This is a genomic window from Bosea sp. F3-2, assembly GCF_008253865.1.
GTDB lineage: Bacteria > Pseudomonadota > Alphaproteobacteria > Rhizobiales > Beijerinckiaceae > Allobosea.
The window spans coordinates 1-115343 of record NZ_CP042333.1 but is presented as its reverse complement, the minus strand read 5'-3'; the positions used below and the strand labels follow the sequence as shown (position 1 = coordinate 115343).

The window sequence follows — 115343 nt, the reverse complement described above, 5'->3', positions numbered from 1 at the left end:
GGAATTTTCGCAGTATTTCTCTTTGTGGGCTTTGCGCAAAGAACCTATTTTGCATAACAGGCATAATGCGACCCTATGCGAGGCTGGCGAGCAGATTGGCTGCATTTGCCTATTATTGGATGCGTTTTACCAGTATGGCATAATCAGGGACACGCCCTTTTCGGCGCATGCGTGCGACGGGATAGCTAACGGGGGCTCATGCGCGCGTTTGATCGTGGACATTCGCGGGCCGAGTTGGGGAGGGTGAGATGGATATCAGGCACCTGCGATGCTTTTACTATGTTGCGGATTTAGGTAGCGTCACACGCGCGTCGTCGTTCCTCCACGTCACCCAGCCAGCGATTAGCCGCACGATACGGGCGCTGGAGGACGAGCTCGGGGTGCCGCTGTTCGAACGCAACGGCCGGGGCGTTACGCTCACCGAAGCGGGGACTCAGCTGTTTGGCCGCTGTCAGCAAATCTTTCAGATGGTCGAGGATACGCGGCGGGAAGTCATCAGCTTCGCCGGCTCCGTCAGCGGCGACGTGGTCCTAGGCGTTCCGCCTTCACTCTTCGCGTTCACGCCGGGACTGCTCACGCGCTGCCGCGAACTTCACCCGCATATCCATATTCGATTGCTAGACGGCTTCAATGGCTATCTGCAGGATTGGCTGCTCGCGGGTGCGGTGGATCTAGCGGTCTTGAACGGCCGGGCTTCGGACTTGAGGAAATACAAGGCCACGCATCTCGCGACAGACCGTCTCTACGTGATCGGGCGGCACGACGATCGCAGTTCAAGGGCACCGGCGGTCGCTAGGGAAATCGCGTTCCACACCCTCGGCGATCTTCCCGTCATCCTTCCGACGCGCATGAGCGCGCTCCGGAAGCTGATCGAGGAAGCCGCGATCGACGCTGGCATCCAGATCCGCCCGCTGCACGAACTCGATTCCGTCGCGGCCATCAAGGAGCTCATCTTGCGCGGCGAGGGGGTCGCGATCCTGCCGCTGGCCAGCATCGCCCGGGAACTCGAAAGCGGGCAGCTCTGGGCCGCACGCCTGACGCGGCCCGAAGTGCAGCGGGAGCTGGTCGTCGCCACTTCGATCGACCGTCCGGCCAGCAAGGCGGTGCGGGCCGTGCAGGAGGTGATCGTGAAGGACTTCCGCACGATCGCGGAGGCGCTTGACTATTCGCTCGGCTTCCTCTGAGCGCGGCCGGAAGTCGGGTTAAGTCAGATAGGCACAATCGGCATTTGTCCCAGTCTGGCCCGGGCTCCAGATATGACCCCCCACACAGGGAGGATACGTTGATCCACGCCAAGATCGAGAACGTGACCGAGCCGCTGGCGACTTTCGCGTCGAAACTTCGCTATGAAGACCTGCCGGCCGCGGTCGTGCATCAGACCAAGCGCTTCCTGCTCGATTCGATCGGCTGCGCCGTCGGCGCCTGGCGCGAGGACGAGCGGAAAGCCGGCCTCGCCCGCCGCATCGTCGAGGATTTCGGGGCGCAGGGGCGCGCGAGCGTCATCGGTGGCGGGCGTTCACACCCCGCCCTCGTCGCGCTCGGCAACGGCATTCTGGTTAACGCCACGGACAACGACGATACCCACAAGCGCGCGCTCGCTCATATCGGCTCGGTCGTGATGCCGGCGGCTCTGGCCGTGACGGAGGACATGGGCGGCAGCGGACGCGATCTCGTCACCGCGATCGTGGCGGGCTACGAGGTGACCGCGCGCGTCGGCATGGCGGTGATGCCGACGCATTACCGCTTTTGGCATTCGACCGCGACGAACGGAACCTTCGGCGCCACTGCCGCCGCGGGCCGGGCAATGAATCTCGATCCGGTGCAGATGAGGCTGGCCTTTGGCTCGGCCGGCACGCAGGCCGCCGGCCTCAACACCTTCTTCGAAAGCGGCGACGATACCAAGAGCCTGCACCCCGGAAAGTCCGGCTTTAACGGCGTGCTGGGCGCGCGGGCCGCCGCCATGGGGCTGACCAGCCCGCCGGATATCTTCGGCCATCCGAAGGGATATCTGGCGGCCTACAGCCTAGAACCCAAGATCGACGTCCTGTCGCGGGGGTTGGGTTCAGAGTGGACCATTCTCGATAACGGTTTCAAGTATTTCCCGTCCATCCTCGCGAGCCACAGCCCCATCGGCGCGAGCCTTAAAATCGTATCGGGAAATTCCCCCAGGCCCGATCAGATCAAAGCCGTGACGGTACGGACCTACGCGACGGTGAAATCGCATTTTTCCAGCAAGCGCGTCGACACCACCATGGCGGCGCGCCTCTCGGTGCCCTACTGCGTCGCCGTCGCGCTGGTTGACGGCGAGGTCGGCCAGGCCCAGTTCAAGGAAGATCGCTACCGCGACCCGCTCGTTCGGGCGCTGATGGAGAAAGTCGAGATCGTCGCCGACGACGAATTGACGAAGCTCTATCCTGAAAAATTCCCGGCTCAGCTCACGGTTGAGATGGAAGATGGCTCGGTCCATCGCAGCGAGATGTATTATCCGAAGGGCGATCCGAGCAACGCGCTGACGGACGACGAAATCCGCAGGAAATTCGAGGACAACGCGGCCGGCGTTCTCGAAGCCTCGACGTCTCGCGCCATTCTCGACCTAATAGACGACCTGCCGAACCTCCCGAATCTCGCCGGGCTCGGCGGCCATCTTCGGGCGAGAAGCTGATCCGCGAGCAAGCCGGGGTTTTCGATGTGCGATTGTCAGGTCCGGCGAGGCTATGGCTGGAAAGGGTGGAAGGCGCCAACGGGTTCGGCCCTACTCGCGCCGAAGGGCGAGTGGATCGACCTGTCGCATCCGCTCCATCCCGACATGCCGAAAGTCCCGACCTTTCCCAAGCCCGTCTTCGAGCTGATCCGCCGGCTTCCGGCGGATCAGCTCAACGTCACGCGGATGGAGATGGTGGTGCATATCGGCACCCATCTCGATTCGCCCCGCCACTTTTTCCTCGACGCCCCGGCCCTTGATGACGTGCCGCTGCAGAGACTGAACGGGCGGGGCATCGTGTGGCCGGTGGATTTGCAGGGCGCCGACCTCATCGAGCCGTTGCATCTGACGGGGCTGGCGCCGCGCCTTCGCCGCGGGGATATCCTGCTTCTGGACACCGGCTGGCACCGCTTCGTGGGGACGCGGAGCTATGACGACGATCACCCGGCGCTCAGCCTCGATGCCGCCCGATGGATAGTCGATCACGAGGTCAAACTGCTCGGTCTCGACATCCCGACGCCGGATCTCCCGGTGAGCAAGCGTCCGGAAGGTTTCGACTTCCCAATCCATCGCGAATTGCTGGTGAACGGGGTGCTCATCGCCGAGCATCTCACCAATCTCGCGCCGCTTCGCGGCAAGCTGGTTGAGGTCATGTGCGCAGCCTTGAATATCGTCGGCGGTGACGGTGCCCCCGCCCGGATCCTGGCCCGGGAAATCGACGCTCTCGAGACCGATTGGGCCGTCTGAACAGGCAAATTCCTGATCAGATCATAACTCTTATGTGGTTTCTTTATTAGCGACTTTGCTTTGGGTGTGAATTTATGACGTTCGAACTGACGAAGAAAGCAGAGTAGAAGCATGAACAAGATCGACAACGCGGCCTCTATGCTCAATCCGCAAGGCGGAATGAGCGGCGCTCCCGCTCTGCGCGGCGTACGGGTCATCGATCTGACCCAGTTCGAAGCAGGCACTTCGGTCACCCTGGCTCTGGCATGGCTCGGCGCGGACGTGATCAAGGTCGAGAACCCGGTCGGAGGCGAGCAGGGGCGCGGAGCGTCGACCGACAAGCCGGGGATGGATTCCTATTATTTCATGCTGCTCAACGCGAACAAGCGCAGCGTGACCGTCAATCTCAAGAACGAGAGGGGCCGCAAGATCCTGCTCGACCTGGTCCGCAACGCCGACGTCTTCATCGAGAACTTCGCGCCCGGCGCTATCGAGCGGCTCGGCCTGTCCTACGAGGTTCTGTCAGCGATCAACCCCCGGCTGGTCTATGCTCAGATCAAGGGTTTCGCCTCCGACAGTCCCTTCGCTTCCTATCTCGCCTTCGACATGATCGGCCAGGCCACCGGCGGCATCATGAGCATCACCGGCGAGGCGGGTGGGCGGCCTTTGAAGCCCGGCCCTACGCTCGGCGACACGGGCACCGGGCTGCACTGCACGATCGGCATCCTGGCGGCGCTGTATCAGCGCGAGAGCACCGGGCGCGGACAGCGTATCCAGGTCGCGATGCAGGACGCGATGATCAATTTCTGCCGCATCGCCTATGCCGCCCAGTCGCTGCACGGAAAAGCCTGCGAGCGGAACGGCAACCAGGTCGTCCTCGGCACCACGGCGCCGAGCGAGGTCTATCCCTGTAAGGGCGGTGGCCCGAACGACTATTGCTACATCTACAGCTCCCGCGCCAGCAACATGCACTGGCACCGCCTTCTGGAGGTGATCGGACGCGAGGAGTTCAAGACCGATCCCCGGTTCGCGACGCCGCAGGGGCGCGCCGATCACGTCAAGGATATCGACGCCATCGTCGCGCCTTGGGTGGCCCTGCATTCCAAGGAGGACGTCATGCGGATGCTGGGCGACGCCGGCGTGCCGGCGGGCGCCGTGTTCGACACGATGGAGCTCTCCGAGGATGCCAATCTGCGTGAGCGGGAAATCTTCGTGACGGTCAAGCACCACCAGCGCGGTGATTTCGTAATGCCGGGCTGGCCGGTGAAGATGTCCGACAGCCATGTGAAGATCGAAGCCTCTCCGGCGCTCGGCGAGCACAGCGCCGAGGTCTATCGCGAGGTGCTCGGCCTCGGCGAGCAGGACATCGCCGAGTTGCGCGCCGAAGGCGCGATCTGAACCGTTCACCTCATTCTGGAGCCGCATAGAACCATGGGCATCACTGGCTCTGAACTCGTCGCCAAGGCGCTGAAGCGGCACGGGTTCGACGCATTCTTCTTCATCATGGGCGAGCCTATGTACGGCGTTGAGAGAAGCTGCATTTCCGAGGGCCTGCGCGCCATCGACGTGCGGCACGAGCAGGCCGGGGCGATGGCCGCCCATGCCTATGCGCGCCTTCTCAACAAGCCGGGTTTGTGCATGGCCGCGTCCGGGCCGGGTACCACCAATCTGGTGACCGGGCTCGCGCATTCGCTGGTCGATTGCGTACCGGTGCTCGCGCTGGGGGGCTCCAGCCCCATCAGCGGGGCCGGGCGCGGTGTTTTCCAGGAGTTCGACCAGCTTTCGCTGATGAAGCCGTGCACAAAATGGGCGGAACGTGTCTCGCAGACTGAGCGCATTCCCGAGATAATCGACATGGCGGTGCGGCAAGCCATGTCCGGACGCCGCGGACCGGTCTATCTCGATCTGCCGGGAGACGTTCTCTATCGCGAGATCGACGAAGCGACCGTGCGCTGGCCGGCTCAGCCATGGACGTCGCAAGCGCACGAGCGCAGCGGCGCGGACCCCGCCGCGATCGCGCGGGCCGTCGAACTTCTGAAAGCGGCGAAGCGGCCGGTCATCATTTCCGGGAGCGGGGTCCTATGGGCCGACGCTTCTCGGGAACTGCGCGACTTCGTCGGAAAGGCCGGCATCCCGTTCTACACGACGCCGCAAGGACGCGGCGCAGTGCCCGAGGACGACCCCATGTTCTTCGCGGGTTCCCGGTCGATGGCGTTCAAGGACGCCGATCTGATCTTCGTGATCGGCACGCGCATGAACTACGTGATCAACCATGCCGCGCCGCCGCGCTTCAACGGCGAGGCCAAGATCGTTCGCATCGAAGTCGACCCGAACGAGATGGCTCGCAGCACCAGGCTCGATCTCGGCCTGCTAGGCGATGCGAAGATCGTCTTGAAGCAACTCGTCGACGCCGTGAGCGGGGCCGTGTCGCCGGAGCAGTTCGCCGCTTGGCGCGACGTACTGGATGCCGACAACCGCGGACGCGCCGCCAAGCAGGAAGCGGCGCTCGCCGACGAGTCGACGCCCATCCACCCGATGCGGCTCTGCAAGGAAGTCCGGGATATTCTCAAACGCGACGACGTTCTGGTGGTCGACGGGCAGGAGATCCTGAACTACGGCCGGCAGGCGATCCCGAGCTTCACCCCGGGGCACCGCCTCAATTCAGGAACCTTCGGAACGATGGGCGTCGGCATGCCCTTCGGCATCGGCGCCAAGGTGGCGAAGCCCGGAAACCGTGTCGTCGTCCTTCACGGCGATGGCTCGTTCGGGCTGAACGCGATGGAGTTCGACACCGCCGTTCGCCATCACCTGCCCCTGCTCGTGGTGATCAGCCTCAATGGCGGCTGGACAGCCGATCCCAAGAAGGAGAAGCCGGGCCGCGATCTGGGCTATACGCGCTTCGACCAAATGGCGGCGGCGCTGGGTGGGCACGGCGAATATGTCGAGGAGCCCGGAGACCTCGCGGCCGCGCTCCGGCGCGCGCTCGAGGCGGTGGACCGTGGTCAGCCCGCTCTGGTCAACGTGAAGACCGACTGGCGGGCTCGTGCCGGCGCCGCGGCTTTCACAGCCTATTCCACATAGCAGTCATCCAAGGCGGCCTTGCGAGAGCGGTAATCGATACGCTTGTTACGGCGAGCATCGATGATCGTTGATCAAGATAAGACACGACGATTTTCACTCAGCGGAATGCGCGGGGCCGGCTGATTGTCGCTCGCGAAGGACGCTGGCCGCCTTAGGGGCTGCACGATCGGTGGTGGCAGTCGCTCCCTCCGAGACGATCAACGGAGCAGGTGCGACGTGAGCGAGATCACTTCCCGTCTTTCTGATTTCGTGTCGGGCCTCCGGCTCGGAGATATCCCTGCGGATGTCCGCGAACGCACGACAATTCTGGTCGCCGACTCCATCGGGATCGCGGTGCGTGCCCGGCATGAATCGGCTGCGTATCCTCCGTTGGTGCGCGCGGTGAGAAAGCTGGGCTTTGCGGAAGGGCGGTGCGCGGTGCTTGGAGACCTTGACGCATATTCGCCGATGGCGGCCGCGATGATCAACGGAACGCTGATCCATTCGCTTGATTTCGACGACACGCATGCCGCGGGAGCTTTGCACCCTTCCGCCACCACGCTGGCCGCTGCATTGGCGGCCGCCGAAATGGAGAGTGCGGACGGGTCCGATCTGGTGCCAGCGATCATCGCAGGCTACGAGGTGCTTTGCCGGCTTAGCAAGGCGCTCAACCCGGCCGACCATTATGATCGCGGCTTCCACCCCACGGCAACCTGCGGGGCATTCGGGGCTGCCGCCGCGGCGGCGCGAATCATGCGCCTTTCGCCCGCGCAAGTGGCGGACGCGTTCGGGATCGTGCTCAGTCAGGCCGCCGGTTCCATGCAGTTTTTGGAGAACGGGGCTTGGACCAAAGCCTTCCAGGTCGGGCATGCCGCGTCCGCCGGGTTGCTCGCCGCCACGCTGGCGCGGCAGGGCTTCCGAGGCGCCTCGCGCGCGATCGAGGGGACGGCAGGCTTTCTCCATGCGCATGCTCCCAATCCAAATATCGATATAGCCGCGGCAGGCCTCGGGCAGGTCTGGGAGGCTGCCGAGATCGCCATCAAACCCTATCCGGCCTGCCGCTTCGCGCATGCGGCCATGGACGCCATCGTAAGTCTTCGCGAACGGCATTCGCTGAAACTTGACGACGTCCTGGAAATCACTTGCGGGCTGTCCCGCAAGGGCATCGATCTAGTCGGAAAGCCGATCGAACAGAAGCGCGCCGCCGCGACCACCGTGGAGGGTCAGTTCTCCATGCCCTTCCTTGCGGCGGTGGCCCTGGCGGAAGGGGGAATGGGCTGGGGTAGCTATGACCGTTGGCTGCAGGATCACGCCATTCGCCAGTTCATGCCACACGTGTCAGTCGTTCAGGATCCGGAAGTCGAGGCCCTCTTTCCACGTCGGTTTGCGGGCGCCGTGACGATGGTACTCAAGACGGGGGAAACGCTGCACGAGTTCGTCTCAAGCCCGAAGGGCGAGCCGGATAACTTCGTAACATCGGAAGAGGTCTGGCAAAAATTTCAAGCCTTGGTTGAACCCTATATCGGTGAAAGTGCCGCAGCTGCTTTCGAAGCGATCGGAGATTTGGAAAAAATTCAGGCCTCGCGGATCTTATCACTGGTTCGCCCCGCCATGGAAATTACTCGCGTCGGCAAGCTTGCTTGATCGCAAATGCAGAACGCCGACTGACGAAAATTAAAGACGTAGGAAATCAGCTATGATTCAGAAAATTAAAGTCATCAATCCTGTCGTTGAGATCGACGGTGATGAGATGACCCGAATTATCTGGGCGATGATCAAGGACAGGCTGATCCACCCCTTCGTCGAAATCGACCTGAAATATTATGATCTTTCGATTCAGAGGCGAGATGAAACCTCCGATCAAATCACGATCGATGCAGCCGAAGCAATCAAACGCTACAATGTCGGCGTAAAATGTGCGACGATTACCCCAGACGAGGCGCGGGTGAAGGAGTTCGGCCTCAAGGACATGTGGCGCTCACCGAATGGTACGATTCGCAACATCATTGGAGGCGTCGTCTTCCGCGAACCGATCATCTGTCGCAACATTCCCCGCCTCGTTCCCGGCTGGACCCGCCCTATCGTTATCGCCCGACATGCTTTCGCTGATCAGTACAAATCGAGCGACTTCCGGTTCCCCGGCTCTGGAACACTGAGCCTGAAGTTCGTAGGAAGCGACGGTGCCGAGATCGAGCGAGTGATATTCAAAGGAGATGGACCAGGTATTGCGCTTGGCATGTTTAACCTCGACGCATCCATTACTGAATTCGCGAGAACCGTCCTAGCATACGGACTCCAGCGTGGACTGCCGGTCTATCTTTCCACCAAGAATACAATTCTGAAGGTCTATGACGGCCGCTTCAAAGATATTTTCGCGGAGGTGTTTGCGACCGAGTTCGCCGACCGATACAAGTCCGCTGGGCTCACTTACGAACATCGCCTTATAGACGACATGGTCGCGGTGGCACTCAAGTGGTCCGGCGGATATATCTGGGCCTGCAAGAATTACGATGGTGACGTGCAGTCCGATACTGTCGCGCAGGGCTATGGTTCACTCGGATTGATGACTTCAGTCCTCATCACTCCGGATGGCAAGACACTCGAAGCGGAAGCTGCGCATGGCACTGTCACTAGACATTTCCGACAGCATGAGAGCGGCCAGGCGACCTCGACCAATTCGATTGCCTCAATCTTTGCTTGGACCCGTGGTTTGGCTCATCGAGCGAAGCTGGATGCGAACGAAGAGCTTTCAAAGTTTGCGGCCGACTTGGAGGCTGCGTGCCTTGAGACTGTTGAGAGTGGCGAGATGACCAAAGATCTCGCGTTGCTGGTCGGGCCCGAGCAAGCATGGCTTTCGACCGAAACTTTCATCGACAAGGTGGCTGAGCGGCTGGCCGCAAAGGTCGGCTGAAACCTTCGTTTCGTTCTATAGACCCGCCAGGGAGGAACAGGCCTTCGATGCTGCTAGCCCGAGCCCACTCCGCCGTCTTGGTGATCGACGCGCAGGTCAAACTCCTCAACGTCGTGCAGGAGCCCGACAAGGTCGCGCACCACATAACGACGATCCTGAAGGCATCCGGGCATCTGCAGATTCCCGTCATTGTTTCGGAGCAGAACCCCGAAAGACTTGGGCGGAGCGACGAACGCGTATTGCAGTATCTCCAAGCCGACGATGTACTGCCGAAGCGGGAATTCTCGTGCCTGAAGAACGAAGCGATTGCGCGGCGGTTATCGGGAATTGGCAGACAGCAGATTGTCGTCTGCGGTCTGGAGGCGCATATTTGCGTCCTTCAGACCGCAATCGACCTGCACCGCGGCGGATATGAGACCTTCGTGGTTTCCGATGCCGTGAGCTCCAGAAGCGCGACAAATATTGATCTAGCATTTCGACGGGCGGCTTCTCTGGGCATTAACATCGTTTCAAGCGAGATGGTTTTATTCGAATGGCTCGGCAGTTCGGAGAACGAGGCATTCAGAACGATCAGTAAGCTCATTCGCTGATCCAGGTTATTTACGAGGTCGGTTCTCCCCGACGAGATATCCTTCCGGCGATTGGATATCTCCAACTTGATGACCGATATCCGGATGGATATCGGTCATTTTTGTCTCAACACACGCAGAGATTCTTGGTCGTCTCTGCGGGGCTTAACGTCTTGCTGGCGAGCATCTCATGTCGGCTGCCGTAGTATGCTTCATACTCAGCCAGCAGCCCTCTGGGCTCGCGAAAGGCGGATCTTTTCCCGCCTGCGGTTCGGACGCTCGATGATGGCTCTGCTAATGCAGTGGCGACTGCGACCTTCCGCAGGTCGGCGGGATACGCAGCGTTTTCTGAGATGGAGCGGCGTAGAGCAGTATTACCGTATCTAAGTGGCGTTCATGGAGGCGACCACCTTCGTTTCAGCTTGGACTATGACGAACCTTGGCCGTCAGGGCTATCTCGACGCTGACCTAGCCATCGACGAGAACATGTCGCTCATCCGTTGAACGAAGCGGCTGAGCAGGTCGCTGCTGAGCTATTACAGATGGGCATATCTCATCGTTCAATTAGCTATTCGCTTTGTCGGATCATCGGCGATAGCAACGCCGAACGGTGTGACCATCGAGGATCTTCGGGAGATCAATATGAGTGCGGCCGAACAGGCGCAGAACGCGGAACTCAGTTGGCAGAACGATGTCTTCTCCGTCCTGAAGGCCCATGGCGTCAAACATGTCGTCTATGTGCCGGATGCCGGCCATTCGACGGCGATCAAGATGTCTGAGGCGGACAACGAGGTTCAGTCCGTCGTCCTCACCACGGAAGAGGAGGGCATCGGCTACCTCGCCGGCGCATGGCTCGGCGGCGAAAAGGGAGCGCTGCTGATGCAGTCGAGTGGCGTCGGCAACTGCATCAACACGCTGGCGCTGCAGGCGATGGCGAAGTTTCCGCTGCTGATGGTCGTGACCATGCGCGGCGACTGGGCCGAGTTCAATGCGTGGCAGAACCCGATGGGGCAGGTGACCGAGAAGGCCTTGAATCTAATGGGTGTGCTGACCTGGCGGGCGGACAAGCCCGAGGAGGTCGAGCCCCTGCTGCACGGCGCCGCGACCATGGCGTTCAACGGCGATTCCGCCTGCGCCCTGCTGCTGGGCCAGCGCCTGATCGGAGAGAAGAAATGGGTCAAGTGAAAGGCGGGACGCTCGATCGCCGCGAGGTAGTCGCCAAGCTTTTGGTGGGCCGCAAGGACCTGCTCGTCGTGACCGGCCTCGGCTCGGCTTCCTATGACGTCATGGCCGCCGGCGACCACGATAACAATTACTATCTTTGGGCGGCCATGGGCAGCGCAGCGATGGTCGGGCTCGGCCTCGCCAAGGCGCAGCCGGAGAAGTCGGTTGTAGTCATCACCGGCGATGGCGAGATGCTGATGGGCTTCGGTGCCATCGCCACTATCGCGCTGCAGAAGCCGGCGAACCTCTCGATCGTCGTGCTCGACAACGGCCATTTCGGCGAGACCGGCATGCAGGTCAGCCATGCCGGCCGGGGCATCGACCTGGAGCGCGTTGCCGAGACCTGCGGCTTCTCCTGGACTTCGGTTATCAAGGACATGGCCGGCGTCGACGACCTTAAGCCGCGCCTGTCTGCCCGCGACGGCACCAAGTTCGCGACCGTGAAGATCAAGCCGGAGAACCCGCCGCGCGTGCTACCGCCGCGTGACGGCCCCTACATCAAGAATCGCTTCCGGGCCGCGCTCGGCCAGGCGCCGATCTGAAGGCGCGGAGACCACGGACCATGGCGGAGCTCGTCCGTTTCCACAACACGGTCGGCGGCCGGGAGAGCGACAGCTCGACCGGGCGCTGGCTCGCCTCGATGAACCCGTTCACCGGCGAGCCTTGGGCCGAGGTGCCGCATTGCGGCGTCGACGACGCCGATGCGGCAGTCGACGCGGCCCACGGCGCTTTCGTCAAGGGTCCCTGGGCCGACATGACCGCCACGGCCCGCGGCAAGTTGCTGCGGCGCCTCGGCGATCTGATCGCGCGCGACGCCGACAAGCTCGCCGCGATCGAGGTCAGCGACAACGGCAAGCTGCTCGCCGAGATGGCTGGGCAGCTCCGCTACATTCCCGAATGGTTCCATTATTTCGGCGGCCTCGCGGACAAAATCGAAGGGGGAGTTATCCCCACCGACAAGCCCGAGATGTTTACTTACACAAAGCGCGAGCCGCTCGGCGTCGTGGTCGCGATCACGCCCTGGAACTCGCCGCTGCTACTCCTGACCTGGAAGCTTGCGCCTGCGCTGGCAGCGGGCAACACCATCGTCATCAAGCCCTCCGAGTTTACCTCCTGCTCGACGCTCGCACTGATGGCGTTGTTCAAGGAGGCCGGCTTTCCGGAAGGCGTCGTCAATACCGTCACCGGCTTTGGCGGCGAGATCGGCAATGCGCTAGTCTCGCATCCCAAGGTTGCCAAGGTCGCCTTCACCGGCGGAGACGCGACGGGAGCGGCCGTCTATCAGAGCGCGGCCAAGCACATCAAGCACGTCACGCTGGAGCTCGGCGGCAAATCGCCCAACATAATCTTCGCCGACGCCAATATCGACGACGCGGTGAAGGGCGCGATCTCCGGCATCTTCGCGGCGTCGGGCCAGACCTGCATCGCCGGCTCGCGCCTGCTGGTGCAGCGCTCGGTCTACGAGGAGGTCTCCCAGAGGGTCGTCGCTTTCGCGAAGACGGCCCGATTGGGCGACCCCATGGAAAAGACTACCCAGGTCGGGCCGATAACCACCCTGCCGCAGCGCGACAAGGTGCTGGGCTATATCGACGTCGCCCGCGGCGAGGGCGCGCGCTGCCTGCTCGGCGGCAAGCGGCCCGAGGCGCCCGAGCTGGCGAAGGGGTGGTTCGTCGAGCCGACGATCTTCGGCGACGTGTCCAACGAGATGCGGATCGCGCGCGAGGAGGTCTTCGGACCGGTTCTCTCGATCATCCCCTTCGAGGACGAGCAGCACGCCATCGAGATCGCCAACGACTCGATCTACGGGTTGGCATCAGGCGTCTGGACCTCGAGCATCCGCCGCGCCATCACCATGGCGGACAAAATCCGCGCCGGAACGGTCTGGGTTAACACCTATCGCGCGGTGAGCTTCCTGGCGCCGTTCGGGGGTTACAAGAAGAGTGGCGTCGGTCGCGAGAGCGGCCAGCACGCCATCGACGAATATCTCCAGACGAAATGCGTCTGGATCAATCTCGCAGAGGGCGTGCCGGACCCCTTCGTGCTGCGCTGACGCTTCCGGGCCGCTCTCAGGCGGCCCGATATTCGAAACAAGACGATTTTGGCGACAAGACGATTCTGGGTTGAGGACAGCACCGATGCAGACGACTGCCGGCGAGGGTTTCGACGATATCCGGGACGCGATCCGTAATCTCTGCGCACAGTTTCCCGCCGAGTATCATCGCAAGGTCGACGAGGCGCGCGACTATCCCGAGGAGTTTGTCGAAGCCCTGACCAAAGCTGGCTGGATGGCCGCCCTGATTCCAGAGGAGTATGGCGGGTCGGGCCTCGGCCTGACCGAGGCCTCCGTCATCATGGAGGAGATCAACAGGGCAGGCGGCAATTCCGGGGCCTGCCACGGCCAGATGTACAATATGGGCACGCTGATCCGCCATGGCTCGGAGGAGCAGCGGCAACGCTACCTGCCGAAGATCGCGACGGGCGAATTGAGGCTGCAGTCGATGGGCGTGACCGAGCCGACCACCGGCACCGACACCACGAGGATCAAGACGACAGCGGTGAAGAAGGGCGACCGCTACGTCATCAACGGCCAGAAGGTCTGGATCAGCCGGATCCAGCATTCCGATCTGATGATCCTGCTGGCCCGTACAACGCCGCTCGACCAGGTCAAGAAGAAATCGGAAGGCCTGTCGATCTTCGTGGTCGACCTGAAGGCGGCGGTCGGCAAGGGCCTCGAGGTGCGGCCGATCCTCAACATGGTCAATCACGAGACCAACGAGCTGTTCTTCGACAACCTTGAGATCCCGGCCGAGAACCTGATCGGCGAGGAAGGGCAGGGGTTCAGATACATCCTCACTGGCCTCAACGCCGAGCGCACGCTTATCGCCGCCGAGTGTATCGGCGACGGCTGCTGGTTCATCGACAAGGTGACCGACTACACCAAGGAGCGCGTCGTCTTCGGGCGGCCTATCGGCCAGAACCAGGGCGTGCAGTTCCCGATTGCCGAGAGCTTCATCGAGGTCGAGGCGGCGAACCTGATGCGCTACGAGGCCTGCCGGCGCTACGACGCGCAACTGCCTTGCGGCACCCAGGCCAATTTGGCGAAGTATCTCGCCGCCAAGGCGTCCTGGGAGGCGGCCAACGCCTGCCTGCAGTTCCATGGCGGCTTCGGCTTCGCCTGCGAATATGATGTCGAGCGCAAGTTTCGCGAGACGCGGCTCTATCAGGTCGCGCCGATCTCGACCAACCTGATCCTGTCCTATGTCGCCGAGCATGTGCTCGGCCTGCCGAGGTCGTTCTGATGGCTAGCGCCCGCTCTCCGCTCGAAGGGCTCGTCGTCATCGCGATCGAGCAGGCCGTCGCCGCCCCGTTCTGCACCTCGCGCCTCGCCGATGCCGGGGCACGCGTCATCAAGATTGAGCGCGTCGAAGGCGATTTCGGGCGCGGCTACGACGATGTCGCCAAGGGGCTGAGCAGCTATTTCGTCTGGCTCAACCGCGGCAAGGAATCGCTCGTGGTCGATCTCGCGTCGCCAGAGGGCAAGCTGACCCTGAGTGAGCTGCTTGGCGAGGCCGACGTGCTCGTCCAGAATCTCAAGCCCGGGGCGCTGGGGCGGCAGGGGTTCGCGCCGGTAACGCTGCGCAAGAGCCATCCCCGCCTGATCTCCTGCTCAATCAGCGGCTATGGTGAGAGCGGCCCCTATGCCGAGCGCAAGGCCTACGATCTGCTGATCCAGGCCGAATCCGGTCTCTCCTCTATCACCGGCGGGCCCGAGGAGCCGGCGCGTGTTGGTATCTCGATGGTCGACATCGCAACCGGCGCGACGGCGCATGCCGCGATCCTCGAGGCGCTGATCGCGCGCAGCATCACCGGCGAGGGCGCCGATATCCGCGTCTCGATGTTCGACGTGATGGCAGACTGGCTGACCGTGCCGCTGCTGCATCAGGAGGGCGGGAAGCCGCCGAAGCGGCTGGGTCTCGCCCATCCCTCGATCGCGCCCTATGGCGTCTTCTCGACGCGCGAGGGCAAGCAGATTCTGATCTCGATCCAGAGCGACAGGGAATGGGTGAAGTTCGCCGCCGAGTTCCTGCGCCACCCGGCGCTGGGCACCGACGAGCGCTTTTCCAGCAACGTCGCGCGCGTCAACAACCGCGCCGCGACCGACGCCGTGGTCGCCGAAGCCTTCGCCGCCTTGGACGAGGCGCAGGCGCGCGACCTGCTGACGAAGGTTGACGTCGCCTTCGCTTCGGTCAACGACATGGCGGCGCTGTCCAGCCATCCGCATCTGCGGCGCATCACCGTCCAGACGGAGGTCGGGCCCGTCTCTTTCCCGGCGCCAGCGCCGATACTGGTTGGCGTCGAACGCGATTACGGCGCGGTGCCCGCGATCGGCGAGCACGCGGCCTTAAACGAGCAGGAAAGGCACGCTTCATGAGCGGCGAGACTTCCACCCTCGACATCGCGCATCTGCGGAGCTGGATCGGCCGCGAGGATGTCGGCACTGAAATCGTCAGCGCCGATCTCGCACGCAAATACCACGCGACCATGGATTTCCCGGGCGAAGCGCCGCAGGCCGGCGAGATCGTGCCGCGGCTGATTCATTTCTGCCTGGCGCAACCCGCTGCCCCGACCGCCAAGCTGGGGCCGGACGGACACCCCGCCCGCGGCGGTTTCCTGCCGCCAGTGCCGCTGCCGCGGCGCATGTGGGCCGGCGGCGCCTTCGCGTTCCGCGGCGATCTGCGTGTAGGCGACGAGGCCCGGCGCATCTCGCGCATCGAGGACGTCGTGCTGAAGGAGGGCCGCACCGGCGCGCTCTGCTTCGTCACGGTGAAGCATCGGGTCGAGGCCAATGGCGAACTCGTACTGGAGGAGCGGCAGGACATCGTCTATCGCGGGCTCGAAGCGCCCGGCGGAGCGGGCAAGGTCCCTCCGGCCGCCGAGCAGGGCGCCCATCAGCGTCCTATGAGGGCCGAGGCGCCCCTGCTCTTCCGCTATTCGGCGCTGACCTTCAACGGCCACCGCATCCATTACGACCGGCGCTACGTCACCGAGGTCGAGGGTTATCCTGGCCTGATTGTGCACGGCCCGATGCAGGCGGCGCTGCTCTACTATTATGCGAGCGAGTTGCGCGGCGCGGCGCCGAAGCGCTTCAGCTTCCGCGGCCTGTCGCCGCTGTTCGACGACGATGCCTTCGCGCTTCATGCCAGCGATGATGGCGAGCGGCTGAAGCTCTGGACTGCCAAGCAGGACGGGCCGCTCTGCATGGCCGCTGAGGCTCAATGGGCATGAGCGCGTCGCTCGACTTCCTCGTGCCGATCTTCGTCCCGGGCAATCGGCCGGACCGCTTCGAGAAGGCCGCCGCCGCCGGGGCCGACGCGATCATCGTCGATCTCGAGGACGCCGTCGCTGCCGAGGCTAAGGATGAGGCGCGGGCGGCGTTGCGCTGTGGCTTCTCCTCCTTGCCCATCCTGGTGCGCGTCAACGGCGTCGGCACGCCCTGGCACGAGGCGGACATGGCTGCGTTGCCGGGCAACGGGCTCGCCGCGGTGGTCGTGCCAAAGGCCGAGGGAGGCGAGGGCTTCGCGGTATTGTGCGAGGCCTCGCCGGTTCCGGTCGTGGCGCTGATCGAGAGCGCGCGGGGGCTGGCCGATGCCCGCCGCATCGCGGCCATGCGGAACGTCGTCCGGATCGCCTTCGGCAGCATCGATTTCTGCGCCGATCTCGGTTGCGCCCATAGCCGCGAGGCGCTTCTGGCCGCGCGCAACGAATTGGTGCTGGCATCACGGCTGGCTGGGCTCGTCGCGCCGATCGACGGCGTGACGACGGCGCTGAACGATGCTGCACTTATCTCGAACGATGCGCGTCATGCGCGCGATATGGGCTTCGGCGGAAAGCTCTGCGTCCACCCGCGCCAGATCGACGCCATCCGCTCCGGCTTCGCGCCGGACGAGGCCGAGATCGCCTGGGCGCGGAAGGTCCTCGCTAGCGGGGACGGCGCAGCGGCAGTCGACGGTGGCATGGTCGACGAGCCGGTCCGTATCCGCGCCCGCGCCATTCTCAAGCGGGCAGGGGCCGAAGAGTCCGAAATCTGAACCGAAATCACTTCCGTATCGGAGCAAGTCCTCATGAAGATCTTGGTGCCCGTGAAGCGGTCGGTTGCTTACAACGTGAAGATCCGCGTGAAGGCGGACGGTTCGGGCGTCGAACTCGCCAACGTCAAGATGTCGATGAACCCGTTCTACGAGATCGCGGCTGAAGAAGATCGCCGATTACGGCCTCGTCGGCGACCTGTTCGCGGTTCTCCCCGAACTCGCCGCCGAGATCGCCAGAGCGGGGAAGTAGAACGCTGGCCGCCCATCGAAAAAAGCGATCTTATTGCATAAAATCTTATCGCTATTTTTGAGCAAACCGCCGGCTCATATGCGATCTGTCCTAATCGCAAGCCGGCGGCTCGACCACGCCTAAAGATCAAGAGGAATCCGCGATGCCGAAGGCGATCACGAAGATTCTTGTCGCGAACCGTTCGGAGATCGCGATCCGCGTGTTTCGTGCGGCGAACGAGTTGGGGATCAGGACGGTCGCGGTGTGGGCGGAAGAGGACAAGCTCGCCCTGCATCGTTTCAAGGCGGACGAGAGCTACCGGATCGGGCGCGGCCCGCATCTCCACAAGGAGATGGGGCCGATCGAGAGCTATCTGTCGATCGACGAAGTGATCCGGGTCGCCAGGCTGTCGGGCGCGGACGCTATCCATCCAGGCTACGGGCTGCTCTCCGAGAGCCCCGAATTCGTCGAGGCCTGCGACGCGGCCGGCATCACCTTCATCGGCCCGCGCGCGAAGACGATGCGCGAGCTCGGCAACAAGGTCGCGGCGCGCAACCTAGCAATCTCGGTCGGCGTTCCCGTCGTCCCGGCGACGGAGCCGCTTCCCGACGACCCAGCCGAGGTCGCGAGGATGGCCGAGGCGACCGGATATCCGGTGATGCTCAAGGCCTCCTGGGGCGGCGGTGGGCGCGGCATGCGCGCAATCCGCCACCCTGCTGATCTCGCCCGCGAGGTGACCGAGGCCCGCCGCGAAGCTAAGGCCGCCTTCGGCAAGGACGAAGTCTATCTGGAAAAGCTGGTCGAGCGCGCGCGCCATGTTGAAAGCCAGATCCTCGGCGACACCCATGGCAACGCGGTGCATCTCTTCGAGCGCGATTGCTCGATCCAGCGGCGCAACCAGAAGGTGATCGAGCGCGCGCCCGCCCCCTATCTCACCGCTGCGCAACGGGCCGAACTCGCCGATTACTCGCTACGGATCGCCAGGGCGACAGACTATGTCGGCGCAGGCACGGTCGAGTATCTGATGGATGCTGACAGTGGCAAGTTCTACTTTATCGAGGTCAATCCGCGCATCCAGGTCGAGCATACCGTTACCGAGCTCGTCACCGGCATCGACATCGTCAAGGCGCAGATCCACATCCTCGAGGGCCACGCGATCGGCACCGATGCCTCGGGCGTACCGCCGCAGGCCGAGATCCGCCTCAACGGCCACGCGCTGCAATGCCGCGTCACGACCGAGGATCCCGAGCAGAACTTCATCCCCGATTACGGCCGCATCACGGGCTATCGTGCCGCTTCCGGCTTCGGCATCCGCCTCGACGGCGGCACCGCCTATCCCGGCGCCGTGATCACCCGCTACTACGACCCGCTACTGGAGAAGGTCACCGCTTGGGCGCCGACGCCGCGCGAAGTGATCGCACGCATGGACCGCGCGCTGCGGGAGTTCCGTATCCGTGGCGTCGCGACCAACCTGACCTTCCTAGAAGCGATCGTCCGCCATCCCGCCTTCGCGGAGATGACTTACACGACCCGCTTCATCGACAGCACGCCGGAGCTGTTCCAGCAGGTGAAGCGGCAGGATCGCGCGACCAAGCTCCTGACCTATCTCGCGGACGTCACCGTCAATGGCCATCCTGAGACGCGCGACCGGGTGCGGCCGCTGGCGAACGCCGCGGCGCCGGCTACGCCCTTCAGCGACGCGCCGATCGTTCCCGGCACGCGCCAAAAGCTGGACGCGCTCGGCCCGCACGGTTTCGCCCGCTGGGTGCGCGAGCAGAAGCCGGTCCTCGTCACCGACACGACGATGCGCGACGCGCACCAGTCGCTTCTGGCGACGCGGATGCGGACCTACGATATCGCTCGCATCGCGCCGGCCTATGCGCGCGCCCTGCCAAACCTGTTCTCGCTGGAATGCTGGGGCGGGGCGACCTTCGACGTCGCCATGCGCTTCCTGACTGAAGACCCGTGGGAGCGCCTGACGAAAATCCGCGAGGGCGCCCCCAACATCCTCCTGCAGATGCTGCTGCGCGGCGCCAACGGCGTTGGCTACAAGAACTATCCTGACAATGTTGTGCGCTATTTCATTCGTCAGGCGGCGCAGGGTGGCATCGACCTCTTCCGCGTCTTCGACTGCCTGAACTGGGTCGAGAACATGCGCGTTGCCATGGACGCGGTGATCGCGGAGGGCAAGCTCTGCGAGGCGGCGATCTGCTATACCGGCGACGTCCTGGATTCCGCCCGGCCCAAATACGACCTGCGCTACTACGCCGACCTCGCGTCCGAACTGGACAAGGCGGGCGCCCACCTGATCGCGGTCAAGGACATGGCCGGCCTGCTGAAGCCCGCTGCGGCGCGCCAGCTCTTCAAGGCGCTGCGGGAGGCCACCGACCTGCCGATCCACTTCCACACCCACGATACCTCCGGCATAGCGGCGGCGACCGTGCTGGCGGCGGTCGAAGCGGGCGTCGATATCGTCGATGCGGCGATGGACGCGGTCTCGGGCGGGACATCGCAGCCCTGCCTGGGCTCGATCGTCGAGGCGCTTGCGGGATCGGGGCGCGAAGCCGGCCTCGACCCGGCCTGGATCCGGCGCATCTCCTTCTATTGGGAGGCGGTGCGCAACCAGTACGCGGCCTTCGAAAGCGATCTAAGGGGGCCGGCGTCGGAGGTCTATCTGCACGAGATGCCGGGCGGCCAGTTCACCAATCTCAAGGAGCAGGCGCGCTCACTCGGGCTGGAGACGCGCTGGCATCAGGTGGCGCAGGCCTATGCCGATGCGAACCGCATGTTCGGCGACATCGTCAAGGTGACGCCGTCTTCGAAGGTCGTCGGCGATATGGCGCTGATGATGGTCAGTCAGGACCTCTCGGTCGCCGATGTCGAGAACCCGGAAAAAGACATCGCCTTCCCCGACTCGGTCGTCTCCATGCTCAGGGGCGATCTCGGCCAGCCGCCGGGCGGCTGGCCCGAGGCGTTGCGGACCAAGGCCGTCAAAGGAGAGCGGCCCTATACGGTTCGCCCAGGTTCGCTGCTGCCAGATGCAGACCTCGCCGGCGAACGCGGGGTGGCGCAGGCGCAGATCGGCCGGCCGCTCAGCGATCCGGAGTTCGCCTCCTACCTGATGTACCCGAAGGTCTTCGTCGACTTCGCGGCGGCGTCTGAAAAATACGGTCCGGTCAGCACCTTGCCGACGTCCGCCTATTTCTATGGGCTTTCGGTTGGCGAGGAGGTCTTGCCGGAGATCGACACCGGCAAGTCGCTGGTCATCCAACATCAGGCCACGGCCGAGCCCGACGAGCAGGCCATGGTCAAGGTCTTCTTCGAACTCAACGGCCAAGCGCGGATCATCAAAGTCCCGGACCGCAGCCGGGTTGCCAGCCGGGCCGTCCGGCGCAAGGCGGAAGCCGGCCATCAGGGCCAGGTTGGCGCGCCGATGCCAGGCGTCATCTCTACGGTCGCCGTCGCGCCCGGCCAGGCGATCAGGGCCGGTGATGTGTTGCTGTCGATCGAGGCCATGAAAATGGAGACTTCACTCCACGCCGACCGCGACGGCAAAGTCGCAGAAGTCCTCGTCAAGGCCGGAGATCAGATCGACACAAAGGATCTGCTCGTCACGCTGATCTGAAAGAAACGACCGATGGCACTGCCACCGCTCGTGCTCATCCCTGGCCTGCTCAACGATGGCGAGCTATGGCGCGACCAGATCGCGGCGTTGTCGGACATCGCCGACTGCATCGTCGCGGATATCACGAAGGGCGAAAGTCTGGAGAAACTTGCCGCGCAGGTGCTCACCGGGGCGCCTTCGCGTTTCGCCCTCGCTGGCTTCTCGCTCGGCGGCTATGTCGCGGTCGAGATGGCGCGCATGGCCAGCGAGCGAATTGAGCAGCTCGCGCTGCTGGATACCTCGATCCGGGCGGACAGCCCCGACCGTGCCGCCGTGCGCAAGGCGCTTGACAAGGCGGCCCGGGCGCCCGGCAAGTTCCATGGCTTTGGGGACCGGCTGCTGCAGACCTATCTCGCCGACAGCCATCTTGGAGACGAGGCGATCGTCTCGCGCATTCGCGGGATGACGAAGCGGCTAGGGCTTGAGGTTTTCGTGCGGCAAAACAACGTCGAGCGCAAAGACGGCGCCGACGTCCTGCGCGCGCTACGCTGCCCCGTCCTGATCCTCGCGGGCGAATTCGACGCGTTGACGCCCTATGCCGATCACGAGGCGATGGCTGCGCTGGTGCCGCACGCAGAACTTGTCCGGATCGCGGATAGCGGCCATATGACCCCAATCGAGAACCCGACCGCTGTGAATGCCGCGCTGCGCCGTTGGTTGACCGCGCGGCGCTGAAGCCGGAGGGGCGTCTCAAGGGCGTGACAGAACTCAGCTGCCGGGCAGCGGCGGCCGTAATCGGGGGCGCTCCCGGCATCGCCGTCATGCAGTTTGGCTTACTCCATGGCCGGCGTTGGCATGCCACTCATTTCACCCATCGGCGGGATGATCGCCGGGAGCAGTCGTTCCTCGACGCCCGCCCGCATTGCGCGGACCGCTTCAGAAGGCGTTTTCCGCCGGTTCGCATGCCGATCGCGATCGCGAAAGGGACGGCCCTGGCGAACCGCCCATCACCCGTGGGCATCGAAGCCGACCGGACGTTGCGCTGCGGGCCTTCAGACGCTCACCCCGTCTTGGCAGCCTTCGCATAGGCGCCGGCATAGCGGCCTTCACGGACGCTGAGCATGATCTCCTCCTCCTTGCGCTCCTGCGCGCGCACCGCCTCCAGCAGTGCGGGCGCCTTTTCGGGCGAGAAGGCGACGACGCCGTCCTGGTCGCCGACGACGAAGTCGCCGGGGTGAACGACCATGCCGCCGATTGTCACGGGCACGCCGATCTCGCCCGGACCGTTTTTGTAAGGACCGCGATGGATCGCTGTGCGGGCGAAGCAGGGGAAATCGCCGTTCGCGATGGCGCCGACGTCGCGGATAGCTCCATCGATGACAAAGCCCGCGACGCCGCGCGACCGGGCGATCGTCACCATGATCTCACCGACCAGCGCGCGGCTTTCGTCGCCTCCTCCGTCGACCACCAGCACGTCGCCGGGCTTCACTAGGTCGAGCGCCTTGTGGATGAATAGGTTGTCGCCTACTGCGGTGCGGACGGTAAAGGCCGGGCCGGCCAGGCGCCCTTCTCGATGGAACGGCCGCAGCCCGACCGCTCCCGGAAGACGGTCGAGATTGTCGCTGATCACCGCTGTCGCGGCAGATTTGAAGGCGTCTATCAGGTCGGAAGCCATCGGCTTGCTCCGTTCGAGTTCAAGATTCGCGGCTAAGGGGTCAGAAGAGCTCACGGCACTCTTGGTCGTTCCGCGCAGCCTTCATCGATTGCTTCCATCGAGGTCGCGAAGGACGGCTGGATATGTGGCGAGGCCGCAGCATGGGCGACGTCGAGGAGGTAGCGGGCCACGTCGAGATCCGCGGCCAGCCGCTCTCCGCGCAGCGTCCTCCTGCCGAATCGCGCAGGGCGTGATCTGGCTGATAAGTACGTCATCGCGTCTATCAGCGTCTTGGGGCCGGCGGCTTGGCCGAGGCGCATCCTGTCCCTGCAGTATCGAAATCAGCTGCGCCGGTGAGGAAGTCGGCGACATATTGGCCTGCTGCGTGCAATTCGCGCACACGCTGACGACCGCTATCCTCGCGGAGGGCTTGAGTGCGGAAACCGTTTCCGAAAGACGTAGCTCTACCACGGGCGTTTCCCCGATTCAGAAAGTATCGGGTGAAACTAAGTTGGTGTTTTAGGCACGAAAAGCGATAAAAAATACTTTCGATTAATCGATTTTAGGCATTAGTTGTAGCTTCCCGCTCTTCCGTCGTGCTGGTCAGCATGCGACCCAGCCAGACCTGGCTCCGGACGAGATCGCCCGCGATCTGAACGAAGGTTTCACCGGCGAAGCGGGCGGCGGGGCTGATTGGTCTATCAGCCGGATAGGCGATCACGAGTTTGCGGCTCGGCGTCGGGTCAGTGAGTGGCCGTACCCTTAGGATTCCAGATTGGACGAGGCCGTAGATCGGGGCCAGGGGCAGGACTGTCGCTCCGAAACCGTTGCGAACGAGGTCGATCATGGCTCCCAGCGAGTCGGCCTCGATCTGCGCCCGAAGTTCGAATCCGGACCTCCGGGCGCATTCGTCGACGATCGTGCGCAGCCCGTGGCGCGGGCTCGGGAGCACCAAGGGGCCGTTGGCGAGCGCCGAGAAGCGTTGAGGCTCTGGCTCGACGGAACTCTCGGGATCCGCCGAAACCAGCATCAGTTCCTCGATCATGACGGGTACGATTTTGAGGGAGTGAATCGGTTTGGGATCGTACGAGACGGCGAGTTCGAGCTCGCCCCGCTGAAGCCAGTCCAGAAGGTGGCCGCTAAAAGCCGAGGCCAGCCTAACGTTGAGCTGCGGATGCGCGTCGCGCAAGCGTTTGACGAGTGGCACGGTGACGATTTCCGCAACCGTGGGTGTTGTGCCGATAGCGACTGTGCCCCGCAATGAGGTTCCCGTGGAGCGCGCGGTGGTGCGTATCGCGTCCATCTCGGCGAGGATGCGGATCGCGTGCTCCAGCACCTCCCGACCGATGTCGGTGATCACCATCCCGCGGCCATGACGCTCGAACAAAGGCACGCCGAGCTCGGTCTCAAGCTGGCGAATCTGACGGCTCAGCGCGGGCTGGACGATATTAAGGCGGTCGGCAGCGCGGCTCAGGCTGCCTAGCTCGGCGACGTGGATTAGAGTTTTGAGCTGGGCTATGTCCATGCGGAAACGTTGCCGGCGAGGGGCATTTGAGGCGACCTTGATATAGAGACAATATGGGATCAAGCGCTGTGGCTTCTATCCCTGTTTCCTGATCGGTATACGCGCTGGTAGCAAATGCTAAGCGACGGCACAGCCTAAGGGGGCAGAATGATCACGTTGCGGCAACTCGAGGCCCTGTACTGGATCGTTGAACTCGGCACCTTTGAGCGTGCGGCCGACAAGCTCAACACGACCCAGTCCGCTATCTCGAAGCGCATTCACGAACTTGAAGCGTCGACTGGGCTTGCGGTGTTTGACCGAAGCCAGCGGGGGGCACGTTTGACAGAGCAAGGCGAGCAAATTCTCACGCTGGGCCAATCCATGCTCGATCTACAGGAAAAAATTCTGATGCTACGCGAAGGTGGCGTCCCTCCGGCTCGGCGGATCAGAATTGGCGTCACTGAGCTCTCTGCGTTGACCTGGCTGCCCCGGCTGGTCACCCGCTTAAGGCAAGACTATCCAACGATCCAAATCGACCCCGACGTAGACCTCACGCGCAATCTCTACGAACGCCTTTTGGAAAACGACCTCGACCTCATCGTCATCCCCGAAGTGTTTGCCTTTCCCGATGTCACGGCCGTCCGGATCGGAGAGGTTCGCAATAGCTGGATGTCACGGCCAGATCGTGCTCCTGCGGCGAAGACGCTCAACCTAGCGGCGCTTGCTGAATATCCGATTCTGGTGCAGGGGCGGCGGTCAGGTTCGGGGATGTATATCAATCAATGGCTCAAAACGCAGGGAATAAGCTTCCCGCGCATTCTGTCGTGTGACAGTCTTACTGCACAGCTCGCCTTCGCCGTTGCCGGCCTTGGCATCGGATATTTCCCCCAGGATTGCTTCCTGCCATTGGTTAAGGAAGGAAAGCTCGCGCTCGTCGCTTCCGACCCAGAATTACCCCCGGTGCCCTATGCCGCCATGTTTCGCAGCGAGAAGCCGACTGTTCTGATACCCGTTGTTGCAGACATGGCTCGCGAGGTCTGTGATTTCTCGCGTCAGCTACAAAGCTGAGACTCCGGTCGTCCTATTCGTAGGCCGCCTTGATCGGTCCGGATTGGATGATGGCTAAGAAGCGATATCGGATCGAATGGAGCGAGTATCTCGGTTAGGCGCATTATTTCTTTTCCCCGTTCCAAAGAGCCCGCAAATCGCACGCAATCTTCCCGGCAGCGCTGATGCAGTTGTGCCATTCTTGCGATGAAGCGAATTGAGTTTCAGAACCTCTCACGTTGCGAGATGCCGGGATCAAGCACCCGTAGATCACGGAAACTGCGATCTACGAGGGGGCTCATCCGAACCGCGAGCCTATGTGAATAAAATCAACTATTATTCAATATATTATTTAAGCAGTCAAAAACTAAAAACCCGCTGAATGACAGGCGCAATCAGATATGCTTCAGACCAATCTGATGAATGAGTGGTATCAATTCGTCACGTGCGCTAATGCGGTGATAACGCGCCGCTTCGCGCGCCAATTGCACATCTCCGTCCAAAATCGCGGCAATGATTTGTCTATGTGAAGCGGCAGAGTTACTTGGAAACGCTCTCAGCTTGAGGGTCAGTATGCGGGCGCGATGCGCTTGGTCGGTCACGGTCTGCGCAACGCGACACAACCTGCCGTTCCCGCAGCGCTCAACCAGCAGACGGTGAAAGCGATCATCGGCTTCCGCCCAGCGCTTCAAATCGTCTCCCCGCAAGGCGACGTCCATTTCACCATTCGCAGCCTCTAGTTCCAGCGCCACAGCTTGACGTGCCGTTGGCGACATCACTGCAAGAAGCTCGGCCGCCATTGGCTCGATTGCGATCAGCACATCATAAATTTCGCGGATATCCTCTGGAGCCAACGGGCATATCAGCACGCCACGCTTAGGCAGAACTCGAACAAGGCCGTCCTCTTGGAGTCGGATGATCGCTTCGTGGACCGGCGTGCGGCTCATCCCGAGTCTGACTGCAATTTCCTGCTCTGAACATTGATAGCCTGGCGGGAAGGCAGTGTTTCGGATCGCCGTCTTCAATGCAGCGTACGCCTCCCCGACGAGCGAGGGGCGCGCACTTTCCATCGATGACCAATCGCTTCGGGCCGGATCAACCATGGGCGGGACTTCAGCATGCGGTCGCCTTCCATGCAAGAAAGGATGGATGATTGACAAATGCGTCTTTGGCCGGAATGATCAAACATCCAAGCTTCCATGGAAGTTGAGTGCGCGGCCCGCAGAGGCCGGAATCCGGGAGAGGGACGATGAAGCAACTCGTGCTTGCATTGAGTATTGCGTCACTGACGCTTGCATCCGCCGCCGCGCAGACGAGCTACCCCACAAAGCCGATCACACTGGTGGTGCCGTTCGCGGCCGGCGGTACTACAGATATCGTGGCTCGGTTGATGGCAGATCATATGGGTCGCACACTTGGGCAATCTGTGATCGTCGAGAACATTGCGGGAGCAGGCGGTACGACCGGCGCCAATCGCGTCGCGAAGGCGACGCCCGACGGTTACACGCTGCTGATGGGCAATCTCGGCACCCAGGCCGCCAGCGTCGGCCTTTACCCCAAACTGGCCTACGATCCTCGTACTGATTTCGAGCCGGTGATGAATTCGGCTTCGACACCGATGCTGGTGGTCGCGAAGAAGGACCTGCCCGTCAAGGATTTCCGCGAATTTGTTGCGTATCTCAAAGCGAACGCCGAGAAGCTGAACTACGGTTCCGGCGGTGTTGGTTCAACTTCGCATCTTACCTGCCTGTTTCTGGATTCGCTATTGGGTGTGAAGCCCCAGCATGTGCCGTTCCGGGGCTCCGGGCCGGCGCTGAACGCGCTCCTCGGCGGCCAGGTGGATTATGTCTGCGATCAGACCGTTGCCATCGTGCCGACCGTTCAGGCCAAGGATGGAAAAGGGCTTGTGGTCGCGGTGCAGAATAGACTGCCCGTCATTCCGGACGTGCCTACATCGGCCGAGCAGGGCCTGCCGCAGTTCCTGGCGACGGGATGGAATGCGATGTTTGCGCCGAAGAGCACGCCGAAAGATATTGTCGAGAAGCTCAATGCGGCGGCTCGTGCGGCCCTCAAGGATGAGATCACGCGAAAGCGGCTCCTCGACCTTGGCGCGGAGCTCCCTGACGACGCCGGTCAGACCCCGACAGCACTCGGTGAACTGGTCCGGACGGAGATCGACAAATGGGTGCCGGTGATCCGCAATGCCGGCGTCTCTGTCCAGTAAACCAACAGCGTCGGAAGCGCACGACCGACGCGAGGCAACCAAAGTAGAGAGATAACGATGCGTACTCACCGCATTGCCGCCATCGGCGGCGACGGAATAGGGCCCGAAGTCATCGCGGCCGGACTGCAAGCGCTCGAAGTCGCGGCGGAGCGCGATGGTGGGTTCGGCCTCGAGGTCAAGTCCTTCGATTGGGGCTCTGAATACTATCGCAAGCACGGCATCATGATGCCGGCGGATGGCGCCGAGCGGCTACGCGCTTTCGACGCAATCTTCTTCGGAGCGGTCGGTGCGCCCGATATACCGGATCATGTGACCTTGTGGGGATTGCGTCTCGCGATCTGTCAGCCGCTGGACCAATACGCAAACGTGCGCCCCACACGAATCCTGCCGGGCATCACCAGCCCGTTGCGACACGTCTCGGGGCCAGAGCTTGACTGGATCATTGTACGAGAGAACTCCGAGGGCGAGTATTCCGGTGTTGGTGGACGCGTGCATCAGGGCCTGCCGGGGGAGGTTGCGACCGACGTCGCCATGTTCACCCGCGCGGGTGTGTCGCGTATCATTCGCTACGCCTTCGAGATTGCCCGCTCTCGCCCCCGAAAAATGCTGACGGTGGTCACCAAGTCCAACGCTCAGAGACATGGCATGGTACTGTGGGACGAGATCGCGGCGGAAGTAGCCATAGAGTTCCCAGATGTGCGCTGGGACAAGATGCTGGTCGATGCGATGACGATGCGCATGACGCTAAAACCTGAGTCGCTGGACACCATCGTGGCGACTAACCTTCACGCTGACATCTTGTCAGACCTCGCAGCCGCACTCGCTGGCTCGCTGGGCATCGCACCGACCGCGAACCTCAATCCAGAGCGAAAGGCGCCTTCGATGTTCGAGCCGATCCATGGCTCGGCGTTCGACATCACAGGCAAGGGAATCGCTAACCCTGTGGCAACCTTCTGGACTGGGGCGCTGATGCTCGACCATCTCGGTGAGAAAGCGGCAGCGGCGCGCCTAATGCGTGCCGTCGAGCGTGTCACGGCCGATCCGGGCCTGCACACGCCCGATCTTGGTGGCCAGGCGACGACGCAGCAGGTCACTGACGCCGTCTGCGAGGCGCTGCGCGGGGACAATATCTGAGAGGCCGGCTGGTCTCACTTGAAAACGTCGTCTCGGTTCCACCTTTCGGGCCGGGGCGTGAACGTTGATGTTCCGGAGTCGGGATGGTTTTAGATATCCGACGATTTCGATGCTCCGCGTGGAATGGGACATCGCGATTAACCAGACGATCCCGTGGTTGAGGGCGACATGCCGTGATCCTGGCGCAATGGTGAGCCAAAGTTCTTTGCCAGCTACGGCTATCGGCCAGTTCGCCAGGAGGAGGCGGAAATTGCCTGTGGTGGATCACGGGCCCCGCGTCAAAAATGAGCCCGATTCGGCCCCTCGTCTGCCGCTGCACTGAAGACGGAGGAAGCATGCAGGCGCTATCGAGGATAATGTGCTGTGCGGCGGCGGTCATGAGCTTGGCGCTTGCCGCGGCCATGGGGCCGGTTCTTGCTCAGTCCGTGCCGGAGGTGGAGAATTTTGATTCCGCGAAAGTGATTGCGGGCATTGCGATTGCGCATGAGGACTGTGCTGCCTTGGAGCGCAAGGACACGGCGATCTGGGTGGAGGCTGGTGGGGCCTCAACTTGTATGCGCTATTACGCGGCGGGCCTTGCGCCAGCGCCGGGACCCAATCCGGTCACCATGATCTGGCTGAACGGCGACGTGCTCGGGCCGAAGGGCAACAATGCCCGCAAGCGGCAGAGCGGCTTCGGTCCGACCGAGATGGTGGCACTCGAACGGCGACTTTCGGTCCGCTTCAACGTGCCGGCGATCTTTCTAGGGCGGTCTGGCACTTACGGCAGCGCCGGCAAGCATTTCACGATGCGCGGCCGCCCGGTCGAGGCGGCCCTGGTCGATGCCGCGCTCACCGGTCTGAGGAAGCGCTATGCCATCAGCGCCTTTGCGCTCGGCGGCCATAGCGGCGGGGGCACGCTTGTGGCCGAGATGCTGGGGCGGCGAAACGATCTCCGTTGCGCGGTGATCTCCTCCGGCGCTTCCGCGTATCGCGCTTATCTGGAGGCGCGTGGCCTCCTAAAGGCCGGCGAGAAGCTGACGCGCTTCGATCCCTATGCCGTGCTCGAGAAAATCCCGGCTGATCCGAAGCGCCGCATCTTCGTCATCGGTGATCCGCGGGAAACCAATGTGCCCTTCTCTGCCCAGCAGCTCTATTTTGAAGGGCTAACGGCACGAGGCCATGCCGCCTGGCTCGTCCCGCTGGAACGGGCAAGGGATGACCGCCATCACGATCTGGTCGATTTCGGGGAACTGGCTGACGGAATGTGTGCAGCCGGCAAGAGTACCGAGGCGATCATTGCCGCTTTGCGGGCGCTGCCCAGTCCGCCGCCGCGCCTTTCGAACTGAAACACGGCTCGATATCTGCTGGAGGCGTTGGCGCACTGGCGGTTGCTCAGCCGGTAGAGTTTCGAACTGACGTGCCGCCAAAAATATCGCGAGGGGCATCGCGCCGAGGCCTGCCAGGCCGATGAGCTTCAGCGAGACCGTCGGACAGGATCGAGCACAGCCGGAGGAGCTGCCTCAACACGTTAATCTGGCCACACCGCGATTATATTGGGTTAAACGACGCCGAATCGGGCGAGGCGACAGCCCAACCTCGCGTCCTTCTCGCCGCGAATTTTGACGTGGCCGATGGCGAACCTTCGGACGTTCGCTTAAATTTGCTTGTGATGCTGGCCCCATCTACTCAAGGGACCAGCACTTCCGGGCGTCGCGCCCAACACCCGTTGCTCGCGATGCCCTTAAAGAACTCAGCGTGACGCCTGGAAGCATGGGTTTGTCCGAGCATCAGCCGCTCATAGTGGCCCGGTTACTGGGTCAGCTGAATCAATGCGAGATCTGACCGATGAATGTCTTGATGCGCGGGTGACATATATTGCCGAAGAACTCATCCGGCCCACCTTCAAAGATCAGCCGGCCATCATCCATAAAGGCTATGGAATCTGCGACTTGCCTAGCAAATCCCATCTCGTGGGTCACGCATATCATCGTCATGCCCTCGGCGGCTAGGGCCACCATTGTATCGAGCACCTCCTTGACCATCTCGGGATCGAGTGCAGAGGTAGGTTCGTCGAAAAGCATGATCTTCGGTTGCATGCACAAGGCCCGCGCGATCGCGACGCGTTGCTGCTGGCCGCCAGAAAGTTGTCCCGGAAATTTGTTGGACTGCTCAGGGATGCGAACCTTCTCGAGGAATCTCATCGCGATGGCGCGGGCCTCCTTTTCCGGGATTTTTTCACCAACCGTGGCGCGAGCGTACAATTGTCGAGAACGTTAAGGTGCGGGAACAGGTTGAACTGCTGAAACACCATACCCGCATTCTGCCTGATGTCCCGCACCTGCCTGGGATTGGCGGCGTCGAGCGGTATGCCGCCAACGACAATTCTGCCTTTCTGGAAATCCTCCAGGCCATTAACACAGCGGATCAAGGTAGATTTTCCGGAACCGGAAGGGCCGCAGACGACTACGCGCTTTCCAGTTTCGACCTTGAGCGAAACGTCGGTTAGGGCCTGATGGGACCCGTACCATTTGCTGACTAGCTCGATGTCGACCGATGAACTGGGAATTGGAACAGCGGTCATGGCTATATCTCCTTGTTAGATGCAGCCGTCACCACCTCTCCAAAAGCCGGCGGCGGGCTGAAGTACTATTCTGAAGTAGGTGAGAGCACGGTGCCTGCTGGGCTGAAGAAGGCGATCTGTGCAATTCACCTAGCCAGATGCGGTGCTCTTGTGGATCAACAGGTTAATAGGTGGGCAACGAAGGGAGTGGCAGATTGAGATACTGTTGATGCAGGCCTGCCAACTGACCGTTCTGCTTCACCGTGTAGATGAATGTGTTGAGCCACTGCAGAAGGTCGAACGAGCCCTTACGCACCGCTATCGCGTAATGCGCCTCCGAGAACGTGAACTTGGATTCGAAGGCATCCTCGCCCTTAGCCTTGTTCATCTGGCCGGGGATCAACCAGCCCTCGGCAATGGCGTCGACTTGGCCCGATAGAAGCGCCTGCACACAGCCAGCGACGTCGTCGAGGCGGACGATCTGTGTGTCCTTGGGTGCTACCGCCGTCAGCTGCGGATCGGCCGCACCGCCGCGGATCACACCCACCTTCAGGCCCTTAAGATCTTCGGGGCCGGAAATCTTGCGCGTCTTTGAAGCGATGAGTTCGAACTTCAGGCCGGCGTACGGGATGGTGAACATTACTTGCGAGGCGCGCTGCGCTGTCACGGTCAGCGTCGAAAGGGTGATGTCAGCCTTGTTCGTCAGCAGGAAGGGCAGCCGGTTGGCCGTGTTGACCGGCACGACTTCAAGCTGGACATTCAGCGCCTTCGCCATCAGCCCGGCGAGCGCGACTTCAAAGCCATCCGGCTTCATGTTGGCGTCGATCGTGCCATAGGGAGCGTAGGTCGTGTCGATCGCAACGAGCAGCTTTTTGCGTGCAATGATGTCGTCGATGGATTGGGCCTGTGCGGTGCCGAGCAGGCCGATCGCTGTGAATGCGGCCAATGCGAGCTTCTTGATGAACATGCTGTTTCTCCCCGGTTTTTCGGATGATCAGGCTGCTGCGGCCTGGATTTCGGGTTTTGGTAGTCCACGGTCAGGCGCGTGCGCCTGACCGAGCTTCTTCTCGAAATGGCGGCTGATCAGCGACAGTGGCCAGCAGATGGCGAAGTAGATTGCCATGACCAGCGTGTAGACGAGCAGCGGCTTCAGGGTGACGTTGTTGACCATCTGGCTGGCGCGGATGATCTCCGCGAAGCCGACGATGGAGGCGAGCGACGTGCTCTTCACCACCTGCACGAGGAAACCGACTGTGGGAGCGACGGCGATGCGCATCGCCTGAGGCAGGATGACGTGCGTCAGCCGCTGCGTGTAGGACAGGGCCAGCGCCTTCGAGGCATCGGTCTGCCCGCGTGGGACCGCCTCGATACAGCCGCGCCAAATCTCCCCGAGGAACGTGCCCGTGTAGAAGATCAGGGCGATTGACACCGATGTCCACGCGTCGAGGTTGAAGCCGAAAATGCTCAGCCCGAAATAGAAAAGGAAGAGCTGCATCAGCAGGGGGGTGAACTGGAAGATGCGCATCAGCACCAGCGCGCTCAGGCGTAGAACCTTGCTGCCTGGCTGAACCCGTGCCACTGCAAGAAGCATCCCCAGCACGCCGCCGCCGGCGAAGGCGATGAGCGACAGCACGATCGTCCATTGCGCCGCAAGCAGCAGATACACCACGTGGTTGGGTCCGAACGCCTGCATCAGCGTGCTCCTGCCCGCGTCCAGCCGAAGGCCTGGCGTCCTATGAGATCGAGGGTAGTCTGCAGGCCGAAGGCCATGACGAGGTAGATAGCCGTCACCGCGAGATAGACCTCGAAGGGGCGGAAGGTCGCCGATTGCAGCACTGCCGCCGCCGAGGACAGGTCATTCGCCGAAATAGTCGAGATAACGGCGCTTCCGAGCAAAACCAGAACGCACTGGGCTGCAAGCGCCGGATAGACGGCCGCCAACGCAGGTTTCAGCACGACATGCAGGAAGGTCTGGATCGGCGACAGGGCTAGCGCCTTAGCAGCTTCGATCTGACCACGCGGAATGCTCTCGATGCCGGCGCGCATGATCTCGACGGCATAGGCCGTGAAATTAAATGCGAGCGCGACGACAGCGGCTACGTTTGCGTCGAGCCTGAGCCCGGCGGCGGGGAGGCCGAAGAAGATCAGGAATAGCTGCGCCAGCAGCGGCGTGTTCCGAACGATCTCGATATAGGCCTGCCAGACCGCCCGTAGCCAGCGGGAGCCATAAGATAATTGATAGGCGCCCACGGCCGCGAGAAGCAGCCCGATCGCAATCGAAATGACCGTAAGCCTGAGCGTGAGCCAGGCGCCGATCAGCAACTGATCCCAATTATCGGCGACGACGCCGAAATTGAAACTATAGCTCATCGCTTCCATTCCCTATGCCTGACCGGCATCGATGATCAGTCGTTGTGTCCCGCATTGTGATCGCGCGGGTTGGGGGTGTTCAGTTCAGACGCCCGAGTAGGCCATGAAGCCGCCGTCGACCGGCACGGTGATGCCGGTGACGAATCCGGAGCGTTCCTCGTCGACGAGCCAAAGCATGGTGCCGAGAAGGTCCTCCGGGTTTCCGAACCGGCGCATTGGCGTGTGGCCGATGATCTTGCGAGAGCGGTCGGTCAGCCCGCCGTCGGGCGTCGTGAGCAAGGCCCGGTTCTGGTCTGTGAGGAAGAAGCCGGGCGCGATCGCATTGACCCGGATGCCGACCTCGGCGAGGTGGACGGCCATCCACTTTGTCACGTTGTCGATCGCCGCCTTGGCGGCGCTATACGCCGGAACCTTCGTGGCGGGTTTCGGCGCTGCCATCGACGAGATGTTGATGATGGTCGCACCTTGCCTGTTGAGCATGCCACGCCCGAAGACCTGCGAGGGGATCCAGCTGCCGATCAGGTTAAGGTCCATGACAAAATTGAACCCCTCCTTGGTGATGTCGAAGAAGGAGGTCAGTTCCTTGTTGCCGAGTTCGGCGGGGTCAAGCACCTCTCGCGTGGTGTTGCCCTTCGGGTGACCGCCGCCCGCGCCGTTGATCAGGATCGTGCAGGGACCGAAGGCGGCCTCGACCTCTTCGGCCGCGCGACGGACAGACGCCTCGTCGACTACGTTGCAGGCAAAGGCCTTGGCGATGCCGCCGGCTTTCGTGATGCGCCGGGCTACGCTTTCGCCCTTTTCCAGAGTCCGGTTGAGGATCGCGATCTTTACGCCATGCCGGGCGAGCTCGACGGCCATGGCACCGCAGAGGATACCTGATCCGCCGGTCACGACGGCGACCCTGTCCTTGAGGGCGGATTGAAGAGCGAACATCGACATGCTCCGGTCAGATGGCTTTGCGCAGGAATGAGAGCGCGCCTTCGGCAGCCGCGCGTGGTGTAGGCAGGCCATGGCATTCCACGGAGAGCGCGCCGCGATAGCCGATCTGCTTCAGTGCCGAGATGGTTTCGGCGAAATCGTAATGGCCGCAGCCGGGAAAGCGGCGGTTGCTGTCCGCGACATGGACATGGCCGACATAGCCGGCAGCCGCCGCGACGTTCGCGCCGATCCGGTCTTCCTCGGTGTTCATGTGGAAGGTGTCGATATGGATCTTCAGGCGACCCGAGCCGACCTTGTCGATGAATGCCATACATTCGGCGATGGTGTTGAAGATGTCGCTCTCGTAGCGATTGACCGCTTCCATCACCAGGGTGACGCCATGCTTCTCGGCGGCGACGAGGCAGAGATCGAGGGAGTGCCGAAAGCGCTCCTCGAACAGAGCGCGATCGCCGACATCGCGGACCTGGCCCTTGATCAAGCCAATGATCACGACACAGCCGAACTTGCCGCCGAGCTTGATGAACGAGGCGATGCGTTGCTGGGCGTCCTGACGCTTAGCCTCGTCAGGGTGGGTGAGGGTCACGCCGTCGCGCAGGAACGCCAGACCGGTGCCGATCGAGGACACGGAGACACCCGCTTCACGGCAGGCGCTCAGGATCGCGTCGGCGTCGACTTCAGCGGGATCGGCGATATGGAGCTCGACCGCGTCATAGCCGATCGCCGCCGCTTCCCGGATGGTGTCGACGTAGTCGCCGCGCAGGACGAAGGGTGCGAGCGGCGCGGCGTCCTTCACGACGGTGATAGCGAGCTTCATCAAACGAGCCTCAGAATTCGAACGTGGCTTTGATCACGCCGCTGCCGGGCTCAATCCATTTCTGGAAGGCTGGGATGGCGTCAGTGAAGTCGGCGCGATGCGTGATGAAGGCTGAGGCGTCGACGCCGCCGCCGCGGATGGTTTCAATCACCGTGGCGAACTCGGCCTTGGTGGCAGCCCGCGAGCCCTTCAGCGTCAGTTCCTTCTTGTGGAACAACGGGTCCGAGAAGGTGATATCGGCCAGAACGAGACTGACATAGACGACAGTCCCGCCGGGGGCGGCGAAGTCGAACGCACCCATCATTGCCTTGGCGCTGCCGGTGCAGTCGATCACGGCGCTGGCGAGATTGCCGTCGGTCAGGCGCTTGAGCTCGGCGAGTGTATCGCCCTTCGCGTCAATGGCCTCGTCGACCCCGGCCCAACTGCGGGCGAAGTCCAGCCGTTTGGCGTTGACGTCGACGGCGATGACGCGGGCGCCAGCGAGCTTGGCGAACTTCATGCACCCAAGCCCGATCGGCCCGGCGCCCAGCACGACGACATCCTGTCCGGGCTTCGCTTCAGCCCGATTAATTCCATGTAGGCTAATGCTCATCGGCTCGACGATCAGCGCCTGATCGAGCGAAAGCCCGCGCGCATCGACGAGCTGCTCGACGGGCACGCTGAGATATTCGCGCATGCCGCCATCGACATGTACGCCGATGACCTGGAGGTTCTCGCAGGCGTTCGGCTTGCCGTTGCGCGTTGCGAAGCTGTTCGGGTCGGAAATATAGGGGATCACCGTGACGAGATCACCTTTCACCAGCCCCTGATCGTTAGCCTCGATCTCCTCGATCTCGGCGACGATCTCGTGGCCTAGAATCCGCGGGTAGGCGAAATAGGGCTGGTTGCCATGATAGGCGTGGATATCCGTGCCGCATATTCCGATCCGCCTGATGCGCAGCAGCGCCTCGCCGGGCCCGCGCGGGGGATGCGCCGTCTCGGACATTTCGAAATGATGCGGCTTGATACAGGTCAGCGTCTTCATCGGCTGTTCTTTCCGGGCGGATATGCAGTCATTCGAACATCGTCGGATGCCGTGCGAAGATTTCGTCGCGAATATCTTCGAGCATCTTCAGATGGGCGCGCAGCTTCTCGGCCGTATCCGTCACGTCATTGCGGCGGATCGCATCAAAGATCTGCTGGTGAAATACGATCGCAGGCTCTTCATGCTGCGCTTCCTGAAGCTCCAGATAACGCACGCGGTTTAGGTGAGCTCGCATGTGGTTCACCATCGAAAGCAGCGTGGAATTGCCGGATATCTCGATAATCCGATTATGATAATCTTCGTCCAGCTGCGTGAAGAGCATGTAATCCTTCTTCACGACCGAAGCCTTCTGGCGCTCGATGAGGTCCAGAATTTCGGTTTCAGCTGCCCGATGATCCTCGCGATTGCTGTCCCAGATTCGCGCAACCTCGCTGAAGGCCGAGATCTCCAGTGCTTCGCGGACGAACTGGGCCTCTTTCACCTTGACGAGCGAGAGGTTGGAGATCTGTGCGCCCCGTTGCGGCAGGATGGTGATGAGATCGTCCGCCGCGAGATGGACGAACGCTTTCCTGACCGGGGTGCGGCTCACGCCAAAATCGGCCGCAACGACGTTCTCGAAGATCATCGTCCCGGGCGGATAGGTCAGCGAGATGATCCGCTTGCGCAGCTCATCATAGATGACCGTTTCCAGCGTATGTCTTTGGGCAACGAGAACATCGGCTTTCATGGCGGGCTCCTGAACCGCGGCGATGGGGCCGCGGAGCAAAACTACTTGCTTCCTCCGGCAAAAGCCTTGCGCACCTTCTCGGGGGTCAGTTCGTGCCGCTTGATCGCGCTCCAGTCCGGGACGATTCCATGGCCCGGGCGATTGCTGGGAACGCCGATCCCGTTCTCGACCTTGATCGGAACCTCAACCAGGCCGAGCTCCGTCAGACTGCCGCCGACGACATCCTCCAGCATGAAGGCGTTCTGCACGCCGCAGAGCAGCTGCAGCGACAATTCCATCATGAAATGCGGAGCGACGGGCCGCCCGAACGCGGACGCCATATGCGCCACCTTGTGCCATTCGGTGATGCCGCCGACGAAGGCCACGTCGGCTTGGATGATATCGACGGCATCCGCGCGCAGATAGTCGAGGAACTGGGCCCTGCTGTAGAGGCTTTCGCCCAGCGCAATCGGCGTCCGGACGGCTTTTTTCAGGTTCGCGTGGCCCTGAATGTCCTGATAGAGCGTCGGCTCTTCGATCCACCCGAGGCCGAAACGGTCCAGCTGGGCCGCCTTCGTGATCGCTTCTGATGCGCTCCAGCGCTGGTTGAGATCGACAAACAAGGTGCCTCCGGGGCCGAGCCTCTCCTTGGCACGAGCGATGCGCTCCAGATCCTCTGCGAAATCGGGCTTCCCGATCTTGATCTTTGCGCTGGTGAAGCCGCGCGCGACATAATCGTCGACCCGCCGGACGAGATCGTCGACCGTATCGTCCGCCTTCAGGTTGATCTCACTTATATAGGCGGGGATCGATGGCCGCGCCCCGCCCAGCATCTTGTACAGCGGCTGTTTGTGATGCTTTCCGATGATGTCCCAGATCGCCACGTCGATCGCGGCCATCGCCATCGAATTAACCCCCAGGCCCAGGCGGCGGGACTGGCGGGACATCTTGTTCCAGATCTGCTCGTAATCCAGCGGATCCATGCCGATGACGAGAGTCGTGAGGTAGTCGTCGATCAGGGCCTTGATGACGGTGCCGCCGATATCGACGGTATAAGTCAAGCCGATACCGGTGAGGCCGCCATCGGTTCGCACCTCTACGAAAATAATCTCGAGGCCGTCCACTTTGTTGGTCGCGTCTTCCCATGGGCTCGCGGGGGGCAAACGGCAGGCATGGGAGACGACCTCGGTGACGCGCATGACAAGTCCAAGCCGGGTTTTTTGCGTAACTAGGATACTTGGATCCTAGTTACGCAGGCGGGAACTTGGCGTCAAGGGGGCAGATCAATGCCGTTGGGCACTACAAGCCGGTCGAGATGCATCATTCAGAAGCTCTAAGCGGCTGCCTGTCCCGCGATCACATGAGGATGGTCGAAAGCGGATATCGGCCGGCAGCCTTCCCTGCGTCGGATCGCGTCGACGAGTTCAGGGATGAGCCGATCGAGACCTTGAATCCGGTTGATACCAAATAGTGAGACGCTCGCGCCGCCGCGAAGCTCATCGGACTTTCCTCGGCTAGCCGGTGCAATAATATGGTCTGAAGGAAATAAAACCGCGCGCCAAGTGTCGGAAAGCTTCGACGCCTCGTGCGTTCAGAAGATAATCGGGAGGATTGAATGAACCGTCGTCAAATTTTGTTTGCTGCAACGGCGGCTGTATTTTCGCTGAGTGCTGGAGCTCAAACTATCCCTGCCGCCATCAAGAAGGCCGGCAAGATCCGCGTCGCCCTCGAATACGGAAGGCCGCCGTGGGGGTTTAAGGACATGTCACTGAAGCCGATGGGCTCCGATTACGATACTGCTGTGCTCTTAGCGGGAGACTTGGGTGTTGATTTGGAAATCGTCGAGGTCGCGGGCCCGAACCGAGTGCCAATCCTTTTGACGGGCAAGGCTGATGTGGTGATTTCGACGTTCTCGATCACAGCCGAACGACAAAAAGTGGTCGATTTCTCGGTCCCCTACGCGAGCGCCATTCAATACATTGCGGCGCCGCGTACATTGCAATTGCGCGATCCAAAGGATCTCGCCGGCAAGCGCGTTGGCGTGACTCGCGGCACAACCGGCGATGCCGCTATTTCAAAACTGGAGTTGCCGGGGTTGGAGATCGTCCGGTTCGACGACGAGTCGACCAACATGACGGCGTTCGCGAGCGGTCAGGTCGATATCGTCGTGCAGGAGCCGGCCGTCATCAAGCGGGTGGCGGAGCAAAATCCCAAACGTGAGATAGAGCAGAAGTTCACAATCGCAGAGTTCGATGTCGGTATCGGCTTGCGCAAAAACGACGCTGAATTATCGAGCGTGATCAATGATTGGGTTAGAACAAACCTGGCAAATGGCAAACTAAACGCCATCTACAGGAGGTATCATGGGGTGGACCTCCCAAGCTCCATTCAGGCTGGTAGCAAACAGTGAAGTGTTGATCAAAAGAGGCGGCGATCGCACCCGCCTCGCCACTATCGCCGGTCTAGGCTGGAATGTGCCGTTAGAAGTTGTCCCGACAGAGGTGCGTTTCGAAGCACCTCGCGGGAAAGCCCAATTCGAGCAGTCGTGACATAGAGCTTGCCAGCGATCTCAGCATCAAAGGCGATCCCTGTTGGTCGGGGCACTGGCAGGGGAAGCAAGTTTTCAATTTCTCCTTCTTCGGACAAGCGAGCGGCGCTCCACCCATCGTAGAGCCCTACCCACAAGCGGCCTGAGCTATCTATGGCGAGGCTGCGAGGCTCGCCGGACACGCGCAACACGCGGGCGAAGAGTCGACCAGACGATTTTCTGCTTTCAAAACGGTGAATTGTACCCCTCTCCGGATCGGCCGCGAACAACTCTGTGCCATCTTTGCTCCAAGCAAGCGCGGTGATGTGTCCGCGAACATTCCAACCGTCCCGTAGCGCGCCGCCTTTTTGAACCGAGCTGATGCGCGTGTCATCCCCGCGCCGGACCGCGGCCCAAATCTGCCCGTCGGGATGATGCGCCAGGGTTGTCGTCCCAGCCAGCTCGCAAACCTCCGTCACGGTACTTTCGCCCTTATCATTCACCTCTGCCAGCTGCTTGCCTGATACGACTATAGCGATGTCATCTGGCCCGACTGCAACCCCGTCTATGGGTTGCGAGGGGTCGGGGCGAAACAGTACGGATCGTCGCTCGCGGGAGGCGTACAGGCAGGGCGCGAGGCGGTCGGCCCACAGCAAGCATGATTTTGTGCTGCTCCAAACAGGGTGCGCGCCGTAGAACGCGGGTGCAGCATCACTGCCGCTTTCAGATGACAGTGCCTTCGAAGTGGCGGGCCTCGCCGGCGCGCTCCGAAGTGCTAGCCCGATATTCCGAGCCGCCAGCGCCACTTCGGGGCCGAGTTGCTCGACCCGCTCCTCCGTAAGGCGGTAAATTGGAGCAGCAACACTTATTGCGGCTATTGGTCGACCCGTCACGTCAAGGACGGGAGCGCCGACACAGCGATTACCAAGGAGAATTTCTTGATCCTCGACCGCATATCCTCGCGATCGCACGACCTGCAATTGGGCTCTCAGGTAGTCGAGGTCCGTAATTGTCTGCGGCGTGAAGCGCTCAAGCGGTCTCTTGGTCAATAAGGCATCTGCCTCATCATCCTTCAAATAAGCGAGGATTGCCTTTCCTTGACTGGTGCAATGGATTGGCTTTCTGACACCGAGCTTCGCCGCCGACCGCACCTCATGGGGACTTTCAAACTTACCAAGAGATAGGACCGCACCATCATGTAGCACAGCAAGATAGGCGGTTTCGCCGGTCATATCGCGCAACCGCTGAAGCTCAATGCTCGCTACGGCGGCCAAATCCGGCGCCGTCCATACATTTTGCGCCAGTTCGAGCAACCGATAGCCGAGCGTGTACCCTTGGGCTATCGGGTCGAGCCGCACATATCCCTGCGCTACAACCGCAGAGAGAATTCGATAGAGTGTGGCCTTTGGCCATCCGGTAGCCGCAGTGAGCGCTCCGGCATCGATATGACCCGGTGCCTCGGCGATCATATCGATGAGGCGGAAGGCCTTACCAATTAGCTGGGTTCCAGCAACCGCTTCCGGCCGTCCCGCGGCTTCTGCATCCCAGGTCTGCGGAGCGGCAGGCAGATCAGACATGAAGGCCTCCTCAAGCGACGCGATAGACACCAGCTACTGTCGGTGTGCACACCTCGCCAAAATTGCTCATAGGCCTCGTTAGGAGATCAAGCGAACTTTTCGTCAGTCGGCGGCATCCGCAGGTAGCAGGTGCGAGGGAAGTCCCTGATAGCAAACGGGCCGCAGGAATCTGCGTATCGACAGTGTCCCGACGGAAGTGGCGCCGAAGTTCGTCGAGGCGGGATAAGGACCGCCATGAACCATCGCATCGCAGACCTCGACACCTGTGGGGAAGGCATTCGCCAAAAGGCGTCCAGCCTTGCGCTCCAGAATTGGAACGAGGCGGCTAGCGATGTCGCGGTCGCCCGCCTCGACATGCAGTGTCGCCGTCAACTGACCGGCAAAGCGGCGCGCAATTTCTTCCATGTCGCCGGCCTGTTTGAGCTTGACCACCAAACCCAGCGGACCAAAGACTTCTTCGGCGAGGGCGTGCTCCCGCAGCCAGGTCTCACCGTCGGTCTCGAAAAGATAGGGTGCCGCGCGGCGCGCGTCGCTAGGGGTGCCTACGAGGCGCTTAACCCCCGCAATGTTATCTAAGCGATTGGCACCGCTGGCATAGGCTGAGGCAATCCCGTCGGTCAGCATTGCCTGCTCTGTCGTGACTTTGAGGGCAGCGACTGTAGATGCGATGAGCGTGTCGGCTTCCGGGCCCTCGACAATGAAGGCGACGCCAGGATTGGTGCAGAACTGACCTGCTCCTATCGTCAAGGACGCGGCCCAGGCGCTACCAATCTCGGCTGCTCTGGCGGCGACAGCCGCCGGCAGCATGAACATCGGGTTGATGGAGCCCAACTCGCCAAAAAAGGCAATCGGCTCCGGGCGACTCGCGCAGAGATCGAACAAGGCCCGGCCGCCAGCGAGCGAACCTGTGAAGCCGACAGCCCGGATCAGCGGGTGCTTGACGAGAGCCTCGCCGACATCGCGCTTGCCGCCCTGGATGAGTGAGAAAACGCCCGGGTGGAGGCCGATCCGCTCGATGGCTGCGGCCAAGGCCTGCGCGACGATCTCGCCGGTGCCTGGGTGCGCGCTATGTCCCTTTACGACAACTGGGCAACCGGCCGCCAGCGCAGCAGCTGTGTCGCCGCCGGCCGTCGAGAACGCTAAAGGAAAGTTCGAAGCACCGAAGACCGCCACGGGACCGACCGGCCGCTGCACCAGACGAAGCTCCTGCCGAGCCAGTGGCTTACGGTCCGGAAGAGCAGGATCTTGTCGACGATCTAGATGTCTGCCTTTCCGAATGTGCTCTGCGAAGAGGCGGAGCTGCCCGGTCGTACGGCCGCGCTCGCCCTCAATCCTGCCCGCAGGCAAACCGGTCTCGCGTGTGGCGATTGCGGTGATCAACGGTGCGCGTTGTTCGATCTCGTCTGCGATGGCCTCAAGGAAGTCAGCGCGCTGCCCGCGTGTTGAGTAGCCGTATGACCAGAAGGCTTCCTCGGCAGCACGTGCGGCTTCGGCAACCAGACCCGGAGTGCCGATAGAGAAATCGTCTCCTTCGCCATCGATCGGCTCTGAACGGAAGGTTGATCCGGAATCAATCCATACACCGGCTATAAGGTGCCGGCCCGTCAAGGAGTGCATCACGCCAGTTCATCCATCTGTTTAAGGGGAGGCAGAAGCGAAGGCATCGAAACCGATACCTTCGCGAATTGTGTGTCAGCTTTTCCAGGCAACGCGCCGGAAGGGGACGATTTCGATCTCGCCCCAGACCTTCTCGCGGGCGTAGATTTCCGAGGATAGATACGCGTCCAGTGCAGCGCGGTCAGGGAAGTCGCACAGGACGATCGATCCCATCATCGTACCGTCGTCACCAAGGATGGCGCCGCCATCGACGATCGTACCTTCGGCCTTCATACGATGAATGCCTTCGAGATGCTCTTCGCGCGCAGCGAGGCGGCGGGCGAGAGTGTCTGCCGCTCGGGAGTCCCGGGCGATGATGGCGAAGTGCATGGCTTGGCTCCGCTAAACGATCTTCGGTGCGGGGCTCGGCGGCTCAAGCGCATAGCCACGGCCTTCGTAATCGAAGTCATGCAAGCGATTGACCGGTACGGTTTTGTCGACCGGGCTCGCATAATAGGCGCGGATCTCACGAATACGGCTGATGTCTTCGTTGAATATGTACCACTCGTCGCCTCGCAGCACCTCGCCGATGGCGGTCTTCCAATGCGTCCACTCGATCACTGCCTCGTGGCCATCGGCGCCGCATAGGACTTTTTCGATTGTCCAGCGCGAGCCGAGGTTGCGCACGCAGTTGACCCAGCCCTCTGCAATAGCCTCGGCGCCTCTCCACGGCGCGCCCGGTAGGCCCGGCGGGAAGTAATGGACACCATCGGCGGTGAAGCAGTCGATCAAGCCTTGTCTATCGGCTGCGTTGCACATCGCGAAATAATGGCGGATCAATGCCTCAGCCTTACCCGCCCGATTGTCCGACGCGCTCACAGGTCGTTCCCCGCGGCGAGCCACGCTTCGTATTCTGCGAGCGTCTCCGGACCGGCTGGATAAGTTCCAAACAGTGGAGCGCCCGCATCGATCTTGGTGAAGAGAAATTTCTCGCGCCGCTCCTGCTCATAGGCCGCATCGGCCACCTCGGCGGCAAGCTGGCGGGGGATGACGGTCACCCCGTCAGCGTCCCCAACGATGATGTCACCAGGATAGACCGCGACTTCGGCGCAGCCGATCGGCTCCTGCATGGCGATTGCACGATGATAGGCGGGACGCGTCGACGCCGTATTCGCGCGGCAATAGGCGGGAAAGGGCATCTCGGAAATCTCTGTGCCATCCCGGAAGGCTCCGTCGGTAATTGCGGCAGCGACGCCCTTACGCATCATCCGGGTCATCAGCATGTTGCCAGCCGAGGCAGCTCTCGGATCATTCCGACTGTCGATGACCAGAACCTGACCACTTTCGATAGCCTCGACAGCTTCCCACTGGATGTTGTCCTCGCCACGCTTCTTGAGATCGCCCAGATCCCAATCCTTGTCTTCCCGGGAGGGGATGAAGCGCAGCGTGAATGCCTCGCCGGCGAACGAGCCTGCCTTGCGATTGAGGGGGGTGAGGCCGACCAGAAACTGCTGGCGATATCCGCGCCGGAACAGCTGGGTGGTCAAAGTGCCTTGGCCGCACTTACGGAGTTTCGCCAACGTTTCCGTCGAGATGACAACTTTATCAGACATCGAGATCTCCACGCGTCTCACATTGTAAGGAAGAAGGAGCGCAAGGGCTTAGGCTCAATAGCAGCCCTCGGCATTTTCTTGTGTTTGGTGCCAGATTTCAAAGGCCAAGACGACGGGACGAACGCGAGCGTCTCACATATTGAGAATGAAGATTTGATATATCAGTGCCCCGGCCGAAGATGCATGAGGTCGCGGTAGCGCCTTAGGCTGGCCTCCAGATGCTCCCGCATCGCCTCGCGAGCGCCATTTTTGTCACTGTTGGCGATAGCTCGCGCAATACGATCATGTTCTGGGAAGATATGCTCCAAGCTTGCGGCAATTTCCGATCCGGCGCCCCTGATAGCCAGTCGCGGGATACCGTTATTGCCCATGACCTCCAGAAACTCCCGGAAACGGGAATTGCCCGATGCCTCCGCAACGGCCAGGTGGAAGGCAAAATCCGCGTCGTTCGTCGGCAGGCCAAGGCTAAGCGCCCGCTGGATGTCTCTATTGCACTGGAAGATCGCCTCGTCTTGGCTCGGGGAGCTCCGCTGCGCTGCCAGGGCGGCGGCCTCGGTTTCCACCGCGATGCGGAATTCCAAGACCTCCATGATTGTAGAGATGCGCGCGTGCTCGGAGAGGGTGAAGGGGCCAATGCGTGCTGTGGATCGCTCGACGAACACGCCGGAACCGCGCCGAGATCGCAGCAGGCCCTCCGCTCGCAGAGATGCCACGGCCTCCCTCACCACAGAGCGGCTCACCTGGAAAATGTCTGACAACTTTAATTCAGTCGGGATTTTGGCCCCGACGGAGTAGCGGCCACTGGCGATTTCTTCCCGCAATCGATCGGCAATTTCCCCGACGCGATTCGGCTTTTCCGTAGCTTCTTGGAATTCCAAACCCATCATTGGTGCCTTCTGCCGGGGCCACATGGATGGAGCCGGCCGGCGAAGATGTCAACGTGAATTAAAATTAGTCTGATAACTTGCGCAATCCAAGCTGATTGGATATGAGGCTCCAAACAGATAAATTTGGAGGAGGCGCAGGAGAGCGGCCCATGCCTCAGAGCGCAGGGCGGTTCTGGCGTATGGATTATGGAGTACGAATTCGACTTCAAAGCCGTGCTCGCTTACGGGCCGCTGTTCTCCCAGGGCGCATGGACAACCCTCGTCCTGACGTTTTGGGCCACGTTGGCTGGCTTTTCGTTCGGGACTGTCTGCGCGGTCGGTCGCACGAGCGGGCCGAGGTGGCTGCAGGCCCTCGTCGGCGCATACGTCGAGATTATCCGAAACACGCCTTTGCTTATCCAGGCGTATTTCCTGATCTTCGGCCTCGCCAGCATCGGGATCCGCCTACCCATCATGGTTGGCGTCGTATTGGCGATGGTCGTCAATATCGGCTCGTATACGACCGAAGTGATGCGGGCGGGAATCGAGAGCATCAAGCGCGGCCAGTTGGAAGCGGCGGAGTGCCTTGGCTTCTCGCGTGCGCAGACGTTCCTGCATGTAATTCTGAAGCCTGCGATGGAACGCGTCTATCCCTCGCTCGTCTCGCTCTACGTCCTGCTCATGCTGGGCTCCTCCGTTCTGTCGGCAGTGGGTGTTGAGGAGTTGTTCGGCATTTCGAACCGCGTGCAGTCGGCCACCTATCGGAACTTCGAAGTCTTTATTGTGCTCGGGGCGATCTATCTCGCTCTGACATTGGTCCTGCGTGGGGTGTTTTGGGGCTTGGGCCAAGTGCTCTTTCCCCGTCGCCGCAAGCTCGGCACCGCGCTCTAGCGTCAGGGACAATCACCATGCAGGCTCTGTTCTTGCTCTCGCTGCTTGAAGGCGCGTTCGGAACCATCGTCCTCAGCATATTGACGTTCATCTGCGGGGGAGCGGTTGGCTTCGTTGTCGCCTTGGCACGGCTTTCTCCAATCCGGCCAATCGCGCTGGCTGCCGCCGCGTATATCCAAATCTTCCAGGGCATTCCGCTGCTTGTGCAGATGGGTCTAGCGTATTTTGGTCCGATCCTGCTCGGCATAGATTCCATTCCGCCACTCGGCGCGGCGACTTTGGCAATGAGCATCTTTGCCAGCGCCTATCTTGGGCAGATCTGGTACGGCTGCCTTCTCTCTGTTGCGAAGCCCCAGTGGGAAGCAGCCGAGACGCTCGGCCTCAATCGCTGGCAGCGCATGACGCGCGTGATCCTTCCCCAGTCGATCCGCATCGCGACGCCGCCGAGCGTGGGTTTCATGGTCATCATCGTCAAGAATACCTCGGTCTCCTCGCTTGTGGTCGGCTATCATGAGCTGACCTATAACGCGAAGATTATCAACAACGCCACGTTCGAGCCGTTCTTGTACTTCGGTCTCGCTGGGCTGCTTTACTTTATGATCTGCTATCCGCTCTCCGTTCAATCTCGCTCGCTTGAGAGGAAGTTCAATGTCGCCCATCGTTAACTTCGTCGATATGCGCAAATCATTTGGCGACGTCGAAATACTCAAAGGGGTCACATTCTCCGTCGAGCGCGGCGAGGTGGTCGCGATTATCGGTCAATCCGGATCGGGCAAGTCCACTGCGCTGCGTTGTATCGACCGTCTGGAGACGATCCAGGGCGGGGAGCTTTGGGTCTGCGGCCACGCGCTGCACGAGGATAAAGTCGATCTCAAAGCACTCCGCCGCGATGTTGGTATCGTCTTCCAAAGCTACAACCTGTTCCCGCATCTAACGGCGGAAGAAAACGTCGCTTTGGCTCCTCGGTTAGTTGCCGGGAAAAGCCATTCGGAAGCGGGTGAAATCGCGGCGACCATGCTGAGCAAGGTGGGTTTGGCCGACAAGCGGGCCTCGTATCCCGAACAGCTGTCGGGTGGCCAGCAGCAGCGCGTGGCGATTGCGCGCAGTCTGGCGATGCAACCCAAGCTTATGCTCTTCGACGAGGTCACGTCGGCGCTAGATCCCAAACTAACCGGCGAAGTCCTTCGCGTTATGGAGCAGCTCGCATCCGACGGCATGACGATGATCCTCGTCACGCATGAAATGAAGTTCGCGAGAAACGTCGCCGACCAGGTCGTCTACATGCGCGACGGCCGCATTCACGAAATGGGCGGACCGGAAATCCTGGTTTCGCCGAAAACGCCTGAACTCGCCGACTTCGTCGCTCACGAGCAGTAATCGCTGCCGAAATCCGGGGAGGATATCATGTCGAAGAATAAGCTTGTCGTGGCATGCTTTATGGCTTTGGGCCTGCTGATCGGGGTGCCTGCCCAGGCACAGACGCTGGATCGAATTACCAAGTCCGGCACGTTGAAGATCGCTTTCGACCCCAGTGTTCCGCCGTGGTCGTACAAGGACAAGAACATGCAGTACGCGGGATACGAATACCTCGTGGCTGAGAAGTTCGCCAACGACCTTGGTGTGAAGCTGGAGATCGTCGAGACAAACGGTGCAAATCGCATTCCGCTTCTGATCACGAACAAAGTCGACCTAGTTGTCGCAGCGCTCACGATCAACGACGAGCGCAAGAAGGTCATTGATTTTTCATTGCCCTACGGCGGCACAGAGACGGCCGTGTCCGGGCCCGTAGACGCGAAGGTCAGCAGCCCCGCCGATCTCGTTGGGAAGCGCATTGCGGTGGCCCGTGGCACGGTCATGGATAACCAGTTGACCGCCGTCGCCCCAGCAGGTGTCGAGATCGTACGTTTCGAGGATGAATCGACTGCCATGACAGCCGTCATCTCTCGTCAGTTCGAATACATTGCGCAGGCAGCGAGCCAGAACCGCACGATTATGGGTAAAGACCCGTCGATCAAGATCGAGCCCAAAGTGATCCTCGGAACAGGCATGCACGGCATCGGAATGCGCAAGGGGGATCAGCAGCTCAAAGCGCGGGTCGATGCTTGGGTAAAAGCCAATATGAAGGATGGCACTCTCGAAAAACTCTTCGAGCAGGCTCACGGAATGCCGATGCCCAAGCGCGTCGTCGAAACCGCGACAGCTCCCTGAGCCGTTTCCCAGACGATCTTGAGATCCGCCATGAAACCAAGATTATTGATCACCGGAGCCGCTGGCCGTCTCGGCACCGAGCTTGCCAGCCGCCTCCGGGAGGGCTGGGACCTAACCCTGCTCGATCGCGTCGCTCCGTTGTCGGGGCGTGAAGGCGATCGGATCATAGTGGGGGAGCTTGGAGACGGATCTGTTCTTGCCCAGGCGGTGAGCGGCGCGAGTGCGGTCCTGCATCTCGCCTGCCGGCATGGCGAGGCGGCAACATTCGCCGATACGCTCGATACCAACTACATCGCGACACTGGCGCTGTACGAGGCGGCGATTGCGGCGGGGGCGACAGACATTGTCTTTGCGAGCTCCAACCATGGCTGGGGGTTTTACCCCCGCTCGGCCGCGCCGCTCCCTGGCAACGCTCCCCCGCGGCCCGACAGCTGGTACGGTATCAGCAAGATTTGGTCGGAGGCGGTGCTCGCATTTCTCGCTGACAGTCGAGGAGTGAGGACCACGAGCTTGCGCATCGGCTTTTGTGGCCCTGCGGTGCCGGATGAGCGTTGTACCCATATGTGGATCGGGTTTGACGATCTGGCTCAACTCACAAGATTGGCGCTCGCCCGCCGTGATGCTGGTCATCGCGCCTTTTTCGCTACGGGAGATTGCGTCGAGCCATTCTTTGACAACTCCGGCGCAAAAGCCCTTGGCTTCGTGACTACGCAAAGAGCAGAGCACAATCTTGCTCGGCCTGGAATCGCCGGCGAAGGCAAAGCGCCAGGTATCGCCGGCGAAGCTTTTGGTGGGAGCTACGCCGCGGTCAATTCACAATGCGCGGGGAGTTCCCGTCCATGAGGATTGCAGCAGCAGAAAGCATTCGACTCGCGATACCTTTCTCCGACGGCGGGCGGGGTGAAGGCATGACGCCAAGCACCTGGAACCAGCTCGATACGGTGCTGGTGCGCCTTGAGAGCGATACCGGCCTAGTAGGGTGGGGCGAGGCCTTTGCCTATTTCTGCGCGGGTGCGGTCAAGGCGATGCTTGATGAAACCGTGCTGCCGCTTCTCATTGGCTGTGAGGCCAGTGATCCGGCTTCAATATCGGACATGCTGCAGCGCAAGCTCAATCTGTTCGGACGATACGGCATCACAATCTTCGCCTTGTCCGGCGTGGATATCGCGCTATGGGACATGAAGGGAAAGCGCGAAGGCGTGCCGATCTCGACCTTGCTTGGTGGAAGACGACGCGACGCCATCCCGGCATATGCCTCTCTAGTCCGCTATGGTCATGCCGAAACGGCAGCTCGCTTTACCCGGAAGGCTCTGAAAGACGGCTATCGACACATCAAGCTCCACGAGGTCGCTCGGTCAGAGATTGCAGCGTGTCACGCTGAGCTCGGTGGGGCTTCTCTAATGGTCGACGTCAATTGCACCTGGAGGACGGAAGAGGCCGCCTCGATGGCCGGTTGGCTTGGCGATCTTGGCGCGCTCTGGCTCGAAGAGCCGACGTTCCCGCCGGAAGATTTCGAACAGCTTAGGCAGCTTCGCAGCCCGATACCGCTGTCCTGCGGCGAGAACCTGTGCACAGCCTGGCAGTTCGAGGCTCTCCTCGCCGCTGGCGTCGTTCGGTATCCGCAGCCGAGCGTCACCAAGGTCGGCGGGCTTAGCGAGGTTGCTCGGATTATCGAACTAGCCGACAAGCGCGATGATGTTGTGATCATGCCGCATTCGCCCTATTTCGGGCCAGGCTATCTCGCCACCCTCCACATCTGCGCCGCGCTGCGTAAGGAGCCGCTGTTCGAGTATCTATATGTTTGGCCGGAGTCGCAGATCTACGACGGCTTGCCGGAGCCAAAGGACGGGCTCATTCAACCACCGCGTGGGCCGGGGCTCGGCTTAGAACCCAATATAGACATCGTTCGACGCTATCGGATCGAGTAAGCGAAGATCGTCATGATCGAGGGTATTCCCACGGTCCATGCCGCGTCGCGTGTAGGAGCGCCGCGTCTTCAGCTCTAAGCTTTGCGCGAAACATCCAGGCTCGCCCGCATCATCACCAAGATTTCGAGCAGGGTTCGGCAAAACTGGCGGGGCGCGTCATACATCACTCGTATCTCTCGACCGCGAATTTAGACGAATGGTAGCCTGATGAGCCCAAGGTGGCCCATCCGATACGGCTCCGCCGATCCAAACGACCCGGATTTCTGGTCGCGCCCCGGCTTCGTCCTCACGCGTCAGCATACCCACCTCCGGATGGGTTCGAGGACGCATCGGTCTTGCTGGGCGGCAGGCATGATGTTGGAACGAGGGGGATCACGATGAAACATGACGATATTGAGCTCTCCGCGGCAGGCACGGGGCTTGTGCTGCGCCCGTCTTGGGGGGGGCGGGTCGTTTCCTTAGTCCAGGAGGCGCTCGGCGACGTGCTGGTGCCGATCGTAGCTGAGGCTTTCGCGCCGGAGGCGTGGCCGAAGGGCGGAGCGTATCCGCTGGTTCCATTCCATAACCGCGTCCGCTTCGGCCATTTCGATTTCGTGCGCTCCGGCCAATTGCCGATTCATCCTGAATCCGATCCAAATGCGCTTCACGGCATGGGCAGTCGTGCCGTATGGCGCGCGGGCGTGATCAGGTCCGACCACGCGGAGCTGGTCTGGAGCCACGAGACAAGCGCTGCTTGGCCGTGGACCTTCCAGGCGACGCAGGAATTCCGGCTGGAGCCCAGGCGTCTCACCCTAACAATGCGTGTGACCAATCGTGACACTGTCGACATGCCCGCGGGCCTCGGTTGGCACCCATATTTCTCGCCTTCGCTTAAGCCACGCGTCGAAGCCAAAACGATCTGGCCTCTGGATGAGCATTATCTGCCCAGGGGCCACAGCGAGCCGGCGCCCGTTCGTCTGGATCGAGCGACGGCTTATCTATCGGACTGGCAACGGGTCGAATTCGATAATAAGCGTGGCAAACTTGTCCTAACAGCAGAGGGGCTCGACCATCTTGTGGTTCATGTACCAGGTGCGTCTTACGCCTGCATCGAACCGGTCAGCCATCTTGCGGGAGCCTTGAATGAGCCATGGCGACGACCAGGCAGTCTGGAAGGCGGCATGACCCGCTTAGCTCCAGGAGAAAGTATCACCGGGCAAGTCGCTTTGGCCTTCGCGCAGAGATGACATGCCGATTTTGCGTTCAAGCACGTTTGCAGTTTTTCGTTGACGCGCATCTGGTCGACCAGCCAGCCTCACACGACCCGAATTGATAAAGGAGGTGATCGTCTCCGCCAGGCCGGCGGACCTAAGTTTATAGGAAACCAACCGAAATCCACGGCACCGTGACCACAACGATCAATCCCACGAGCAGGGCGATGAGGTAGCCGATAATCGGCTTCATACCTTCGTCAGGATGGATGCGACTGATGGCGCACGCCGCATAATAGCCGACACCGAAAGGCGGAGCGAACAGGCCCATGCCCATCGCGAGGATAACACTCATGGCATAGTGGACTTCGTGGACCCCGATCTGCCGCGCGATCGGAAACAGCAGAGGCCCGAACAGGACAATGGCCGGGATGCCTTCGAGAACGGACCCCAGAATGATGAAAGCGACGATCGATACGGCGATGAAGGTGAAGGCGCCCCCGGGCAGGGCCTTCATGAACTCTGCTAAAGCCTGTGAAAACCCGGATTGCGTCAGCGCCCACGCCATGCCAGTCGCCGCGCCGATAATCAGGAGGATCGATCCCGACAGACCGGCTGTGTAGACCAGGATCGGATAGATCTTCCGCCAGGGGAACTGTCTGTAGACGAGCAGACCGGCGACCACAGCATAGACGATGCCGATCGTCGAAACCTCCGTCGCTGTGGCGACCCCCTCGATAACCGCGGCGCGGATGATGAAGGGCAGCGCGATAGCGGGGATTGAGATCAGGAAAGCCTTCCCAATTTCGCGGGCTGAAGCGCGGCGAACGCCCGACAAATCCTCGTTGCGATAGCGCCACCAGACCAGCACCGCCAGCGCAAGTCCGAGCACGATGCCGGGGAGCAGGCCTCCTGTGAATAGGGCTGCGATCGAGACACCCGTCACAGACCCAATTGTGATGAGCACGAGGGATGGGGGAATCGTTTCCGTCTGCGCACCAGTCGCTGACAACAGGGCGACGAGATCGCCTGGCTTGGCGCCACGCGCCCTCATTTCCGGGAACAGCACGGGCGCGACCGCCGCCATGTCGGCTGCCTTCGAACCCGATATACCTGAGACGAGATACATCGCCCCGATCAGCACATAAGATAGCCCGCCGCGCACGTGACCGAGTAGGGAGGCCAGGAAGCCGACCATTGCGCGAGCCATGCCGGTCATCTCGATCAGCAGTCCGAGCAGGACGAAAAGAGGAACGGAGAGCAGGATCAGATGGCTCATTCCCTCGTCCATGCGGCCGACCACAACAATGGTCGGCGTCGATGTCGTCAGTGACAGATAGGCGAAGGTCGCGAGCCCGAAGGAGAATGCGATCGGCACACCGAGGAGGACCATGGCGCCGACGCCGCCGACAAAGAAGATCAGCAAATTCCAGTTGCCCAGAGATTTCAGAGAGGTCCCGGCCAAGGCTGCGAGCGCGACGACCGCTGTGACCCCGGCTAGCGCGAGCAACGCTTCCTTGGCCGGCGCATGCCGGAACATATGGACCACGCCGATGACTATCATCAGCGCGATGCCGACGGGCAGTGCTGCCGCGCGCCAGGAATTGGGGATTTCGAGTGCCGGGGTGGTGACGAAGGCTTCGTCGGCTGCGAACTCGTAGGCCGGATGGAGAACCAGGACCAGGAAGGCGATCGCCGCCGCAGTGGCGATGAGATCGAAAAATGCGCGCTGCCGCGCGGGAAGCGCGCTAACGACCGCGGTCATCCGCATGTGCTCACCGCGCCGAAGCGCGACGATCGACCCGAGCATGGCCAGCCACAGGAACAGGATGGAGGCAAGTTCGTCCGACCAGATGAGCGGGAGATGCAGCACGTATCGCCAGATCACGCCCATGAGCAGCACAACGACTTCGGCCAGCACCAGCAGGGCTGCGGGGACCTCGATCAGCGTTCCCAGGACGCGGTCTATCCTATCGAGCCACCGAGCAAACGGGCCCGAAGGCACGAAAACCCGTTCTTCTAAGCCATCCCGTTGCGTGTCCATCGGCACCCTCCCTGGGCAGTGGTCGACTACGGCAGCAGCGCTGTTCTTGATCTCCTGCTGCGGTGACTTGTTACGGCGTTCCTCAGCCCAACTTGCCGGAAACTTTTTCCAACAGGCTCCAGGCTGTCTCGCCGTATTTCTGTTTCCACTCGCTATAGAAGGACGTTGTCGCCAGCGCCTTGCGGAAGTCGTCCTGCTGGACATCGATGAAGGTGATGCCCTTGGACTTAAGCTCGGTCTGGAGGCTTTCGCTGAGTTTGGCGATGTCGGCGCGCTGGTCCGCGGCCGATTTATCGATCTCTCTTGAAATGAGGGCCTGTAGGTCGGCTGGCAGCTTGGCAAAGGAGCGCTTGTTGCCGAGCACCCAATAGCCGTCCCAAACGTGACCGGTCAGGCTGCAGGTCTTCTGCACTTCGTAAAGGCGCGTGGTGGCGATGATCGCCAGCGGATTCTCCTGCCCCTCGACAACCTTGGTCTGCAACGAGGTGTAGACCTCATTGAAGTTGATCGGGGACGGTGCGGCCTCAAGCGCCTTGAACAGCGAGGTCAGCGGCGGCGCTTGCGGGACGCGGAGCTTGAAGCCCTTGAGATCACCGGGTGTCTTGATCTCGCGAGTCGAGGAGGTCACGTGACGGAAACCGTTGTCCCAAATGCGCGAGACCGCGAAGATCGGGGTTTTGGCGATCTCGCCGCGAATGTGGTCGCCGAGCGCCCCATCCATCGCGGCCCAGACCTCGTCGTAGTTCTTGAAGGCGAAGCCCAGACTGGTGATGCCGGAAACCGGTACGAAGGTCGCCAGGATCAGGGACGACAGATTGAAAAAGTCGACCGATCCGTTGCGAACCTGGGCAAGGAGATCGGTATCAGAGCCGAGCTGGTTCGCCGGAAAGAGCTTGATGTCGACGCGTCCGGAGGTCGCTTCGCGAATGCGGTTCAACGCTTCCTGCGCGCGGATGTTGACTGGATGGGTCGGGTCCTGACCGGTAGCGTATTTGAGTTCAAACTCGGCCGCTTGCGCGGGCCAGCGCAGGATGGCGACCAGCGGTACTGCAGCGGCTCCCGCAATCACGGATCTGCGCGAGGGCGACATGGCAATTTTCTTCATGGTTCTCTCCCTGTTTGGCGGAATCTGCGAGCCATGGCTCGAAGCGCTATTGGCGCTGATGTACGTGTCGTCGGAGGCGCCTCTCCGCGACATTGTCTTCCGGCGGGGCCAAGCGATCCCGCCAGGCCTTATGGCGTTGGCACTGTCGCCCGCTTCAGCTCCAGGACTTGACGGCTGTCGCGATCTTGGCGGCCGAGATCCCGTAGAGGTCGTGCAGCGTTGGCAGGGCACCGGCTTCGAGGAATTCGTCGGGGAGACCGATCTGCCGGAAGCCCGCCGGATGCACGCCTGCACGCAGCAGCGTTCCAGCGACGGCTTCGCCCAATCCGCCGATCACTGTATGATTTTCCGCCACTACGACGAGCCGTCCGGGCTTGGCGCATTCCGCCAGGATGGTCGCCTCGTCGAGAGGCTTGATGGTCGGGACATGAAGTACGCCGACATCCACTCCATCCTTCTGAAGCGAAGCTGCAGCCTCGAGGGCCCGCATCGTCATCAGGCCCGACGAGACGATCAAGGTGTCGCGTCCGTCCCGGATCAGCTTGGCTTTCCCGAGCTCAAATTCGTAGCCGTACTCGTCGAGCACGCACGGGACGTTTCCGCGCAGGAGCCGCATGTAGACGGGCCCGCGATGGGCCGCCATGGCCGGGACCGCCTGCTCGATTTCGTGGGCATCGCAAGGATCGATGATGGTGAGGTTCGGCATGCCGCGAAACATCGCGACATCCTCGGTCGCCTGGTGACTAGGCCCATATCCGGTCGTTAGACCGGGCAGCGCGCAGACGATCTTCACATCCAGCATCTCTTCCGCGATCGCCAGGCAGATGAAGTCGTAGGCGCGGCGGGAGGCGAAGACTGCGTAGGTTGTCACCCACGGCTGAAAACCTTCGCGAGCAAGGCCGGAGGCGGCCATCATCAGTAGCTGCTCAGCCATGCCCATCTGGTAGAAGCGGTCCGGATGGGCCTCCCTGAAAATGTGCAGGTCGGTGTATTTGGCGAGGTCAGCTGAAAGTCCCAGGATGCGCTCATCGGCGCGGGCGAGCCTCGCGAGAGCGTGTCCAAACGGTGCTGGCCTCGTCTTCTGATCGGCCCCCGCGATCGATGCGATCATGGCGGAGGTTGTCAGCCGCGGCTTGCCGTTGCCATTTTCGGACAGGCTGGCCGGGCGGATGTATTTCGACCGTCTCATAGGTTGGCTCCCGCCTCGATGATGGCGATGGCCTGCGCCCATTCGTCGGGCTCGACGCGCAGAAAGTGATTGCGCTCCCGAGCCTCGAGGAAGGGAACGCCCTTGGCCATCTTCGTGTCGCAGATGATGATGCGGGGCTGGCGCGCGCTATGGTGGCGCGCAATGTCGAAGGCCTTGACCAGCGCCTGGATGTCATTGCCGTCGACACGCTGCGCAAACCAACCGAAGGCTTCGAATTTTGGCAACAGCGGCTCGAAGTTCATCACCTGAACCGAGGGACCGTCGGCCTGCATCTGGTTGACGTCGACGATGCCGATCAGGTTGTCGAGCTTGTGCGAGGAAGCCGACATCGCGGCTTCCCAGGTGGAGCCCTCGTCGAGCTCGCCGTCTGAGAACAGGTTGTACACGAACGCATCGGAAGCTTTGCGCTTGAGGCCGAGCGCCATGCCGACGGCGATGCCCAGCCCGTGGCCGAGCGAGCCGCCCGTGATCTCCATGCCGGGGGTGTAGGCCGCCATGCCAGACATCGGCAGCCGGCTGTCATCGGTACCGTAGGTCTCTAACTCGTCCTCAGGAATGATCTTGGCTTCGATCAACGCCGCATATAGCGCGATCGCGTAATGGCCGATGGATAGGAGAAAGCGATCCCGCCCCTCCCATTGGGGGTCTTCGGCGCGATAACGCGTGGCGTGGAAATACGAAACGGCGAGCACGTCGGCGATGCCGAGCGCCTGGGCAATGTAGCCCTGGCCCTGGACCTCTCCCATGCGCAGAGCGTGGCGGCGGATACGCCGGGCCCGCTCGGCCAACGTGACGTTGTGACCGATCTCCGACATCTTTCGATGCCTCCTCGATGATGGTGACGGAACAGCCGCGGCGGTCTGCTCAGTGGATCAGCATGCCGCCATTGACATCGATCGTGGCCCCGGTGACGTAGGACGACAGGTCCGAAGCCAGAAAGAGGCAGATGCGAGCGACGTCGATCGCGTCGCCCAATCGGTTCAACGGAATCCCCTTGAGGATCTCGGCCTTCATCTCGGCCGAAAGCTTGCCGGCCGTGATATCAGTTTGGATCAAGCCCGGCGTGATGGAGTTGACGCGGATGCCTGCAGGACCAAGCTCACGCGCCATGGCCTTGGCCAGGCCGAGCACGCCGGCTTTGGCGGCGCTGTAGTGCGGGCCACCGAAGACGCCGCCACCACGTTGGGCCGAGACCGACGACATGCAGACGATGGCACCCTTGCCGCCTGTCGTCATCGCCGGAATGACGGCTTGGCTCATATAGAGCGTGCCGCGCAGGCTGACATCCAGGACGGCCTGGTAATTGTCGGCGGTGATGTCGAGCGTTTTGATCGGCTGGGTGATACCAGCATTGTTCACGAGGACATCGATGGCGCCGAAGTCGCTCAAGACGTGGGACGTAGCCGCTTGGCAAGCGCCTTTGTCAGTGACGTCACAGGCATAGCCGCGGTGATCGGGCCCGATAGCGGCCGCAGCGTCCTCGGCGGCGCGAGCATCCAGATCGAAGATCGCTACTTTCGCGCCATGGTCGGCGAAGAGCTGAGCGGTTGAGCGACCCAACCCTCGTGCCGATGCCGCGCCCGTTACGATGCAGACCTTGTCCTGCAGCAACATCTCATGTCCTCCCCCGCTGTTGCCCTGCTTCGGTGCGGGCCACTTGCGGCGGTCAGAAAATGACGCGTTGAGCATTTGCCCTCAAACGAATAAAAACGGCCGAACGGTGAATTGGATTCATGCTTTTGCGGAAGCTGCCCTCACTCAAAGCTGTCCAGTGCTTCGAAGCCGCGTCGCGACTAGGCTCCTTCGCGGCCGCTTCCGAGGAACTGCTGGTGACGCCGTCTGCCGTCAGCCATCAGATCAAGGCTTTGGAGCGGGAAGTCGGCGTGCCGCTGTTCCACCGCATCCATCGGTCTATCGTCCTGACTGATGCGGGGCGTCGTTACGCCGAGCAGATTGCGGAGGCCTTCGGGCAGATCGAAGCGGCAACCCGCAGCATCGAGAGGGTCAGCCGCGCTGACATCCTCACGATCCACTCTGTTCCCAGCTTCGCCACGCAGTGGCTGATGCCGCGACTCGCACGCTATAGCGTGCTGCATCCGGACGTCGATATTCGGCTCAACGCGTCGGTGGATCGCGTCGACCTCCCTGCCGGAGAGGCGGATTTCGACATTCGCTACGGCACTGTTTTCCCTGATGCCGGCGTTGAAGTCATCCCGTTTCCCCCCGAGACGTTCGTTGTTATCGGCTCGCCAGATGCGGTCCAGGGCAGTCAGCCCGTGCGGAAAATCGCCGATCTGCGGGGGCGAACGCTCATCTTCACAGAGGTCAACCTTGTCGGTTGGCGCCAATGGCTGGACGAAATGGGAGAGCATGATTTCGACCTTGGCAGGGGGCCGCGTTTCGACCGCACCTTCATGGCCATCAGCGCTGCAGTAGATGGGCTTGGTATAGGCCTGGAAAGTCGGCTGATGATTCAGAGGGAGCTGGACACCGGACGGCTTGTGCTTCCGCTTGGCACACAAGGCGTTCAGTTGGTGTGCCATCATCTGTTGTATCTGAGGTCGAAGGCTCACATCCCCAAGATCAAGGCTTTCCGCGAATGGCTGGGCGACCAGCTATCCGCCTCAGAAACGTAGTTTTCGAAAAGCCCGAGTATCGTTGCCCCTCAGGGCGCTATCGAACCACCCGTCGATCTGGACGAGTTCCCGGCGATCCCACCAGATCCCGTCGGCGATTATTCCGCGCCGCACGCTCTCGACACGAGCTGTAACCCATGCAGCTCCGCACGCTTCTCCGCCGCCGGCGTCGGCTCGAAACAGGATAGTTCGCCCGGATCAGGGCCAGGATTGCGCGCCATCAGTAGCGCCCGCAAGCGGCAGTACGCGTAGGTGGAGGACGTTTGAATAAGAAGCAATGCCTATTAAACCGCCCGCTTTCCTATTCTGATCGAGCCTCGGTTTAAGGCCCGGATGCGGGCCCTATCGTAAGAACCTGGTGAGCAACCATTCTCGCCTATCGACCCCATTTCCGCGGCTAATTCCTTGTTAATCTATTACGCTTAATCTGTGCTCTCACAGCATCTGCCGAACGACCAAAATTGGCTCTGACGTTCGGGCCACTAGTGGTGACCTCCCGCCCTCATCTGCGGAATTGAGTCGGCTCGGATACCTACTCCCCATCACGAGAAAAACCTGAAAATTAGCTCGCCGCGGCACCGCAGCGGATTGTCTGAAGGTTTCAAGGCCCCTGCCGCGGCTATAAATTGCGTGAAATCTGGGAAATTCACGAAAACAACGCGCGAAATGCTGTTTGTAGATACGAACATAACAACCTGATGGATTGTTATGCAAGAATCTCGCGCAACGCCAATCCTTCGCCACCCTCTTTGTATTCGCGTCAATCGGATCGTGATAACCAAGGATTGGAGACAACGAACGATCAGAATTCAAGTTCAACAAATTGTGATGCCATGTACTGTTAGGCCATCTGGCTCGCATAACTCGGTATAATGTTGGTCTTTCGCGAAAGATCGGCTCTCACTTTCGGATTGATAGATGGACGCGGCACAATGCCATACCGCAAATACTCGAAAGAGGACCCCGATTTTTTACGCGTAGCTGCCGAGCTGCGCGCCCGCGTTGGGCCTCTGCCAGCGACGCGTCTTTCCCCTTGGCTGGTCGACCGCAAAGCTGTGGCTGCGGAGTATATGGTCGACTACGAAATGTTTGCGCGGGATATTCGGCCCGGAGCAGTAGCGCTTCAGGAGGCGGCCGCCCGCGTCGGCACTTACGTGCCCCTGCCGCCGCGGGCGAACTGTTTGCATTCCCTGGCTGACGGAATTCGGATTTGCCGCGCGGTAGCACGAGCATCCGGCTCGATTGAACAAATCAGGGATCACGAGGTCTTCGAGCAACTTGTACGAGAGACATATGGTATCAAGAGCAATGCGTTTCCGATCAACGTCGCCATGCGCGAGGCGTTGTCGAAATTAGAAGCCCACGTAACGGCCACAGAGCACGCTTTGGCGGTAAGCCGCGTGAGGGCCACTATGGTACGGGCTGAGTTAGGTCTCGGCTGCCCCGCCGACTTCGCGAATGCACTCGTGTATGAGTCGAGTCTTGTCGGGATGGCTCCGGCGGCCCTCAGCTTTCTCGGCTCCACGACCGGATGTACCATTCGTGCTTGGGGTGAAGGGCAGAAAGCTGTAGGCGAGGCACAGGAGCCCTTCATCAATGCGATAGAGGCGTTCCTTCGGCTCCCCAAGGGCGCTCTGTGGAATAAGCTTGATCGACCTGGAAGACGCCTGAATCCACGGCAGATGCTTCGTGAAGGCCAAGCGCTGTCGCGGGTTGAAGAGGATAAGCTTAGCGCCGAGCTTCCTCGTGAGTTCCGACATGCTTCTCCCGAGGAGAAGCTGAAGATGCTGGATCAAGCAAAAAGCCAGATTCGTAGCCGAGCCGATACCGAGATGGGCAAGCTCGCAGCCCAACGGACCGATCGCTATGGACTCCGTTATGAGAAGTGGCCGGATGCGGCAAAAGCTGATTGGCGGCAATATGTAATATATCGTGGCCATAAAGTGTTGGATATCGGCATCATATCGAAAAAAGGCCTCAATCAGAACAGTATAAATCTATATAAATCACGGATCGAGATGATATTCGGCTTCTTGACCTGCAGGAAAAATGAACTGAGGGAGATAGCTGGAATTGATCCGCGAGAATTCGAAAATATTCCGGTTGATTCTTTGAGATTGCAGTTAATTAATGAGTCTAATTACCGTCTTTACCTGACCTGGATGATTCATCGAAAAAAGAAATTTGACCGTGATGCTGTTCTAACGGCTATCGATAAAAGCATGATGGACGAAATTTCATTGATGTGGAATGGAAGAAGATGAGGAGATTTTCTATGCCGTTATTTGGAGATATGATACCGATAGATCAAAACTATCCTGAATTCGAATGCTTCGGTCTTGGAGAAGATGGTTTAAAATCCTATTTGGCTTCTCAGAAGGCCAAATTCGATGAGTTCAGGACAACCTATCGAGGCGAAACGGGTGTCGGCTGGGATTCCGTTGATCAGATCGATTCCATTCTTCGCCTTGAGCATCCCAGTGATTTTCTTACTAACATTTCCGCTGCTGCATATTCCGAATGGAGGAGGGAAACGGATCCTTTAAGACGAGCTATTTTGAATAGGCATAGCATCATAATCGACATCGGGCGTTTCTATGCACTGCGAAGCAGATCGATTTCTGGTATCGTGGCCGGTTGCTTTCGAAAATATAACAAATTTATGGAATTTGAGCTGGAAGCGAAGCACTTTAAGAACCCTAACGCGGTTGGTGGAAAATACTACGTTCGCGAAATTGAAAATATTAACGAATTTCATCGCAGAATCGAAGAGTATATCGATCAAGATCGAAAAATTATCCACGAATCGTATGGCAAATCGAGTGCGTTCTGGGCAACACGATTTGGAAATCAGAATCTATGCCCGCGAGGAGCGGCTCAGATATTCAGATTTGCGTTGGCTAAATCTTATAAGAAGGACCAATCGACAAACAAATTTGCATATTTTAGAGGGTTTGCTCCTCATTCATGTCGATATATCGTTGCAACCTCGGTTTTGAAAACCACGCGCGACATCAATTTGACCGCTAAAGCCATCCACACGTCCGCCTTCACCGCAGCCAAATTCTATGTGCGGTACGGTGGCCATTGGCTCGATGAAGACCTCAAGCGATACGTCGCAGATTGGCTGAGCAGCGAGGTCCGGTATCTCTCCGGCGGCAAAAGCAGTCGGCAGAAACGTGAGGCAACTCGCTGGGATCTCGATTCTGATTTTTAGTTGTCAGGGGTGCCCCGTGATCGGCAGGCCGGCCTTTCTCCATGCCCGAAGATCCGCGCTGCTGGATCAGGCACCTTCCTCGGCCTGGGTATCGCTCATCAGGCTGGCCAGGAAATCCGAGACGTAGACGGTATCCGAACCTGGCTGGGCGAGCGGCTCCTCGGGGGCGGTCTCGGCGAACAGGCGATCGCTGCCATGGGCGGCGGCATCGACCATGGGCCGCACCGTGGGATCGGCCGGCCGGTAGGAGCCACCGGTAGCGTCGACGAACTTCTTCTCGACCTCGGCCGCGGTGGTCGAGGCCGGGTCGAAATAAGCGTCCGACATCACGCGCAGGAAGGCGTCGTGGCTGAGCTCGTCGGATTCGGCGATCGATTTGCCGGCGACGTCGACGCCATGGCCGATCTCGCGCAGGGTGACCGGGCGCGGCTCGATCTCGGGGAGCGGGCCGCGGCGCAGCGGGCGCTCGTCCGGATCGGGCGCGAGCTGGGCGAGCTCGGCCTCGTCGTGGAAGCCGTCCTCGTCGAGGAGCTCGGGCGGCAGGTCGGCGGGGGTGCGCCAGTCGCCTTCCGGCGCCTGCTGGCGGGCCATCGACTCGACCAGGGCGGAGAGGCCACCGCCGCTGGCGCCGTCCTCGTTGAGGGAGACGTGCTTGACGCTCGGGCGCGGCGGCGGGGCGGCCGGCCGGGCCGGCGTGGCGATCGAGGCGCCTGGTGCGGCCCCGGCCGGCCGGGCGGAGGTTGCCGCGGCGACGGCACGGGTGACCTGGAACAGGCCGACGCAAGCCGCTTCCGCCACCGGCTGGCGTGGCCGGCGGTCGATATATTCGGCCATGCCCTGGGCGGCGACGGCGATCTCGTCGAGCGCCTCGGCCTTGGCGTAGATCTGGCTCTTGGCGGCCTCGGCCTCGCGCGCCATCGCGACGGCGAAGGCGGGATCGAGCAGCTTCTCCAGGACGTCGGGGGTGCGGTCGACGAACTCGACCTCGTCGAGGCTGGGTTTCTCGACGATGATGAAGTGGTTGACCGCCAGCATCATCGTCTTCTTGTCGATCACCGAAGGCGGGTCGGCATAGAAGGAGCGCGCCCGGATCAGCTTGTCACCATGGGTGACGTGCATCTGGCCTTCCTTCTGGCCGGTCAGGTCGCGCAGATCGACGCGGTCGATCAGTTCGACGCCGGCCTCGGAATTGTCGCGATAGCTGACCGAGGTCAGTTCGCCGACATGGGCCTGGTAGCCCTTGAGCTGCGAGCGCTGGCCCTTGCCGCCGCGGTCGATCGCGAGCTTGGCGGTCTCGTTGGGCTCTTCCGTGCGCATGAAGATCTTGGTGTTGGTGTTGGCGATGATCGAGTTCGCCTCTTTGTCGTTGTGGCGCTTCATCGACTGCAGGTCCTGCGCGCCGAAGATCATCGCAAAGCCGAGCGAGCGCGCCTGGGCTGCCATCACGGCCATGCCGGTCACCAGGTAGTAGCCACTAAGATAGCAGATAAGCACGACGTTATGGCGGTTGGAGGTTTTCTCAGGGCAGCTGGACCGCCGACGATGACAGGGGAGGGGATCTCAGTCCGGGAGCTCGCGCAGCGAAAACGTTGTGGCTCGATGCCAAACCACTGGCAGCTCAACGAGCACAGATATTGCTGAGAATCCGGACGCAGTGAGAGCAAGTTGGCCCCGCCCTAAACCTCATACTTGCGCGAGGCGCAGGATGCACGGTGGCGTATGGTGTCGCCACCTTCCCCCGGCGGCACTGCAGGCCGCCCTCGGCCACTTTACGTCGAGTGGTAAGGGAGTTTGGATCGGGCATTCAGGGCTGTTGAAGGGCGAAATTCGCCGGATCCATTCCCCACTCTCAAGCTTCTAAAGTAACGATTTCGTGAGCTCACCCGAAGGAAAAAACCCTTGTCAAGAGCACAGTAGCGGTCCGACGTTCAAAAAACATAGCGAGAGCCGCCTCCGCCCCAAGAAGCGTGGTGCGATCGACGATAGTGAAGCCGGCAACCGCTACTCAGATTACGAAATCCACAGGCATTACAATAGCTTAACGTGGTGCGGTCTACAACCGTGCTCCCCTTGGCTTCTGAGTGATGGCTCGTAATGAGGCGCCGTGTCGCGATGGGCAGAATGCGCTGAAGAAATGCCCTGATTCCAGGCTGACAGAAGGATTGCGGCATCATTCCTTGTTTTTGGCTCTCAAACGAAGGAATGAAGCGGGTGCCGTTGAGGCCGCGCGGCGGGTGCAGATGTAGCGATCAGCGGTCTCGTATGGGCGCTCTTTCAAGCCGGTTCTGCTCGATTGCCGCGATAAATCATTCCGGTTCATTGAGCCTTTTCGGGCGATCTGAACTACGCCAAATTGGTGTATATGCCGACGAAGCCTTACACTCAGGTCGTGTTCCTGTTTCGGGCAAATAGCGGTCGGTGTCTGCGCTGAACTCGGCCGGAGTTGGCCCGCAGGCAATTACGCCAGTTTGTCAGAATCACCGCCTAAGGGAGCGCTGGAAACCCGCGATAATAGGAATATGTTCATTTGGTTGCCATAGGCCCACCCGCACGGTCAAGGCTGCTGGTAAGATACGGCGTTCAGCATCCACATCATCTCGCCTCTGTGCTGATCGGACATGCTCGCATGTCGGTTCGCGCCCACTTTCCGCGCCAACGTCTCGGCCCTGCTCATCTCCACATGGCAGTTGGGAGGCCGGTGTGCCTTTCATCGCGCCGACCTACGATTCCATATCGCAAATGGAATCGAGGCTTCAATGGACCTTTCAACTATCTTTGGCGAACCGCTTCTCGAAACGAGCACCGGCGCCAGCCTCTTCATGCTTTCGTGGGAGGTTAATCCGGTTTTCCCAGGATCGGACACGCTTTCTGAGTTCGAGAATGGGCTGACCCTCGAACAGGAGATGCGTGGTCTCAAACGTGACCTCGCTCGCCTTGAGAAAGGGCGACAGCCGCTGGTCAAGGATCTGGCTGCTGCACCCCTTTTGAAGGACTGGGGTTTTCTCGACGCGGGCGAAGTGCTTCCTCGGATTGTTGGCAATCTGATCGGCGCTTCGAAGGTGGGCTCCGGCTTCACCGAAGGGGCGCAGACCGCGACCCTTCAGATTTTGGCAATCGACAACGATCTGGGTTGGGCTCGGGATCGGCGAGGCTATTATCGGTTGGAGCATGACCAGGCTGGAGAGGCCTAAGCAGCATGCGGAGCACATTCGTCATGTTACGCGCACCTTAAGCGGAGGCGCACGGTCGCTGATCAAGTGAAAACGACAGGATATTCTGGCGGCTCGGTCGCTGAACGAGTCGCCAGAGAAAAGTTCCATAAGAAAGGTTCTGCGAATCAAGGCTGTAGGCACCCGTTAGAAAGGTCACCAGTCTGTCGTGTAGCCCGATTGGCCGTCGTTTAGCCCATATAATCGCGCGATGTAGCCCGATTAAACGTCGTATGGACTGTTGCGGCGTGTTTGGCGAGGCGCCGATTGCCTGAAAGCGGTCAAACTCCTTGTGCTCGATATTCAGCTCACCGGCTCGCATGGCATATGGGTATCAAGCAGCAGCCTCACGAAAGATGCTACGCGCCGAGTTCAGTTTCGGGCAGCGGCTCGTCAAAGCGTGCATCGACGGCAATCTTTCCTTTGAGTGCCCCAAAGCGCCGCTTGCCGGGTGGCGCGACCGGCACCAGACGCACCGCAGGCACGCCGCCGCGTGCAATGACCACGTCTCCACCTTCGAGGGCGTCCGCGATCAGCTTGGACAGGTTGGTCTTGGCGTTGCGAACCGAGAATTGAGCCATCGACATCTCCTTAGCTAGGGGTATGGCTAAGTGACTTTGCAGACTAAGAGCGTTCAGAGATCCAGCTGCAAGCTGACGCCCGCGCTATGTGTGCCGATGAGCACCGTACTGAAGCTCGAAGCCCAGACCTTACCGCGACCGGCACCCAGTTCGCCATCACCAGAGACATCTGTGGAATAGCTCGTATTTCCGAATTTCCGGAAATCTGGAATCATGGATTCAAGCGCAGATCCTTCACAACCGACGTGCAAACCGCAAAGATATTAGCATCGCGACAAGCGCCCCTACCGGCATTGCGAGTTCGACCAATATGGATGCTGAAGCATTTCGAGCGGCGCGACGGGATCTTGGTCTGACCGAGATCGAGTTCGGAAATGCGTTCGGCGTTTCGAGGCGAACAGTGCAGAACTGGTCCAAGAAGGGACCACCTCCTTACATCGCAGATCTGCTGCAACTGGTCCTTCTCATGCGCATTGTCGGGCCGGGACGCTCAGACGCCGTGCCATCAGTGGCCCCTGCCCTGGACACTCTTTTAACCTCGGCTGTTGCTGCAGGCTGGAATAAGGCCGCCGTCCTCGCGGCAGTCGACGCATGGGTGACGGCCAGACATGAGGACTAGTCGTTAACCATAATGAATGATGAACATCATCGTTAAAGTTTTAGAGGTTGAAAGCGCACAATGTGCGCTTCTATAATGTGGACATCGTCAATGGCCCGACGCCCCGCTGGCAGCTCAAACTCGAAATAGCGAGCGTCCGATCCCAAGGGCCAAATGACAAACGCCTCGCCTGGCTGGCCGATTTAAGCCTCTACCGATCTTCTCGCCGTTCTTCAAAAGCCTGCGTAAGTCCCTTCAATGGAGGCGTGCATGCTCGCTCAGCGCCGTGTTGGTCGCTCGAAACGACGGTCTTCGATTCTCTCGCTCCAACGTAGAACGAGCGGCGGCCGCCATGGTCGCGACCTTGTCGTTCTGCGCGAGATGAACAGAACGAGGGTGCATATGATCACACCGTCCGCCGATCTCATTGATGATGACTTCGACGAGCTCGACTGCAGCGCCGAGGTTCTGTTGCAGCTGGCAAACCAGCTCTGATCGCAGATTCTTGTGCGGAATAGCGCTCGTTTTGCGCGCCGCCTAACTGCCCCGCCTTCGCTTTGAACCAAACGAGCGCCGGTCCGCGCGCCCGGAGGAATCGTCATGTCTCGAACGATGTCCAAATCGCCCTCTCCTGCCCCCTCAATCGCGGCCCGCCCTGATCTCCTGGCGAGAGCCTACCTCGACATGCTGGCGCGCGAGGAAGGCGCCATGGTGAAACCGATGCTGCGCAGCAATCAGGCCGATGCCATCGAGCACCTCTTGGATGATCTGGATGGTGGAAGCACGGACAACAACCGGCTCGTTCTGCGTCCTGATCTTGCAGCCGTCGCTGTCCTGGTGGCGAGAGCAATCGAGGCAGAACCAGGGCTGGCCCGACGGCTGCGCCGCGAAGCCCCCATTGTCATCCTGGCAACGCACGCACCGGACACGGTCCAGATGGCCGAGGACGTCATCACGCGTTGTGCGCTGGCGACCAATGCGCGGGTGTTAGGACCTCAGAGCAACCTGCAATCAACTCATCGAGACGGTGCCGTTCTGCTCGTGGCCCGCGATGGGACGAGCAAGGACGACCGGCCCGAGAAAGGCAATCAGGCCGTCTCCTCCGCGCTTCACCTTCGCCTGCCGATCATCGGCATTGCGCCGGATCCGGCTCGACACCTTCCGCACGCTCTCCAGCGAACCGTCGAACACAAACTCGCTTTGCCCGGGTTCGATACAAGCGCGCTGACGCTCGTCATCGAGGCCGTCGCGGGGACGACGCCGACAAAGACACTCGATCCCGACCTCGTTCGCCTGATCGAGTTCGAAGATCTACCGCTCGCGATCCGCTCCTATCGGACCGCGGATCAATGCATCGAAGCGCTCGACGAGATCGTGCGCAGGAAGGGTGAACACCTCGGCCCCGGCCCCTCGCTGGAGGAGCTTGAAGGCTACGGCAAGGCAAAGGACTGGGGACTGGAGTTGGCCAAGGACCTGGCTGACTTCAAGGCCGGGCGTCTCGCATGGGAGGACGTCGATCACAAGGGTCTCTTGCTCTCAGGACCTCCTGGCGTCGGCAAGACCCAATTTGCGCGCGCTCTCGCCAAGACGGCCCGCGTCCCCCTAGTCGCGACGTCCGTCGCGCAATGGAACAGCGCCAGTTATCTGTCCGGCACCCTCCAGGCGATCCGTCACGCCTTTGCTCAGGCGCGTCGCCAGGCACCCTCCATCTTGTTTATCGACGAGATCGATGGAATTTCGGATCGAGCGCAGCTCCGTGGTGACTACGTCGAGTACTGGAGCCAGATCGTCAATCTGCTTCTGGAACTGCTCGCCGGTGTCGAGGAGCGGCCCGGTGTCGTGGTGATCGCTGCAACGAACCACCCGGACAAGATAGACGCCGCCATCAAACGCGCCGGTCGCCTCGATCGGGAGATCGTCATCGAGAAGCCGGATGTTCAAACGCTGGCTCGAATCCTCCGATATTATCTCGGACCAGAACTGTTGGCCGGCATCGATCTGATGCAGCTGGCCATCGCCAGCCAGGGCGCCACCGGCGCCGACGTTGAGGCTATCGTCCGCCGGGCCAAGGGGGCGGCCCGGCGCGAGAGGCGTCAGCTCGGAATATCGGACCTGCTGAGCGAGATCAGGAATGGGCAGCCATCCATTTCGCCAGAGCACCGCCGGCGCATCGCCGTTCATGAAGCCGGTCATGCCGTCGTGGCCCGGGAGCTGCGCACGGGAGAGATTCTTGGCCTTTCGGTTCACGATCTCGGCGGCACGCTGCATATCGAAAACAACATCGCGGGCACCGCGACGTTGGCGCGCCTCAAAGATGAGATGGCGGTGCTACTCGCAGGGCGAGCTGCCGAAAGACTCGTGATCGGGGAGCCCAGCATCGGCTCGGGCATGCTCGCAACCTCCGATATTGGACGCGCCACGGGCCTCGCCTGCGCGATCGAAGCACGCTGCGGTATGGGTCAATTCGGCAGCGTCTACATCGAGACCGCGAACGATTTTGCCAACATCCCTGGGTTGCTCACCGCTGTCCGGAAGCAGCTCGACCAAGCCGAGGAGAGAGCAACGCATATCCTGATCGATCGCATGGCAACGTTGCGAACCGTCGCGGACGAGCTCGAACGGCGTGGATATCTCTCGGGTGATCAAATCGAGCAGGTCATTGGCGATGGTGGTGGCCAAGCGAAAGCCACTCCGCCGGCCGATGGCGCCGTAGCGGATCGGCGTTTCGGGAGCTCGCCGTGATCCACCCTGACCGCGACCCGCCCAACGACGAGCAGGCTGACGCCGAGATGGAAATTCAATGCTTCCTCGAAGCCACTGATGAGCTCGCAGCACTCTTGGAAATGGAGCGCGGTGCAATCATCGGGGCGCTCACGATCGTCATTCAGAAGCAAGCAGAGCTCGAACGGCTGAAACGCCTGGTCACGGCGCCGGTGCGATCCCGAGCCCGCTGAGCGGGATCCTGAGGCCGCCTGCCGAAACACATGGGGCGTGACCATCGCCTTCCAACCGAGAGGAACGCCACGATGCGCCTGTTGGTGCTTTCGGACATTCACCTGGAGTTCGGGCCGTTCGCGTTTCCGGAAGATCTGGGAGAGTTCGACGCTGCCGTTTTCGCTGGCGACATCGGCCGACCGATCACATCAGCAATCAGATGGATTGAGCAGCAGACGGAGGGCCCTCTTAAGGGCCGTCCGACGATCTTTGTGCCGGGCAATCACGAATTCTACTACGATGAGATCTATTCCGCCGTGCGCGCCGGTCGCGGACTGGCAGAACAGTGTGGAATTCATATGCTGGCGCCCGGCTGCGTTGTGGTTGACGGCGTGCGCTTTATCGGAGCCACTTTGTGGACCGACTTCAATCTGTTCGGGAAGTCACGGGCCGCCCGTTTGGCTGCTCGACACGCGATGAACGACCACCGTTTGATCCACATCGTCGACGGCAGCAGGAAGGCTTTCACCCCGGAGCATGCCGTCGCAACTCACCGAAGCGAGCTGACTTTCATCGCGACGCAGCTCAGCGAACCTTTTGGTGGCGCGACAGTGGTCGTCAGCCATCACGCCCCCCACCCCGGGTCAGTCCAGCCAAAATTCCGTGGTGACCATTTGGCACCGGCCTATTGCTCGGATCTCTCGGCGCTCATCGAGCAGTATCAGCCCGCACTCTGGATCCATGGGCACGATCATGGTTCGCACGACTATCGCGTCGGCCAGACGCGCATCCTTTCCAATCAAGCCGGCTACCCCAGGCGCGGTGGGAACAGGGAAAATCCGAACTTCAATCCTCGGCTCATCGTCGAGGTCGTGAGCTCTGCCTGAACCCGGAGCGTCGCAGAGCCCATTGTAACGGATCCACCATCACCGCGGCGGGCCGGGTGCCGACCTCCGATTGGATGATGCTTCTCGCCCTGTTGCGCAAGCTCGAACTCCATCAAAACAGGATCGGGTGGAAATGCAGACACTGATCGAAAAGCTCCGGTCTGCTCAGATCGACCTGCGCCGCCTTCGCGAAGGATGGCGCCCTACTGAGTCTGATCTCACAGATGCCGCCGGGCTTGAGGAGTGGATCCCGGGCGTCGACGCGCAGAACGGCCTTATGATCCTGATAGGCGAGTCGATCGCTCATCCAATTCTCGGCGATCGCCTCATCACGACCAGCCCAGTTATCTGGGTCAGTGAAGATCGAACAATCGCCCGCACGCTCAGCCGCTGGTATCGGCTCGGACGGTGCGCATTGCCGACCGCCGACGAGCCTTCGTCGGGCCCCCAATTTTAAAAGGTGATGTTCACTCCCAGAGAGCTGGAGATCGCGGCGAGCGCGGTCGTGAGGTTGTTCCGAAAATGGGATCTCTCCGATGGAACCGCATGTCAGATCTTGGGCAATCTCGCGCCCGAAACCTACTCTGCGTGGCAGCGCTCCGATTTCGGCCAAATCGATCAGGACGTAGGCATCCGGCTGTCACTGCTGATTGGCATCCACAAATGCCTTCGCACGCTCTTCAAGGACCCAGAGCGGGGCTATTCCTGGATAAGAATTGCTAATTCCGCCTTCGATCACCTGCCTCCGCTGGAAGTCATGGCCAAAGGAGACATCGCCTCGCTCGCCTACGTTCGAGCGCGCCTTGAAACCATGATGACTGACGTGTCGTCGTGGTGACGAAAGCGTAGAGCGCCGGGGATCGAAAATCGATTGATTCCAGTTTGCTATCAGGCGCTTCGCCATTCATCTCAGAACCGGCGTAATGGCTGACCACGCAACACGATTTTCAAGCGAGCTATCGAGAGATGGTGGCAAGGTCGGTTGACCCGCCAATAACCGTGAAAGATCCGGCTTGCCCTCCACGAACCAAATTGCGGCTACAGCTGGGCAAAAAGACCGAAATCAGCCGCCAAAAGGGACCAAATCATCAAGATCCTGACCGACGTTAATGTGCCTTCAAAACCGCTGTTCAAGCACGTTTCAAGGATCTCGATCTGTGGCCGCGGAGCAGCACAGTGCGACCGCTGTAAGATATTGATAACGCACAGAATTATGACCATCTCGCTAGGATATTTGAGCCGACCTTAAACGTGAATGGCAAGGACTAATTCCATTGAATGCAAGGAATGGCCACGCATACCTCGTAGCGGCGGCTCGAAGGCCTGAGCGGAAGCAATTTTTTGAAGGACAAGTAGTTCTCCAACAAGAATTGAGAATTGAGTCCTTGAACTCATGAAGGAATTCTCGAATTTGAGTGTAATGGAAGGGAGCGACCTACCTCATATTTGCACGAATCAAGAAGCGCATATAAAATCCATGCACTGAACGCTGATTCTGAAGGATTGAATTGATCCGAGGAACGCGGTGAAGGGGGCTCACAACACCCTCCACCGCGCTGGCCTAGGATAGCCACAGAGCGATGACGTTCTTCGCAGAGGTGGCTTCGTCACAACAAGCAAGCTGGGAGAACCCAAAATGACGAAACCATAGAGATCAAAATCTCTAGCGCTCGGCGAACAAGGCTCGGTCCTTTTGAAGGGCGGAATTCACCACGCTTCGCGCCGAATCATACACAAACCTCACGGAATCTCAACCGATTTACGATCGGAGGAGCGATGAAACACGCCTGTAATCTGGACGAAGCATCGAAGCGCAACACTCAAGGTAAGGCGGGGGCAAAAACGAGAGCGCGGAGGGTAATCAAGTCCCCTCTCCCGTGGCTCCATCCGGTCGAAGACCCCCGAGAGCTATTTGATTACGACGAGATGTACGTCGCTATTGCATCTCCCGATCGCTTCGTTCCCCTGAGCAGATTGAGAGTGGAATTCGGCTACAACGACACAGTCTATTTCGTTTAAGTCCGGCCGAATAAATCAAATATAACCAAAAAAGACGTTCCGAGCGGCAACTCGGAACGTCTTTAATAGATGCCGCTCCACTCCACGCAAGGGCGACGAGCGGCTTTCAGAACCCGGCATCCGCCGGCCCGTCACTGGTAACCCAGCGACGATGTGATGCTGCGCGCGATTGCTGCACCTTGCAAGGGCCAATTCAACCGCATCACATCGCGCTGGCGTGCCTCAACCGTGTACGTCAGCAATGTCCGATGACCATCCCGACCACGTTTCGGCGCACACGTATCCCGTCCGGTACCGCGAGCACGCGTGCGGACGGATTGAGTCCGATCCCGTCACACCCCGCAAGTCGCCTGCGCCTCTCCAAGAGCCGAAGAGCCCGGCGAAGAAGCGCGCCCGTCGCCGCAATCCGCGCCATGAACTGATCCGCGGGTCAGAGGTTCGCAAAATCCGCCACCGCGGCCGGACAGGATATGCGGGCGACGTTCCCATGACGCGCCTGCGCGGAAAAGTCGTCTCCGGCGACAGCTGTCTCGAATTCGATTTTGCGCTCGCGACCGACGCGCAGGACGACGACATCGTCAACATGATCGCCCAGCCTTTCGAGCTGCAAATCAACCTGGAACGTCGTCGGACTTCGTGGACGCCAGACTTCCTTATCGAGCGCCGGGCTGGCCCCCGAGAACTCGTGGAAGTGAAGCCGCTTGCAAAGATCCGTCCCCCGGACCCGGACAAGTATGCCGAAGCGAGGGGGCGGCTCGAGGCATGCCGCGCGGCAGCGGAAGAAGCTGGGTACCTCTTCCGGCTCGTGACCGAGCAGGAGATACGGATCGAGCCGATGCTCTACAATGCACGGCTGATCCACCGGCATAACGGCCCCTTCGCTGACAATGCGCTGCTGCTGAAAGCTGTTCTCGCCCTTGGGACATTGGGACCCTGCCCCACGGTCTCCGACCTGGGCGCGGTCGTTGGCCAGCCGTCCGCGGCGATCGAGCTCGCGATCCGACTCGACCGTCTGGGTCACCTTCGACTCGACAGGACGAGGCGGATCGGCCGCAGCACCGTCTTCGAACTAGTTGGCGCGTCCGCGGAGGTGAAACGATGAGGACGCATATCGCACCGCCGCGCCTCACCCCGGGAAGCAAGGTCCGAATCTTTGGTCGCTGCTATATCGTCGGCGAAACGACGGCCAACGGCCGGATCTTCACGGCAGCCGATGACGGAAGCGAGATGATGCTGAGCTTCGGGCGACAGCTCGAAATGATGCGGCGCGAGCAGCTGACGACCGACGCGCGATATTCCGCCCTCTCGACCGATGTTCTGGCGAACTTGCAGCGCGATTGGGGGAGCTTTTCGGAGTCTCAGAAACTCACCGCAACGGCGCGCCACGCGTTCGTTCGCGCGATTTTCGACTTGCCCCTGGCTCACAGGGACAAGAGCGCGATCGTTCTGCCCGTTCTTCAAAGCGCAGCGGACAAAGAGCCGGGCAATCTGATCGAGGTGCCTAACTTCCGGACTGCCAGGGATTGGTATCTGCGTTGGGTGGCGGCTGGTTGCGATGTGCGGGCCCTCGTTCCGAACCTCGCGGCGCGTGGAGATCACGAGGCTCGCTACGAGCCGTGGATCTACGAAGAGATCAACAAGGCGATCGATCAAACTTACGCGTCCCCGTTCAAGAACAGCGTCCGCCAGACCCTGCTGCGCGCACGCACTCTCATTCGAATCCGCGCCGCCGACGAGCGACTTGCTCTGCCTGGAACCAGCAAGGAGGTGATCGGACGTAAGGTCGTGGAATCTGTCCTCGCCAAGCGCGGGAGATGGGAGATCCTGGTCAAACGAGAAGGGCGGGCGGAAGCGGAGCGGCTTTTGCGCCTGACAGGGGCTGGCCCCACGGGTGAGTATCCGCTTGCAGAGGTCGAGGCCGACCATACACCGCTTGACGTCATGGTCATGGAAGGAGGCGTCGTTCTCGGCAGGCCTTGGCTCACCATGCTCATCGATCGCTTCTCGCAGATGGTGCTGGGCTTCTCGATTTCCTTCGTTCCACCGTCTTGGGTCTCGGTCATGGAAGCTCTGCGACATGCCGTCCTGCCCAAGGACGAGGAACTTCAGCGCTGGGCGGAGTACGACGGAGAGCCATTCCAGTTCGACTGGCCATGCTTCGGGGCGCCCGATGTCCTCATCGTCGACCAGGGATCTGAATTTCTCTCGGCTTCGATGGCCGCGACCGAAGCAGCCCTCAACATGAGGCTGCTCCAGCTGCCGAAAGCCAGCGGCGACAAGAAGGGCACGATCGAGGGGCAGTTTCACCGCCTCAATCGCGAACGCATGCATAGTCTGAACGGAACGACGTTCTCGAACCCTCAGAAACGCGGCAAATACAAATCACAAGACGACGCGATCTTCTCACTCAATGATGTTCGGTACGTCGTCATCAGATGGGTGGTCGATACACATAACCGCACTCCCAATTCCAGGACCAACAAGATTCCTGCCGAGCTGTGGCGGGAGGGGATGGACGAGGTTGGCCAGAAACCGGCGCCGCCTAAGGAACTCATCGCCCCGCTCGTCGGAAAGGTCGTTTCCTGTAAGCTGCGCCGGGAGGGCGTCCGCCACAAAAATCTGCGTTGGAACTCGAACGCTTTCCGCGCTCTGCGAGAAAGGATCGGACGGTCTTCTGACGTCCTGATCCGCATCGATCCTAAGGATCTCCGAAAGGCCTACGTCCTCGATCCAGACACACATGCTTGGATCGAAGGCGACCTGATGGCCGAGCGCTCGATCGAAAACATGACGCTCAGCCAGTACGAGTTTCTCAAGGAGAGAACTGACGATGCACGGGTCGTCGATGAGGACTACGAGCTAAAGCTCGCGCGCGGCAGCCAAGCTCAGTTCGATTTTGTCGAAAAGCGCCGGCGCCAGAACGGCGTCATTCCGAAGCCGATCGCGGCCTTCATCACGGAAGGGTCTCGGGCGGTCGAGCACATTCATGGTGAACGCCACGATCCACAGGCCAGTGCGCAGGCGGTCGGAACCCACAATCTCGATGGGCCCGTTCTTTCCCCTGCTCCGGATCCGAACGGCCCGTATCGCGATGCCGTGCTGCGGCCCGTCGACCCGTATCCAAAGCGGGATGAGACAGGGCGCTATCCCGGGGATTGGCAGCCCCCTCCCCCCATCGCGCTTTCAGCGCCTGCCGCATTGCCGGAACCAGATGTGCAGCCCCTGCCATCTCCCCAAACCTATGTCGGCCGACGTCGCCGATGACCAACTCGAAAGCCCCCCTCCATGCAGCCCCTTATTGAGCGCGCCACCGCGAGGCCTTTGCGATCCCACCACTGGAGCGATGCTTCCATTTCCCAGCGTCTTAGCCACATCGGAAAGTTCGTCGCCGTGACGCCCAGCCTGCAGAGCTCGATCTCCTTTATTCAGACGTTGATGGCCAGCCATCTCACCGCCCCAGAAGGTGAGATCGCATTCCTGCTCGGTGAAACCCGCGCTGGCAAGACGACGGCGATCAACGAGGTGATCGCGGAAACGGCGGAGGAAACCGGCGGCCAGATAGTAAGCCAGCTTCTTGATGACCAGCGCGATTCCGAGGCGATGGTCTCGGTCCTGGTGAAGACGCCGAACGGGTGGGAGCGTCCCATCGTCAAGATCTACGTGCCCAAAGCCCCGACATTCAACGGCCTGCTGAACGACGTGTTGCTCGCCTTCGACATCAAATTGCCGAGATCCGCGACGTTCGCCGAGCGGCAATTGGCACTCGGCCGCCAATTGAAGGGCCAGGCGACCCGCCTCGTGGTATTCGACGATACCCAGCACATCTGCGAGAAGGGCAAAACCTCCGCCGCCTACGAGGGAGCGGACGTCTTCAAGGTTCTGGCCAAGACGGGCCAAGCTCAAGTTCTGTGTGTCGGTCTTGAACACACCATCGAGATCAAGGACGCCAATCCTCAGGCCGAGTGGCTCGGCGGCGAAGTGCATGTCGTCAGACCACACGACATTACGGCAGAGCGGAGCTCGTCGCTCGCAACCTATTGCGCGACCCTGAACAAGGAATTGCCTTTCGATACGCCGAGTGCCCTTGGGGAGCCCGACGTCTTTCTGCCGCTCGGCACGTACTGCGATGGTTATGAAGGCCGCATCGCCACGATCGTGCGCTTGGCGGCGCGCTATGCGATCGAGCGCAATCTGCCCAGCCTCAACCGACTGGTCTTCGAAAACTACCTGCGCGACAAACTCCTGATCGCCGATCAGGAGAATCCATTCCGAATGACCACTGAGGAGCTGGAAACGCTCCCGGCTCTGGTGGCCGCGGCTCGGAAGGATCGCATCGTCAGCGCCGAAAAGCGACGTTCACGGGGGAAGCGAAACCGGACCGCGTTCGGAGCCCGCGGCCTGTGAGCTCAACTGATCAGTTGTCGTGGGCGCCACCGCGCTGGACACCAGTGCTGCGCTCCGAGGAGCCGGCGCACGGCTTATACCTTCGTCTGTGCGACACCAATGGTCTCGCCAGGAGCGCCATAATGCGAACCCTGACCGGAGTGCGTTGCGAGAGGGTTTGGAACGGCCGTGATCTACATGCGCTCGCCGAGATTTCCAAATGCCCGATGGCTGACCTCGAACGAAGCGCTTTTCGGGGCGGCTCAGGCCGAGCGATCCGCGTGCGCGAGCACGTCCTTGACTCCAGAGACGATCTTTTGAAGTCGCCGCGAAGGTTTTGCCCTGACTGCCTCAACGAGTCTCATCATCATCGCTTCTGGTGGGATCTCGCCTTCATCGCCACCTGCCCCCGGCATCTGCGACGGCTAGCCTCGCATTGCAGCTGCGGACGACCTCTCAGCTGGAAGGACGGTCTGCTCGCGCGATGCTTCGCATGCGACCACGGTGACGTCGCTGCGGTAGCGGTTGAAGAAGCCGACAGCGATGTTGTCGAACTCGACCGCTGGTTTCTTGCGCAGCTCGGCGTTGGCGATCTTTCCGCGAGTCCGCCAGCGCTCCACGGCTTGCAGCTTCGGCAGGCAATTCAGGTCATCGAGCGGACCGCCGTGCTCGACCTCTTGGGCTATGATGACCCGAATGCGTGGCTCTACGATCTTCATATGGATGCCGCCAAGGCACGAGCTCACGGCTTTCGCCTGATATGCGAGGGGCGCCTCGAGGCGCTTCTCGACCGTGTTCATGCCGGCAATGTAGGCGACTGGATCAAGCGTATTCGGGATAGCATGGTCCGCTAGACGCGCCCGCTGGCCTAAAGGTCATGCGCGACAGACACTATGATAGTCTCTGGACGTGCGTCGGATGACGAGCCGAGCGATGGCCTGGATCTACTTGGCTGAAGGCGCGCTGAGGATCCAATCCGGGAACAGCACCTCGCGCAATCGGCCGATTGCGCTACGACGTCCCCATTCCTTGGCACCTTCTGCCCTCATCTTCTCTTGGGCTCTTTGAAGGGCGTTCTGCATCGAATTGCGCTCAAGAAGGTGCGGCTGCCAATGCTCGATTGCCTTGCGCACGAGTGTCAGCGCTCGATGGCCGCCGTTGGAATCGAAGTCGTTCGCGATGGAAATCAGCTTGGGGTGACCAGAACCTGTGACCACTCCGGCTTCCAACGAAATCAGGAGCCTCACCAGTGAAAGGATGCAGGCCGAGCCGCTGTTCGGCCCAAACGGTGGCAGAGCCGCCTGTTCGGCGGCCTCGTTGAGCATGTCGTATGGGTCCGGCAGGCCCGGCATATGGTAATATCCACCTTGATAGGTCTTTACCCATCGCTCCTTGAAATCATCGGCCCATCGCCTCGGCCGCGCACGAGCCGCCGCCTCTGCAATCGTGACGATGCTTGAATCCCAAGGCTCCTCTCGCTCAGCGTTGTATGTCCACGCTCGCAGCCGAAAACCTCCGTCAGCTTCGCATTCCGCTATCACCTCGCTATCGACCGAGAACAACAAGCCGCCCTGGTCTGCGATGATATCTCGAACGGAGGCTCGCATCGGTCCGGTCGGGTCGAAGTTCTGCATCACCCAGAGGAGAGCCGTTCCCATCCGATCGTAGAAGGCCCGCCGGCCATTGATCCCATGCAGCGTGATGGTGGCGAGTTGGGCCTCGAGGATGACCTTCTTGCCTTCACATTCAAACTGAATGTCGGGAAAGCGGCCGAAAGGGAACTCGGAGCGCATTTCGTCAGTCGGGCGTTCGTAAGCTCCGAGGGTAACCGAACCGACGTTTGGATCGGCCTCCGCAAGCCGCGCAAGCAAAGCAACCAGGTTCTTATGTGTCTCGCCTTCCTGCCGGCCATGGAAAATTCGCGCGTTGATCTGGTCGGGGGTCAGCTTCCGTTTGACTTCCAGCGGGCATTCATACGCCCCGCGTGGCAAGTGCGACCAAAAGTACCGCGTCCCATTGAAAACGGGAGCATGCGGATAAAGCTGCTGTCCACACGCCGGGCAGGTGAACTTTAGCGGGCGACGTGTTCTCGTGCTGAGGTGGGCAGTCGCCTGGAGACGAACTGTCGAGCTTGGATCCTCCATCATCTCGGCGATGTCGGAGGCCGAGATCTTCACGTGGCGCTCGACGTCGATCGCGTAGGGAATGAGAAGCGGGCGCATCGCTGGATCCTGCCCTGATCGTGTTCTCTCGAATCAATAACCACACAATTTGTGACGGCCATTTCACCTGCTGTGTCAGTGGCCGTCCACCAGCCTAGACCGCTCGGCGTTATCTATTTCTATGATTCTAGAAATACGAATTGACTCGATGCGACGCCCGCGCCAAACTCCCTTCATGATCACGACACAGAACGCTGCTGCTCAACTCGAAGCCCTCGGCAATCCGACGCGGCTTTCGCTCTACCGTCTTCTTGTTAGGGCCGGACATGAGGGGTTGTCGGTCGGCCAGTGCCAGCAGCGGCTGGAGGTTGCGGCTTCGACGCTCTCCCATCACGTGAAAGCGCTCGTCATCGTCGGTCTGATAAGTCAGGAACGCGACGGCACGAGCCTCATCTGCCGCGCCAACTATGACCGGATGAATGCCCTCGTCGAGTTTCTCGTCGCCGAGTGCTGCGTCGACAGCCAGTGTGTCTCCAAACAAAGCGCAGCGTGAGTTGCCATGCCTACTATTTCGATATTTCTAGAATGACAGCGGGAGATGAAGATGGCAGTGAAGAGCGTCGCTATCATCGGAGCAGGGCCAGTTGGACTTGCTGCAGCTGCTCATGCGCTGGAACGTGACCTATCTCCCGTAATCCTGGAGCGCGGTCCGGCGGTCGGGCATGCCATCCGGCAATGGGCTCACGTCCCGATGTTCTCGCCCTGGGCGTTCAACATCGACAAGGCGGCGGAGCGCCTCCTCAAGGTGTCGGGCTGGACGCAGCCCGATCCCGATCGTTATCCGACGGGCGGTGACCTGATTTCCCATTACGTCGCCCCTCTTGCTGAACGGCTGCGGGATCGGATCAAGCTCAATGCCGAGGTGATCTCTGTCTCCCGGGCGGGCTTCGACAAGGCCAAGACGGATGGACGCGAGGATGCGCCATTGCTGGTGCGCTATCGCGACGGCGGTGCGCCCGCGGGCTTGGCCGTCGATGCCGTCATCGATGCGTCCGGCACCTGGTTCTCGCCGAACCCGGCTGGGGTTGGCGGCTTGCCGGCAATCGGCGAGATCGAAGCGAGCGAGCAGATTGCCTACGGGATGCCGAACATCTCCGGAGCGGCTCGATCGCGTTATGCAGGGAAACAGGTCGCGGTGCTCGGCGGAGGCCATTCGGCCATCGGCACCCTCATCGCGCTATCCGAGCTTCAGGCCGAGAATCCCGCGACCAAGATCACCTGGCTCTATCGGGGGCCGATCCTGGCGAAGGCATTCGGTGGCGGCGCCGCCGACCAGCTCTCCGCCCGCGGCGAACTCGGTCTCCAGATCGCGGATCTCGTCAAGCAGGGCCGCATCAGGACCCATACCGGCTTTCGGCTGGAACAGATCGAGCGAGATGCCGCCGGTCTGCGCCTAATCTCAAGCGACGAAAGCAATCAGGCCGTCACCGTCGACGAACTCATCGTCGCGACCGGTTTCCGCCCAGAACTGGCTCTGCTGCGCGAGCTGCGCGTCGAGCTCGATCCCGCGCTCGAATGTCCGCCAAGCCTGGCGCCGCTGATCGATCCCAACGTCCACTCCTGCGGAACGGTGCGTCCGCACGGTGCCGCCGAGCTCGCCCATCCGGAGGCGGGCTTCTACATCGCCGGCATGAAGTCCTATGGCCGAGCGCCAACCTTCCTGCTCGCGACGGGGCATGAACAAGTCCGCTCGATCGTGGCAGAACTCGCCGGCGATCACGCCGCGGCCCGGCGCGTTGAGCTCGTCTTGCCCGAGACCGGAGTTTGCAGCGCGACGCCCGGCGGGCCGGCGGCTTCGACATCGAGCTGCTGTGGAGGCCCCGCGCCTGCGGCCGTCGATGCCTGCTGCGCCGATGACGCGGTCGCCAAGCAATCCGGGAAGGCAGGATGCGGATGCTCGTCCAGCTCCCACGAAACCACCCGTGAGGCGGCCGAAGCCTGATGTCCAGTCTGTCGCTGCCTATACCCGCTCCCACCGGCGGGCGCGGTCTCGCGTTGATCACGGCGCTCGGCGTCACACAGGTCGCTGGTTATGGCGGCCTGTACTACGCCTTCGCCGTACTGGCTCCGAAGATGACCGAAAGCTTCGGCTGGTCCCCGGAGTGGACATATGGCGGGTTCGCTGCGGGGCTGCTGATCGGCGGACTTGTCGCGCCCGTTGCTGGGCGATTGATTGATCATTACGGCACCCGGCTGATGATGACCCTCGGGTCGGTGCTTGCCGGCCTCTCGCTTCTCGGCTTGGCGGAGGCGCGCGGTCCGGTTGGCTATTTCGCGGCCATGATCGCCCTGGAGATCGTTTCGACCCTCGTCCTCTATGATGCAGCTTTCACGGCGCTGACGCAGGCGCGCGGTCCAGGCGCAAGGCGCGCGATTAGCCAGCTGACCTTGATCGGGGGCTTTGCGTCGACACTGTTCTGGCCCTTGACCACCGCTCTGCTGCATTCCTTCGACTGGCGCGATATCTATCGGATTTATGCAGTGCTTCAGATCGCCCTATGCGCGCCGCTGCACTGCCTGCTGTTGCCGGACCCGGCTCACCGTGCAGCGAACCCTGTCTCATCCGCCAGCAACGCCGATGCCGCATTCGCGGGCTACCTTGAGGGAAATGCCCGACGCAACGCCTTCGCACTTCTGGCGCTATCCTTCTCGCTTCAGGGCTTCGTCGTCTCGGCCATGTCGGTCCATATGCTGACAATGCTGCAAGGGCTGGGGCTGAGCGCGGCTGTCGCTGTCAGCATCGGTGCGATGGTCGGTCCCTCCCAGGTTGCCGGGCGCCTGATCGAAATGTTGTTCGGAACCTCGATCGATCCGGTCACGACCGCCTGGACCTCGGCAGCATTGATGCCAATTGGATTTGTCCTGTTGACGATCGGCGGCACAACCGCCGCACTCGCAGGTCTTTTCGCCATCGCATACGGCATCAGCATGGGCTTGAGCTCGATCGTGCGCGGGACCGTTCCGCTGAAGCTCTTCGGTCCCGCCGGCTATGGGGCGATGCTGGGTAAACTCTCCGCACCTGGGCTTGTCGTAAAAGCTGCCGCGCCTCTCCTCTTCGCCATGCTGCTCAAACGGGCCGGATTGATGCCGAGCACGTTGCTTCTGGTTGCCCTCTCCGGCCTGGCGGCGGCTGCGATGTACGTCCTGGCGCGCAAGCTGCGCTGAACTCCGCTCCGAATATCAAGGAGAACCTCATGCCATTGCGTGAGCTGACCGATCTTTCCTCGCTTCCAGCCCTCAAGCCCGAGTTCGTGATGAGGCGGCCGGCTGAAGGGCTGCCCGACCCGTTCGGTCACCCGCCGCGCATCCTATTGCTCTACGGCTCCCTCCGCGAACGCTCGTTCTCTCGGCTTGCCGTGGAGGAGGCCGCGCGCCTTCTGACGCTGTTCGGAGCCGAGACGCGCATCTTTGACCCATCCGACCTCCCGCTGCCAGACCAGGTCAAAGGCGACGACCACGCTGCGGTCCGGGAATTGCGCGAGCACGCGCTCTGGTCGGAAGGTCAGGTTTGGTGCAGCCCCGAACGCCACGGGCAGATCACCGGCGTGATGAAAGCGCAGATCGATCATCTGCCGCTGGAGATGGGCGGCATGCGCCCAACCCAGGGGCGCACGCTCGCGGTGATGCAGGTTTCGGGCGGCTCCCAGTCCTTCAATGCGGTCAACACGCTTCGCCTGCTCGGGCGCTGGATGCGGATGGTCACGATCCCCAATCAGTCGAGCGTCGCGATGGCCTACAAGGAATTCGATGAGGCGGGGCGGATGAAGCCGTCGTCCTACTACGACCGCATCGTCGACGTGATGGAGGAACTGGTCCGCTTCACCGTCCTTCTGCGGCCGCATGCAGAGATGCTGGTCGACCGCTACTCCGAACGGAAGCAGAAGCAGATCGTCATTGATCCGACGACGGATATGTCGGCTATCGCCATCGCTCACCAGCGTCGGCGGTCAGCCTGACAGCCGCGGGTCGTTCAGCTTGTGATTCATCCATATATCCACTAATTTGGATATATGGATTCAGAGCAAACCATTCTGACGCTCGCAGCTCTTGCGCAGCAGACCCGCCTCGACGTGTTTCGCCTGTTGGTGAAGCATGAACCGGCGGGTCTGCCCGCGGGAGAAATAGCTCGCCTCCTTGCGGTGCCACAGAACACTATGTCGTCGCACCTGGGCGTTCTGGCGCGGGCCAAGCTGGTCCGAACCGAACGCCGGAGCCGCTCCATCATCTATCGGGCGAACCTGGAGGCGGTGCAGCACCTCGTCACCTTTCTGCTGAACGATTGCTGCGGCGGACGGACGGAGATCTGCGCTCCGGTGGTCGCGGCGCTCTCGGCTTGCTGCGCCTCATCATCGGTCGCGACCGAGATTGAGGAAAGCGCCTAGCCCCTCCCCCACCGGCCCCACGCCTCCCGATAGGCGGTTCCCGACTTGCCGCCGAAGCACGAAACCTCTGCGCCGGAGAGACTTCAGATGGACGTCGTCATCTACCACAATCCCAATTGCGGGACCTCGCGGAACACGCTTGCAATGATCCGGAACGCAGGGGTCGAACCGCACGTCATCGAATATCTAGAAACGCCGCCCTCACGCAGAATGGTGCGGGAACTCGTCGATCGCGCAGGTCTTTCGCTGCGCGAGGCGCTACGCGAAAAGGGAACGTCTTACGCCGAGCTTGGCCTGGACGATCTCTCGCTCAGCGATGAAGACCTGCTCGATGCAATCGAAGCCCATCCCATTCTCCTGAATCGCCCCTTCGTCGTGACGCCGAAGGGCGTCCGGCTATGTCGCCCGTCCGAGCGGGTGCTCGACCTATTGCCGCCGCAGCACGGCGAGTTCCGCAAGGAAGACGGCGAGCTTGTCATTGATTCATCCGGCCGTGTCCTCGCGGGAGCCTGAAAGCCATGTCCACCTTCGAACGCTACCTGACCCTTTGGGTCGCCCTGTGCATCGTCGCGGGTATCGCGCTCGGTCACATTGCGCCCGGTGTCTTCCAGGCGATAGGCGCGGCTGAGATCGCCAAGGTCAACCTGCCGGTGGCGGTGCTGATCTGGCTGATGATCGTGCCGATGCTCTTGAAGATCGATTTCGCAGCGCTCGGCGAGGTCGGGCGCCATTGGCGCGGCATCGGCGTCACCCTCTTCGTCAACTGGGCGGTGAAGCCTTTCTCGATGGCCGCACTCGGCTGGTTCTTCATCTCCTATCTCTTCCGGCCTTACCTGCCGGCGGATCAGATCAACAGCTACATCGCCGGCCTGATCATCCTCGCGGCGGCGCCCTGCACGGCGATGGTCTTCGTCTGGTCGAACCTGACGAAGGGCGAGCCTCTGTTCACGCTCAGCCAGGTCGCCCTGAACGATGCGATCATGGTGGTCGCCTTCGCGCCGATCGTGGCCCTGCTGCTGGGCCTCTCGGCCATCACCGTGCCTTGGGACACGCTACTGCTGTCGGTCGCTCTCTATATCGTCATCCCGGTGATCGTGGCCCAGCTCCTGAGGCGTCAACTACTGGCGAGTGGCGGCCCGGCCGCGCTTGACCGCGTGCTCGGCGTTCTCTCTCCAATCTCGCTGGTGGCATTGCTGGCAACGCTGGTGCTGCTCTTCGGCTTCCAGGGCGAGCAAATCCTGGCGCAGCCGCTTATCATCGCGATGCTCGCGGTCCCGATCCTGATCCAAGTGTACTTCAACTCGGGCCTGGCCTACCTGCTCAACCGCATGACCGGCGAAGCACATTGCGTCGCCGGTCCTTCGGCCCTGATCGGCGCAAGCAACTTCTTCGAACTCGCCGTCGCCGCGGCGATCAGCCTGTTCGGCTTCAACTCCGGAGCCGCGCTCGCGACCGTCGTCGGGGTTCTCATCGAGGTCCCGGTGATGCTTTCCGTGGTCGCGATCGTGAACCGGAGCAAAGGCTGGTACGAGCGCCACCCGGCGGTCGCCCGCGGCGCAACCAAGCGCGACGCGTCGGCATCGGCCTGAACGGCTAGGCGGCCTCCAGGGACCTGGGGGTCGCCCCATCCATCCGGCCAATGGCTTCAAGCGCCGGCGCCAGTTCGGGCAGGGTCATGCTCTCGAACGGCAGATTGACGAGAGCCGTGACCCGAGCGGTCAGGTCTCGATAGCTTTGACGGAAAGCGGCACGGCGCGCCTCGATTGGGCCGCCGACCTCTGCGGGATCGTCCAATCCCCAATGCACTCGCATCGGCGCGCCCGGGAAGGCTGGACAGGCTTCGTCGCCCGCTGAGTCGCAGACAGTGATGACGAGGTCGATTTCACGTGCGTCCGCCGCCAGGAATTCGTCCCAGGATTTTGAGCGGAAGTCGGCCGTCTCGTAACCGAGTTCTCTAAGAAGCTGGAGAGCGAGCGGGTGCGGCGCCTCATGCGGGCGGCTGCCTGCCGAGTAGGCTTGGATGCGGCCAAGCCCTTCCCGGTTCATGACCGCCTCTGCCATAATCGACCTGGCGGAGTTCCCGGTGCAGACGATGAGCACCCGCAATGGGGTGTCGGTTGCCTGCGCTTCCCTACGCGAAAGGTAGGGAGTTGCGGGCACCTCGCAGGCCGACGGGCTCTGCGAGCAGCAGGCCTCGGACAAGAAACCGAGCAAGGCGTCCGCGCGATCCGGAACCGCGGCGAAGATGATATGTCGGCCTTCTCGGCGCGAGGCCAGCAGCCCAACCTGCTCCAACGCCCCGAGATGGGTCGAAAGGGTATTGTGCGGGACAGCCAGCAGCCGACCGATGTCGCCCGCCGCCAGGCCATGCGGCCGGTAGCGCATCAACAGGCGGAAGATTTCCAGCCGGGTCGACTGGGCAAGCGCTCCCAACAAGTCGACCGCGCTGGCGGCTTCGAGGCGGATGGTCAAGCTGCGTCGTCCTTCCTTCCCAGATCGGTGCCGATCGCATTCAGCCGATGCTGTAGAGCGACACCCTCCAGTGAGGCTAGCGGCAAATTGGTGAAGATCGATATCCGATTGTTCAACATGCGATAGGCGTCGGCGAAGGCAAGCGCCTTCTGGACATCCTCGCCCACGAAGGCCGCCGGGTCAGGCAGGCCCCAATGTGCGCTCATCGGCTGCCCCGGCCAGTGGGGGCAAGGCTCGTTCGCGGCGTCATCGCAGAGCGTGAAAACGAAATCGAGCGGCGGCGCATCCGGCTTCGCGAACTCCTCCCAGTTTTTCGGACGAAACTGAGTGATGTCGTAGTTCAACGACTTCAGCAGGCGCGACGCGAACGGGTTGATCTCCTCCCGGGGATCACTTCCGGCGCTGAATCCTTTGAACTTGCCCGGCGCGACGCGACTGATGATCGCCTCCGCCATGATCGAGCGGGCGGAATTGCCGGTGCAGACAAAGAGCACGTTGAACGGAGCGCGAGCCATGGTCATCATCTCATTATGTCGATAGGTGTCGACATGATTGACTCCGTCGTCATTTCGATGTCAAGCGACATGTCGAATAATATGTATCAGATCGGATTTGAGAGGCGATGGGATGAAGGTCGGGATCAACGGCATGGGGCGGATAGGACGCTTAGCTCTGCGAGCGGCGCTGGGTGCAGCGGAGCGACCGAGTGATGATCCCCGGCGTGAAAACCGCCTCGAGGTCGTTCATCTGAACGAGATCAAGGGAGGTGCCGCGGCCACAGCTCACCTGCTGGAGTTCGACAGCATGCAGGGCCGCTGGCGAACCGAGATCGGCCATGATGCTGACGGGGCGATCTATATCGGCGAGCACAAGCTCAGCTTTTCATCCGAGGGATCCCCTGCCGAGCTGCCCTGGGGCGATATTGGTGTCGATGTTGTTCTCGAATGCACCGGCAAGTTCCTGACCCCGGCGGTGTTGGAAGGACATCTGAAGCGCGGTGCCAAGCGAGTGATCGTCGCCGCACCAGTCAAGGATCCATCCGTTCTCAACGTTGTCGTCGGCATCAACGAGCATCTCTACGACCCCGCCCTGCATTCGATCGTGACGGCCGCCTCCTGCACCACGAACTGCCTGGCGCCTGTAGTGAAGGTCGTTCACGAGAACCTCGGTATCCGGCACGGCCAGATAACGACGATCCACGATCCCACGAACACCAACGTCGTGGTCGACACCCCGCATAAGGACCTGCGCCGGGCTCGTTCGGCGATGCTCTCGCTCCAGCCGACGACGACGGGCAGTGCAACAGCGATCGCGCTGATCTATCCGGAGCTCAAGGGGAAGCTCGATGGCCACGCAGTCCGCGCCCCCGTGCTCAACGCCTCTCTAACGGACTGTGTCTTCGAACTCGAACGATCGACGACCGCCGCGGAGGTTAATGATCTTTTCAAAAGCGCGGCAGCAGGGCCGCTCGCTGGAATCCTCGGTTTTGAAGGGCGCCCCCTCGTCTCGATCGATTATCAACGTGATACGCGCTCCAGCATCGTCGACGGCCTATCGACGCTCGTCACGAACGGCACGATGCTTAAGGTCTATGCCTGGTACGACAACGAGATGGGCTATGCCTGTCGCATGGTCGATCTCGCCTGCCACCTCGAAGCGGCCGGGATCTGACGCGATGAATGAGGGCACGCGCAACTACGCCATCGTGACGGCCGCATACTGGGGCTTCACGCTCACGGACGGCGCTCTGCGCATGCTCGTGCTGCTGCACTTCTTCCGGCTCGGATACTCGCCGTTCACGCTCGCCTTCCTCTTCCTCCTCTATGAGGCCGCCGGCATCCTGGCGAACTTCATCGGCGGCTGGCTCGCAGCACGCTACGGCATCACCAGGATGCTCACGGTCGGTCTGGCGACGCAGATCACCGGCTTTCTGGTCCTCTCGGCCCTTTCGCCCGATTGGTCCGCCATTGCCTCCGTGATCTGGGTGGTCCTCGCCCAGGGCATCTGCGGCGTCGCCAAGGATTTGACGAAGACGGCCTCGAAATCGGCCATCAAGATCGCCGAAACCGCGGCCAAGGCGGAGGACTCGGACGGCCGTCTCTTCCGCTGGGTCGCCTGGTTTACCGGCTCGAAGAACGCGATGAAGGGCTTCGGCTTCTTCCTCGGCGGCCTGCTGCTGGAATTCCTCGGCTTCCGAGGCGCACTGTGGGCGATGGCAGCGGCGCTCAGCCTGGTGCTGTCTGGGGTTGTGGCATCGCTTCCGCCCATGCTCGGGAAGGCCAAGGCGAGCAAGAGCGCACGAGAGCTCTTCGGCAAGAACCGCGGCGTCAACCTGCTCGCGATCGCGCGCGTCGCCTTGTTCGGAGCCCGGGACGTCTGGTTCGTCGTCGGCGTGCCCGTCTTCCTCTATGCCGCAGGCTGGACCTTCACGATGGTCGGGAGCTTCGTCGCGCTCTGGACGATTGGCTACGGACTCGTACAGGCGGCGGCACCCGCCGTAGTCAGGCGCAGCCCCGACGGGCTGACGCAGGAGGTGAGAGCGGCGAGGCTCTGGTCGCTGATCCTCGTCATCATTCCCGCGGCCATCGCCGCCGTTCTGGCGAGCAACTCGGGATTGAGGCCGGATATCATCTTGGTCGTGGGGCTGGGCCTGTTCGGCTTCGCCTTCGCCGTCAATTCCTCGGTCCACTCCTATCTGATCCTGGCCTATGCCGGCTCCGAGAAGGCCGCTGAGGATGTCGGCTTCTACTATGCCGCAAATGCGCTGGGACGCTTTACCGGCACCCTGCTGTCAGGCCTGCTCTATCAATGGGGCGGCATCTACGCCTGCCTGATCGGCTCCTGCCTGATGCTGGCTGCGTGCTTCCTGGCCACGCTCGCCTTACCGGGGCGGGCCGCACTGGTCCCAGCGCGAAGCTAATGCTTCGCCACGATTGTCGTTGGGGCTTGAGCTTATTGCTCACTCCGGCGTGTCGAGGGGCGCGACTAAGCCTTTGGAAGCCGCCTCGCGGAGGGCGATGTCGGCAGTGAAGTCGTAATGCCCAGCTTTGATCTTTTTCTGCGCGGCTTCGAAATAGCGCTCTGGCGGCGTCATCGAGGCCTCTCTCACGGCATCTAGCCGATCCATGAGCTCGCCCAATCTCGCTTGGGCATCATCGACATCTCCCAGTGCGCCGATACGCGCAAGCTGGCGGAAACGATCTTGGAGCGATTTGTAGCTGGCGGCGGTCGACTTCAGGTCGTTGACATGCGTCTGGATGTCGAGCGCTTCAGCGATCGACGGGATCAGGGTCGCCAAGAACGCAATGACGGCGACCGCTTCGGCGCCAATCCTATCTGCCAGAAAGCTGAAGCCAGCCATAGCGGTCAGCACGATAGGCGCGATCGTCACGATCTTGTGCTGCCATCTCACGCGGCGCAGCCACATGTAGATCATGGTCGATGTATAGAGACAGGATTCCATCTGGCGCAGAGCCTCGATCGAAATCTCAGCCCGCCGACGATCGTCGTTGCTCATGCCAATGGTATCCTGTCCCCGAAGATCTTCCGCCATTCGATCCCGGCGCTGACGATCATGTCGTCCCTTTCATGGTCACATGCAGTCAAAGCGGCAGCCAAGGCCGTCTGCGCTCGACTAACCCATGCGTCACCGAGTGGGATGTACTCGCCCGTTCCAGGTAGGATTACGTAACCGTTCCTGAGCGTGAGCAAAAACTGGAGGAAGTCTCGGACAAACCAATCATACCAGTAGAGAGTCTTGTCTTTGTAGACATAGGTTCGCATGAATTCAGCAACGATTAATTCGAGCAGGAACGACTTGATCGGTACGTTCCGCTCCCGCATCCAAAGCTTCATCATCCTCGTGAGTGGTCGCGAATTGCGACTGGCAAGGGCGTCGATCGTCTCCACTCGTGTGATCTGAGCGAGCGGATCGACAACCTTCCAGGAACCGCCGCTCCTGGTGTCAGGCATCAAGAACGTATCATCCGTTCGCTTGAACACCGGCACGACCTCGACGGTGATCGAGTTGAAGTCGATGACGACGACCTGGCCATCACCTCTCATGTCGGTCTGCGGATAGCTCTCCGCCAGCACGTTTTTCACGTCTTGTAGCAGGGCGGACTGCTTGCCGGTGCTATAGGCGTCGAAGCGATGAAACTCCTCGGCCGGGAGTATCGCCATGATGTCGATGTCGTGGGATGGGCGGACCTGGGTATTCTTGCCCCACGACCCGACGATGAGCAGCTTTTGCTCGCCCTCGTCCGTTCCCCAGTACGCTTTCTGAAGTTTGCGGCCGATCCGCTCTGCCTTGCCCAACGCATCGTCGATCTCGGCCTGATCAACCAAGAGATCGCCAGTGAATGTCCTGAAACGTGCGGTGACCCCAGTCCACATGCTTGATGTGAAACATAGAATCGGCGTGGCTAAAATGGGGACCGCTTGCGCGTCCCCAACTTCCGGTTGTTGATCTAGCTCCTGAAGGTTTTTCTCAGCTGTTTTAGCGACCGGTCGACCGGCATCATCGCCTCAACCAGGAGGTAATACCGATGTCTTTAAAAGCAGTCCTCGGCCGGGCCGCGCAGCTTGAACACGTTGAGCATGACGAAGTGCGTAGGCCGCCCCTCGACGTGATCGCCTTCTCCGTCGCCGTTACGCGCAAACTCCGCAACTGGAAGAAGTTGACGTTGGCGGATTTCGCCCGCGTATCCCTTTCCACGGTAGAGCGCGTCGAGCGCGGCGAGCCCGTCACAGACGAAGCCCTCAACCGCATAGCTGGGGCGTTTGGCTATGCCGCCGGGCACTACACTACCCCGCGCACAACCATTCCGCGGGAAGAGGTCGAAGCGGAGATCAAGGAGACCTACGGTAATCTTGTACCCGTCGAGGTCGCGCGCTTCACTGGGCAGGTGCAGGTTCGCGAGGCTTCTCGCTGCTGCGCCTATCTGATGCATGCACCCAATTTGCCGGATGCATATAGCGCCGACATCGAAAACCTGCGTGAATATCTCGACCTGGTGTCGTTCTGCTTGGCCGAACAGTCTGATGGAACGCCAATGTCGGATACTGCGCGCCGTCCGCTCTACGAGCATACCTTGGGAGCAGTGCGGGAATTGGAACGCCGCGGCGTGACCGTCCTGATCGGGTATTTAGACGCCCCCCAACCCAATATCCCCGACTGGCGGGTCTGTATCGTCTCCCTCACGTCGCGGCTGATCGATCCCGGCGCGCCGAAGCGCAAGATGATGTTCATCGACAAGCGCATCGTTGCGATCGGGAATACGAACTTGGGGTCGATCGATTGATGTTTCGAATGTTGGCATCCACGACACCGGCTCTCACGGAGCCTTCTTTCCGTCCTTGCCGAATTGCTTGAGGAAGGCCGTCAGGTCCTTGATCTCCTGCTCATTCTTGATGCCGGCGAACACCATTTTGGTTCCCGGGATCCTGGCCTTCGGATCCTTGATGTAGATGGCGAATGTCGCCTCGTCCCAGGTGATGCCCGAGTTCTTGTTGGCGCTCGAATAGCTGTAGCCCTCGACTGATCCGGAATGCCGCCCGAATAGGCCATTGAGTTCCGGCCCGACGCCGTTCTTCGCGGTTTCACCTATCTGGTGGCAGGCGCGGCATTTGTTCCAGGAGCGCTCGCCCGCGGAGATGTCCTGGGCAACGACAACGGACGGCGAGACGGCGAGCAAGGCAAGCATAGACCACAGGCGATTCATGATCGATGGATCTCCAATGATGACAGGGTCAGATGGCGAAGCCGCCGCGAAGCGGATGAAACAGGACAAGATCACCAGGCCGAATGCCGTCGCTCTCAGCGGCGATCTCGGCCAGGCCATCGGCTTCGGCGAGTGGTTGCAGGCGGGCAGAGCCTCCGCGGCCAAGGATCTCGACACCGAGGCCATCGTGCCCCTCTTCGAGTTTGACCGGAACGAACTCGGTTCGGCCTGCGCGGCGAGCAAAGGCCGACTTGCTCGGGAGCGGAAAGCCGAGCCGCCGTGGAGGCTCCCGCCCCTCCAGGGAGCAGGCCATCGTGCGGCCCAGCAGCAGCCAGCACACCAAGCTCGAAACGGGGTTCCCTGGCAGGCCGAGATAAGCCGCCGAACCGACGCGGCCGACGACGGCGGGCTTGCCGGGCTTCAAGGCGATCTTGAGGGTCTCGCCGCTGCCACCTGCCCGCTCCAGCGCTTCAAGCGCATGATCCTCCTCGCCGAGGGAGGCGCCTCCGCTCGTGACAATGAGGTCGGCGCGCTCGGCCATGCATAGCAGACGATCTGCGATCATTTCGGGCTGGTCAGGAACCCAGCCGCCATCGATAGAAACCAAGCCAGATTGCTCGATCAAGGCGAGCAGCATTGGCCGGTTAGAATCATAGATCGCGCTGGATTCGAGCGCGTCACCAGCCTGTCGGAGTTCGCCTCCCGTCGAGATCACGGCCACACGCGGCCGTGTGCGTACCTTGAGGGTGCCGATGCCTTGCGCGGCGGCAAGGGCGAGATGGCGCGCATCGAGACGCTCGCCCGCCTGCAGAAGAATCTCAAGCGGTTGAACGTCTTCGCCCTTGATCCGGATATTGTCTCCTGTCCGGATCGGGCGACGCAAGACGATGATATCGCCATCGCGGTCGACATGCTCTTGCATGACGACGGCGTCGGCCCCCTCGGGAATCGGAGCTCCCGTGAATAGCCGGATCGCTTGGCCAGGAGCGATCTTGCCCCCGCGGCCGCCGGCGGGAATACGACCAACAACCTGAACGCGGTTTCCGACCGCGAGCCCGCCGCACGCAGCCACGGCATAGCCGTCCATGGCGGATTGGGTGAAGGGCGGCGTCGCCACCAGCGCGACAACGGGTTCGGCAAGCGTGCGACCGGTCCCCTGCGCCACTGTGACGATGTCGGTTCCGATAAGCGGCGGCGCATAGGCTGAAGCGCGAGCGCATGCTTCCGGAACCGAGAGAGTGACGGAAGCATGATCGGGGGCTGAAGCCGCGAGCAGTGCTTCGGCCGCAACGGGAGCGGTCATGGGCAACCTGCGAGCTGGAAGCGACGGGAAATGAACGGGTCGCGCATGCGCGCGGCCCGTTCATCGTGACGGCGTCAGACCGCGTATTCGCGGCTCTTGAAGGACAGGTGCCTGGTATTCTCCGGCGCGCTCGCGATCTTCCGGATGTTGCCCCAGGTCTGCTTGTAGTTCGGGATCACAAACTCATTGACGCCTGCCGAGACGACATTGCCTTGGACGCCGGTGGGAAAAGCGAACAGCATGAAGGCCTGCTTTCGCTTCGCCGAAGGCGTCGGATAGGCCATGGCCTGCGTCGAGCCATTGTCGTTGTAGACCTCGACGAGATCCCCGTCCTTGAGGCCGAGCTCTGCCATGTCGGCTGGGTTCAGCTCGATGAAGGGATACGGCTGGGCGTCCATGACGAAGTCGTTCTTCTGGTCGAGATAGGCGCTCTGCCAGACCAGGTTGGCCCGCCCGTTGTTGATCAGGAACGGGAACTTGTCCTTCTCGGCCTGCTTGCCGGCAGCCTGGAGGCCACGCCACTGCGTCTCCATGAAGGTGGCCTTGCCGTCCTTGCCACCGAACTTGCCGTCGGCGAACAGCCGCTTCGTGCCGATGATCTTGCCGTCCGCGAAGCCGGTCGCCGGCTCCTGGAAGCCATTCGTGCCCATCGCCTTCAGCCGAGCATAGGTGACGTGCTCCCCGCCCTTCTCATGAGCGTGGTAGCCATCCATGAAGGCGTCTTCCTCCGTCTTCCAATCAAAGCCTTTGAAGTTGTCGGCGACCTGAGCCATCCCGATCTCGCGGAAGACGCGCTCCATGTTGTTGGCGATGCGGGCCGCGATCAGGCAATCGGGCATCGCCTGTCCGGGCGGATCCATGTAGCGCTCGACGAGGCGCATCCGGCGCTCGCCGTTCATGGAGGTCAGGTTCATCTCGCCGGAGGTCGCGGCCGGGAGCCAGACATGCGACGCCTGCCCGATCTGGCTCGGTATGATGTCCACGTCGACCGAGAACAACCCGCCCTTCTTGATCGCCTCGACGATGGCGTTGACCAGAGCTGCGCGGTCGCCGAACGGGACCGAGTCCATGGCTTCCTTCACCAGGTCGGTTCGCTTCTTGTAGGTTCGCTTGAACTGGTAGGCATTGAGCGTCGTCTTGTAGTGGTCACACCCCCAGATGTGGTGGACGCCGCCCTTGCCGTCGATTAGGAGCTTGTCGACATATGCCGCCGGGCGGCCGACATGAGCATCGGACGGGCGCGAACAGCCTTCCTGGTGGCCGCCGAGGCGCACGCAGCCCCCTCCAGGGCGACCGATGTTACCGGTCGCGAGAGCGACATTCACGAGCGCTCCGTTGGTGCGGTAGTTGTCGTTGCCCCAGATCAGGCCCTTCTCGTAGGCGAACATGGTGCGGCGGCGGGCATTGCCTTCCTTGGGCGACGCGATCCATTCCGCCGACTGGCGTATCTGGTCCACGGTAAGGCCTGTCAGAGCGGCAGCTTGCTCCAGGGTCGTCTTGTTGGCCACGACCATCTTATCGAAGCCGTTGGTTGAGGCCGCGATCAGCGCCCTGTCGACCCAACCCTTCTCGGCGATGTACGTCATCCAGGCATTGAACAGCGCAAGATCGCTGCCCGAGTTGATGGCGAGGTGCATCACTCGGTCCTTGCCGGCCTCCACCTCGCAGGCGTTGACGGTCACGGTGCGGCGTGGATCGATGATGACAATACGTGCGGGTGGATGAGCCTCGTTCGGAAGCTCGGCGCGCTTTTTGTCCATCGACGTGCCACGCAGATTCGGCACCCAATGGTTCAGGAAATAGTTGGTCTGGGTCTCCAGCGGATTGGCACCGACCACGACGATCGTGTCGGCGAGCTCGGCATCCTCGTAGCAGTTGTTGAGCTCGCCGATGCCCATGTCGCGCGTGGCATGGACCTCGGAATTGTAGGCTGGCCGGTTGTGGATCCGGATGTTCTTCACCTTCATGGCGCCGAAATAAAGCTTCCCGGTGCCCCAGGTATTCTCGTAGCCGCCGCCGGCGCCACCATGGTCGAAGGCGGAGACGAAGAGTCCATCCTCGCCCTGATCCTTGACGATCTGGCAGGTGACCCGGGCCACGAGATCGAGCGCATCATCCCAGGACGTCGGCGACATCGCGCCATAGCGCCAAACCATCGGGTGCGTGAGACGCTGCTGCTGGGTCGAGCGTGCTTCCGAGAACGAAGTCTCCGCCATGCGGGCGCCGCGGACCGAGCCGAGACCCGAATTCACCACGCAGTTCTTGTCCGGCATGATGACCAGGTGGACGTCCTTACCGTCCTGCTTGACGATGTTGTACATCGACGGCGAGTACCAAGCGCTGCTGTCGGCCCCCTGCTGCTGGGCAAGATCGACCTTGAATTTGTTCTGGTTCGGATCCGTGCCGCCCTGCCGGTTGATGTCCCAAGTGTAGGCCTTGTAGCCGCACCCGACGATGCAAAAGTGGCAGGTGACATTGTGCTCCTTGGCATCCGCAGGGACGATGGGGAGGCGATCGATCTGACGCTTGTAGGTCATGGTCTTCTCCCTCACAGCACGTTGGACAAGCGGCCGTAGAGAAGCTCGTCGAGCCCCTCGGCAACGATGTCACCATTGGCTTCGACCCGCAGCGCGTATTGCGGCAGGTTCTGGGTCGACTGCCCCCACACCTGCTGGCCGCCGGCCTCGCAATCGAAGCGGGAGTAGTGCCCGGGGCAGTTAAGAGTCTTGTCGGCCGCGTTGAACGCGAGTGGGAAGCCCTTGTGCGGACAGACGGTTGAGAAGCCGACGATGTCTCCGTCGGGACCGACCCCTCCCGGAACGCGCTTGCCGAGCTTGATCAGCACGCCCGGCGCATCATCATCGGGATAGGCAACGTCCTTTGGCTCGTTGACCTTGAGCTCGGCGACGGTTCCGAGCTTGTTGGCGGGATACTCGACCAGCGCGGCAGCGGGCTTTGCCTGAGCCGGCGCGGAGACGATCGTCGTCGCAGCGGCGCCAGCCGCTGCAAACCCCGCTCCTGACAGGAACCGGCGCCGGCCAAGATCGACCATCAGATCGCACTTCTTCATTGGGTTTCCTCCAGCCGTCTTCTCGTAAGCGGTAGGAGGTGACTGCAGGCCCCGTGCCGAAAGGCGGAAAGCCGAAAAGCCCTATCAAAACAACGACTGGAGCGGAGTGATGAGATCTGAAGCGTTCAGATTTCCGAACGTGTTGCGACCGCGAAGGTTCGGGACGCTGAACGTCGCAATCAACGCGAGGAACCCGGCGGCTGCTCGCCATCGTCGCGCCCGAAAGAAAGCTCCACATCCCTCCATTTGAGCCGCCGCAGGCGCATCGCAAGGACGAGCCCCACGACCCCGATCAGGCTCAACACAGTGGGAGAGGCGACGATCGCTGCGAGGGAATCGAGGCTCGGCATCATGTCCCTCACTTGTCCGAGATAGAGGTTTCGACGATCAAGTGCGGTCGATCGAGTTTCGCGAGGATCGCCTCGGCCGCCTTCTTGCAGTCGAAAATGATGGCAACCGGACCGCCGGTCTGAAGCATCCCTCGCTCTCGTTCATAGTCATCGAGGCTGTCGGTCCGGCAAACCCCCGCGCTATCGACGATCACATAGCGCCCGATCCTGTGGCTGGGGTCGGTCGTCCTGATCGCATAGTTCGCGAAGCCGAGCATCGGCAACATGGCCATGCTCGCTGCCGTTTCAGCGTTGCGAAAGCCATCGCTTCCCAGCGGGGTGGTCGCGACCCGAAGTCCAATTCCCGCATCGGAAAAGGACTTGAGCGCGAGCATGCGGCTCAGATCCTCGAAGGTATATCGGCTGTGCTTCCCGTCCTCCCGCGAGGCCAGATATCCTCGCCGCTTCCAATCGCGCTGCAATTCCACGGAAACGCCGGTGGCGCGAGCCGCTTCGGCAGGTGTGAATTCGGTCGAGATGTAGCGGATGGTTTGACGTCGAGAGGTCATGCGCCCTGAACCGTGAGATGCGCCACGGATACATCGGGACACAAAACGTGTCAAGTCACACGGTTTGACGGGACTCAGCTCTTCTGAGGCTCGATTCCGTATCGCCTCATCTTTTCCCAGAGCGTAGTTCGCGAGACGCCAAGCGCCTTTGCGGTCGCGATCACTGCTCCGTCGTTTTCAGCGAGAACGCGTACGATATGACGTCTCTCAGCCTCGTCGCGCACTCCGTCGAGACCTTCTCGCTGCGCCGGTTTGGAAGCGGACCCAAACTCGGGAAACAAATCGCCGGGCATCAGCAGCGGGCCGTCGCCCAAGGCAATCCCACGTTCGACGCGATTGCGGAGTTCGCGCACATTGCCGGGCCAATCATGGGCGAGCGCCGCCTCCACGGCCAGGGCGCTCGCTCCCTGGATACGGTCGTCACCATCCCCGGCGAACTCCGCGACAAAGCGTTCCATCAACCACGCGATGTCCTCGCCGCGATCACGAAGCGGCGGAACCGGGACATGCACCACATTGATCCGATAGAGCAGATCCTCGCGGAATGAGCCTTCTTTCACCTTCTGCGGCAAGTCGGCATTGGTGGCGCAGATCACCCTGGCCCTGAACGGCACGACCTGCTCGCCGCCCACCCGGCCGAAATTGCGATCCTCCAGTAGCCGCAGGAGCTTTGCCTGAAGCTTAGGCGCGAGATCGCCGATCTCATCAAGAAACAGGGTTCCCGCGCCAGCACGCTCAGCGTAGCCAAGATGGCGGGCGTGAGCACCAGAAAAGGAGCCCTTCTCATGCCCAAAGAGCTCGCTCTCCATAAGGTCTGGCGGTATAGCGGCACAATTCACGGCCATGAAGGGCCCGGCTGTGCCGCGGGATGCATGCAGCAACCGGGCGCAAACTTCTTTGCCACACCCGGTCTCACCGGTGAGCAAGACCGGAGCGCTCACCCGGGCCAGTCGCATGAGAGTGTTTTCGAGCGCGCGCATTGAGGGCGATACACCAAGAAGCCCCTCGCCTTCCGGCTCGGACGGATCGACCAATGTCTCCAAGCGCTCAAGAAATGCTGACATCTCAAAGGGCTTTGTGACGTAATCCGCCGCGCCGCACCGCATCAACCGCACCGCCTGATCGATCTCTCCGAAGGCGGTCATAAACAGAAACGGGGGAGCTCGCTCGGACTTCACGGTCTCAAGGAAGATTTCCTCGCCATTGCCGTCTGGCAGCTTGAGATCGCAGATCACCGCCTGCGGCCGGCGCTTCGAGAGTCCCTGCACAGCCTCCGCTTTAGTCTTCCACCAGGTGACATCGGCGCCTTCAATGGCGAGCCTCTGGACAAGGGATTCCCCCATGATCGGATCGTCCTCGATCAAGCCGATCGCGCAACGTTCAAGCGACATCGCGAAGCTCCTCTTTTGCGCGCAGGGGGATTGTCATGCGGATCAAGGCGCCTCCAAGCGGTGACCTGGCGATCGCCACCTGACCTCCCAACTCCTCGAGGAGCCGACGCGTGACCCATAATCCAAGCCCTGCCCCTTCGCCGAACGGAACTGGGCTGCTGGTTTCACCCGCAAGAACGGCATGGGCATCGGGACTGAAGCCGGGCCCCTGATCGTGAACTTCCAGCAGCAGATGATCGCCTTCTATCGCGCAGATTAGCGAAAGCTGGCCTCCGGGCGGGCTTACACTGATCGCGTTGAGCAACAGATTCAACGCGATTTGTCGGAACGCGGTTGCCTCGATGGGCAATTCGCCCTGGATGGAGTTTTGCCAATCCAGAGTGAGTGTGCGCCTGGCGATCTCGGGCCGAACGAGCAATCGCAGATCATCGATGTCGTTTGCAGCAAGATGGCGTGGATCGCGATCGGCACGATATGCCGCAAGCGTCGAGCGGACGACGTCCCTGATCCCCTTGAGACCGCGTTCAATCAAATCGAGCGAGATCGAGCGAACCTTCGGCTTGTCGCCATGGCGCTTCAACGTGTCGATTGCGTTGAACAGGCCGCCGAGAGGGTTGTTGATCTCATGGGCCATGCCGGAGGCCAGGCGTCCGAGGCTGGCCAGCCGCTCCTCATTCGCCAGCTCTTTGGCAATCGCCTCGCGCTCGTTGACCGCACGCGCCATCACGTTGAAGCGGATGAACAGGCGTCTGAACTCGCGGGTGGACGCTACGATCTCATCTTTAGGAATAGGCTGCACCGGACCTGAGACGCTGAGATCGAGGTGCCTCGACAAGGTGCCAAGAGGCCCGAGCATGCGCCTGATGATCCAATAGCCGAAGGCGGCGAGCAGCAAGGCGATCGCAGCGTTTGTGGCGACCAGCGTTCGGAGGACCTCGTCGCGCTCGCGCAGGAGGTGCGAGATATCATAGTCAACATAGATCTCGCCGATGCGGCGATCCTGATAGATCAAGGGCCTTCGCGCGAAAGCGCGCGCTTTGCCCGTGTCGACCAAAAGCAGCGCGTCGCCCTCGAAGGCCCGGTCTCGTTCTGATTGCCGACTGAGCACGGGCGCTTGCCGAGGATCGCTTGCGGCAAGGGTTTCTCCTTTGCTGTCGACGACCACGATACTCGCGCGGCCAAAGCCACCTTCGAGCGTCGCCCCCCTCTCGATAATGTCGAAGATCTCCCAAATATCCTCCCGCAGGACATGTGGAATGACCGCCGAGGCCAGCCCGTTGAGGTAGATCGTCGACATTGCCGCGAGCTGCCGCTCCTGCGTCTCGCGCAGTCTCGTGAGCACGACGTTGGTGAGTACGACACTGACCACCAACATGAAAACTGCGACGAGCGCAGGCGCCTTGAACGCCAGCGGCCAGCGCCGCGGATCAAGCGAAGCTCGCCTCATCCCAGCGCCCTCACGAGGTCCACACGGCTAGCGATGCTATCGAAAAGCGCAGGGTCTCCAGGCGTGAAGCCGTCAAGCCTCAGAAGGCCCAGAACGTCCCGCCCGGTTTGATCAGCTGGCATGTCGATCAATGCCCGGCGTAGACGTACAATCCCGTCATTCCTGCCGTTCCCGACGGAGGTCGCGATCGGCGGGAAACCCATCCAGGGAGAGCGCCAGGCTGGTCTGGTTTGCAGCGTCAGCTCCGGCTCGGTCTCCGTCATAACCTCCCAGACGTATCCGTCAACGCTACCCGATTGGGCCAGGCCCGCGGCTACCGCGCGAACAACGTTGCGATGCCCGTACGTGAAGAAGGTTCGACGAAAGAAATCCTGGGGCTTGGCTCGCCGCTCCGCCAATAATGCCCGCGTTACAAGATATCCCGAGTTGGAGTCGGGGTCAGAGAACGCATGGACATCTCCGCGCAGATCGGCGATCGAACTCGCATCGCGATTAGAACTGACAAGGAGATAGGACTGATAGTTCGGTTTGCCGCGCCAGACGGGGATAGCGACCAGTTCGAGCTCACGGCGATAGGCCACGAAGGGAAATCCGCAGATCCAGGCGGCATCGAGCAATCCTGAGATCAGCTGCGACGTAATCTCCTGATAGGTCCGCTTCAGAACGAGCTGGACCTGGATGTTCATGGCGGCGGAGAGATAGTGCTGCAGCGCTTCGAGCAGTTCGAGATCAGAGGTCAGAAACACCGGTGTTAGGCCGAAGCGGAACGGCTGTTCAGCCCGGATTGTGGAAGGCGCAGCGAGGGTTGAGCTCGCGCCAATCAAGATGGCGCGACGCGTAAGAGCGCGCCGTTGGACGACTGAACCTGAGAGCCGGCCGACCCTCGATGCCACCGAAACCTCCCAGCTTGTTGTTGTTTTTATTTCAATCTGGCCGCTTGCCTGACCCCAGTCAAATAGCGTCGACATCTCGATGATCGTCGAATTGTTGCCGTCGAGGCCTGCGGCCGGAAGCAGTGCAAATGTTCCGGCTGCCCAAGGGTTGTGCTGAGGCCATCGACCGTCTGTACGCGGGATCAATCGCCGTAAGCGGCCAATCTTTCGCGAATTTTAGGTTCGCACGATGGAAGGCTCGCCGGGAGCGAAGCCCGCTCGAACTGTCTCCCGATCAATGATCAATTGCCCAATCAGCCTCATATGGGGGGCTCGGTGTTCCCGTCCCGGAAAAGACTTGGAATCCGGAGCCCGCGAGCATCGTTGGCCAGCAGCGGCAGACGTTCACTCGAACCGGAATCCGAACAAGCCGCCGCTCTCATCAGCATCTGAAAGCTTCGTATCCAGGACCGCGCCAGCCGGGTCGAAGTCCTCTGCCCAGGACAGACTGTCAAAAATATCCGAGTTCAACGCGACAATATACTGCGCGTTTCCGTCAGCCACTGATTTAGCGGCCATTTGGATCGCCTGGGCCACCTGCCTCGCGTCGACACCATCGAAAAGGTGGCTGTCATGGATCAGAAATCCGGGCCCCTTTGCCTTGGCTTTCCAGATCGAGAACAGCGCCAGGTCGAGGCAGAAGACCTCCATGTTGGAAATCCCGCCGCCGCGATCGCCCTCAATCGAAATTCGAAACTCCGGGCCGTTTTCGGTAGCCTCGACCTCAAAATTTCCCTTCCGGTCGGTATAGAGACCGCCGATGGCAGCACCGATCAGGCGGATCGCCAGATCCAGTCGCTCACGCCGCGCGTGGTGGTCTTCCTGCAGTCGTCGCTTGATGCTGGCTCGATCGATCTTAAGTTGGGTGCTCTCCCCTTCCAGCACCTCCGCCGCCTTGAATCTCTCGGCAAGACTCGCTGCTGTCGCGTCAGCATCGGCAAGGTGCTTCTGCAAAGCAGTAAAATCCTCAAGGGCGCCATGTCCCTCTAGCGTCCGCAGAATGGCGCCGCGCGCGTCATCAAGCGCGGCCACGCGCTGTTGCCCCATTTCGATCGCACGGATGATCCGATCGACCTCTTCCTGCAACCGAAGTCGCCGATTTTCGATTACAGACTGGTGGAATCGTTCGACGTCTTCGAACCGCCGGCGGGCTGCATCCGGCAATTCAATCCCGACCGCTTCGTAGAGCCGGACAACGTCGCCGCGATCCGGTATGCGCTCACGGTTTAAAGCATCTTGCAAATGATCGAGCGTCTCCCGCAGCGGGACGGCCTGCCGGAGGATGGCTTGGATCTCAGCCTTGGCCTCAGTCGCCTCCGTCATCATGCTCTCAAAGGCGTCATGAACCTGAAAGCGCGCGAGTTCCTCGCGCAACCGGTCTGCCTTGTCCCGGGCCTGCACCATCTGGGGGCGCAATTCCGCTACGGTCCCGACCACCGCGCCGAGCACCCCGCCCTTGGCCGCGCTCTTTAGTTCGTCGAGCTGCCCTTCTCGCTGACGAACCTTCTGCAATTCATAAGGGGGTCTCCAATCGAGACCGAGCAAATACGAAAGATTCACCTGCCAATCCCAACGCTGTTGGGCCTCGGCCTGCTTTTCGGGGTGGTTGAACGCACCTGAACCGCGTCGGCGCGCGAAATAGCTGACCATCGAACGAAACGATGGGGAAAAGCTCTCGTCGAACAGCGATCCGCTTACAGTCGCAGGCAGTTCGAAAAACGAATGACCCAGAAATTCTTTCCAGGCCTCGTTCGTGATATACATCCCGCCGTTCTTCTTGTCGGCTTTGGCGTCGAAGCCGAAGCGCACGATCGACGCCTCATCCAGATATATCCTGGACGCTTTGCTGCCACTCCGCTCGACCCGCACGGGGTGCCCGCCGATCTTGAACACACCGTGAAAGGAATATTCTGCCAAGGCCTTGTTGCGTAGAAGGCTCGCAGGGTCCGCCTTGGCTCCCAGAAGAAAATGGATGATCTCGATAAGGCTGGATTTGCCCGCGCTGTTTCGCGTCCGCCCCTCGTTCGAGCCAGGCGCCATTGTCGAAAGCAAGACGTTGAGCCCTGGGTAGAACGTCACGGACTTGAAAGTGGGAAGGTTGCTCCCGATGGACAGGATCATGACGCGCGAGACGCTGGTTGGAGGAGGCCATCGACCTCGTCGATCGCCTGAATGGTGAACAGGAACGTCAGCGCGAGGATGAACCAGTCGTATGTCAGCGCGGTGGCCATTTGCCCAGCGCGGACAGATCGAACGCGATCCCAGAGCTCGGATACGTCCCGCGGACAGTCGAGCTGGCTGAGAATGTCCGCGCCGACGCCGATCAGCGCTCTTTGCGGAGTCAGATGTTTGGCGGGCAGGATCATGCTTCCTCTCCGGCCAAGTGGTCCTCGAAAATGTCGCAAGCTTCAAAGAGATAGGCGAGCAACGCATGCGCTGCGACTTGGCGCACGGGCGACACGCTCCCAATACCTGTAATGCCTTCGTAGAGCGACGTCATGATGGCCCCGGCAGGCAGTCGCTGAGCTTTCAGATCATCATACCGATGGCGAAAAATCCGCGCGAGGCGCGATCCTGTTTCGGGATCCGGATGCGCGTTGAGGTAGTCCTGAACGTATGCCGCATTGGCTGATCCGGAAACCAGCAGAGTGCGCCATGTCGCGGGAATGCTGTTCAGTGTCATCTTGTCGTATGGCACCGGCTTGGGCGGAGCATTCGGCTGGAGCTCGGCATCAACGCCGGCAATGACGGCGCTAATCACGCCCGCGACCTCCTCAAGCCTCATGTGCTTGGTGTCTTCGGCGCTCGCTGCTGGGCCCAACAGCCGGATAACTTCTCGTTCTGGTAAGCCGAAAACCCTCTCAGCGATTCCCGCGGGGCCTACGAGTCCAAAACGATGATGACCGTACGCGACCTCCAACTCCTTGAGCTTCAGCGTCACTTCAACCGGCAAACCATCCACCAGGTTGTGGACGAAGTTCCAACCTTGGACGAGTAACGATAGCGCTGCGGCGGCCTTGGCATAGTCGTCTGCCATTTTCCCAGTGACCGTAGCGACGTTCAGAGCGGCGTCATGCAGCTTGCCATAGCACTGGAACAGCTCGCCCGATGATCTGAGATAACCGTCACACCCCTTGTCCCCGAGCGAGCCATGCGGACGGGTACGCACGAAGTCATCGCCGTGCGCAAGCTCCATCACGTCCGAAAAGAACTGCTGAAATGAGTCGCCGTGAACGCGCCGGAGCTTGACCTCCAGGCTGATCTGCCATTGCCACGTCTGCTCAGCGGTCATCCACGACGGCATCACGAGCCTAGAATTCCGAGCCTAGCGAGGAGCAGTTCGAGGCCGCACCACTGTCGATCATTTCTCCAACCCGCCCAACCGGCCAATTAAAGTGTGTCAGCCGCAAACGACTGGTTACCGGGAGAGCTCTCCGCTTGCAGAAAGCCAAAGGATTGATCGATCGATTCTTCGATAGACGCAACGTTAAGTTGTCAGCGTTCAACAGCTCGGCGCTCCTCTACCAGCGGCTCGTTGAGACCATCGGGTTTTGACTGAGCGAGCCTGCGTCGAAGTTCAGCACGGTAACGGCGGGACGGGCGCATGCTTCATGGAATGGAGGCGTACGTCCAGGTTTTCGAGAGCGTGCTGGGCATGGCCCTAGGGACTTGGTTCACCGATCTCGGCCTCGGCAGCGATCTTTCCGATCTGTACTGGCGCTACAAGGGGTCTCCGTGGTTCGAACGCCTTGTGATGATGGAAATGATCCGGCTCTCCTCCATCCCGCGCGTCCAAAATGGGTTCGACGCTCCATCGACCCCGTTTCTGGCGGTCAACCGCATTGACAGCGTCAAGGTGCCGTCCTTCGACCTGAAGGGTCAGAAGCTCGGAATCGAGGTGCGGTTCGATCTGGAGGGGATGGGCCTGTGGGAGCACGTCCTTTCGGTGTTCGTCTCGACGCCGGAGCAACTTGCGCGGGATCGCGAGCAGGCGCGTTTCCACAATGACAAGATCAAGCGAATCGAGGGAGAATATGCAAAGCGCGAGTGACTTCGTCCCCGCTTAAAGTGGGCGTCCGCGGCGCTCGATGTACGCGCTCCATCTTGCAGTTGTGTAGCCCAATTAAACGTCGCACGCTCCACAACGCTTAATCGGGCTACACAACGCCCTGTACGACGTTCAATCGGGCTACATCGCGCGCGCAATTGGGAGCCACATCGACTGGACTCATTGGGAAATTTGGCGTGGCAGCGCCAATAATCGGGCTACTCGGCACGTGGCAAACTAGGAATGTCACACTCCTCCGCCGTGACGTGCGTTGGAGTCTGGCATGGGCTGGGTGGAGATGAGCGAACGGGAGCTTCGCCGCGCTGAGGTGCTGGCATCGGTCTTTGCGGGCCGATTGACGATGACCGCGGCAGCCGACCTCATGGAGGTGACGCGGCGCCAGGCGCATCGGCTGGCGCGACAGTTCGCGGATCACGGTGCGGCGGGCCTGCGCCATCGCGCTCGCGGGCGACCCTCCAACCGTTTGCTGGGACCGCATGTTCGCCAGATGGCCATGGCCTATGTCACTGAGAGCTATCGGGATTTTGGGCCGACCTTTGCGAGCCAGATGCTTCTTGAACGCCACGGCTTGAGCGTTTCCCGGGAGACGCTGCGCAAGTGGATGAGCGAGGAAGGTCTCTGGCTTTCGCGCAAGCAGCGGCGTCAGTTTCATCAGCCACGGCTTCGTCGCGACCATTTTGGCGAGCTGGTTCAGATCGACGGCAGCGAGCATCGTTGGTTCGAGGATCGTGGCCCGCGATGCACGCTGATCGTGTTCATCGACGATGCGACGGGGCGCCTGGTCGGGCTTCGTTTCGTCCCATCGGAGAGCGCCTTTGCGTATTTTGAGACGTTGAAGGGCTATCTGACGAGCCACGGACGCCCCCTCGCCTTTTATTCCGACAAGCATTCCATCTTCCGGGTATCGAAGCCGCAGGCTCGAGGCGGTCAGGGCATGACCCAGTTCGGCCGAGCCCTGAGCGAACTGAACATCGAGATCCTGTGTGCGAACTCGAGCCAGGCCAAAGGGCGGGTGGAACGCGTGAACCGCACGCTGCAGGACCGTCTCGTGAAAGAGTTGCGGCTCGAAGGAATCTCGACGATCGAGGCGGCGAACGCCTATCTTCCTGCCTTCGTGGCGCGCTTCAACGAGCGCTTTGCGACGGCAGCAGCTCGGCCGGAGAATCTCCATCGCCCGCTGGAGCGGGCGCCCGCACAGCTCGACACGATTCTGGCGTGGCGGGAACAGCGCTATGTCACGCAACAGCTGGCGCTTTCCTATGACAGCAAGCGGATCATTCTGGACGAGACGCCGCTGACGGCCGGGCTGGTCGGCAAATACGTCGAGACCTACGAGTATCCTGATGGTCGGCTCGAGGTGCGCTGGAAAGGCCTCGCGCTGCCTCATCGTATGTTCGACAAGAAGCAGCGCGTGACGCACACGGCGATTGTCGAGAACAAGCGGCTTTCGGAAGCTCTTGCGTGGGTGAAGGCTCGCCAGGCTGAGATCCGACCGGTGCGAACCAAGACGAACAGCGAAGCCGGCGGCTACATCCCGCGCCCGAAAGGACGCCGAGGACCGATCTCTTTCGCCGATCGCCACGCCGCGGCGAAAAAAGCCAATCGCACCGCCTCTGCCGGCGCTGCTGCGAAACATGAGCTCTCCGCAGCCCCGGCAGAGGCTCCGTAGCGCCCTGTGACATTTCTAAATTGCCGAAACCTGAGACATTTCAATCCGGTTGCAACAAAGGATGTAGGCGGGGCGGGTTCAAGCTTGAAGTGCGTGTCGTGTAGCCCGATTGGTCGCCCTTTAGCCCATATAATTGCGCGGTGTTCCTCGATTGAGCGTCGTACACTCTGGATTCAAGGTCTGGCGGATGGGTTGAAGCGGGCCACTCTCTCGCCGGTTGGCGGCTTCATCAACTGGGGCAGCGGCAGAGATTTATCCTTGCAAATCCGGAATTAAACTCCATGATTGCAAGGATGATTGATCGCAGAATGGCTGGCGAGCTCACTACGCTCCTCGACGAAAGCCCCGCCGTCGCCCTGCTCGGCCCGCGACAGGTCGGCAAGACAACGCTTGCCCTTGAGATCGGGGAGCGGCGCCCCTCTCTGTACCTGGATCTCGAATCCGAAGGGGACCGCGCCAAGCTCTCTGAGCCAGAATTATACCTCGCCGGTCACGAAGATAAGCTCGTCATCCTTGATGAGGTCCAGAGAATGCCGGACCTCTTCCGGAACCTTCGCGGCCTGATCGACCGAGGCCGGCGCAAGGGCCTCCGCGCTGGCCGTTTCCTCCTTCTCGGGTCAGCGTCGATCGAGTTGCTGAAGCAGTCCGGCGAGACGCTTGCGGGGCGCATTGCCTATACCGAGCTCGGTCCGATCGACGCGCTGGAAGTCCCCCCTGCCGATCTCGATCACCTGTGGGTCCGCGGCGGGTTTCCCGACAGCTTCCTCGCCGCCAACGATCGGGCAAGCCTGCGCTGGCGACAGGACTTCATCCGAACTTATCTGGAGCGGGACATTCCGATGCTAGGCCCGCGCATCGCTGCCGAAACGCTGCGGCGCTTCTGGACAATGCTCGCGCACCGCCAGTCGGGCCTGCTGAACGCGGCCGAGCTTGCCCGCGCCCTCGGCATCGACGGCAAGACGGTGGCATCATACCTTGATCTACTGGTGGACTTGCTGCTCGTTCGCCGCTTGGAGCCGTGGCACTCCAATGCAGGGAAGCGGCTCGTAAAGTCCCCGCGCGTCTACATTCGCGACAGCGGCATCGTCCATGCCCTGCTAGGCATCACCGCGCTCGACGACCTTCTGGCGCATCCCGTCGCCGGCGCGAGCTGGGAAGGCATGGTGATCGAGACCGCCCACGCGGCCATGCCGGACGGTACGAAGGCAAGCTTCTATCGTAGCGGCGGCGGGGCCGAGGTCGATCTGGTTCTGACGCTGCCGGGAGGAGAACGCTGGGCCGTCGAGGTCAAGCGCAGCCTCGCACCCAAGGTCGAGCGTGGCTTCCATCATGCCTGCGAGGACCTGCGGCCAAAGCGCCGCATAGTTGTCTATCCCGGGGGGGAGCGTTTCCCGCTGGCCGGCGGCATCGATGCCCTGCCTCTGCCAGAGTTCGGTCGCGACCTTCTCTCGCACGGTTCCTAGAGCCGCGTCGGCGGTCGTATCGCGGCCTGGCGGTTGTAATCAGACTCTGTCGCCCGATTAAACGTCGCACGCTTCACAACGCTCAATTGGGCGACAGAGCACCTTGTGCGACGCTCAATCGGGCGACATCGCGCGGACAATTGGGAGCCATTGCACCCGAGTTGATTGGGGAATTCGTCAAGGCAACGCCATCAATCGAGCTACGGCTTATGCGACTTGCGAATGATCCCAATGGGTTATCAGTCGCAGGAACGCAGCGATGCAACGCACCTACTCCCAGTTGGACCTGGACGACCGTCGTAAGCTCGCCCGATGGCGCGGCATGGGATTGAGCGTCGATATCATTGCGGAGAAGCTCGGTCGGCATCGCTCGACGATCTTCCGGGAGCTCCGGCGCAACGCCTTCATCGACAAGGAATGGCCGGAGCTCGACGGCTACCATTGCGTGACCGCTCATGACATGGCCCGCGAGCGGCGCACCAGGCTGAGGAAGCTCGTCCGCTTCTCGCATGTGCGCCAATCGGTGATCGAGCGGATCCAGCACGGCTGGTCGCCACAGCAGATCGCCGGCCGGATGCGGCTCGAACGTCATCCGATTTCGGTCAGTCACGAGACGATCTACAAGTTCGCCTATTCCGCGGACGGCCAGGCCATCAAGCTCTGGCGACATCTGCCGGAACACCGCGCGCGGCGCCGTCCGCGTCATGTCAGGCGCCGGCATGGCCATGTGCGTCAGTCAGTGATCGAACGGATCCAGCACGGCTGGTCGCCCCAGCAAGTTCAAAATTACCAAGGTTGCGACTGAGTTTCCAAGTACTCTCGAAGACGCGTCAAGGCGTCCATTTCGCCCTGTGAGATCATTCCCAGAGGTGTCATCTCGCCAAATAATTGGTTGGGCCGTGACATCCAACCGTACCCGCGATCTGGATCGGAAAACATCATCCGCAAACCTTTATGGATGGCGATGAGCGCAGATACACGCTCCAAAATCGGGTCTGGGACTTGGTCGAAGACGCCAACCTTCCAACCAGCATAGGTCGGTCGGTTCACGCCTCCCAGAATGCGCCGCGCATCATCATCTCGGACTTGCCAGTTTTCGAGAATTCGCAGAGCGGTTCTCAGCATTAGATGTTGCTCCGCTTCAGACATGACGGTCATGAGCGCGGAGCCAATGACACAAGGTCTTCCCCGCTCAGTACCCGACGCTGAATGAGAGCTTCGGCTATCGTCTGCAACTGAAGTCGATGTTCGGACAGTAGCGCAGTGCATCGCCCATCGAGGCGCCGGAGATCTGTTTCAACGATCGTCTGCAGCCGAGGGTTTGCAACCAAGGTAGATGAATCGAACGCGGACGCCAGGTGGATTAGGCTCTCGCCGAGACCGAACGCGCCATGCTTGGCCGCCAGCAGTTGGGTTGCGACTTTGAGGTCGGTATGCGCTCCAGATGATGCATGTCCCAGCAGAAGTATTTCTGCGCCCCGGCCTGCGAGGTTTATCAAAACTTGATCCTCAATCTGCTGGCTAGAAACGGCGCCTTCCAGAGGCTGCATCTCGACGCATCCCCCTCGCCTTTCGTCCCCCATAGTGGTGACATATTGGACGCGCCGGCCAACGAGGTAGGCGACGAGAGCGTGTCCGGCCTCATGAATGCAGATTCTTCTCAGCTCCTCGCAATCCTTTGAAGGAGGCAAGAACTGATCGGTAAGGTCCTTAAGTTCAAGAGTTCGCCCCGCCTGCCTCGCAGCAGCGCGAGCGGACTTAACCAGAAGCTGAATTCGCGCGCCGGTCTGACCCTGGGCGAGCCGAGCGATGGCCGAAAGATCAGCACCTCGGAGGTCATCACCCAGATGGAGCTGGAGCATCTGAACGAGAGCGTCATGGTCCGGCGGCAGTATTTCAAACTGTCGGTCGACGCGGCCCGGACGAAGGATTGCATCGTCAATCCTGTCGATCATGTTGGTCGCTGTTAGAATAACGACCCGGTCACGGGCGTCGTCGAGCAGCTTCAGAAAATGATTGCACACTGGTGTCCACCAGTCTCTCCCCCTACCTGTCAGCGTTTTCCGATCCGGGAGAGCATCGAGCTCGTCGATGAACAGTAGACTCGGTCCTTTCTCCCGGGCTTCCTGGAAAGCCTGATTGAGGCCCTTGACGATCGAGTCGAGATTTCCTGATGTCGAAGCAAAAAGCTGACCGAGCGACGTCGCTATCAGCGGAAGTTTGCAAGTCCTGGCCAATGCGGCTGCGAAGTAGGTCTTACCAACTCCGGGCGCTCCATGCAGGATCGCAGCAGTGCTGATCGTATCCCAGCCGATAGCGCCCGCGCGGAACAACTCCAGCTCGCGCGCTAGCGTGAGACCCCATTGTTTAGCAGCCCCGTATCCATACAACTGCGACAGATCCGGTCCTTGCTGGAGGTCAAAGATCGGTGCGGCGCTGGCCATGTGCAGAGCCTTCAGGCGCCGGATTGCCTTGCCAGCGGATTCGGTAGGCCGAATAGCCGCAACAATCGCCGTCGCATCTCCGACGAGTTGGATTTCAGAGGGCAGTTTGGGCGTTCGCCGCAAGCCATAGATCGCTTTCAGCGTGGCACCCAATATCTGCAGATCAGGCGGCTCCACACGAACGTGATAGTCAGTTGCCGAGAGGACTGCGGAACTGACACCGCCTGTCCCTTGGGTCGTCAAAATGACAAACGACTGGCGAAGTGCCATCGCGTTACGCAAGCCGAGATCTTGAAGTGACAGCGTCTTCGAGCGCGATTTAACGTCGTTGATGATGAAGTCGGCCGGTCGGATCATCTGGCGAGCAGCGTCCTGCACGAGATCCATCCAACTCGTGGGGACCTCTATCAGCAAAACGAGCGAACGCCTGCGTTTGATGTCCTTACTCAATGCGGGCGGGCAAGCTGCGAACAGCATACGACGTGCAAGCTGCTCTCCGGGCGTGGGCGCGCGGTCAAAGAAACGAGCCTTCACGGCCGCTGATTCCGACGGCGCGCTATGCTCCTCAACATCGTCTTCGATAAGAAGGTCGTTAAACGTGTTGCTCACGTCTCTTCTCCATCGCCGAGATTGAAGTTTGCGAGCTTCCAGCTGTGATAGCCGTCTGATTTGCGGCCAGTGACTAGGTCGGCGGCCCCGCGGTAGCTGAATACAGAAACATCCTGGAGCAGGACGAAAGCTTCACCGTAGGGCTCGCGAACGAGCGTGCCCGCGGCGATCAGCCGAGCGCGAAGCTCTCGCCCGCGTTTCGGGAGAGAGAAATGAATCTCACCGGCAATCCTTGCCCCCGCTAAGATTCGCATGGTGCGATCTTCGGCCTTGACCGCGAGCGCGTGGCAGTGTTCCCGGCGCAATTCGTAGACGACGCTACTCGCGATACCCGCTGGCGGCGGAGCAGGATCGTCCTTTAGGAAATCGCCTAGCCGTTCTTGCTGCAGTATGGTCGCGCAAGCCATGCCGGTCATTGGCTCGATGGGGCTTAACAACAGAAGCGCATCGCGGAAAAAATTTTCCGCCACAGCCCGCACATCGAGTGGAAGGTCGGGGTAGGCTGGCGGCTTATTCTCGACTTCAACCATGCCTGTCTGAATTAGGGCTTGGATTAAGCGCTGCTCGATATACTGTGCTATGTCCTCGCGCAGCTGGTTGTCGGTGCTGACCACTATCGCGATCTGGACGTACCGGGGATAGTGGCGGTCCCGCTCGTGACTTGAGAGGCGCGTCAACAGGTTCTGAGCTTCGCCGACATAGATGCGCATCGCCCGATCGCCCGCGTCGGGAGCAATCAACATGTACACACCGCGTCGAGACAGTTCTGGCCATTCGGCGACGCGTCTGAGCGCGTCTCGAGGAAAGGTTATCCCGATGGCATCAGAGTTTCCCAAGCGCCTGACCGACGGGCCCAGAGGGTCATGGCTTTCCAGAGTCACTTGAACAGATTTGATCCGGCGGAACGGATCGTCGAAAGCGGGTGCGGTTTTCACACTATGCAACTCCCAAAAGCAATTATTGGCCGGTTCAATGGGTAAAGGATGCGGTCCGCCTCAGGGTCGCTGTAATGCGCGGCTGCGCGACCGCGCTCAGCAGTACGGCGAGGCCATCGTTCGGCTCACGAGAGCTCCCGTGTGCGCCTGAAGCCACCCGATCGCCGTATGATCGTAAGCGGGAGTCGGTGGATGTAATGTCACGCTTCCTGAGGGCAGGATATCGTCCTCAGATCCGAGAAATACGGCACCTGACGAGATGAGCTTGTAAAGGGCATCCAGGCTGTCTGGACTATCAGTGCAGAGTCTGGCGCAAGCGCGTAAAGATGCCTGCTGAACATGGGAGAGGTAGTCGAGAACACGTTCCTCGTCGCGATGGTCGATTGAGGCCCTCGCACAACGAGCTAACTCGCGGGCTCGCGTCCATTTAGGTTCTTGCCGCAACTTTTCGGGTGTTGTGTCCAACAACCAAATCCCGCGCTGCGCTAAACCGTGATCGACCTCTCCCCACACGCGACGAAAGCCCCTATCGCGTCGAACATTCGGACTTTGGGCGCTGACGACGAATAGCCCGGCTTTATGATTGAGGTAGAATGCGGCGACCTCGTCTAGGATCGCCGCCTTATCGGGTGAGACAACGGTCTCGAAATTGAACTCCGTATATGAGGCAACCATTGGGTCCGCTTCCATATGGACGAGCAACTCGAATGCACCGTCCTTGTCACAGCTGAACGAGCCGCATGCTTTGGTTCCGCGCACCCTCATTGAGTGCACTCCGGCACTGCGTCTGAGTCAGAAACGTTATCGAGTCGATAGAAGCGAGAGAAGGTCCGCGCCCAGCGTCCGTCCGGGTCAATCATAAAAAGTTGGGACGTCGTGATCATTCGGCGGCCCAGACGGGGATGATTGCTAGCGACGCCAATCAAACAGGGCACCGAACGCTGCCCGATGACGCCTCGAATGGAAACAGCCGAAGCGATTTCTTCGGGGTCGGCTTGCTGCCGTTGACGATGGCTGCCAGATCGTCGGCGAGATTGCGTAGAACGCTTATGCGAGCAAGCGCGATCGCGCGCTGTTCGGGGCTATCGAACACGGGTGAAAACTCCTGTGGCTGTAAGCTTGGGCGGGCGTCTCAGCCTTGTGAAATAAGGAATCCACAAGGATTGTTCACGCCAATCTGGCGTGGTCCATGAATCAGAGATTTATTCCTTGCTAGGCAATCTGCTTCGCACGCAACGCCTCATTAACGGAGGCCCTTGCACTGTTGAGGGAAGCGGCGGTCGCCGACGGGTTGTGGCTGACCAAGGCGTACCGCTGCTCTACGCGACAGGACGCAGATGGACGGATCTGGCTTCAAAGACGCCTTGACCCAACTAGGCTACACACAAGCGTCTTTCGCGCGTGAGCATGATATGCCATTACGCACGGTTCAGAATTGGGCCAAAGAGGGCCCTCCTGACGCTATGGCACATGTACTACGCCTAATGCTCCGGCAGATAATCCAGCCGCCGCATCAGCTTCCGTTCGAGTCCGAAGACGGCGGAACGAACGAGGCGGCGCAGGCGCTTGATATGTCGCTTCGGATACTCCTTGACCGCGCCAGCCGGTCGGGTTGGCCGGTGGAGGTCACGTCATCCGGTGCCATCGCATGGTTCGTTCGACAGCTCGTGGCTAAGCGATAGATCGAACCTGCACACACAATATCGGCGCTACAGATTAAGAAAAGGTTACCAAGTAAGGGGATTATTCGTCGCCGCACCGAGCATCGAGGCTGTGAGCGCGCCCTAGCCTGCCGCCGGTTCTTTGGACGCTCAGATAAACTAAGCTTGGGTACGCATCAGCCTCTCGATCCGCTGCAGGTCGCAATCGATGCCTTCCGCCCGCACGTCCCGCCAGACACGTCTACACCATAGGTCCGATGCGAACCAAGAAAGCTTGCCCGGATCTTGTTGCCGATCTCCTCGTCGTCGCGTGCTTGACGGCTCGGTGATCGGTTGAGCCAGGCATGGAAGCCCGAGCGCTACATCCAGCGCTTCGCTAAGCCCTGCCAACGGCCAGATCGTCGCCGAATACGCCACCTCCGGTTTCATGAAATACCCGATCACGGTGTCCACGAAACCGGCAGCAGGCGATTTTTAAACTGCTGCTCTACAAGCGGGTCTGGCGCGCTTGGACGGCTCCAGTTGATCCCGCAACCCCAACTTTGTGAAGCCCTTTTGACGATAGGACGGGTCTTTCGGCTTAGGGCTAAGAAAGATCGGACCGGGATGGGCCATCAGCGGCGGGAGCTGATTAAATTGACGCCGATCCGTTCTGCGAGTGTCAGCACATCGTCGTAAAGGTCCTGCTCGCCGAGAAGGCTGCGCGGACTGCCGGAGGATATGAGCTCTGCCGCACCAATCCGGTTTCCGAACAGGACCAGTGCTGAGGCCCGGTCGTCCTGTCGCGAAATCCAGCACAATCCGTCGATCTGCGGACAGGCGGCATGGATCGCCTCGGCCCACAGCCGGGTCTGGGGATAATGGTCTTTCTCGGTGTCGATCAGCTGTTTGCGCTGGACCCCGAGAGACCTCAGCGCGATCGCGCTGAGGTCAGCGAGGATGAGGTCGCGCTCGGGCGCCAAGAGGGAATGGACCTGCCCCTGCAGTTTCGCCTTGTCGAAGGTTTTCAGGCCCGGCGCGAAGGGAACGTCGTGAAACACGGTTTCCATGGCGGCGCAATCGAATGAGGTGCCGCCATAGAGGGTCGGGATCGCGGCTCCGTTGCCATCCGTGATCGGGCTGAAGCGGGCATTACCGCGCAGGCCGGGGTTGAAGGCGGCGGGTGCATAGAGATCGAGGTGAATGCGATGAATGACCTGGCCTTTCGGCCAAGTCATGGTCTTGACGAGCGAAGCCAGGCTATTTGGCGGAGCGGTAAGCTGCGAGCCCGAAGGCGAATTCCTAACCATGGAGGATGCCGGCAACCTCGTCCATGGCGGCGGCAATCACCTTGTCGGGCTTGCTCAGCAGCAGGTCCTGGGGGCGCTTGCCTCCAAGGAAGCTGTTGACCGAGGCAAACCAATAGGCCCGCGCCCAATCGTCCTTGTGCCCCTCGAAGGCGGCGAGGACCTGCGCCAGCGCCTTCACCGGCCGGTAGCCCGTAGCCGGATCGAGCCCATAGCCCGGGAAGTAGTCGATGCCGCGATGACGGACCGCAAAGATCTGGCCGTCCTTCTTCCATTTATTCGGCTGGGTGCTCGGGTTGCTGGCGCTGAAGCCCGCGGCCTTCGCGACCTCGGCGGCGGTCAACCAATCCCCGCCTTCCAGCACGGCCTTGCGCGCATCGGCGGCCATCCGCGCCTCGATCAGCTTGTGGCGCGGCAAGGGTACATCGGGAACCAAGGCCTCGAGGATCGCTGTCCAGGCCTCGTTCTGGCGACGTTCAACGATCGAGCCGACCAGGGGAGCCAATCCTTGCAGGGTACGCGCGAGCGCCTGCACGGCATCCTGGCTGCCATGTTCGAAGGTCAGCGCAACGACCTGCTCGGCCTGGTTTCGATCGAGTTGACGGCGTACCTGTTCTGGCGTGCCGCTCAGGGTTTTTGACTCCTATGATTTCGCTGGTTTTGACGGCAGCGACCATGGCCGCGGCCTCCTTTGTTGATTATCACGATTATCTAGATAGGACTATATCCGCAATAATCAAGGATATTCAAGGGCGCATTGGTGAGCCGTCGACTGGCATTCTCGTTGAGCCGCGGGCTTTCAGAGCGACGGCCTGGATCGTTCGCGTTCAGCCAGGCTGGCGCGAGGATGTTGGCTATGCAAATATTCGCGCGGGGAGCCGTGTGCAGCGGCTCGTCGGCCATACCGTGTAAAGCCGCGACTCTTGCTCCGCACTGCGAGCAGCGTCGGTTCGGTGCTGATGCCGAATATGCCAATCGTCTAGTCTGTAACCGCCGCCTCGGCATGCCAGCGGGTGCACAGGATTGATCGGCGGTTCTTCTCGGCGCCACAGATTGGCGAACCTGGTCCGTCGCGCA

At 61.1% G+C, this 115343-nt stretch carries 105 protein-coding genes and 4 pseudogenes; 59 read left to right on the top strand and 50 right to left on the bottom strand.

All coding sequences use genetic code 11. The features are described 5' to 3' along the window. The first annotated feature begins 248 nt into the window (after positions 1-248). The 18 genes and pseudogenes from FQV39_RS32535 (at position 249) to FQV39_RS32450 (ending at position 21848) form a co-directional block, all read left to right on the top strand. Complete coding sequence (locus FQV39_RS32535) at positions 249-1184, top strand: LysR family transcriptional regulator (RefSeq protein WP_149134590.1); 936 nt, start codon at positions 249-251, stop codon at positions 1182-1184. 98 nt (positions 1185-1282) lie between these two features. Beyond that, entirely contained in the window at positions 1283-2662 is a 1380-nt protein-coding gene (locus tag FQV39_RS32530; protein ID WP_187640399.1) for an MmgE/PrpD family protein, read from the top strand. A gap of 24 nt (positions 2663-2686) precedes the next feature. Then, complete coding sequence (locus FQV39_RS32525; protein WP_149134588.1) at positions 2687-3448, top strand: cyclase family protein; 762 nt, start codon at positions 2687-2689, stop codon at positions 3446-3448. 111 nt (positions 3449-3559) lie between these two features. Then, a complete protein-coding gene (locus FQV39_RS32520) occupies positions 3560-4825 on the top strand; it encodes a CoA transferase (protein WP_149134587.1) in 1266 nt (421 codons plus the stop codon). 33 nt (positions 4826-4858) lie between these two features. Further along, positions 4859-6508 (top strand): thiamine pyrophosphate-binding protein, encoded by a 1650-nt coding sequence (locus FQV39_RS32515; protein ID WP_149134586.1) that lies wholly within the window; start codon positions 4859-4861, stop codon positions 6506-6508. 216 nt (positions 6509-6724) lie between these two features. Beyond that, positions 6725-8131 (top strand): MmgE/PrpD family protein, encoded by a 1407-nt coding sequence (locus FQV39_RS32510; protein ID WP_149134585.1) that lies wholly within the window; start codon positions 6725-6727, stop codon positions 8129-8131. Between the two features lie 55 nt (positions 8132-8186). After that, entirely contained in the window at positions 8187-9398 is a 1212-nt protein-coding gene (locus FQV39_RS32505) for an NADP-dependent isocitrate dehydrogenase (RefSeq protein ID WP_149134677.1), read from the top strand. Positions 9399-9445: 47 nt separating this feature from the next. After that, positions 9446-9988 (top strand): isochorismatase family protein, encoded by a 543-nt coding sequence (locus tag FQV39_RS32500; RefSeq protein ID WP_149134584.1) that lies wholly within the window; start codon positions 9446-9448, stop codon positions 9986-9988. Between the two features lie 621 nt (positions 9989-10609). Further along, entirely contained in the window at positions 10610-11152 is a 543-nt protein-coding gene (locus FQV39_RS32495; RefSeq protein ID WP_149134583.1) for a thiamine pyrophosphate-binding protein, read from the top strand. Then, entirely contained in the window at positions 11140-11733 is a 594-nt protein-coding gene (locus tag FQV39_RS32490) for a thiamine pyrophosphate-dependent enzyme (protein WP_149134582.1), read from the top strand. Before FQV39_RS32495 ends, FQV39_RS32490 begins: the two co-directional genes overlap by 13 nt. Positions 11734-11753: 20 nt before the next feature. Further along, positions 11754-13241, top strand: a complete 1488-nt coding sequence (locus FQV39_RS32485; RefSeq protein WP_149134581.1) for an aldehyde dehydrogenase — start codon at positions 11754-11756, stop codon at positions 13239-13241. Positions 13242-13326: 85 nt separating this feature from the next. Next, the gene (locus FQV39_RS32480; RefSeq protein ID WP_149134580.1) at positions 13327-14490 is read left to right on the top strand and encodes an acyl-CoA dehydrogenase family protein; all 1164 of its coding nucleotides are present in this window, start codon (positions 13327-13329) and stop codon (positions 14488-14490) included. Then, the gene (locus tag FQV39_RS32475; protein WP_149134579.1) at positions 14490-15623 is read left to right on the top strand and encodes a CaiB/BaiF CoA transferase family protein; all 1134 of its coding nucleotides are present in this window, start codon (positions 14490-14492) and stop codon (positions 15621-15623) included. The genes FQV39_RS32480 and FQV39_RS32475 overlap by 1 nt, the downstream gene beginning before the upstream one ends. Next, the gene (locus FQV39_RS32470; RefSeq protein WP_149134578.1) at positions 15620-16477 is read left to right on the top strand and encodes an HTD2 family dehydratase; all 858 of its coding nucleotides are present in this window, start codon (positions 15620-15622) and stop codon (positions 16475-16477) included. The genes FQV39_RS32475 and FQV39_RS32470 overlap by 4 nt, the downstream gene beginning before the upstream one ends. Then, positions 16474-17280 carry an HpcH/HpaI aldolase/citrate lyase family protein gene (locus FQV39_RS32465; protein ID WP_149134577.1) on the top strand — a complete coding sequence of 269 codons (807 nt, stop codon included), beginning with the start codon at positions 16474-16476 and terminating at the stop codon, positions 17278-17280. The genes FQV39_RS32470 and FQV39_RS32465 overlap by 4 nt, the downstream gene beginning before the upstream one ends. A gap of 33 nt (positions 17281-17313) precedes the next feature. Beyond that, positions 17314-17469, top strand: a pseudogene (locus FQV39_RS32460) (electron transfer flavoprotein subunit beta/FixA family protein); the annotation flags it as partial. Between the two features lie 203 nt (positions 17470-17672). Continuing rightward, entirely contained in the window at positions 17673-21134 is a 3462-nt protein-coding gene (gene pyc / locus FQV39_RS32455; RefSeq protein ID WP_149134576.1) for a pyruvate carboxylase, read from the top strand. Positions 21135-21146: 12 nt separating this feature from the next. Then, the gene (locus FQV39_RS32450) at positions 21147-21848 is read left to right on the top strand and encodes an alpha/beta fold hydrolase (RefSeq protein ID WP_187640417.1); all 702 of its coding nucleotides are present in this window, start codon (positions 21147-21149) and stop codon (positions 21846-21848) included. Positions 21849-22173: 325 nt separating this feature from the next. Here the strand turns inward: FQV39_RS32450 and FQV39_RS32445 are convergent, their stop codons facing one another. Further along, the gene (locus FQV39_RS32445; protein WP_282570368.1) at positions 22174-22842 is read right to left on the bottom strand and encodes an RraA family protein; all 669 of its coding nucleotides are present in this window, start codon (positions 22840-22842) and stop codon (positions 22174-22176) included. 487 nt (positions 22843-23329) lie between these two features. Continuing rightward, complete coding sequence (locus FQV39_RS32440; protein ID WP_149134574.1) at positions 23330-24292, bottom strand: LysR family transcriptional regulator; 963 nt, start codon at positions 24290-24292, stop codon at positions 23330-23332. A gap of 147 nt (positions 24293-24439) precedes the next feature. Here FQV39_RS32440 and FQV39_RS32435 point away from each other — a divergent pair, with 147 nt between their 5' ends. Continuing rightward, positions 24440-25339, top strand: a complete 900-nt coding sequence (locus FQV39_RS32435) for a LysR family transcriptional regulator (RefSeq protein ID WP_149134573.1) — start codon at positions 24440-24442, stop codon at positions 25337-25339. 374 nt (positions 25340-25713) lie between these two features. Here the strand turns inward: FQV39_RS32435 and FQV39_RS32430 are convergent, their stop codons facing one another. Further along, a complete protein-coding gene (locus FQV39_RS32430; protein ID WP_187640416.1) occupies positions 25714-26421 on the bottom strand; it encodes a GntR family transcriptional regulator in 708 nt (235 codons plus the stop codon). 146 nt (positions 26422-26567) lie between these two features. On the opposite strand from FQV39_RS32430, the gene FQV39_RS32425 reads away from it, so the two are divergent. The 3 genes from FQV39_RS32425 to FQV39_RS32415 all read left to right on the top strand — a co-directional run bounded on the left by FQV39_RS32425 (position 26568) and on the right by FQV39_RS32415 (position 30004). Further along, positions 26568-27542, top strand: a complete 975-nt coding sequence (locus FQV39_RS32425; protein WP_149134572.1) for a tripartite tricarboxylate transporter substrate-binding protein — start codon at positions 26568-26570, stop codon at positions 27540-27542. Positions 27543-27599: 57 nt separating this feature from the next. Beyond that, positions 27600-28676, top strand: coding sequence for a tartrate dehydrogenase (locus FQV39_RS32420; protein WP_187640415.1), 1077 nt, complete (start codon positions 27600-27602; stop codon positions 28674-28676). Positions 28677-29053: 377 nt separating this feature from the next. Further along, on the top strand, positions 29054-30004 hold the full coding sequence (locus tag FQV39_RS32415; RefSeq protein WP_248313575.1) for an alpha/beta hydrolase family protein: 951 nt from the start codon (positions 29054-29056) through the stop codon (positions 30002-30004). 480 nt (positions 30005-30484) lie between these two features. On the opposite strand, the pseudogene FQV39_RS32410 reads toward FQV39_RS32415, so the two are convergent. From FQV39_RS32410 to FQV39_RS32370, 9 genes and pseudogenes are all read right to left on the bottom strand, one after another. After that, a pseudogene (locus FQV39_RS32410) lies at positions 30485-31239 on the bottom strand (amino acid ABC transporter ATP-binding protein). 163 nt (positions 31240-31402) lie between these two features. Then, positions 31403-32185 (bottom strand): transporter substrate-binding domain-containing protein, encoded by a 783-nt coding sequence (locus FQV39_RS32405; RefSeq protein WP_149134570.1) that lies wholly within the window; start codon positions 32183-32185, stop codon positions 31403-31405. Between the two features lie 27 nt (positions 32186-32212). Beyond that, a complete protein-coding gene (locus FQV39_RS32400) occupies positions 32213-32914 on the bottom strand; it encodes an amino acid ABC transporter permease (RefSeq protein WP_187640418.1) in 702 nt (233 codons plus the stop codon). After that, positions 32911-33588, bottom strand: a complete 678-nt coding sequence (locus FQV39_RS32395) for an amino acid ABC transporter permease (RefSeq protein ID WP_149134568.1) — start codon at positions 33586-33588, stop codon at positions 32911-32913. The genes FQV39_RS32400 and FQV39_RS32395 overlap by 4 nt, the downstream gene beginning before the upstream one ends. 84 nt (positions 33589-33672) lie before the next feature. Further along, positions 33673-34521, bottom strand: coding sequence for an SDR family oxidoreductase (locus tag FQV39_RS32390; protein ID WP_149134567.1), 849 nt, complete (start codon positions 34519-34521; stop codon positions 33673-33675). A 13-nt stretch (positions 34522-34534) separates the two neighbouring features. Continuing rightward, positions 34535-35341, bottom strand: coding sequence for a sugar phosphate isomerase/epimerase family protein (locus FQV39_RS32385; RefSeq protein WP_149134566.1), 807 nt, complete (start codon positions 35339-35341; stop codon positions 34535-34537). Between the two features lie 10 nt (positions 35342-35351). Continuing rightward, positions 35352-36365 carry a zinc-binding alcohol dehydrogenase family protein gene (locus FQV39_RS32380; protein WP_149134565.1) on the bottom strand — a complete coding sequence of 338 codons (1014 nt, stop codon included), beginning with the start codon at positions 36363-36365 and terminating at the stop codon, positions 35352-35354. 28 nt (positions 36366-36393) lie between these two features. Beyond that, entirely contained in the window at positions 36394-37092 is a 699-nt protein-coding gene (locus FQV39_RS32375; RefSeq protein WP_149134564.1) for a GntR family transcriptional regulator, read from the bottom strand. Between the two features lie 41 nt (positions 37093-37133). Then, positions 37134-38270: a mandelate racemase/muconate lactonizing enzyme family protein gene (locus FQV39_RS32370; protein ID WP_149134563.1), complete on the bottom strand. Its 1137-nt coding sequence runs from the start codon at positions 38268-38270 to the stop codon at positions 37134-37136. A 416-nt stretch (positions 38271-38686) separates the two neighbouring features. Here FQV39_RS32370 and FQV39_RS32365 point away from each other — a divergent pair, with 416 nt between their 5' ends. Then, positions 38687-39481, top strand: coding sequence for a transporter substrate-binding domain-containing protein (locus tag FQV39_RS32365; RefSeq protein ID WP_149134562.1), 795 nt, complete (start codon positions 38687-38689; stop codon positions 39479-39481). A gap of 41 nt (positions 39482-39522) precedes the next feature. Here FQV39_RS32365 and FQV39_RS32360 read toward each other — a convergent pair whose 3' ends face one another. The 6 genes from FQV39_RS32360 to FQV39_RS32335 form a co-directional block, all read right to left on the bottom strand. Beyond that, positions 39523-41175 (bottom strand): IclR family transcriptional regulator domain-containing protein, encoded by a 1653-nt coding sequence (locus tag FQV39_RS32360; RefSeq protein ID WP_149134561.1) that lies wholly within the window; start codon positions 41173-41175, stop codon positions 39523-39525. A 102-nt stretch (positions 41176-41277) separates the two neighbouring features. Next, positions 41278-42792 (bottom strand): aldehyde dehydrogenase (NADP(+)), encoded by a 1515-nt coding sequence (locus tag FQV39_RS32355; protein ID WP_472840683.1) that lies wholly within the window; start codon positions 42790-42792, stop codon positions 41278-41280. A gap of 75 nt (positions 42793-42867) precedes the next feature. Beyond that, the gene (locus FQV39_RS32350; protein WP_149134559.1) at positions 42868-43161 is read right to left on the bottom strand and encodes a YciI family protein; all 294 of its coding nucleotides are present in this window, start codon (positions 43159-43161) and stop codon (positions 42868-42870) included. Between the two features lie 12 nt (positions 43162-43173). After that, a complete protein-coding gene (locus FQV39_RS32345) occupies positions 43174-43650 on the bottom strand; it encodes a nuclear transport factor 2 family protein (RefSeq protein WP_282570367.1) in 477 nt (158 codons plus the stop codon). Next, positions 43647-44384 (bottom strand): ribonuclease activity regulator RraA, encoded by a 738-nt coding sequence (locus FQV39_RS32340; protein WP_149134558.1) that lies wholly within the window; start codon positions 44382-44384, stop codon positions 43647-43649. Before FQV39_RS32340 ends, FQV39_RS32345 begins: the two co-directional genes overlap by 4 nt. A 161-nt stretch (positions 44385-44545) precedes the next feature. Then, positions 44546-45271: a FadR/GntR family transcriptional regulator gene (locus FQV39_RS32335; protein ID WP_187640414.1), complete on the bottom strand. Its 726-nt coding sequence runs from the start codon at positions 45269-45271 to the stop codon at positions 44546-44548. 186 nt (positions 45272-45457) lie between these two features. On the opposite strand from FQV39_RS32335, the gene FQV39_RS32330 reads away from it, so the two are divergent. From FQV39_RS32330 to FQV39_RS32300, 7 genes are all read left to right on the top strand, one after another. Then, on the top strand, positions 45458-46141 hold the full coding sequence (locus FQV39_RS32330) for an amino acid ABC transporter permease (RefSeq protein WP_149134556.1): 684 nt from the start codon (positions 45458-45460) through the stop codon (positions 46139-46141). 17 nt (positions 46142-46158) lie between these two features. Continuing rightward, positions 46159-46806 (top strand): amino acid ABC transporter permease, encoded by a 648-nt coding sequence (locus FQV39_RS32325; protein WP_149134555.1) that lies wholly within the window; start codon positions 46159-46161, stop codon positions 46804-46806. Continuing rightward, entirely contained in the window at positions 46790-47518 is a 729-nt protein-coding gene (locus FQV39_RS32320; RefSeq protein ID WP_149134554.1) for an amino acid ABC transporter ATP-binding protein, read from the top strand. The genes FQV39_RS32325 and FQV39_RS32320 overlap by 17 nt, the downstream gene beginning before the upstream one ends. Before the next feature lie 27 nt (positions 47519-47545). Continuing rightward, complete coding sequence (locus FQV39_RS32315) at positions 47546-48349, top strand: transporter substrate-binding domain-containing protein (RefSeq protein ID WP_149134553.1); 804 nt, start codon at positions 47546-47548, stop codon at positions 48347-48349. Between the two features lie 30 nt (positions 48350-48379). Next, positions 48380-49192 (top strand): NAD-dependent epimerase/dehydratase family protein, encoded by an 813-nt coding sequence (locus FQV39_RS32310; RefSeq protein ID WP_149134552.1) that lies wholly within the window; start codon positions 48380-48382, stop codon positions 49190-49192. Further along, positions 49189-50277: a mandelate racemase/muconate lactonizing enzyme family protein gene (locus FQV39_RS32305; RefSeq protein WP_149134551.1), complete on the top strand. Its 1089-nt coding sequence runs from the start codon at positions 49189-49191 to the stop codon at positions 50275-50277. The genes FQV39_RS32310 and FQV39_RS32305 overlap by 4 nt, the downstream gene beginning before the upstream one ends. 377 nt (positions 50278-50654) lie before the next feature. Next, entirely contained in the window at positions 50655-51503 is an 849-nt protein-coding gene (locus FQV39_RS32300; protein ID WP_149134550.1) for an aldose epimerase family protein, read from the top strand. Between the two features lie 127 nt (positions 51504-51630). On the opposite strand, the gene FQV39_RS32295 is transcribed toward FQV39_RS32300, so the two are convergent. The 5 genes from FQV39_RS32295 to FQV39_RS32275 form a co-directional block, all read right to left on the bottom strand. Further along, positions 51631-53511 (bottom strand): TRAP transporter large permease, encoded by a 1881-nt coding sequence (locus tag FQV39_RS32295; protein ID WP_149134549.1) that lies wholly within the window; start codon positions 53509-53511, stop codon positions 51631-51633. A gap of 82 nt (positions 53512-53593) precedes the next feature. Further along, complete coding sequence (locus FQV39_RS32290; protein WP_149134548.1) at positions 53594-54616, bottom strand: TRAP transporter substrate-binding protein; 1023 nt, start codon at positions 54614-54616, stop codon at positions 53594-53596. A gap of 154 nt (positions 54617-54770) precedes the next feature. Then, positions 54771-55805, bottom strand: a complete 1035-nt coding sequence (locus FQV39_RS32285) for a transketolase family protein (RefSeq protein WP_149134672.1) — start codon at positions 55803-55805, stop codon at positions 54771-54773. After that, a complete protein-coding gene (locus FQV39_RS32280; RefSeq protein WP_149134547.1) occupies positions 55802-56641 on the bottom strand; it encodes a transketolase in 840 nt (279 codons plus the stop codon). Before FQV39_RS32280 ends, FQV39_RS32285 begins: the two co-directional genes overlap by 4 nt. A gap of 49 nt (positions 56642-56690) precedes the next feature. Beyond that, complete coding sequence (locus tag FQV39_RS32275; RefSeq protein ID WP_149134671.1) at positions 56691-57440, bottom strand: SDR family NAD(P)-dependent oxidoreductase; 750 nt, start codon at positions 57438-57440, stop codon at positions 56691-56693. A gap of 119 nt (positions 57441-57559) precedes the next feature. Here FQV39_RS32275 and FQV39_RS32270 point away from each other — a divergent pair, with 119 nt between their 5' ends. From FQV39_RS32270 to FQV39_RS32260, 3 genes are all read left to right on the top strand, one after another. Continuing rightward, positions 57560-58462: a LysR substrate-binding domain-containing protein gene (locus tag FQV39_RS32270; RefSeq protein ID WP_149134546.1), complete on the top strand. Its 903-nt coding sequence runs from the start codon at positions 57560-57562 to the stop codon at positions 58460-58462. Positions 58463-59394: 932 nt separating this feature from the next. After that, on the top strand, positions 59395-60726 hold the full coding sequence (locus tag FQV39_RS32265) for a hypothetical protein (protein ID WP_149134545.1): 1332 nt from the start codon (positions 59395-59397) through the stop codon (positions 60724-60726). Between the two features lie 11 nt (positions 60727-60737). Then, entirely contained in the window at positions 60738-61679 is a 942-nt protein-coding gene (locus tag FQV39_RS32260) for a hypothetical protein (protein ID WP_187640413.1), read from the top strand. A gap of 66 nt (positions 61680-61745) precedes the next feature. On the opposite strand, the gene FQV39_RS32255 is transcribed toward FQV39_RS32260, so the two are convergent. Then, positions 61746-63173 carry a TraM recognition domain-containing protein gene (locus tag FQV39_RS32255; RefSeq protein WP_149134543.1) on the bottom strand — a complete coding sequence of 476 codons (1428 nt, stop codon included), beginning with the start codon at positions 63171-63173 and terminating at the stop codon, positions 61746-61748. Positions 63174-64435: 1262 nt separating this feature from the next. Between FQV39_RS32255 and FQV39_RS32250 the strand changes: the two genes are divergently transcribed. Beyond that, entirely contained in the window at positions 64436-64870 is a 435-nt protein-coding gene (locus tag FQV39_RS32250) for a hypothetical protein (RefSeq protein WP_149134542.1), read from the top strand. A 377-nt stretch (positions 64871-65247) separates the two neighbouring features. On the opposite strand, the gene FQV39_RS32245 is transcribed toward FQV39_RS32250, so the two are convergent. After that, complete coding sequence (locus FQV39_RS32245) at positions 65248-65469, bottom strand: type II toxin-antitoxin system Phd/YefM family antitoxin (protein ID WP_149134541.1); 222 nt, start codon at positions 65467-65469, stop codon at positions 65248-65250. 868 nt (positions 65470-66337) lie between these two features. Here FQV39_RS32245 and FQV39_RS32240 point away from each other — a divergent pair. The 10 genes from FQV39_RS32240 (at position 66338) to FQV39_RS32195 (ending at position 77144) form a co-directional block, all read left to right on the top strand. Then, entirely contained in the window at positions 66338-66562 is a 225-nt protein-coding gene (locus FQV39_RS32240) for a hypothetical protein (protein WP_149134540.1), read from the top strand. Positions 66563-66751: 189 nt separating this feature from the next. Next, complete coding sequence (locus FQV39_RS32235; protein ID WP_248313574.1) at positions 66752-68809, top strand: AAA family ATPase; 2058 nt, start codon at positions 66752-66754, stop codon at positions 68807-68809. Beyond that, positions 68806-69021, top strand: coding sequence for a hypothetical protein (locus FQV39_RS32230; protein ID WP_149134538.1), 216 nt, complete (start codon positions 68806-68808; stop codon positions 69019-69021). The genes FQV39_RS32235 and FQV39_RS32230 overlap by 4 nt, the downstream gene beginning before the upstream one ends. 72 nt (positions 69022-69093) lie before the next feature. Continuing rightward, complete coding sequence (locus tag FQV39_RS32225; protein WP_187640412.1) at positions 69094-69888, top strand: metallophosphoesterase; 795 nt, start codon at positions 69094-69096, stop codon at positions 69886-69888. Positions 69889-70021: 133 nt separating this feature from the next. Further along, positions 70022-70345 carry a DUF6634 family protein gene (locus tag FQV39_RS32220; protein ID WP_149134536.1) on the top strand — a complete coding sequence of 108 codons (324 nt, stop codon included), beginning with the start codon at positions 70022-70024 and terminating at the stop codon, positions 70343-70345. A 6-nt stretch (positions 70346-70351) separates the two neighbouring features. Further along, complete coding sequence (locus FQV39_RS32215; RefSeq protein ID WP_149134535.1) at positions 70352-70726, top strand: antitoxin Xre/MbcA/ParS toxin-binding domain-containing protein; 375 nt, start codon at positions 70352-70354, stop codon at positions 70724-70726. A 1668-nt stretch (positions 70727-72394) separates the two neighbouring features. After that, a complete protein-coding gene (locus FQV39_RS32210; protein WP_187640411.1) occupies positions 72395-73009 on the top strand; it encodes a TnsA endonuclease N-terminal domain-containing protein in 615 nt (204 codons plus the stop codon). Then, a complete protein-coding gene (locus tag FQV39_RS32205) occupies positions 73006-75171 on the top strand; it encodes a Mu transposase C-terminal domain-containing protein (protein ID WP_149134533.1) in 2166 nt (721 codons plus the stop codon). The genes FQV39_RS32210 and FQV39_RS32205 overlap by 4 nt, the downstream gene beginning before the upstream one ends. A gap of 126 nt (positions 75172-75297) precedes the next feature. Further along, the gene (locus FQV39_RS32200) at positions 75298-76311 is read left to right on the top strand and encodes an AAA family ATPase (protein WP_187640410.1); all 1014 of its coding nucleotides are present in this window, start codon (positions 75298-75300) and stop codon (positions 76309-76311) included. Beyond that, positions 76308-77144: a TniQ family protein gene (locus tag FQV39_RS32195; RefSeq protein WP_149134531.1), complete on the top strand. Its 837-nt coding sequence runs from the start codon at positions 76308-76310 to the stop codon at positions 77142-77144. Before FQV39_RS32200 ends, FQV39_RS32195 begins: the two co-directional genes overlap by 4 nt. Positions 77145-77234: 90 nt before the next feature. Here the strand turns inward: FQV39_RS32195 and FQV39_RS32190 are convergent, their stop codons facing one another. Then, positions 77235-78512 carry a DUF6035 family protein gene (locus FQV39_RS32190; protein ID WP_149134530.1) on the bottom strand — a complete coding sequence of 426 codons (1278 nt, stop codon included), beginning with the start codon at positions 78510-78512 and terminating at the stop codon, positions 77235-77237. 178 nt (positions 78513-78690) lie between these two features. Between FQV39_RS32190 and FQV39_RS32185 the strand changes: the two genes are divergently transcribed. From FQV39_RS32185 to arsB, 7 genes are all read left to right on the top strand, one after another. Further along, entirely contained in the window at positions 78691-79005 is a 315-nt protein-coding gene (locus tag FQV39_RS32185) for an ArsR/SmtB family transcription factor (protein ID WP_149134670.1), read from the top strand. Positions 79006-79056: 51 nt separating this feature from the next. After that, a complete protein-coding gene (locus FQV39_RS32180) occupies positions 79057-80454 on the top strand; it encodes an NAD(P)-binding domain-containing protein (RefSeq protein ID WP_149134529.1) in 1398 nt (465 codons plus the stop codon). After that, positions 80454-81677 carry an MFS transporter gene (locus tag FQV39_RS32175; protein ID WP_149134528.1) on the top strand — a complete coding sequence of 408 codons (1224 nt, stop codon included), beginning with the start codon at positions 80454-80456 and terminating at the stop codon, positions 81675-81677. The genes FQV39_RS32180 and FQV39_RS32175 overlap by 1 nt, the downstream gene beginning before the upstream one ends. 29 nt (positions 81678-81706) lie before the next feature. After that, entirely contained in the window at positions 81707-82468 is a 762-nt protein-coding gene (gene arsH / locus FQV39_RS32170) for an arsenical resistance protein ArsH (protein ID WP_149134527.1), read from the top strand. A gap of 54 nt (positions 82469-82522) precedes the next feature. After that, positions 82523-82894, top strand: coding sequence for an ArsR/SmtB family transcription factor (locus FQV39_RS32165; protein ID WP_149134526.1), 372 nt, complete (start codon positions 82523-82525; stop codon positions 82892-82894). Between the two features lie 87 nt (positions 82895-82981). Further along, positions 82982-83407, top strand: coding sequence for an arsenate reductase (glutaredoxin) (arsC, locus tag FQV39_RS32160; protein WP_149134525.1), 426 nt, complete (start codon positions 82982-82984; stop codon positions 83405-83407). Between the two features lie 5 nt (positions 83408-83412). Further along, positions 83413-84483, top strand: coding sequence for an ACR3 family arsenite efflux transporter (arsB, locus tag FQV39_RS32155; RefSeq protein WP_149134524.1), 1071 nt, complete (start codon positions 83413-83415; stop codon positions 84481-84483). 4 nt (positions 84484-84487) lie between these two features. Here arsB and FQV39_RS32150 read toward each other — a convergent pair whose 3' ends face one another. Together FQV39_RS32150 and FQV39_RS32145 are read right to left on the bottom strand one after the other, a co-directional pair. Next, positions 84488-85366: an arsenate reductase/protein-tyrosine-phosphatase family protein gene (locus FQV39_RS32150; RefSeq protein ID WP_149134523.1), complete on the bottom strand. Its 879-nt coding sequence runs from the start codon at positions 85364-85366 to the stop codon at positions 84488-84490. After that, positions 85363-85881, bottom strand: coding sequence for an arsenate reductase ArsC (locus FQV39_RS32145; RefSeq protein ID WP_149134522.1), 519 nt, complete (start codon positions 85879-85881; stop codon positions 85363-85365). The genes FQV39_RS32150 and FQV39_RS32145 overlap by 4 nt, the downstream gene beginning before the upstream one ends. A 112-nt stretch (positions 85882-85993) precedes the next feature. Here FQV39_RS32145 and FQV39_RS32140 point away from each other — a divergent pair, with 112 nt between their 5' ends. Both FQV39_RS32140 and arsJ read left to right on the top strand, forming a co-directional pair. Further along, positions 85994-87037, top strand: a complete 1044-nt coding sequence (locus tag FQV39_RS32140; RefSeq protein ID WP_149134669.1) for an ArsJ-associated glyceraldehyde-3-phosphate dehydrogenase — start codon at positions 85994-85996, stop codon at positions 87035-87037. Between the two features lie 4 nt (positions 87038-87041). Then, positions 87042-88286, top strand: a complete 1245-nt coding sequence (gene arsJ / locus FQV39_RS32135; protein WP_149134521.1) for an organoarsenical effux MFS transporter ArsJ — start codon at positions 87042-87044, stop codon at positions 88284-88286. Between the two features lie 39 nt (positions 88287-88325). Here the strand turns inward: arsJ and FQV39_RS32130 are convergent, their stop codons facing one another. Beyond that, positions 88326-88883, bottom strand: coding sequence for an SLATT domain-containing protein (locus FQV39_RS32130; RefSeq protein ID WP_187640409.1), 558 nt, complete (start codon positions 88881-88883; stop codon positions 88326-88328). Then, positions 88880-89761 (bottom strand): SMODS domain-containing nucleotidyltransferase, encoded by an 882-nt coding sequence (locus FQV39_RS32125; protein ID WP_282570366.1) that lies wholly within the window; start codon positions 89759-89761, stop codon positions 88880-88882. The genes FQV39_RS32130 and FQV39_RS32125 overlap by 4 nt, the downstream gene beginning before the upstream one ends. A 152-nt stretch (positions 89762-89913) precedes the next feature. Between FQV39_RS32125 and FQV39_RS32120 the strand changes: the two genes are divergently transcribed. Continuing rightward, positions 89914-90669: a hypothetical protein gene (locus FQV39_RS32120; RefSeq protein ID WP_149134518.1), complete on the top strand. Its 756-nt coding sequence runs from the start codon at positions 89914-89916 to the stop codon at positions 90667-90669. Positions 90670-90702: 33 nt separating this feature from the next. On the opposite strand, the gene FQV39_RS32115 is transcribed toward FQV39_RS32120, so the two are convergent. The 12 genes from FQV39_RS32115 to FQV39_RS32065 form a co-directional block, all read right to left on the bottom strand. Further along, positions 90703-91089 (bottom strand): c-type cytochrome, encoded by a 387-nt coding sequence (locus FQV39_RS32115; protein WP_149134517.1) that lies wholly within the window; start codon positions 91087-91089, stop codon positions 90703-90705. 28 nt (positions 91090-91117) lie between these two features. Then, the gene (locus FQV39_RS32110; protein WP_149134516.1) at positions 91118-92392 is read right to left on the bottom strand and encodes a molybdopterin molybdotransferase MoeA; all 1275 of its coding nucleotides are present in this window, start codon (positions 92390-92392) and stop codon (positions 91118-91120) included. Between the two features lie 74 nt (positions 92393-92466). Further along, positions 92467-94929: an arsenate reductase (azurin) large subunit gene (locus FQV39_RS32105; protein WP_149134515.1), complete on the bottom strand. Its 2463-nt coding sequence runs from the start codon at positions 94927-94929 to the stop codon at positions 92467-92469. An 11-nt stretch (positions 94930-94940) separates the two neighbouring features. Continuing rightward, on the bottom strand, positions 94941-95462 hold the full coding sequence (locus FQV39_RS32100) for an arsenate reductase (azurin) small subunit (RefSeq protein WP_149134514.1): 522 nt from the start codon (positions 95460-95462) through the stop codon (positions 94941-94943). Between the two features lie 179 nt (positions 95463-95641). Next, positions 95642-95815 carry a hypothetical protein gene (locus tag FQV39_RS33460; RefSeq protein WP_187640408.1) on the bottom strand — a complete coding sequence of 58 codons (174 nt, stop codon included), beginning with the start codon at positions 95813-95815 and terminating at the stop codon, positions 95642-95644. A 5-nt stretch (positions 95816-95820) separates the two neighbouring features. Continuing rightward, complete coding sequence (locus tag FQV39_RS32095; RefSeq protein WP_149134513.1) at positions 95821-96360, bottom strand: MerR family transcriptional regulator; 540 nt, start codon at positions 96358-96360, stop codon at positions 95821-95823. Between the two features lie 74 nt (positions 96361-96434). Next, positions 96435-97751 (bottom strand): sigma-54-dependent transcriptional regulator, encoded by a 1317-nt coding sequence (locus FQV39_RS32090; protein ID WP_149134512.1) that lies wholly within the window; start codon positions 97749-97751, stop codon positions 96435-96437. Further along, a complete protein-coding gene (locus FQV39_RS32085) occupies positions 97741-99198 on the bottom strand; it encodes a sensor histidine kinase (RefSeq protein WP_149134511.1) in 1458 nt (485 codons plus the stop codon). The genes FQV39_RS32090 and FQV39_RS32085 overlap by 11 nt, the downstream gene beginning before the upstream one ends. After that, the gene (locus FQV39_RS32080; RefSeq protein WP_149134510.1) at positions 99195-100166 is read right to left on the bottom strand and encodes a substrate-binding domain-containing protein; all 972 of its coding nucleotides are present in this window, start codon (positions 100164-100166) and stop codon (positions 99195-99197) included. Before FQV39_RS32080 ends, FQV39_RS32085 begins: the two co-directional genes overlap by 4 nt. A 309-nt stretch (positions 100167-100475) precedes the next feature. Beyond that, positions 100476-102251: an ABC-three component system protein gene (locus FQV39_RS32075; protein WP_149134509.1), complete on the bottom strand. Its 1776-nt coding sequence runs from the start codon at positions 102249-102251 to the stop codon at positions 100476-100478. Then, complete coding sequence (locus FQV39_RS32070) at positions 102248-102496, bottom strand: ABC-three component system middle component 6 (RefSeq protein WP_149134508.1); 249 nt, start codon at positions 102494-102496, stop codon at positions 102248-102250. Before FQV39_RS32070 ends, FQV39_RS32075 begins: the two co-directional genes overlap by 4 nt. Beyond that, positions 102493-103422: an ABC-three component system protein gene (locus FQV39_RS32065; protein WP_149134507.1), complete on the bottom strand. Its 930-nt coding sequence runs from the start codon at positions 103420-103422 to the stop codon at positions 102493-102495. The genes FQV39_RS32070 and FQV39_RS32065 overlap by 4 nt, the downstream gene beginning before the upstream one ends. 312 nt (positions 103423-103734) lie before the next feature. On the opposite strand from FQV39_RS32065, the gene FQV39_RS32060 reads away from it, so the two are divergent. The 4 genes and pseudogenes from FQV39_RS32060 to FQV39_RS32045 form a co-directional block, all read left to right on the top strand. Continuing rightward, on the top strand, positions 103735-104181 hold the full coding sequence (locus tag FQV39_RS32060) for a hypothetical protein (protein ID WP_149134506.1): 447 nt from the start codon (positions 103735-103737) through the stop codon (positions 104179-104181). 280 nt (positions 104182-104461) lie between these two features. Then, the gene (locus tag FQV39_RS32055) at positions 104462-105868 is read left to right on the top strand and encodes an ISNCY family transposase (RefSeq protein ID WP_149134505.1); all 1407 of its coding nucleotides are present in this window, start codon (positions 104462-104464) and stop codon (positions 105866-105868) included. A gap of 293 nt (positions 105869-106161) precedes the next feature. Then, positions 106162-107331, top strand: coding sequence for an ATP-binding protein (locus FQV39_RS32050; protein WP_149134504.1), 1170 nt, complete (start codon positions 106162-106164; stop codon positions 107329-107331). A gap of 259 nt (positions 107332-107590) precedes the next feature. After that, positions 107591-108055: pseudogene (locus FQV39_RS32045) on the top strand (transposase); the annotation flags it as partial. A 62-nt stretch (positions 108056-108117) separates the two neighbouring features. Here the strand turns inward: FQV39_RS32045 and FQV39_RS32040 are convergent. From FQV39_RS32040 to FQV39_RS32020, 8 genes and pseudogenes are all read right to left on the bottom strand, one after another. Next, positions 108118-108489 (bottom strand): antitoxin Xre/MbcA/ParS toxin-binding domain-containing protein, encoded by a 372-nt coding sequence (locus tag FQV39_RS32040; protein WP_187640407.1) that lies wholly within the window; start codon positions 108487-108489, stop codon positions 108118-108120. Further along, positions 108486-110384, bottom strand: coding sequence for an AAA family ATPase (locus FQV39_RS32035; RefSeq protein ID WP_149134502.1), 1899 nt, complete (start codon positions 110382-110384; stop codon positions 108486-108488). Before FQV39_RS32035 ends, FQV39_RS32040 begins: the two co-directional genes overlap by 4 nt. Beyond that, positions 110381-111319, bottom strand: a complete 939-nt coding sequence (locus FQV39_RS32030; protein ID WP_149134501.1) for a GIY-YIG nuclease family protein — start codon at positions 111317-111319, stop codon at positions 110381-110383. Before FQV39_RS32030 ends, FQV39_RS32035 begins: the two co-directional genes overlap by 4 nt. Before the next feature lie 761 nt (positions 111320-112080). Then, positions 112081-112203, bottom strand: coding sequence for a DUF6634 family protein (locus FQV39_RS34300; protein ID WP_349238615.1), 123 nt, complete (start codon positions 112201-112203; stop codon positions 112081-112083). A 38-nt stretch (positions 112204-112241) separates the two neighbouring features. Next, a complete protein-coding gene (locus FQV39_RS33455) occupies positions 112242-112412 on the bottom strand; it encodes a hypothetical protein (RefSeq protein WP_187640406.1) in 171 nt (56 codons plus the stop codon). A gap of 730 nt (positions 112413-113142) precedes the next feature. Continuing rightward, positions 113143-113385: pseudogene (locus FQV39_RS34050) on the bottom strand (IS3 family transposase); the annotation flags it as partial. Between the two features lie 209 nt (positions 113386-113594). Further along, entirely contained in the window at positions 113595-114197 is a 603-nt protein-coding gene (locus FQV39_RS32025; RefSeq protein ID WP_248313573.1) for an RES family NAD+ phosphorylase, read from the bottom strand. Positions 114198-114261: 64 nt separating this feature from the next. Further along, positions 114262-114801: a hypothetical protein gene (locus FQV39_RS32020; RefSeq protein WP_248313572.1), complete on the bottom strand. Its 540-nt coding sequence runs from the start codon at positions 114799-114801 to the stop codon at positions 114262-114264. Between FQV39_RS32020 and FQV39_RS34190 the strand changes: the two genes are divergently transcribed. Further along, entirely contained in the window at positions 114775-114906 is a 132-nt protein-coding gene (locus FQV39_RS34190; protein WP_282570363.1) for a hypothetical protein, read from the top strand. The two genes, FQV39_RS32020 and FQV39_RS34190, sit on opposite strands and share 27 nt — an antisense overlap. The last annotated feature ends 437 nt before the right edge of the window (positions 114907-115343 follow it).

Coding starts and splice junctions, on each gene's coding strand:
- FQV39_RS32535 (WP_149134590.1), top strand. CDS start 249: ATGGATATCAGGCACCTGCGATGCTTTTACTATGTTGCGGATTTAGGT.
- FQV39_RS32525 (WP_149134588.1), top strand. CDS start 2,687: ATGTGCGATTGTCAGGTCCGGCGAGGCTATGGCTGGAAAGGGTGGAAG.
- FQV39_RS32520 (WP_149134587.1), top strand. CDS start 3,560: ATGAACAAGATCGACAACGCGGCCTCTATGCTCAATCCGCAAGGCGGA.
- FQV39_RS32515 (WP_149134586.1), top strand. CDS start 4,859: ATGGGCATCACTGGCTCTGAACTCGTCGCCAAGGCGCTGAAGCGGCAC.
- FQV39_RS32500 (WP_149134584.1), top strand. CDS start 9,446: ATGCTGCTAGCCCGAGCCCACTCCGCCGTCTTGGTGATCGACGCGCAG.
- FQV39_RS32495 (WP_149134583.1), top strand. CDS start 10,610: ATGAGTGCGGCCGAACAGGCGCAGAACGCGGAACTCAGTTGGCAGAAC.
- FQV39_RS32490 (WP_149134582.1), top strand. CDS start 11,140: ATGGGTCAAGTGAAAGGCGGGACGCTCGATCGCCGCGAGGTAGTCGCC.
- FQV39_RS32485 (WP_149134581.1), top strand. CDS start 11,754: ATGGCGGAGCTCGTCCGTTTCCACAACACGGTCGGCGGCCGGGAGAGC.
- FQV39_RS32480 (WP_149134580.1), top strand. CDS start 13,327: ATGCAGACGACTGCCGGCGAGGGTTTCGACGATATCCGGGACGCGATC.
- FQV39_RS32475 (WP_149134579.1), top strand. CDS start 14,490: ATGGCTAGCGCCCGCTCTCCGCTCGAAGGGCTCGTCGTCATCGCGATC.
- FQV39_RS32470 (WP_149134578.1), top strand. CDS start 15,620: ATGAGCGGCGAGACTTCCACCCTCGACATCGCGCATCTGCGGAGCTGG.
- FQV39_RS32465 (WP_149134577.1), top strand. CDS start 16,474: ATGAGCGCGTCGCTCGACTTCCTCGTGCCGATCTTCGTCCCGGGCAAT.
- pyc (WP_149134576.1), top strand. CDS start 17,673: ATGCCGAAGGCGATCACGAAGATTCTTGTCGCGAACCGTTCGGAGATC.
- FQV39_RS32450 (WP_187640417.1), top strand. CDS start 21,147: ATGGCACTGCCACCGCTCGTGCTCATCCCTGGCCTGCTCAACGATGGC.
- FQV39_RS32440 (WP_149134574.1), bottom strand. CDS start 24,292: ATGGACATAGCCCAGCTCAAAACTCTAATCCACGTCGCCGAGCTAGGC.
- FQV39_RS32435 (WP_149134573.1), top strand. CDS start 24,440: ATGATCACGTTGCGGCAACTCGAGGCCCTGTACTGGATCGTTGAACTC.
- FQV39_RS32430 (WP_187640416.1), bottom strand. CDS start 26,421: ATGGTTGATCCGGCCCGAAGCGATTGGTCATCGATGGAAAGTGCGCGC.
- FQV39_RS32425 (WP_149134572.1), top strand. CDS start 26,568: ATGAAGCAACTCGTGCTTGCATTGAGTATTGCGTCACTGACGCTTGCA.
- FQV39_RS32420 (WP_187640415.1), top strand. CDS start 27,600: ATGCGTACTCACCGCATTGCCGCCATCGGCGGCGACGGAATAGGGCCC.
- FQV39_RS32415 (WP_248313575.1), top strand. CDS start 29,054: ATGAGCTTGGCGCTTGCCGCGGCCATGGGGCCGGTTCTTGCTCAGTCC.
- FQV39_RS32405 (WP_149134570.1), bottom strand. CDS start 32,185: ATGTTCATCAAGAAGCTCGCATTGGCCGCATTCACAGCGATCGGCCTG.
- FQV39_RS32395 (WP_149134568.1), bottom strand. CDS start 33,588: ATGAGCTATAGTTTCAATTTCGGCGTCGTCGCCGATAATTGGGATCAG.
- FQV39_RS32390 (WP_149134567.1), bottom strand. CDS start 34,521: ATGTTCGCTCTTCAATCCGCCCTCAAGGACAGGGTCGCCGTCGTGACC.
- FQV39_RS32385 (WP_149134566.1), bottom strand. CDS start 35,341: ATGAAGCTCGCTATCACCGTCGTGAAGGACGCCGCGCCGCTCGCACCC.
- FQV39_RS32380 (WP_149134565.1), bottom strand. CDS start 36,365: ATGAAGACGCTGACCTGTATCAAGCCGCATCATTTCGAAATGTCCGAG.
- FQV39_RS32375 (WP_149134564.1), bottom strand. CDS start 37,092: ATGAAAGCCGATGTTCTCGTTGCCCAAAGACATACGCTGGAAACGGTC.
- FQV39_RS32370 (WP_149134563.1), bottom strand. CDS start 38,270: ATGCGCGTCACCGAGGTCGTCTCCCATGCCTGCCGTTTGCCCCCCGCG.
- FQV39_RS32365 (WP_149134562.1), top strand. CDS start 38,687: ATGAACCGTCGTCAAATTTTGTTTGCTGCAACGGCGGCTGTATTTTCG.
- FQV39_RS32360 (WP_149134561.1), bottom strand. CDS start 41,175: ATGTCTGATCTGCCTGCCGCTCCGCAGACCTGGGATGCAGAAGCCGCG.
- FQV39_RS32355 (WP_472840683.1), bottom strand. CDS start 42,792: ATGCACTCCTTGACGGGCCGGCACCTTATAGCCGGTGTATGGATTGAT.
- FQV39_RS32350 (WP_149134559.1), bottom strand. CDS start 43,161: ATGCACTTCGCCATCATCGCCCGGGACTCCCGAGCGGCAGACACTCTC.
- FQV39_RS32340 (WP_149134558.1), bottom strand. CDS start 44,384: ATGTCTGATAAAGTTGTCATCTCGACGGAAACGTTGGCGAAACTCCGT.
- FQV39_RS32335 (WP_187640414.1), bottom strand. CDS start 45,271: ATGATGGGTTTGGAATTCCAAGAAGCTACGGAAAAGCCGAATCGCGTC.
- FQV39_RS32330 (WP_149134556.1), top strand. CDS start 45,458: ATGGAGTACGAATTCGACTTCAAAGCCGTGCTCGCTTACGGGCCGCTG.
- FQV39_RS32325 (WP_149134555.1), top strand. CDS start 46,159: ATGCAGGCTCTGTTCTTGCTCTCGCTGCTTGAAGGCGCGTTCGGAACC.
- FQV39_RS32320 (WP_149134554.1), top strand. CDS start 46,790: ATGTCGCCCATCGTTAACTTCGTCGATATGCGCAAATCATTTGGCGAC.
- FQV39_RS32315 (WP_149134553.1), top strand. CDS start 47,546: ATGTCGAAGAATAAGCTTGTCGTGGCATGCTTTATGGCTTTGGGCCTG.
- FQV39_RS32310 (WP_149134552.1), top strand. CDS start 48,380: ATGAAACCAAGATTATTGATCACCGGAGCCGCTGGCCGTCTCGGCACC.
- FQV39_RS32305 (WP_149134551.1), top strand. CDS start 49,189: ATGAGGATTGCAGCAGCAGAAAGCATTCGACTCGCGATACCTTTCTCC.
- FQV39_RS32300 (WP_149134550.1), top strand. CDS start 50,655: ATGAAACATGACGATATTGAGCTCTCCGCGGCAGGCACGGGGCTTGTG.
- FQV39_RS32295 (WP_149134549.1), bottom strand. CDS start 53,511: ATGGACACGCAACGGGATGGCTTAGAAGAACGGGTTTTCGTGCCTTCG.
- FQV39_RS32290 (WP_149134548.1), bottom strand. CDS start 54,616: ATGAAGAAAATTGCCATGTCGCCCTCGCGCAGATCCGTGATTGCGGGA.
- FQV39_RS32285 (WP_149134672.1), bottom strand. CDS start 55,805: ATGAGACGGTCGAAATACATCCGCCCGGCCAGCCTGTCCGAAAATGGC.
- FQV39_RS32280 (WP_149134547.1), bottom strand. CDS start 56,641: ATGTCGGAGATCGGTCACAACGTCACGTTGGCCGAGCGGGCCCGGCGT.
- FQV39_RS32275 (WP_149134671.1), bottom strand. CDS start 57,440: ATGTTGCTGCAGGACAAGGTCTGCATCGTAACGGGCGCGGCATCGGCA.
- FQV39_RS32270 (WP_149134546.1), top strand. CDS start 57,560: ATGCTTTTGCGGAAGCTGCCCTCACTCAAAGCTGTCCAGTGCTTCGAA.
- FQV39_RS32265 (WP_149134545.1), top strand. CDS start 59,395: ATGCCATACCGCAAATACTCGAAAGAGGACCCCGATTTTTTACGCGTA.
- FQV39_RS32260 (WP_187640413.1), top strand. CDS start 60,738: ATGCCGTTATTTGGAGATATGATACCGATAGATCAAAACTATCCTGAA.
- FQV39_RS32250 (WP_149134542.1), top strand. CDS start 64,436: ATGGACCTTTCAACTATCTTTGGCGAACCGCTTCTCGAAACGAGCACC.
- FQV39_RS32245 (WP_149134541.1), bottom strand. CDS start 65,469: ATGGCTCAATTCTCGGTTCGCAACGCCAAGACCAACCTGTCCAAGCTG.
- FQV39_RS32240 (WP_149134540.1), top strand. CDS start 66,338: ATGCTCGCTCAGCGCCGTGTTGGTCGCTCGAAACGACGGTCTTCGATT.
- FQV39_RS32235 (WP_248313574.1), top strand. CDS start 66,752: ATGCTGGCGCGCGAGGAAGGCGCCATGGTGAAACCGATGCTGCGCAGC.
- FQV39_RS32225 (WP_187640412.1), top strand. CDS start 69,094: ATGCGCCTGTTGGTGCTTTCGGACATTCACCTGGAGTTCGGGCCGTTC.
- FQV39_RS32220 (WP_149134536.1), top strand. CDS start 70,022: ATGCAGACACTGATCGAAAAGCTCCGGTCTGCTCAGATCGACCTGCGC.
- FQV39_RS32215 (WP_149134535.1), top strand. CDS start 70,352: ATGTTCACTCCCAGAGAGCTGGAGATCGCGGCGAGCGCGGTCGTGAGG.
- FQV39_RS32210 (WP_187640411.1), top strand. CDS start 72,395: ATGACGCGCCTGCGCGGAAAAGTCGTCTCCGGCGACAGCTGTCTCGAA.
- FQV39_RS32205 (WP_149134533.1), top strand. CDS start 73,006: ATGAGGACGCATATCGCACCGCCGCGCCTCACCCCGGGAAGCAAGGTC.
- FQV39_RS32190 (WP_149134530.1), bottom strand. CDS start 78,512: ATGCGCCCGCTTCTCATTCCCTACGCGATCGACGTCGAGCGCCACGTG.
- FQV39_RS32180 (WP_149134529.1), top strand. CDS start 79,057: ATGGCAGTGAAGAGCGTCGCTATCATCGGAGCAGGGCCAGTTGGACTT.
- FQV39_RS32175 (WP_149134528.1), top strand. CDS start 80,454: ATGTCCAGTCTGTCGCTGCCTATACCCGCTCCCACCGGCGGGCGCGGT.
- arsH (WP_149134527.1), top strand. CDS start 81,707: ATGCCATTGCGTGAGCTGACCGATCTTTCCTCGCTTCCAGCCCTCAAG.
- FQV39_RS32165 (WP_149134526.1), top strand. CDS start 82,523: ATGGATTCAGAGCAAACCATTCTGACGCTCGCAGCTCTTGCGCAGCAG.
- arsC (WP_149134525.1), top strand. CDS start 82,982: ATGGACGTCGTCATCTACCACAATCCCAATTGCGGGACCTCGCGGAAC.
- arsB (WP_149134524.1), top strand. CDS start 83,413: ATGTCCACCTTCGAACGCTACCTGACCCTTTGGGTCGCCCTGTGCATC.
- FQV39_RS32145 (WP_149134522.1), bottom strand. CDS start 85,881: ATGGCTCGCGCTCCGTTCAACGTGCTCTTTGTCTGCACCGGCAATTCC.
- FQV39_RS32140 (WP_149134669.1), top strand. CDS start 85,994: ATGAAGGTCGGGATCAACGGCATGGGGCGGATAGGACGCTTAGCTCTG.
- arsJ (WP_149134521.1), top strand. CDS start 87,042: ATGAATGAGGGCACGCGCAACTACGCCATCGTGACGGCCGCATACTGG.
- FQV39_RS32130 (WP_187640409.1), bottom strand. CDS start 88,883: ATGAGCAACGACGATCGTCGGCGGGCTGAGATTTCGATCGAGGCTCTG.
- FQV39_RS32125 (WP_282570366.1), bottom strand. CDS start 89,761: ATGTGGACTGGGGTCACCGCACGTTTCAGGACATTCACTGGCGATCTC.
- FQV39_RS32120 (WP_149134518.1), top strand. CDS start 89,914: ATGTCTTTAAAAGCAGTCCTCGGCCGGGCCGCGCAGCTTGAACACGTT.
- FQV39_RS32115 (WP_149134517.1), bottom strand. CDS start 91,089: ATGAATCGCCTGTGGTCTATGCTTGCCTTGCTCGCCGTCTCGCCGTCC.
- FQV39_RS32110 (WP_149134516.1), bottom strand. CDS start 92,392: ATGACCGCTCCCGTTGCGGCCGAAGCACTGCTCGCGGCTTCAGCCCCC.
- FQV39_RS32105 (WP_149134515.1), bottom strand. CDS start 94,929: ATGACCTACAAGCGTCAGATCGATCGCCTCCCCATCGTCCCTGCGGAT.
- FQV39_RS32100 (WP_149134514.1), bottom strand. CDS start 95,462: ATGAAGAAGTGCGATCTGATGGTCGATCTTGGCCGGCGCCGGTTCCTG.
- FQV39_RS33460 (WP_187640408.1), bottom strand. CDS start 95,815: ATGATGCCGAGCCTCGATTCCCTCGCAGCGATCGTCGCCTCTCCCACT.
- FQV39_RS32095 (WP_149134513.1), bottom strand. CDS start 96,360: ATGACCTCTCGACGTCAAACCATCCGCTACATCTCGACCGAATTCACA.
- FQV39_RS32090 (WP_149134512.1), bottom strand. CDS start 97,751: ATGTCGCTTGAACGTTGCGCGATCGGCTTGATCGAGGACGATCCGATC.
- FQV39_RS32085 (WP_149134511.1), bottom strand. CDS start 99,198: ATGAGGCGAGCTTCGCTTGATCCGCGGCGCTGGCCGCTGGCGTTCAAG.
- FQV39_RS32080 (WP_149134510.1), bottom strand. CDS start 100,166: ATGTCGACGCTATTTGACTGGGGTCAGGCAAGCGGCCAGATTGAAATA.
- FQV39_RS32075 (WP_149134509.1), bottom strand. CDS start 102,251: ATGATCCTGTCCATCGGGAGCAACCTTCCCACTTTCAAGTCCGTGACG.
- FQV39_RS32070 (WP_149134508.1), bottom strand. CDS start 102,496: ATGATCCTGCCCGCCAAACATCTGACTCCGCAAAGAGCGCTGATCGGC.
- FQV39_RS32065 (WP_149134507.1), bottom strand. CDS start 103,422: ATGACCGCTGAGCAGACGTGGCAATGGCAGATCAGCCTGGAGGTCAAG.
- FQV39_RS32060 (WP_149134506.1), top strand. CDS start 103,735: ATGCTTCATGGAATGGAGGCGTACGTCCAGGTTTTCGAGAGCGTGCTG.
- FQV39_RS32055 (WP_149134505.1), top strand. CDS start 104,462: ATGGGCTGGGTGGAGATGAGCGAACGGGAGCTTCGCCGCGCTGAGGTG.
- FQV39_RS32050 (WP_149134504.1), top strand. CDS start 106,162: ATGATTGATCGCAGAATGGCTGGCGAGCTCACTACGCTCCTCGACGAA.
- FQV39_RS32040 (WP_187640407.1), bottom strand. CDS start 108,489: ATGACCGTCATGTCTGAAGCGGAGCAACATCTAATGCTGAGAACCGCT.
- FQV39_RS34300 (WP_349238615.1), bottom strand. CDS start 112,203: ATGATCACGACGTCCCAACTTTTTATGATTGACCCGGACGGACGCTGG.
- FQV39_RS32025 (WP_248313573.1), bottom strand. CDS start 114,197: ATGACTTGGCCGAAAGGCCAGGTCATTCATCGCATTCACCTCGATCTC.